This window comes from Dyella sp. Tek66A03 (assembly GCF_052567735.1).
On the sequence record NZ_CP199584.1, the window covers coordinates 1,202,017 to 1,312,838 of the forward strand.

The window sequence follows — 110,822 nt, forward strand, 5'->3', positions numbered from 1 at the left end:
GCGGTGACAATTTGTCCGGCCGCGACATGCTGGTCGAGGAACAAACCTTGGCCGGCGCCCGCAATAGCAGACGCCGCGATGCGATGACGCGGAACGATCATGATGGCCCAAGCCGATAGCAAGGCGGGCGAGTGTACTCCAACCGGCTGGCTCTGAAAGATCCAGCCGGTTGGCTGCTTTGTGTACGCAAGTTGCTGATGGGTTTGGTTATTCGTCGGTGGCCTTGCTGGCCTTGGTTTTCGCCTTGGTCGCGGCGGCTTTGTTGCTGGCTTTGCCGCCATCGGCCGCATCGCCGAGCAGGATGGCGTTGCGGTTGCGCTCCAGTGTCGCGGGACCGAAACCTTTGACCTGCGACAAGTCCTCCACACTCTTGAATGGGCCATGCTCCTGGCGCCACGCCACGATCGCTTCAGCCTTGCTAAGGCCGACCCCGTCCAGCGATTTGGCGAGCGTGGCGGCGTCCGCCTTGTTGATGTTCACCGGTGTGGCGGCAAAGGCCGGCAGCGCCAGTGCGAGGGTAACCAGAAGTGCTGCGATCGTGCTGCGCATAGGTATGTTCCCCAAGTGAATGAAAGCGGCCTCCATGTGAGCCGCGCGATGACTCTGCCCGGCTGAAGGGCTGAGGGGAGTCGGCTCCTCGGGTAGATACGGGTGAGCGCTGTGAAGATCAACATGTCGGTGAGGGACAGGTGTTCCTGTGGGCTGCGGCGGGCCCTGCGCCGGCGCTGATACAATTCTGGCTTTCCCCACGCTGCAGGAGTCACCCATGGATACCGCTCGCCTCAACCGTTTTGTCAGCGGACTGTGGGATGACGAGATCGTGCCGCAGCTGGTCGAGTACATCCGCATTCCCAATAAATCGCCGATGTTCGATCCCAAGTGGGCCGAGCACGGCTACATGGACGCGGCCGTCAAGCTGATGGAGACGTGGGCGCGCACCAAGCTACCCGCCTTGCCCGGCGCCACGCTGGAAGTCGTGCGCCTGGAAGGCCGTACCCCGCTCATCTATATCGAAGTGCCGGGCACCGTTGACGACACCGTGGTGCTGTATGGCCATCTGGACAAGCAGCCGGAGATGACCGGCTGGGCCGAGGGCCTGGGTCCGTGGACGCCCGTGCTCAAGGGCGACAAGCTGTATGGCCGCGGTGGCGCCGACGACGGCTACGCCATCTTCGGGTCGCTGGCGGCGTTGCTGGCGCTGCACGAGCAGGGCGTGCCGCATGCGCGTTGCGTGATCATGATCGAAGCGTGCGAGGAATCGGGCAGCTACGACCTGCCGTTCTACGTCGATCATCTGGCCGATCGCATCGGCCATCCGTCGCTGGTGGTGTGCCTGGATTCCGGTTGTGGCAACTACGACCAGCTATGGCTCACCACCTCGCTGCGCGGCATGACCGGCGGCGAGCTGACCGTGCAGGTGCTGGAGGAGGGTGTGCATTCGGGCGATGCCTCCGGCGTGGTGCCCTCCAGTTTCCGCATCCTGCGCGAGCTGCTGAGCCGGCTGGAAGATCCAGAAACCGGCACGATCAAGCCGAAGGAGCTCTACGTCGACATTCCGCAGCAGCGCATCGAGCAGGCCAAGCGTTCGGCCGAGGTGCTGGGCACGGCGGTGTACGACAAGTTCCCGTTCGTGAAAGGCATGCATCCGGTGACGGAAGACCTCACTGAGCTGGTGCTCAATCGCACCTGGCGTCCACAGCTGGCGGTGACCGGCGTGGATGGCATGCCGTCGCTGGAAAGCGCGGGCAATGTGCTGCGTCCCAAGACCTCGGTGAAATTGAGCCTGCGCGTACCGCCGACGCTGTCGGGCGCCAAGGCCGGCCAGTTCGTCAAGGAGCTGCTGGAGAACAATCCGCCGTACGGCGCCAAGGTCAGCTTCAAGCTGGAGAAGGACGGCAGCGGCTGGAATGCACCGCAGCTGTCGCCGTGGCTGGAGCAGGCCGTGGCCACGGCGTCGCAGAATTATTTCGGCACGCCGGCGGCGTACATGGGTGAGGGTGGCAGCATTCCGTTCATGGGCATGCTGGGCGAGAAATTCCCCAAGGCGCAGTTCCTCATCACCGGCGTGCTCGGTCCGCACTCCAATGCGCATGGCCCCAACGAGTTCCTGCACATTCCGACCGGCAAGAAGGTGTCGATGGTGGTGGCCGATGTGGTCGCGCGTCACTACGAACAAGGCGCCAAGGGCTAAGCCCCGCTTGTTCGTGGACATTGGTCACGTCATGCCGGTTGGCGCCGGCATGGCGTGACACACAGGGTTTCCCAGCGATGAACGATGCTCTGAACGACTACGCCTATCTCGCCGCCAACTGGGCGGCCGTGCGGGAGCGGGTCGATGCGGCCTGCCGTGCCGTGGGTCGCGATCCTGCCGAAGTTTCCATCCTGCCGGTGAGCAAGACCTTCGGCCCTGACGTCGTGCGGGCTGCCATGGCCTTGGGGATGAAGCGCTTCGGCGAGAACAAGGTGCAGGAGATCCGCAGCAAGGCCGAGGCGTTGGCCGACAGTGCGATCGAGTGGGTCGTCATCGGCCACCTGCAGACCAACAAGGCCAAGGACGTGGCGCGCCTGGCCAGCGAGGTGCAGTCCCTGGACCGGTTGGATCTGGCCGAGGCCTTGCATCGCCGGCTGCAGCTGGAAGGTCGCACGCTCGACGTGCTGGTCGAGGTGAAAACCTCGCCTGAGGAAAGCAAGCAGGGTTTATCCCCGGGGCAGTTGCCCGCCTTTCTGGACGCCCTGCGTGCCTACGACACCCTGCGCGTGCGCGGCTTGATGACCTTGGCGGTGCAGTCGGACGACCCGGCTGCCGTGCGCGCCTGTTTCCGTCAATTGCAGCAATTGCGCGCCCAGGCTGAGGCTCAAGGCCATGATTTGCCTAGACTTTCGATGGGTATGAGCGGGGATTTTCCACTCGCCATCGCGGAGGGGGCGACTGAGGTCCGGATTGGCACGGCGATCTTCGGTCGGCGGCCCCCTGTCACAGCTTAGTAACAGGTCTGCATCAAATAAATAGTTCACTAATTGATCAAAAAATCACCAGTTGCGGTAACTTTATTGTTTTAAATCATTACGTTAATGGCTGCGCATAGGTTGTGCCAAATTTCGCAACGATGGAGTTCAGTTAACCCCGATCGAACATACGACCGGATTCCCTTTGCTAAGTTCACGTCTCCATCACGGCCGGCGGCCCCGCCGACGGTCTGACTCACGAACTGCAGAGGGATTTCTCCCATATGCCAACCAAGCGATTGATTGCTGCTGCTGCGCTGGCTTGTGCACTGTTCGCGTCCCTCCCGCTCTTTGCTGAACCTCTTGCCGGTCAGGCCAATGCGCCGGCCGCCATGAACATCACGCCGAATCTCATGGGCCAGCTGGCTGTGTTCGCGCCGGCCGCTGGACTGGCACAGTCGATGTTTCCCGCCAAGGCGAGCCTCGCGGCGCCGGTGGCCAAGAACGCCGCTGCTGGCTGGGGCGCCGCAGAAGACGATCTCGACGCTGACGCCGATGGCATGCCGAGCGCTGGCGTGGACGGCAATGCCGTGGCCTCGCTGGCCGGCGAAACCTCCGGGCTGCGCAAGACCTTGGTCGGTCTGGCCATGACGCTGCGTGACATTCGCTATGTGCGTGGCGGCCGCGATCCCTCCACCGGTTTCGATTGCAGCGGTTTTGTCCGCTACGTGTTCGCTCACGCGGTGGGCCTGGAACTACCGACCAACTCGGCTTCGCAGTTCCTCGCTGGCCTGAAGGTGAGCCGCGGCGACATGAAGCCGGGCGACCTGGTGTTCTTCCGCACGGCAGGTAGCCGTGGCCAGGGTCGCATTTCGCATGTGGGCATCTACATTGCCAACGGCCAGTTCATTCATTCGCCCTCGCGTGGCAAGACCGTGCGTGTGGACAGCCTGGACGAGTCGTATTGGTCCAAGCGTTTCGCCGGCGCCAAGCGCCCGGACGCGTTGGCCCGCAGCAGCTGATTTGATGGTCTCCGCCAGTCAAAGGCCGCCTTCCAGGCGGCCTTTTTTTATGCGTGAGGGGATAGCCGCCGGGATGACGACTGATCCAGACCTTTCCTAGCGACCGAGCTCGCGAAGTTCGTCGGATTCGACGATGCGTGTCCCGCTGCCGGGCGTGCTGGCAAGGCGCCACATGGCGCGCGCCACGGTGGTGGCTTCGATACCACGCAGGCGTCCGGGCAAGATGCGCGAGAAGGGGGTTGCCAGTACCTCGCTCATACGAAACTGGCGGCGCGAACCGATCAGCAGCGACGGGCGCACGATGGTCAGGCGAGGCCAGCCCTGCTTCTGCAGCGCCAACTCCAGCTCACCCTTGGTGCGGTTGTAGAAGATCTTCGATGCGGGATCGGCACCGAGCGCACTGATCGCCACATAGTGGCGGGCACCCAAGGCAAGGCCGTGCTTGCCCAGTGCCAGCGGCCAGTCGTAGTCGACCATGCGAAACGCTTCGCGCGAGCCCGCCTGTCGAATCGTGGTGCCCAGGCAGCAGATAACGGTGTCGACCGGGCTGTGCAGCTGAGTGATCAGATGGCTGACCATGCCGACCGGATTCTCCAGCTTCGGATGCGGCGGTAGGGCATGCCGCGTGGGCGCGAGCACATGCACCACGCCGGGGTCGTCCAGCAGCAAGGACAGCAGCAGCCGGCCCGTGAGGCCGGTGGCACCCGCAAGCAATACCTGGCGAGGCGAATCCGTCATGCGGTCATTCTACGGTGTGCGCGGGTCGCTGTAGTGGATTCGGTGTAGTGGATTCGTTGTAGGGGAACGGCGCTTTAGCGCCTTTGGCAGCCAACCGATTTTGTGTTCGTGCGCGTTGGGCATGGGCACGGCGCGCATCGAAAGGCACTGGACGGCGTTCGTTCTGGGTTGACGGGTTGCTGATGTTGCGTATGGCGAATGCCGTCGTGCGATGCCCCATTTGGCGCTGCATCCGTGGCGGCGCCGCGCCGGTACGGGTAGGCTTGCGTAGTTTGTAGCCCGGAATCACCCCGCATGCCCTTCGACCTGCCCCCCGTTACGCGCAACCTGCTAATCGCCAATGTGGCGGTTTTCCTGTTGCAGCAGGTGATGGGCGATACCCTGCTGGTGCACTTTGCCCTGTGGCCCTGGGGCGCCGACCAGGTGGCCCAGGCCGCTGACGGCAGCATCGTGTCGATCGGTTTTCGCGTCTGGCAGGTGGTGACCTACGCCTTCATGCATGGCGGCTGGACCCATCTGCTGTTCAATATGTTCGCGCTGTATATGTTCGGTGGGCAGATCGAGCGCCTGTTCGGTCCACGCAACTTCATCCTGTATTACTTCGTCTGCCTGGTGGTGGCGGCGCTGGCGCAGCTCGCGGTGGTGCAATGGTTCACCGGCGGGTTCTATCCCACTCTGGGTGCGTCGGGCGCCATCTTCGGCCTGCTGCTGGCGTTCGGCATGATGTATCCGCATGAGAAAGTCATGCTGATGTTTCTGCCGATTCCCATGCCTGCGTGGCTGTTCGTGACGGGCTACGCCTTGGTCGAGCTGGTGATGGGCGTGACCGGCACCCAGGCTGGCGTGGCGCACTTCGCCCATCTGGGCGGCATGCTCGGTGGTCTGATCCTGATCCAGTACTGGCGCGGCAAGTTGCCGATCAAGCCACAGCGGCGCCTCTTGCGCTGAGCGTTCGTCACCTCATCTCGGTAGTTCCATGACGCAGCATCTCCAGCGCCGGCTCACGTCGCGCCATATCACCTTCATGGCGCTTGGCATGGCCATTGGCGCCGGCCTGTTCCTGGGCTCGGCCGATGCCATCCAGCTGGCGGGCCCCTCGGTGCTGTTTGCCTATATGTTCGGCGGCGTGATGATCTTCATCATCATGCGTGCGCTGGGCGAGATGACCGTGCTCGATCCCGTGGCAGGTTCGTTCAGTGTGTACGCGCAACGCTATCTCGGGCCATTCGCCGGCTATGTCACGGGCTGGAACTACTGGCTGCTGATGGTGGGCGTGGGCATGGCCGAGGCCACGGCCGTCGGCGCCTATATGCACGTGTGGTTTCCCGACTGGCCGCGATGGATCTGGGTGCTGGGCAGTGTGTTGATGATCGGCGGCCTCAACCTGCTGACCGTGAAGATCTACGGCGAGATGGAATTCTGGTTCACCCTGATCAAGGTGCTGACCGTGTTGGCGATGATTGCCGGCGGGCTGTCGATCATCTTCCTGGGCTGGGGCAATGGCGGGCAAGCTACGGGCCTGTCCAACCTGTGGTCGCACGGTGGCTGGTTCCCGCACGGCCTGACGGGCATGGTGCTGGCGCTGCCGGTGGTGGTGTTCTCGTTCGGTGGGGTGGAGACCGTAGGCATCGCGGCAGGCGAAGCGGCTCAGCCGGAGCGCACCATTCCGCGCGCGGTGAACTCGGTGTTGTGGCGCATCCTGATTTTCTACGTGGGCGCCCTGTTCGTGATAATGGCGATCTACCCGTGGACGGGTCTGGGCACTCAAGGCAGCCCGTTCGTCACTACCTTCGGCAAGCTGGGCATCGGGCAGGCCGCCGGCCTGATCAATTTCGTGGTCATCACCGCCGCGCTGTCCGGCTTCAACTGCACCACTTTCAGCGGCAGCCGTATGTTGTACAGCCTAGCCGGCAAAGGGCAGGCGCCTGCGCTGCTGGACAAGGTCAACGCCGAGGGCGTGCCCGTGCCTGCGATCCTGGTAACCCTGGCCTGCCTGCTGTTTGCCGTGGTGTTGAATTACCTGCTGCCGGCCAAGGTGTTCGGCATCATGATGTCGATCCTGTCATTTAATACGGTGTGGACCTGGTCGATGGTGATGCTGGCCCACTTCAGCTTCCGCCGGCGCCAGCGCGCCGAGGGCACTGCAGCGGGATCGTTCCGCTTGCGCGCATGGCCCATCAGCAGCGTGATCTGTCTGGCCTTTCTCGGCTTCGTGCTGGTGATGCTCGGCTACAGCCCGGATACCCGCGTGGCTCTGTATGTCGGCGCGGCATGGATGGCGCTGCTGAGCGTGGCCTACACGGTGCTTGGCGTGAAGCAGCGCATGCAGGTACGCCAGCTGCAGCTAGCACCCGCCTTAGCGGGCCCCTGACTCGAATCCGCAGGAGTTGATCCATGCGCACGATCGGACTGATTGGCGGAATGAGCTGGGAATCGACCCTGCTTTATTACCAGTGGATCAATCGTGGTGTGCGTGAGCGTCGCGGGCCGCTGCATTCGGCGAGGTTGCTGATCGACAGCCTCGACTTCAGTGAGATCGCCGCGTGGCAGCGTCAGGGCGATTGGTCGGCCGCGGGTGCTGCCCTTGCCGATTCGGCTCGTCGCCTCGAAGCCGGTGGCGCGCAGTGCATCGTGCTGGCGACCAATACCATGCATAAGGTGGCCGACCAGGTCATCTCAGCGACCACACTGCCGTTCCTGCATATCGCCGATCCCACGGGTGCGGCCATCCGCGACGCGGGTCTGGACACCGTGCTGCTGCTCGGCACGGCGTTCACCATGGAAGAGGACTTCTACCGTTCACGCCTGGCTGGACGTCATGGAATCCGCTGCCTGTTGCCATCGGCGTCGCAGCGCGAGCAGGTGCATCGCGTCATTTACGACGAACTGTGCGCCGGCATTGTCAGTGAGGCATCACGCGAGATGTTTCGTCGAATCGTGGTGGACGCCGTTAGTGCAGGCGCCCAAGGCGTCATCCTCGGCTGCACCGAAGTCGGCTTGCTGCTGCAACAGCAACATAGCCCGGTGCGGTTGTTCGATACCGCCGCGCTGCATGCCGTCGCGGCCGTGGACTTCGCACTGGGCGGATGACCGCCCAGTACTTTGGCTCCGCCTAGCGCAGCGCCAGGAAGTCCGGACTCACCACAAAGCGCACGGCATCAAGGCGCAGCCGCGATTGCGGTAGTGCGGCCAAGACGGCGGTGCGCTCATCGGCCACAGCGGCAATCTCGCCATCGCTGATCGCCGGGTTGACCGCGCGCATGGCGAGCAGGCGCGAAAGCTCCGCGTCGAGTGCTTCCGTCGCGTGGGCCAAGGCATCGTCAACGCTGGTCTGCGCACGCTCGCTGGCCAGCGACTCGGCCTTTTCCAGCATCGGCGGCACCAGTTTGTTGAGGAACTTGCGGTAACGCGACACTTCTATGGTGCGGTCGGCGGCCTTGCGCAAGGCGATGTCGCTGGGGCGGAAATCGGCGCGTTCGACCAGTCGCGTATCGACGGTAACGACCACCGGTTGGGTTGGCAGGAAGCGCTCGGCATCGAGCTTGCGATCGGCGACGCATTCCAGCAGGTAGACGGCTTGCAGCAGCGCACTGCGCGGCGGCAGCCCGTCATCCACCAGGAACGCCGCATTGCCTTGCTCGCTGGACAGCGCGAGATCCAGCGCGCCCAGCACGATCGGATGATCCAGGCGCAACAGCGGCAGTTCTTCGCGCGCCAGGGCGACTTCACGCGCGAAGGTGACGGCTTGCGGGCCCTCGGCAAAGCCGGGCAGGGCGTCGGTGGAGAGATACTGCGGATCGAGCAGCAGCACCTTGCCGCCGAGCTCTTCGGCGTGAATGCCGAAGCGTTCCAGCAGGCCCTGGATGAACGCGTCGCGCGTAGGGTCGTTATCTTCGCGCGTGAAGGCCTGCTGCAGTTCATCCGCATGCAGATCGCGGCTGGCTGCGAGTTCGAGCAGATGGTCGCGTCCGCTGCGTATCAGCTCGGCCATCTCCTCGTGGCTGGCCAGTGTTTCCGTCAGCAGCACGTCCAGTTCCTGGTCGCGGTTGTCGTCGCCGCGCGCATGCTGGTCGGCCAGTCGCGCCAGCGATTCACCAAAACGGCGCAGCAGTTCGCGACCATCAGCGGGACTGGAGCGGAAAGCGTCCACACCTTCGTTGTACCAGCGTGCCAGCACATGCTGCGCGCTATCGGCGACGGCAAGGACGTGGATGCTGATGTCGTGTTTCTGGCCAATGCGATCCAGGCGGCCGATGCGTTGCTCGAGCAGATCCGGATCAAGCGGCAGATCCCACAGGATCAACCGATGGGCAAACTGGAAGTTGCGGCCTTCGGAGCCGATCTCCGAGCACAGCAGCAGGCGCGCGCCGTCCGGCTGCGCAAAATACGCCGCATTGCGGTCACGCTGCACGATGCCGAGGCCTTCGTGGAAGCGCGCCAGGCCGACGCCACTCTTCGTGCGCAGCGCATCTTCCAGTGCCAATACCTTGGCCTGGCTGCGGCAGATCAACAGGAATTTGTCCTGCGGGTGCGCCTCGAGCAGGGTGACCAGCGTGTCGATACGGGGGTCGCTGGTGTAGTCGAGCTCGAGGGCCGGCGACGGCTGCTGGATATCCGCATGGAATTCGGCCAGCAAGGATTGACGGCCATCGCCGCTGAGCGTGTCGCCATCAAGCAGGTGCCACACGGGCAGGCGCTTGGGGAAACCGCCGATGCTGGCGCGGCGATTGCGAAACATCGCACGGCCGGTGCCGTGACGATCGATCAGCGCAGCGAGAATCTCGCGTGCATGCTCGGGCTTGGCCGTATCGGCAAGGCGCGACAGAAGTAATTCATCACCGTGGAAGGCGTTGCGCAAGGTGGCCCGCTGCGCATCGTCCAGCGGCTGGCCATCGAGCAGGCGGTCGGCGATCTTCGACAGGTTCTGGAACCTGTCCGACTCGGCCAGATAGGCGTCTAGATTGCGATAGCGTTGCGGGTCGAGCAGGCGCAGGCGCGCGAAGTGGCCGCTGCGGCCGAGCTGTTCGGGCGTGGCGGTAAGCAGGATCACGCCGGGCGTCGCAGCGGCGAGCTGGTCAACCAGCGTGTAACGCGGGCTGGCGGCCTCAGGCGTCCAGGACAAATGGTGCGCTTCGTCGACCACCAACAGGTCCCACGGCGCCTCCCGCAGTTGCTGGGCGCGCTTGGGCGACTGTTCGAGGAAACTGAAGTCAGCGATGACCAGTTGCTCATCTTCGAATGGATTGCGGCTGGCGTCCGACTGCTCCAGCGCTTCGCAGCGTTCCTCGTCGTAGATGGCAAAGCTGAGGTTGAAGCGGCGCAGCAATTCGACGAACCATTGATAGACCAGGGTGTCCGGCAGCAGCAGCAGCACGCGCTCCGCGCGCCCTGTAGCCAGCTGGCGAGCAATGATCATGCCGGCCTCGATGGTCTTGCCCAGGCCGACTTCATCGGCGAGCAGCACGCGGGGAGGGCGGCGTGCCGAGGCAATGCCGGCCACGCGCAGCTGGTGCGGCACCAGCCCGATGCGGGCGGCAGCCAGGCCCCAGGCCGGCGAGCGGCGGGCATCGGCGCGCCGCTTCAGACCTTCCAGGCGCAGTTCAAAATGTGCAACGGGATCGGTGCGGCCACCGATCAGGCGGTCATCGGCCTGGCTGACGCTCTGCTCGTCGTCGAGCTGGCCTTCCTCGAGCTCACGGCCTTCGCCCCGGTAGATCAACAGCTCTTCACGAATCTCCACGCGCTCGACCAGGAAGGCAATGCCCTTGCCGGCCACGCGCTGTCCGGCGCGGAACTCCGCGCGCACCAGGGGCGCCGAGTCCACCGCATAAGGCCGCAGCACGCCCGCCTTGGCGAACAACACCTGCACCCCGCGCCCTTCGACGCGCAACACAGTACCGAGGCCGAGCTCAGGCTCGGCGGTGGAGATCCATCGTTGACCGGGTACGAACATCGGGGGGCCACAAGCTGCTAGGACCGCCGATTATCCCCTCACCAGCCGTCAATGCCTAGGGAAGGCGTCGACAGATGACCCGTAGGCATGGTGCTCGCCATGACGCTCAGCGGACGCCTGGCCCTTTGAATTCGCTAACGGACCTAAAGACGTTTTCTTCATTGCGCAGCAGTCACTGTCTCTCGGCCAAGAGTGATTAGTCGTCGCACGTGGCCCCTGAAGCTAGCGATGCTGAACCGACGCGCCCAGAATGCGATGCGCTCAGCTTTATGCCGGGCACGCGTGAGGAATTGGCACCCTCTGGGTCGCTGGGCGCTACCTTGGCACAGGTCGTGAATGTGGCATCGCCACCACCGCCGACCAGCAGTTCTCCGCGCGCGTTATACGTGATCGGGCCGGACGCTGATGCGCGCACCGATGCTCCGTTTACTGCCGGCTGCGCCCGCTGAAGGGTCGCCGTGGAAGTCGTGACATAGGCGACATTGGGAGCGGACGCGCTATAGATCACCCAGCCAAGGTCGTAAGTCGCATTCGTGCCGCACGTATCGTCGGTGGTGTTGGCACGGGGACAGATCGAAACATAGCTGCGCGTGGCTGCTGCCTGCCCACGGGCAAATTGCAGGTCCGCCATCAACCCATTCGAAACGGCCACCGCCTGGTTACGGCGCATAAAATCGCGCATGCTTGGAAAGGCGATCGAGGCGAGAATGGCGAGCACGGCCACTGTCAGCATCATTTCGATCAGGGAGAATCCCGATTCAACTCTGGCGTCCATAAGCCTCACTCGCGGTCACAAAATTCGAGGGCGCGCCTGGCGGCTTCGACCCTGGCGGCCTCACGCTCGTCAGGCGAAAGCTTCTTAGCGCGTGCAACATCTGCCGGATCGGCCACGCTTCCACCGCCGACGACCATCGCATTGCTGGACAGCACCTTCATGTCATTTTTGGCGGTGCTGCAAGACCGCTCTCGGTATCGCTTCTCTGCGGCATTCGCGTCGTTGGGGTTTACTTGTGGTATCCCGTCGTTCGTCGGTTGCGCCGGCGACTCCGATCCACCTGGGTGCAGCTCCAGCGTAGTTATCTTGCCTTTGTCAGGTGGTTGCTCGCCGTAGTGGGTGACGCCGTTGGCATCCACCCACTTGTAGTAGGTCTGGGCAGATAGCTCCCCAGCAACCACCAGTGCAAGTGAAGCCATCGCGGTCATCTTCAGCGGGCGCATGTCACTTTCCCCAGCAGTTGGGCGTGTCGAGCGTAGTGTTGTTTGACAGCTGTGAGCCGTCGTGTTGGAGCTGGAACGACTGACAGTCAGTGTCCTGCGTTTGCGTGCCGATTGCCGTAGCCGAGATGGTGTAATTGGTGCTGCTGGCTGAGGGAATGTTCACCGTGTAGTTGCTACCTGCCACGCTGGAGCTTGATGCCAGTTGAGAAAGCGTGGAGGTATAGGCGTTGTTCGAGAAGTAGTAGTTCTCTTCCCGTCCGGCGAGGTCCTGAAGCGAGCGAGTTGCCTCCGTTCGATGCGATCGAAGCACGTACTTCCGATAGGAAGGCAGGGCGATAGCTGCAAGGATGGAGATGATCAGCGCCACGATCACAAGCTCGATCAGGGTGACACCACGGGAATGTCGGTTTCGGATGGTCATAGATTCGCCTCCGGCTCGCGCCACGAGATTTCACCGCTGCTAACGGCGTTAAGCGCCGAAATGTCCTTACACACCGTCACGCCGCCCACGTTGAAGCATGCTTTGACGGTTTGCGCACCTCCGATCGTGCTTCCCACATGCAGGACAGGGGCCGATGCCTGGCCACTTCCGAGCGAAACGCGACTTTGCAAGGTGGTGACCCCGTTGTTCGTTGAGGTACCAAAGAAGGACGCGAGCGCTGATGATGCTGAGCCGGTGAGGTAGTCCAAGCCATAGACATAACTTGTGCCGGGAACTGGGACCGGATTGCAGGCGCTGGTATGTGCGGCAGTCAACATCGCCAAGTTCGGTGGAATGTAGGTCGGCGTCGTAAGAATGCCTCCCAGCAGAGTCTGGCTGTTGATCACTCGCTCGGAAGGCTGCTGCACGTTGGCGGTGGAATTGCCCGGCGCGAGCGGCAGTATCCAGCCCGAGTACGTGTAACAACCGACGGTGGGGCCGCTGGTCGTGGAAACGCCCAGCAACGCAGTGTCGAGGCTGGCGAGATTGGAAATATTGCTCAAGCCGCTTCCGGTCACGGTGTTGGTGCCGTTGCTATTGAGCACAACAGTCGTGGTGGATGCGTTGAAGAGCTGGTTGATGGTTGCCTCGGCCTGGCAGGCCGAGGGGAGGTTTGTCAGCAAGCGGTTGTCCACAACGCCATAGATGGCTTGGGTCTGGGTTCCCTGATCGGACGTGCCGCTGTTGTCATTGGTTGTAAACGAGCGGCCGGTGCCGAAGAAGACGGTCGGTCGCTGGGCACTATCCAGGGCGACAGTAGGTCGTATGGTCACAGGCTTGCCGACATTGATGACTTCCTTGAGCGTCCATTTGCCCGGATCGCTGACATCAGGAATCGTCGCCGCGGAGTCACGCAAATCGAGCTTCCACATTCCGCCACCGTAGACCTGGGGTACTGGAGCAGCGGGAGGCACGCTGGCAGGCGGCGGATTGGTCACCACGCCGAAGTAGACGCTTTCCGCGCTGTCGTTCAAATTGAAGTCGGCGGAGACCATGTCGCCAGCGAAGCTATTGGCGGGACCGGTCGTCGTGAAGGAGGCGGCCGGCGTCGTAGTGCCCGAGTAAACGTTCTTCAGGTCGTACACCCACACGCCCAGGTTGCCGCCCGCTGGTGCCGAGACCGGCTTGTTGCCAAGCGCGCCACCGTTATCAAACGAGCCAGAGCCGATGGTCAACAAGAAATGCAGCTGGCCGTCGCTTTCCTTGTGTACGGCAAAGGCGGGGGCTGATGACGTGAAGGTACCGGTAGTGATCTCACCGAGGACAGTCGGAGGCTGCTCCGGATCCGTGACGTCCATGATCACGTATGCAGAATTCGACATCTGGGTGTCCGAGGTGCTTCCGCTACCCGTCACGCCTACGCTGATCGGACCGCCGCCCAGGCGAAACGGTACGACCATAACCGTGCCCCAGCCGCAGACATGACCCTTGGCGTCGATATCAGTCGAGCCGCTGGCCGTGCTTGGATTGCCTGCCAGGCAGCCAGCGCTGTTGCCGGCGCCAAAGATCTTGACGTCGCTGATGACGGGCGAGCCATCTACGTAGAACACGTGGGTGTATTTCTTGTCGGCCAGCCAGCGTAGATGCGCTAGCAGATTGTCCGGAATAAAGGCCCAAACTTCCTGACCCAGCGACCAGTTGTTGCCCAGGGGGGCGGAGGAGTCACCCGAGCTGAGCTTGCTCGATGTCGTGAGCTGGCGCAGCAGAGATGGCTTGGTGGCTGCGGTAGTGCTGGTGGCAGCCTGGCCGGTCAGATAGAAGCCGCCATTGAAGGCATGGAGCATGCCGTCGTTGGCACCGACGTACACCATTTGTCGGCGACTCTGGTAGTTCGAGCGGAAAGCCGCATAGCTGAAGTCGCTGTACAGCAGGTCGTACGACTCGGCCGGCGTGCCAACGATGGCGGGTGAGGAGTCGACGATATCGCCCAGACGATAGGTGGCAGGGGAGGTCGTCGTGGTGCTGACACGGCTCCGATAGTTGGGGTCTTCGTTGCCACGGATCCACAACAGCAGATCTTGGGCCAACAAGGGGTTCTGCTCATTGAGCAGACCGAAATTGCCCGTGCGGACCTTGTTCGTGGCGTCATACTTACCGCAGAAACCGGACGTGGACGAAAGCGTATAGCTGCCGCTGGCATTGCAGCTGGCGTCATTCCATACGAAGTCAGTCTGGGTGCCGCCAATCAACGTGCCGTTTGACGAACTGCCGTTTGGCGTTGCGGACAGGTAAGTGAAGATGTAGCGCTGGCCAAGATTGCCCGACGCGCTGGCATCGGCGTTATACGCGCGCTGGGTGCCGATATTCGCGATCGCAGCAGCGCCTGCCGTCGTCGCTGGATCATAGCTGGCATTCAGCAGCGTTGTGGCGTCCCACGCCGGCGTAAGGGGACTGGATACCGACACCGGGGAGCACGACGAGGCATTGGCGGACGACGTCGGGTCGAATGTCCCGCCGGCAGGCGCCACCGGGGGCACCGAGCAGATATAGCTGGTCATTGCGCCGGGTAGGGCATTGGCTGAGTTGTCCGGGCCCGCCACCACGTAGGGCGCATTGACGGCATCCAGCACTTGGTTGCCGCTGCTGTCGACTGAGCCTTCGCGCTCATATCCGCTGCTGTCGATCCACAGTGCCTGCAGGTTGCCGGTCCATTTGACGCCGTTGCGCTGCTGGAAGTACTGCACCTGGTACGACACGCCGTTGCCCTTGATGTCATTGCTTGACGATGGCGTGGTCGCATTGCCGAAGTTGTTGGCTGCCGAGGAGGTGATGGCCTGGAAGACGGTGTCAAGCTGCGCCTTCAGTGCGCCCGCGTTGCGGGCGAAGAAATAGTTCGGCGGGTCCTGGCCGGTCGGCAGGCTGGGAGCCGAGCCGGTGAAGCCGCTGTACTTGGCGGCGTACCAAAGTGGCGATTGCAACGTCGAGACCGCCGCGGTGGTACCCAAGGTGAAGCGTTCCACCTCGGGCGAACTCTTGCAGTTTATGTTGCCGAGCAGGTTGCAGTTGAAGACAGCGCCGTTCTGGGTCGTGCCTGTATTGCTGCCGCCATTGGTGACTTTGAATTCCAACAGGCCGTCAGCCGACGTGCCGCTCACCTGGTAACCCAGCAACATGCCGTTCGAACTGTAGGCGGTGAGCTGGTTGCGAATGACAATATCGTTGGCGCCTGGCGTAACCTTAAGCTGACCCGATGAGTTGCAGGCACCACCCCAAACTGACGTGACGACTGGGGAACTGCTCGTGCTGATGACGACGGGGTCGCAGATCGCCACGCCGCCCGTGACGACCTGGGATGGCAAGTTGCAGCTGCTTCCCACGCAATAGGAAATGACGTTGTTGGCGTCCTGGTCGTGATCGGAACCGTACTGCGAATCTTCCCAGACGAAATAGAAGCTACCGACATTGGGGTAGGTCGCGGTCGGGACTAGACCATAGGTGTTGTAGCCGGTCGACGTCGTGCTGCTATAGGTATGCTGCGCGCCGACACGAACACTGCCGATGTAGCAGGTGGTATAGGTGCCCGAACCCGTGGGATCGGCGCGGCAACTCGGTGAAATGGCGATCTGGCTTGAGCCGACCGTGATGTTAAATGCGGGGAGGTTGTCCGATAGCGAGACGCCATAAGTCTTCACCTGGAACGGCTTGGTGAAGAAGGAGTCCGTGCGGATCGGCGTCGTCCAGGCGCCGTAGCTGAGCCCGGCGATGAGGTAGCTTCCCTGCTGTCCGGGCGCGCCATTGCAGATGCCCACGACCGAAGACAGGCTGCCGATCGTGGCCGGTGAACAGATAGCGATATCGCTGTATGCCGTGCCTGCTGTCGTCAGCGTGAAGTTCGCAGGGGCACCTGAAAGGCTTGAGGTGTTGTAGTAAGTGGAGAGCTCGTACTGGCCCGAGATACCTTCCAACGTTTGAACCGTGTTGGTCAGCGAAGCGGCCGACAGATTGCTCACCGCGGGCACGTTGGACGCATCGAAGGTGTTCAGGCCACTGCTGACCAGCACGATGGAACAGCTGGCGCAAGGCTGATTACGCGGCGTGGTGGCACCAGACGCCGTGCCATACGGGTCGACCCAGTCAGGGTTTGGCAGTTTGCCCAATGATTCCGAATTGGCCACGGTACTGCCCTGGATATAACGCAAAGCCTGGGCATACATGCCTGCCAACGGGTTGCCAAAATCCGGACACATCGTAGCCTTTGCCTGGATGTCAATGCCGCGAGCGCCCCAGGGGTTGCTGGCCGAATGGCAGGTCGTGTCGCCTGACGCGCCGTAACTGTCGCCGTAGTCGCTGCCGTTCCAGCCCGAAATCTGCAACCGGTCGAGGGTCTGCACGATGCCCTCTTTAGGCGTGCTGGTGGCGCTCTTGTAACAAAAGGTACCGTCAACATTGCTGAATTCATCGCCATCGCCGGTACCCGTGCCGGCCGCGCACGCGGTACCCGTGACATTGTTCGCCAGCTGGCCAATGTTGCGCCGCAATTGGCCGCCAATGCGTGCCTGATAGGCCGAGCCCGTGACCAGGCCAAAGCGCTTTACGTTGCTGTCGTTCTTGCTGTATTTCTGCAACAAGCCCTCGGGTTTGAGCGCACTGCCGTCCGTGACGCAGATCGATTCGTTGGGAATAGTGGCGAGATTCTGGCAAACCTGGACACGCGCCGTGTAGTCAGTCGAAGCCGCCGCGGGGCGGCCACTATTGCCGCCGTCATCCGTTGATTGCTGTGGTTGGCACTGCACTTTTGCGGTCGATGCCCAGTCACCCCACGCGCCCGAGGCCGTGCGGATCACCGGTGTTGTCGTTATGCCCGAGCTGGTCTGGCTGGGCGCGTTCCAGCCGCCCCAGGAACCGGAACCAAGCAGCGAAACGTTACAAAATGTCGTCGTCGTCGTGAACGGCGCCAGCGAGGCGATATCCGAGCCGCTATAAACCTTTGCCCAGGCATGCAGGTCATTGGTGATTTCGGCGCGCTCAAGGACCGTCTTGGTTGCGGTATCGGTGCTGCGAGTGCCGCCGTAGAATGTCCAGCGCAGCACATCCACGCGGCTCATGGCGATCCAATTAAGGAAGTTGCCGCTCCAATAGCTGTTGCCCGAGGCGCATTTATGCGTGCCCACCGTGACCTGGGTGGCAGCCTTGTAGTACTTGTTCGTCGAATCATAGCTGTAGCAAAGGCCAGGATCGAAGTAACCGTTGTAGGCAAACGAATCGACGTACGTCGTGTCGACGACGCCGTCACCATCGAGGTCGGTGAAGTCCGGGTATGCCTTGTTGAACAGTTGCTCGTCTCGCGACATCGCCAGCATGATGAGCGGCGGCACGTTCGGAGCGGCTAACGCATTCACGCCAGACGGATAGGCCTCGTAGTTGGCCATCGACATCGTATTGGTGTCGGAGATCTGCGTCGGTGTCGTTGGCGGCGTGCCCACGTTTGCGGAAGCCATGAAGATCGCCGACATGCTGGCAATCAACAAGGGCAACCCAAGCAGGGTAGCGCGCAGCAGTTTTGATGATTTGAACATGGAGGGCGCCCTTAATGGGTAATGACTTGCTTGTATTGGGCAATCGTGATTGCTTCGCCGTTGCCGGCGACCTTGGCGTCGCTGCGGATCTGCATTAGAAGCGCGGCCCCGCCCGTGGCAGTGCCGATGCCCGGGCTGGCGTAACCCTGCGCTTGCGCGCCGCCAGCCCCTGAGTTGGGCATCACGCCATCACGAACCACGTTGATGGTGCCGTTGATCTGATTGTTGGTGCTGCAACTGCCAGTCTGGCCGCCGGAACACACAGTAAGGTTCACCGCGCTATCCCATGACGATGGGGTGTAGTTGTACGCCGCAGTGTGGGAGGCGCAGTTCACATCCATGTAAAAAACCACCAGGTTACCGCCGGAGCAGAACTTCTGAAGTCCCTTACCGGAGGTCGTGCTTGGATTGAGCAGCGATATCCACGCCTGGCGGTTGGCGAAGGTGGTATTCAGATCGAACAATGCGTCCGGAACCGTGCCACCCCAGCTTTGCGGCCATCCCCGGTTGAATACGTGGTCGTTGAGAACGGCTTCTGGGATGGCGCGAACCGCTTCAGAGGCCTCGAAAGCTTGCTCGTGCTTTGCCGTCGCGGTGGTAGTGCGCATCTCGAGCAGCGTTCCACGCATAGCCACCAAGGCCACGACGGTCAACAGGAGAAGGAAGACCACGCCGACGAAGAGCGCGATGCCGCGCTGTTTCTTTCTGCTGGCGAGGTATGGTTGGGCGGGAGTGGGCACGGCGATTGTCCTGAATGGCTTCGGTAATGCACTCATGACGTCAACCCCTGACTCGGTTGCGCAACTGCATGACCAGCTGCTGGTTCGTGCGCGTGAACTGCCAGGGCTTATCCCCATAGAGCGTGAGGCCGGCGCAGGTACTGACGCTGGTGCTTCCGTTGTTGATCGTGTAGGAGCAATTGCCGACGGTCCCCAGGGTGAAGGTGCCCGTATGAGGAATCGTTATGTCGCGTACTGGGCTTACCGTCACCATGGAAACGCGCACTGAGACGACACTGCCCCATTGGCCGGCAGCAGTCACTGCGCTGGCACTTTTGTAGGTAGGCGCATTGCTGTTGGGATCTGAGGGAATGCCGAATTCGAACTTGATCTGCTCGACGCCCTGAACCACCGGCTCTGAAATGAAAGTGCCATCCGGCTTCAAGTACATCCGCATCAGTGTTGGCAGCGGCATACCGTCGTCGTCAGAGGCCTGGCAGGTCGATCCGGTAGCGATGACGCTGCACGGGCGCAGGTAGTACACATCGAGATCGAGTGTCTGCGCATAGCGTTGCAGGGTCCCCGTCGAAGCCGCCGGTACACTCCCGGCGAACAGCTGCGCCGAGATGCCAGGCGTGGACAACAAAAAGATGGCCTTGGCGTTGCCGCTGATCGTGCTCGACTCGGCCGGCGTGTTTGCGCTGGCCGGACCTGGCGAAAGGGTCTGGGCATCGGCATAACGCAACACGAGTACATCCGAACCCGGCACATAGTTGGCGTTGCCGTCCACACAGGCAGGATCGATCGGGAAGCTTGCCGCGCCGTCATAGCCAAAGATGCCGCCGCCGCCTGACGTATTCGATTGCACAGAGGTGGCCCAGCTGCCATTGCAAGCGCCCTTGGCGGTAACTGTGCTGCCGGCGCCATTGGTGACATTGCTGGCCTTGCTACCACCCCAGTAGTCCGCCATGCGAATGGACCCGCCAATGCGGTCTGTCGCAACGCGGAGATTTTCCTCTATGAAGTCATTGCCTGATTGGACCTGGTAGGCCTTGCGGTTTGCGATGAACAAATTGATTAGGCCTCCCACCACAATGAGACCGAGCACAAGGGCCACCATCAGTTCAACCAGCGAGAAGCCGGCGTGTCGCGCTCGCGATGGCCGGCGTCCGATCGTTGTCAGGATGCGGCGCACGTCAGGGCTGATAGTCGAACTGGTAGACGTCATTGCTCATCGCTCCGGGGGATGTTTCGCTCCAAGTGGCCTTGACGGTGAGCGTGCCCGTGCTGGTGTTCGGCTGAATCGTGGACATGCCGGCAGCGTTGCTGGCGCTCTTCAATTGCTGAAGCCAGTTGAGAAGATCGTTTTTTGCCGTGGAGCAGGCAGGATTCCCACAGGAGCTGGGGCTCGGCACTGTGGTGCCGTCATAGAGGTAATAGCTTCCGCTGATATCCCCGTTCTTACCGGTGATCTCCGCTTCGGTCGCTACGCCATAGACGCCTGCTGGATTAGCGCGCATCGCATCGGCGAGTGAACGGGCCTGCAAAACGGCAACGGTGCGGATGCCAGCTTGCTTGCTGAATTGCGCGCCCTTGAGTTGCAGCATCGCAACACCGAGAACGCCGACGCTAAAAACGATGATGGCAACCATTACTTCGATCAGCGAGATACCTCGCTGACGCGATAGGACTTGCATAGCGGTTCCCCTGTTTCTCCATGCCCCCGTGGCGTACCTCGTTCGCGCGCCGGGGGCCCCTGGGAGCCCCGGCTGGATCGAGCCGGTCAATTGATGCGAGACGCCGCGCAAGCGGGCTTCGTTGCAACGAACCTTGTGAGAATTCTCTTACGACGGGCTTGGGATTGCGACTGCCGCGCGTCGGGAAAATACCGCCTTCCGTCAGCACTAAGTGACTGAGTTCAAAAAATGAAACGCAATATCTTGCGCTTTCGATTGCGAGCGAAGGAGCCTGACCGGGGTCGCGGCCGCGGGTGGTCTCCGACCAGTGTCTAGGCCGTTTGTGATGACCGGGCCATGGGGCACTAATCAGATATAGACGGGTTTGAGCGGTTGCGCTCTGGGATCGATCACAGCGGCGCGGCCGGCTAGGCGGCGCTTCTTGTGGTCGCTTCCGGCACGAAGGAGGTAAATCATTCGATAACTGACAAGTGGCATGACTTGGCCACAATCAGGCTCGGATTGCCGTTCGATGAGGGCAAAGAGTGGGGCTTGCGCTAGCCTTGGACGCCTGTGTTTCTGGAGACAACGCTATGCGGATTCTGGTGATTGGTGCGGGTGCGACGGGGGGCTATTTCGGTGGTCGGCTGCTGGAGAGCGGGCAGGACGTGACCTTTCTGGTGCGTGCGGGGCGTGCTGAGCAGCTGGCGCGGCATGGCCTGGTTATTCGCAGCGGCTTCGGCGACGCGATGCTGCCGTCGCCACCTACACTACTGGCCGATGGACTGAAGGATCCATTCGACCTGATCCTGTTGAGTTGCAAGGCTTATCACCTGCCTGAGGTGATGGACGACATGGCGCCGGCCGTCGGGGCGCAAAGCATGATCCTGCCGCTGCTCAACGGCATGCGACACCTAGATCTGCTTGATGCGCGTTTCGGGGCGGATCGCGTGTTAGGCGGGCAATGTGTGATTGCGGCGACGCTGGATGCGGAAGGTGCGGTGCGGCATCTCAATCAGTCGCACGGCCTGACCTTTGGCGAACGTGACGGCACGCGTTCGGAGCGCGTGGAGTGTGTTGCTCAGAGCATGGCGAATGCGCGATTCGAGCCGCGCCTCAGCATGAGCATTCTTCAGGACATGTGGGACAAGTGGGTATTTCTGGCGTCACTCGCCGGCATCACTTGCCTGATGCGCGCGCCGGTGGGCGACATTGTTGCTGCGCCCGGTGGCTTGCAGGCCACGGTGCAATTGCTGGAAGACTGTCGAAGTGTGGCGGCAAGCAACGATCATGCGCCTGCCGATGCCGTGCTCGCGCGTGCCTATTCGATGCTTTCCGAAGCAGGTTCCGCGCTGAGTGCTTCGATGATGCGTGATCTGGAGCAGGGTGGCCTGATCGAAGCTGACCACGTGGTTGGTGATCTGTTGGCGCGTGGGGATGCGTCTGAGGATGCGTTGCCTATGTTGCGCGTGGCCTATGCGCATTTGAAGGCTTATGAGGTGAGGCGTTCGCGGACGAAGGCGTGATGCATCTGCCTCCTCTCCCCAAAGGGGAGAGGGAGATAAAGAAAAAAGGCGTCGCGCTTTTGCGCGACGCCTTTTTTTATGGCTGGAACGGCTACGACAGAAGTCGCAGCCGTTGGGTGCTTACCAGATCTTCACCTGCTTATCGGCAGGACGGACCATGGCGTCGCCCGGCTTGCATTGGTACGCGGCAGCAAAGGACTCCATGTTCGACGGTGCACCGATGGCGCGCAGCGAGGCCGGTGCGTGCTCATTGGTGTTGATCTGCAGGACCAGCTGCTTGTCGCGGATGTTGCCACGCCATACGCGAGCCCAGCTGAGGAAGAAGCGCTGGTCTTCGCTGTAGCCGTCGATCTTCTGGCTGGCTTCCTGCGGATTCTTCTTCAGCGCCAACTGCAGCGCGTCATAGGCGGAGTTGAGGCCGCCGAGGTCGCCGATGTTCTCGCCCAGGGTCAGCTTGCCGTTGACGTGGATGTCCGGCTTGCCGGGGACCGGCGCATAGGCGTTGAACTGCTGCACCAGCTTGTCGGTACGCGCATCAAACTTCTCGCGGTCGGCCTTCGTCCACCAGTTGACGTTGTTGCCTTCGCCGTCGAACTGGCTGCCCTGGTCGTCAAAGCCGTGGCTGGCCTCATGACCGATGACCGCGCCGATTCCGCCGTAGTTGATCGCGTCGTCGCCGTTCGCATAGAAGAACGGCGGCTGCAGGATCGCGGCCGGGAAGTTGATGGTGTTATCGGTCGGGTTGTAATACGCGTTGACCGTCTGCGGCGTCATACCCCACTCGAGGCGGTCGGTCGGCTTGCCGATCTTGCCCAGGTCGTACTGGTAGTTGAACTTCGCCGCGGCCATCACGTTGCCGTAATAGTCGCCCTGCTTGATGTCCAGGCCCGACCACTCACGCCACTTGTCCGGGTAGCCGATCTTGGGCAGGAAGGTGTTCCACTTGGCGATCGCCTTGGCCTTGGTCTCGTCACTCATCCAGTCCAGGTTTTCGATACGTGCCTTGAGCGCGTTGCGCACGTTGTCGACCAATTCCTTCGAGCGCTCCTTGGCTTCCGGCGTGAACACCTTGGCCACGTAGAGCTGGCCCAGTGCTTCGCCCATCGACTCGTTGACGCCGCCGAGCACACGCTTCCAGCGCGGCTTTTGTTCCGGCTGGCCGGCGAGGGTCTTGCCGTAGAAATCGAACTTGTTGTCCTGGAACGCCTTGCTCAGATACGGCGAGGAGTCGTCGATGGCGTGGAAGCGCAGGTAGGCCTGCCACTGGTCGATCGGCGCGCTGGCAAGCAGCTTGTCGAACTCGGCCATGAACTTCGGCTGCGACAGCGAGAAGCCCTTGTCGACGGTCACGCCCTGGGCCTTGAAGAAGTCTTCCCAGCTGAAGTGCGGGGTGATCTTGTTCGCTTCCTGGATGCTGACGAAATGGTATTGGTTGGCGGGATCGCGCAGCTCCACCGGCGACAGCGACGCCTTGGCCAGCTCGGTTTCGAAGGCCAGCACCTGGTCGGCCTGCTTCTTCGCGTCGGCATCGGCCACGCCGGTCAGCGTGAGGGCCTTGGCGATATAGGCGAGGTAGGCGTCGCGGATGTCCTTGTACTTCGGATCGAGGTAGTACTCCTTGGTCGGCAGGCCCAGGCCCGCTTCCTGGGTGTAGCCGATCTGCATCTTGGCGTTCTTGAAGTCGGCGCCGGCGCCGAACTGGAACACCTGCATGTCACCCTGGGTGAAGCTGTTGGTGATGTAGCCGGCGACATCCTTGCCGCTCTTGAGGGCGGCGATGGCATCGAGCTTGGGCTTGATCGGCTCGAAGCCGGCTTGGTCGATGGCGGCTTCATCCATGCCCGAGGCGTACAGGTAACCGATCTTCTGCTCGATCGAACCGGCCTTGGCACCGGCGGCGCCCTTGGCAGCAGCGTCGACGATCTCGTGTTGGGTGTTGAGGCTGTCATCGGCCAGCTTGTCGAACGCGCCCCAGCGGGTACGGTCGTTCGGAATCGGGTTGGCGGCAACCCACTTGCTGTTGACGAAGGCGTTGAAGTCATCGCACGCCTGGATGTTGTGGTCCAGTTCGCTCATGTCGAACACGCTCTTGGGCGCGGTCGGAGCGGCGGCGGTCGTGCCGGCGGTCGCCGGCGCGGTGCTGGCAGCGGCAGGAGCGGACTGCTCCGCCTGCTCGTGCTTGCCGCAGGCGCTGAGCGACAGGGCAAGGCTCACGGCGAGCGCAATGGGCTTCATATACGGCTTGGTCATCGGATTCCCTCTGGTTGTGCGGTGCCCGCTGGGGCGGTCAATGGTCACTAGCGATCTCGAGGCTCCAGAGCCGACGGGCCGCGCTTATGACCCTTCAGGCTAGGCCGCGAGCTGGTGGCGAGACAGTGTCAAAGGTCAGGGGGTACCGAGCGCCAGCCTCAGCCATGCCTGCGCCGCTGGCGGCCGGAGGCCGCCGGTGTTGTAGGGGGAGCATGGTTGTAGCGCTAGCTGCCGTTGCGCTTGCGCGTGGCCCCCTGGGTCTTGCCGGACGCCGGTGCCGACGGCACGGGCGCAGCAAAAGCTTGCGGCGCCCCTGTGGCCGCCGCGGTTGCGCCGATTCTGTGCGCGGGTTCACCTGTAAGTTATCGCCGTAAAGCGGCTGTTATAGGCCTGTCACCTTATCCGCCTATCGTTCATGGACACCGCGCTTGAGGGGAAGCGCATCATCCGCGACCGTTAGGGAGCCTTCCATGCGACACAATCTCGCAGTCTGTCTTGCCGCGTGCGTTCTAAGCTTTTCCGCCGTTTCGTTTGCACAGATCCCGGTCAGCGCGGAATCCGAGTCCGATGCCGCCAATGGGCACGGAAGGGACGTTCGCACGGCAACGCCGATCAAGCATCTCGTGGTGATCTTCCAGGAGAACGTCTCCTTCGACCACTACTTCGGTACGTATCCCAACGCAGCGAATCCGGCGGGCGAGCCGGCTTTTTATGCGCGACCCTTCACCCCGCGCGTGAACGGACTCACTCGCCGCCTGCTCACGGCCAATCCGAACCAGGCCAACAGCGCCAACGGCACCGGTGCGATCAATCCGTTCCGGTTGGACCGCACCCAGGCCGCCACCGCCGACCAGGACCACGCCTACGGTCCCGAGCAGAAGGCGTTTGATGGCGGCGCCATGGATTTGTTTCCCGAGTTCACCGGCTCCGGCGAAACCCTGCCGGGTGCGCCGGCCGATGAAAACGGCGCTGGCCAGGTCATGGGCTACTACGACGGCAACACCGTTACCGCGATGTGGAACTACGCGCAGTGGTTCGCGATGAGCGACAACAGCTATAACACGACGTTTGGTCCGTCCACGCCGGGTGCGGTCAACCTGGTTTCCGGCCAGACCAATGGTGTGACGCAAACGCTCAACGGTACCGCCAACGAGGTCGCCGACGGACAGGGCGGCCTGACCCTGATAGGTGACGCCGATCCGATCGGTGATGTCTGTTCCTCGCCGACCGGCAATCAAGTGCAGCTGGGTGGCCGCAACGTCGGTGACCTGCTCAACGACGCTGGCGTGACCTGGGGTTTCTTCGAGGGCGGCTTTGATCTCACCCAGGTGAATGCCAACGGCAGCACCGGCTGCAAGCGCAAGACGCAGTCCACGGTGACCCAGGTTAACGAGAGCGACTACATCCCGCACCACCAGCCGTTCCAGTACTACTCCTCGACGGCCAACCCGACCCACGCGCGTCCGACCTCGGTGGCGATGATCGGCCACAAGGGTGACGCGGCGAATCACCAGTACGACATCCAGGATTTCTACGCTGCGGTGAACGCTGGCAACCTTCCGGCAGTGAGCTTCCTCAAGGCGCCGGGCTATCAGGATGGCCACGCGGGTTACTCCGATCCGCTCGACGAGCAGCAGTTCATCGTGCACGTGATGAACATCCTGCAGCAGCGCCCGGAGTGGCGCGATACCGCGGTGGTGATCGCGTATGACGATTCCGATGGCTGGTACGACCATCAGGCGGCGCCGCGGGCCAATGCATCTAGCACCGGCTCCGACGCGCTGGATGGCGCAGGTCTGTGCAAGGCGCCGAGCATGCTGCCGGGCATCGCCAGCCAGGGTAAGCCGGTGCAAGGGCGTTGCGGTTATGGTCCGCGCTTGCCGCTGCTGGTGATCTCGCCGTGGGCTCGCAGCAATTTCGTCGACCATACGGTGACGGATCAGTCCTCCGTCACGCGCTTCGTCGAAGACAACTGGCTGCGTGGCCAGCGCCTTGGCGGCGGTTCGTTCGACGCGGTGGCGGGCAAGCTGGAAAATATGTTCGACTTCTTCCAGCCGTTCCCGTCCCGCCGGAAGCTTTTGCTGGACGAACAGACCGGCCAGCCGACCCAGCAGCCTTCGCCCTGGCCCTGGGCGAGCCTGCCGCACACGCCGCACGGTTGAGCTGTTGAGTCGAGTTTGAGCGCCCCGGACAGCCGTCCGGGGCGTTGTCGTTATCGTTGATGCCAACGGAGTCGTGGAGCTTGCATTCCTCCCGTCGTAGTTTTCTGAAAGGCATCGCCTGGGGTGCCGCCGCCGGCATGTTGCCGATCAGCTGGCGCGCGTTCGCGGGCCCTATGCACATGGCGATGCGCACGAATGGCACGGCTGGCTTGTGCAAGCATCCCGTCGCCGATCAGACCAGCGTGCCGCGCTTGCTGGATCCAACCCGTCTCACACCTTTTGTCGATCCGCTGCCGGTACCGCACGTGTTGCGACCCGCATCAGGCGCAACGCTTCGTATCGCGATGCAGGAGAGCGAGCAACGTGTGCATCGCGATCTGCCGCCGACCCGTCTTTGGACGTACGGCGGGAGCATGCCGGGCCCGACCATTGATGCGCGCAGCGGGCATGTACTGCGGGTTGAATGGGCCAATCGCCTGCCCACAAAGCACTTCCTGCCAATTGACCACAACATCTGCGGCGCAGAAGCGGACCAGCCCGAGGTGCGCGGCGTGGTGCATGTGCATGGGGCGCGCGTACCTGCCAGCGACGACGGTTATCCCACCGACTGGTTCGTACCGGGGAAGTCGCGTCTGCAGACCTATCCCAACAAGCAGGACGCGGCGACGCTGTGGTACCACGACCACACCATGGGCATCGAGCGGTTGAACCTCTACGCCGGCATGCTGGGCATGTACTTGCTGCGCGACGAGCACGAGCTGTCGCTGGGTTTGCCTGAAGGCGAACAGGAATTGCCGCTGGTATTGGCTGATCGCCTGTTAACCGAAGATGGTCAGCTCTACTACCCAGTGTCCGGCGTCAGTGATGCGCCATGGGTGCCGGAAGTGTTTGGCAACGCCACGCTGGTCAATGGTGCCTTGTTGCCGCGTCTGGATGTGCAGGCGCGCCGCTATCGTTTCCGCGTGCTGAATGCGGCAAACGGGCGCTTCTTTCGCCTCAGCCTGCGCGGGCAGCGGCCGTTCGTGCAGATCGGCAGTGACCAGGGTTTGCTGGCGGCACCGGTGCGGCAGACCAGCCTGTTCCTGGCGCCAGGCGAGCGGGCCGATCTGGTGATGGATTTCGCCGATCTGGCAGGTGGTGAAATCGAACTGATGAACGATGCCCTGCCGCTGATGCGCTTCAACGTGGCCAGCGGCCACGTCCGCGATGATAGTCGCGTGCCGGCGGTGCTGCGCGACGTGCCACGAACGGCCGAATCGAAAGCCGTGCAGACGCGTCAGCTCACCATCGACGAATATGCCGATTGCGCGTCCGAACCGATGTTGATGCTGCTGGATGGCAAGCACTGGCACGACCCGGTCAGTGAGAAGCCGCGGCTTGGCAGCACCGAGATCTGGAGTTTCCTGAACCTCACCGAAGACACGCACCCGATCCATCTGCATCTCGTGCGCTTCCAGATCCTGGATCGACGCCCGCTCGATGTGGACGTCTATCTGGCATCGAAGACCGTGCAATACCTCGGCCCCGCGCAACCACCGCCGCCGCACGAGGCGGGCTGGAAAGACACGGCGCAGGTGTATCCGGGCATGGTGACGCGCTACATCATCACGTTCGAGGGCTATACCGGGCGTTATGTCTGGCACTGCCATTTGTTGGAGCACGCCTCCAACGAGATGATGCGGCCGTTCGAGGTGTTGCCGGCCTGAGGGGCGCCGATCGCGCACAGGGTGCGCTTCTACATTCATGGCACTGTTGTAGGAGCGCACCCTGTGCGCGATCGATGTTCGGCAGCGTGCGTGCTTATGCTGGCAAGGTCCAACAGGGTCAGGAGCAAAAGACGACGTAGCTTTATTCAGCGTCCTGGTGATCGTCGCGCAGCCTGGCAGTGGGCGAAGCCGGCAAGGTATCCGGCGCGACGGCGCCACCGGAAATGATGAAAGCCATGGCCTGATCCATGGTCCAGTCGGTGGGCGTGAGTTCGTCCAGCGCCACCACTTCCAGATAGCCGCCCGTGGGGTTGGGCGTGGTGGGGATGTAAACGGCAGCCATCTCGCGGCCGGTGCCTTCCTCGACCATCACACGGGTCACGAAACCGACCACCTTCATGCCTTTGCGCGGAAAGTCGACGAGCACCACGCGCTGCACGCCCGAAGGCTTCTGCTGCAGCACGGCCATCAACTTCTTGGTGCCACCATAAATCGTCTGCACCAGCGGTATGCGTGCGAGCAGGCCGTCGAAGCCATCAAGCAGGCGCTTGCCGATCATCCGATTGGCCAGCCAGCCCAGCAGATACAGCACGGCCAGGGTCAGCAACAGGGCCAGCACCGAGGTAATCCAGCTGCTATTGAGCGCGGCGGCGGCATGCGGCGAGCTGGACGAGTAAGAGGCGAGCAGGGCCGAGACGACTGGGGCGCCGATGTCGGCGAGCATACCCAGCACAAACTTGAACACTACCCAGGTCACCCAGAGCGGAATAAAGGTGAGCAGGCCGGTAAACAGGTAGCGTTTGAAGCGCAGGCGGGGCATGGGGGCGGGTACCGGGAGAGGGGACACGGCATTGTAGGTGAGTCGCCGGTCTAGGCATGGGCCGAATGGGGTCGTGTGATTTTCCCAAGGACCGGTGCGAATCATGGTCCAGGCTTGGGGTAAACGGACGGTCATGGCTGAACGGGGTCGAAAACCAGGATTCGATGCACAGTTGCGGGAGCACCGTGGGATCGTGCTCAAAGTGGCGAGCCTTTATGCGCGAAGTGTGGAGGATCGAAACGATCTGGCGCAGGAGATCTATGTGCAGCTCTGGCGCTCGTTCGAACGCTACGACCCAACGCGGGCGAAGTTTTCTACCTGGCTTTACCGCATCGCGCTGAACGTAGCGATCTCGCATCTACGCCGTTCGAGCGACGCATGGTCGGGCCGGCTGGAGCCGCTGGAAGCACACCACCTGGAAACGATTGGTAACGCGCCAGAGAACGAGCCGGATGAGCGACTCTCCGCGCTCTATACCTTGATCGGGCAGCTCGATGCCCTCAATCGTGCCTTGATCCTGCTTTACCTCGAAGACCGCAGCTATGCCGAGATTGCCGAGATTCTGGGCATCAGCGAAACCAATGTCGCCACCAAGATCGGCCGCATCAAACAGAAATTGCGCGGTCGGATGACCAGCGTGGCCGCCACCGGAGGATGATCATGGAACTTGATGAGATGAAGTCGGCATGGCAATCGTTGCATCTTCGACTGGAAGAGCAGCGCGCACTGAACCTTCAAATGTTCAAGGACAGCAAACTGGACAAGGCGCGCCGGAGGCTGCGTCCGTTGCTTATAGGGCAGATGGTACAGATAAGCTTGGGAACGCTGCTCGCTTTTGGCGGAGCAGTGTGTTGGGCGACTAGCCTGCACCTGCCCTATTGGTTCGTTTGTGGCTTGCTTGTGCACGCCTACGGGCTGCTACTGATCGCTTTCGCTGTGCGCACGCTCTATCTGGTCCAGCGCATCGACTACGCGGCTCCTGTCGTGCTGATCCAACGGCGACTATCTGATGTTCGCGCATGGCGCGTGCGGGTTGAGGCGCCGTTCCATGCGGTACTCGGCAGCTTTATCTGGATTCCCATCACCGGCATGTTGCTTTCGTGGACGGGTCTTGAGCTTTGGTCACCGCAGTTCAAGCGATGGGTCATCGCCAGCGGGCTGGTCAGTCTCGCGATGGCGTCGGTCATGGCCATCGTGGTGTGGCTTATGCGTCGTGCCGGTAAGCGGCAGCGAATGGAAGACAACGCCGCCGGCCTCAGCGTGCAGAGAGCTGAGGCTGAGCTGGCAGAGATCGCCCGCTTCGAGCGTGAATGAGCCGTCTCAGCGAGCCTTAGGTTTCAGCCGCACGTAAAGTTGCTTGCGTACGCGCGCAACGACCTCACCGCTGGCAGTTTTCACGGCCACCTCGAACCAGCGCAATACCTTTTCGCCACCGGCCGCAGCGGCGCGCAGCTCGTCCACGGCGGACGGCTCGAGTTTGAAATGCGCATAGACGTCTTCACGGCCAGGCGCCACGAACTCGATGGCACCGGCTTTGTCCCATACGTAGTAGTCGTTGCCCAGCTGGTGCATGGCCAGCAGCATCCAGAATGGATCGGTCATGGCGAACAGGTTGCCGCCGAACTGGGTGCGTACGTAGTTGCGGTTCCACGGACGTAGCTTCAGCACCACGCGGACCTCGGACCAGTCCTCGGCAACGTATTGCACGCCGATACTGTTGAACAGGAAGGGCGGCCACAGGTTCATCAGGCGGCGGAAGGTGGAGGCGCGCATGGGCAGGGCGGGGCAGGGGCAGGGAGCCAACTATAGCTGAAACATACGCAAGCGTATGGCCTGGTGGGTGTTCGCTCATCGGTCCGCAGGAAAACACGGGAATGCCTCGTCCAGCCCCTATCGTCGCCTAATTCCGTGCCTATACTTCGATCCAGCGGCAGCGCGAGGGGCGCCCGCAATGGGGGAAAGATGAAAAAGGGAATCCGGCGCGCAGCCTTCTGCGTGCTCAGTGTCTTGTCGTACCCGTTGTTCGCTGCGGACGTCTCGTTTGAAGATCTCGCGCGCCACCTTCAATACACCGAGGTGAAGATATCGCCCGATGGTCGCCACATCGCCGCCACGACGGTGGTCAAGGACAAGCCTTTGCTGGCGCTACTCGACCTCGACACCAAGAAAGGTGGCATGGTCACGCCGCGCGAGGGTCATCAGGTCGTCGATTTCTGGTGGGCAAACAATAACCGCGTTGTTTATACCGAAGGAACCAAGGTGTCCGGTTGGGACCAACCGTTCAGCACCGGCGAGATCTTCGCCATCGACGTGGATGGCAAGCAGCCCATGGCAATCGGTTACGGGAGCGTCATCGACACGCTGCGCGATGATCCCAAACATATTCTCGTCTCTGTGTCGGCGGGGGACACCGGTGCTGAAGGGGCCTTCAATGACATTTACTTGCTGGACGTCGATACGGATCTGCAGAGACGCCCTGTGGGAAAGGCGCCGTTCCGCAATGCCCATTTCATGGCCGACAATCACGGGGTGGTTCGCTTCGCCGAAGGCTATGACAGCCATGCCTATCCGGTGGTGTATTACCGTGAGGGCGAGGGCAAGCCATGGACGCTGCTGTTCCAGGGCACGGTCGACCGAGGCGTTCCATTGGCGCTTAGCTTCAGTCGCGACGACAGCAAGGTTTACATGTCGTGTGTGGCGCCCGGCAAGGTGAATGCGCTCTGCGAATGGGATGTGTCTGCCCGGAAAATGGGCAATCCGGTCTGGAGTAGCGATACCGTCGAGATCAGTCGGCTTTTGTACACGCTAGATGGCATGGATGTGGTTGGTGTGTACTCCGATCCAGGAGCGCCTACCGCCGAGGCGTTCGTCCCCGGTTCGGATGCGATGAAGGTCATCGGTTTGCTGTCGCACGCCATGCCCGGCGAGAACATTCGCATCGTGTCCAGTTCGCGCGACGGCAGCAAGTCGATCGTGCTGGGCTATTCGTCCATGGACCCGGGTACGTTCTACCTGTGGGACAACGCCACCGGCAAGGCAACAGCATTGTTGCAGCGCGCAAGCTGGATCGACCCCAACAAGATGGCAGCGATGCAGCCGATTGAATTTAAGGCGCGCGACGGACTCACCATCCACGGTTACCTCAGCACGCCTCCCGGCAAGGAAGAGGCGAAACACCTCCCGCTCGTGATGTTCATTCACGGAGGTCCTTACGGCATCCGCGATTACTGGGAGTACGATCCCACCGTGCAGGCGATGGCCACACACGGCTACGCCGTGTTGCAGGTGAACTATCGCGGTTCGGGTGGCTATGGCAATGGCTTCATGCAGGCCGGTTATCACGAATGGGGCGGCAAAATGCAGGACGACGTGACCGATGCCACGCACTGGGCGATCCAGCAGGGAATCACCATGCCAGGACACGTATGCATCTTCGGTGGCAGCTATGGTGGCTACGCGGCACTCGAAGGCGCGATGAAGGAGCCTGATCTCTACCGTTGCGCGATTGGCTACGTAGGTGTGTATGACCTGCCCCTAATGCTCTCGCGGGGCGACGGTTCGGAAGGCACCACGGCCAGGAACTTCTGGCGCTCAAGACTGGGCACTGACGAACAAAAATTGTCGACTCACTCGCCAGTGAACCAGGTCGATCGCCTGAAGGCCAGCGTCATGCTCATCGCAGGTGGCCAGGACACCCGAGTCCCGCCGGTGCATGCTCAAAACCTGCGCGCTGCCCTCGAAAAGCACGGGTTTGCCTACGAATGGCTCTACCAGCCCAATGAGGGCCACGGTTTCTACGACGAGAAGCACAACGCCGAGCTGTACCAGCGCGTCACCCAGTTCCTTGACCGCAACATAGGTACGGGCGGTTCAGCGGGTGCAGGCTCACCTTGAGAAAAGCGGTCCGGCATCACCCATGCGGTGATGCCGGACCGCAGGTTCAGAACAACAGCGACGCCATCCGCCGGCGGTACTTGCCCACCAGTTCGCCATCATCCAGCGTGGCAAACGCCGCGAGCAGGCGCTTCTTGGCCTGGCCCTCGTTCCAGTCGCGGGCGCGCTCCAAGATGGCCAGGAATTGATCCAGGCCTGCGGCAGCATCATCTTCCAGCAACAGACGCACGCCGAGCAGGTCGCGCGCGGCCCAGTCGTTGCCGTCGGCTTGTACGCGTTGCTGCAGCTCGGGCAGGGACGGGGCGCCCTTGAGTGCGCGGGCGAGGTCCAGCTGGCTGCGCAGACGTACGGCGCGGCTGTCGGTAGCGAGGTTGGCGGGTAGCGAGGTGAGTTCGGCTTCGGCGGCGTCAGCCTGGCCGGCGCGCATCAGGGCAAGTGCGAGATCCAGCTTCAGTTCGGCGTTGTCCGGCGCAGCGGCAATGGCTTGCTGGATGCGGTTGACGGCCTCTTCCGGCGCTTCCGGGGGCTGCGCCACGGCGTCGTCCGCAACCTCAGCGCCGTCCACCGGTTGCACCTGGTGGCGCGCGAGGAATTCGCGGAGCTGACCGTCCGGCAGGGCACCGGCGAAGCCGTCGAGAATCTGGCCGTCTTTCACCAGCATGACGGTGGGGATGCTGCGGATGCCGAACATGCCAGCCAGCTGCTGGTTCTTGTCCACGTCGACCTTGCCCAGCCGGAACGCGCCGTTGTACTCGGCAGCGAGCTTTTCCAGCATGGGGCCGAGCGTCTTACAGGGCTCGCACCAGCTCGCCCAGAAATCCACCAGTATCGGTGTGGTCAGCGAGGCCTGCAGCACCTCGGCTTCGAAATTGTCCTCGCGCACCTCGAAGGTATGCGCCTGGGCGGTCGTAGCACTCACTGGGAACTCCCGTTGACGGATCGCCCACAGATCAGGGCATCGCCCAGCATATCAAGGGAAGGGAGGCCACCGCTGGCCAGATCGGGGCTCCTGCCCAGGACATACGGCAGGTGCCACCCTCTAGGCATCGATATTTGCGAAAATGCGCGGATGACCATGCCAGTGCAAGGCATCAAACCCGAAATCGCTCCGCCCACCTTGTGGATCTGCGAGCACTGCGACACGGTTTACCACCGGCGTGAGCTGGCCTGTGGCGAGGTGGCGCGGTGTGCCCGTTGCGATGCCATCCTGGCGCGACATCACAGCATCGGCGTGCGGGGCATGTCGGCGATGGTGCTAACGGCCATGATCGCGTTCGTGCAGGCCAATATCTGGCCCATTGTCACCCTGGGTCTCAATGGCCAGATGATCAGCACGACCCTGTGGGGCTGTATCGTGATGATGTGGCGTGAGAACGCCCAGGTCGTGGCCGTCATCGTCGCGTGCACCCTGTTTTTCTTTCCCATCGGAAAGATGTTGTTGCTCGGCTGGGTGCTGCTGTTTGCACGCAGGGGAAGGCGCGCACCGGGTTTTCGCCTCGCCATGGTGACCTTGTATCGCATCGGGCCATGGACGATGAGCGAAGTGTTTGTGCTAGGCACCCTGGTGGCTATCGTCAAGGCGAGCATGTACTTCGACGTGATCCCCAACGCGGGCATCTTTGGCTACGGCGTGCTGACGCTGATCATCACGGCGTTCTCCAGCATCGACATGCGTCGGCTGTGGGATCTCACCGAGGAGCGCCCGGCATGAGCGCCTTGCCACGGGCCAGCGAGTTGGGCCTGATCGGTTGCCATGTGTGTGGCCTGGTGTGCCGGGATATCCGGGTGCCCAATACCGCTTGCCCGCGCTGTGGCTCGGCCCTGCACCGGCGCAAATCGGCCAGCTACACGAGGACCTGGGCCTTGCTGATCGCCGCTTTTCTCTTCTACTTGCCCGCAAACCTGTTGCCGATCACGCGTACCGCGAGCCTGGGCGATGTGGACGACAACACCATACTCACCGGCGTCGTCGAATTGTGGGTCAAGGGCTCGCCTTACCTGGCCGTCATCGTGTTCACCGCCAGTATCGTGGTGCCCATGCTGAAGTTCTTCGCGCTGGGCTTGTTGTTGATCAGTTCGCGCCGCCGCAGCGAGTGGGCGCAGCGCCAGCGCTCGAAGCTGTTCCGCCTGGTGGAGTTCATCGGCTACTGGTCGATGCTTGATGTGTTCGTGGTGGCGCTGCTCACCGCTCTCGTGCAATTTGGTTTTTTCAGCCAGGTGGAACCGTTGCCTGGCGTGGTGTTCTTCGGGCTCACGGTGGTGCTCACCATGTTCGCCTCTATGGCTTTCGACCCGCGTTTGATCTGGGATGGCAGGGAATTCGATGACTGACGAAAACAAGCCGATGTCCGGCGCCGATCTGCCGGAGCCCGTCGTACAGCGGCCGCGCATCAACGCCTCGCTGGTATGGCTGGTGCCCGCACTGGCTGCGCTGGTGGGCCTGTCGCTGGTGATCAACGCCTGGGTCCAGGCCGGTCCGACCATTAGCGTCAGCTTCCAGAGCGCGGAGGGCCTGGACCCCGGCAAGACGCCGGTGAAGTTCAAGAGCGTGACGATCGGTCGCGTCACCAAGGTGCGCCTCAGTCAGGACCGCACCCACGTGGTGGCCAAGATCGCGCTGGAAAAGAGCGCGCAGGGCTTTGCTACCGCCGATACGCGTTTTTGGGTCGTGCGCCCGCGCATTGGTCTGGGGGGCGTGTCGGGTATCGATACGCTGCTGTCCGGCGCGTTCATCGGCGCCGACGTGGGCGAGTCGCAGGAGTACAAGGACGATTTCACCGGTCTGGAGTCGCCGCCGCCGGTGACGCATGGCGCCTCGGGCAAGACCTTCGACCTTAAGTCGGACGACCTGGGTTCGCTGGATATCGGCTCGCCGATCTACTACCGCCGCATCCAGGTGGGACGCGTGTCTTCCTATCATCTGGACGAGGACGGCAAGGGCGTGACCATGCAGATCTTCGTGGAGAAGCCGAACGACCAGTTCGTTACCCGCTCGACGCGCTTCTGGAATGCCAGCGGCATCGATGTGTCGTTGGGCGCGGACGGCCTCAAGGTGAATACGCAATCGCTGGCGACCGTGCTGGCTGGTGGCGTGGCGTTCCAGGACCCGGCGGGCCCGCATGACGCGACGGCTGCCGACGAGAATGCCACCTATCGCCTGTTCAATGACCGCGCCACCGCCATGGCACCGCCGGATGGCGAGCCGAAATACATCCGCATGCGCTTCAGCCAGTCGCTGCGTGGGCTGGCAGTGGATGCGCCGGTAGAGTTCCTGGGCGTGTCGTTCGGCCGCGTGGTGTCGATCAATCTCGACTTTGACGAAAAGACCCAGACGTTCCCGACCATCGTGGGTGCCGTGGTCTATCCGCAGCGTCTTGGCCGCGCGCATGACAAGCTGGTGGCGCTGGCCAAGTCGCGTGGCGACGACGAGCAGATGTCGCAGATGATGGGGCGTCTGATCGATCATGGCCTGCGTGCCCAGGCACGCACCGGCAACCTGTTGACGGGACAGCTTTATATCGCGATGGATTTCCTGCCGAACGCGCCCAAGGTGGCCTACGACCCGACTACCAGGCCGCTGGAGATTCCGACTACGCCGGGCAGTTTCGACAAGCTGCAGGAGCAGCTGGCGGAAATCGTGGACAAGATCCACAAGATTCCGTTCGACAGCATCGGCAAGAACCTGGACCAGTCGCTGGGTGAGCTCAGCCAGACGCTCAAGCAGGTCAATACCAGCGTGCTGCCGGAGGTCAAAACCACCCTGCAGGGGGCGCAGCAGACCTTGGGCAACGCCAACAATATGTTCGCACCCGACTCGCAATTGCAGCAGAACCTGGGCGACAGCATGCAGGAGCTGCAGCGCGCTGCTCGCTCGCTGCGTGTGCTGACCGACTACCTGGGCGATCACCCGGATGCGCTGCTGCGCGGCCGTCGCGCGGACAAGCCGTTGCAGGCGCAGCCGGCCCAGGCCGCTCCGCCCAGCGCACCGACACAAGGGAGCAAGCCATGATTCATTTGGGAACTCGACACCTGACGGCGGTCGCCGCGCTCACCCTGGTGCTTGCCGCCTGCGGCTCGGCGCCGGCTACGCGTTTCTACACCCTGGTGGCACCGGCCTCCGCCGACGTGGCCCCCTCCGGTGCATCCACCGCCGGCGCGTTCCAGTTCGACATCCTGCCGGTGTCGGTGCCGGCCCAAGTCGACCAGCCGCCGCTGGTGGTGCGCCAGGGCGACCAGGGTGTCGCGGTGCTGCAGGGCGAGCGCTGGATCGCGCCGCTGGGCGACGAGGTGCGTGCCGCGTTGTCGGCCGACCTTGCGCGCGACTTCCACGCGCAGGATGTGAGCGGCCTGCCGGCGGGCAACAAGCCGGTGGTGCGGATCAAGCTGGACGTGCGCCGGTTCGATTCGATGCCGGGGAACTATGCCTTGATCGACGCCGCCTGGAGCGTGCGTCCGCTCAAGGGTGGCGATGCGTTGGCCTGCGCCAGCCGCATCAACGAGCCGGTAGGCAGTGGGTTTGACGCCCTGGTGCAGGGCCATCAGCGGGCCATCGCCCGTTTGGCCGGTCAGATTGGCGCCGCCGCGGGGGCGCTGGCGGCTGGAAACAAGCCGGTTTGCCCGCCCGGCTGAGGCCGCATTCTGCTAGTCTGCCGCGTTCCCCCGCAGTGATCGGCCAGGGCCGGTCCTGCCAGCAAAGCACACGGCGCCGGAAACATGCAGGACATTCAAGATCAGGGTTCCCACGATCAGGGCAGCGAACAGGGTGGCGAGGCCGGCTATCGGCCGCAGGCGGTGGAAACCGCCGCGCAGCTTTATTGGCGCGAACAGCGCGCCTACGAGGTAAAGGAAGACGCCTCGCGTCCCAAGTTCTATTGCCTCTCCATGCTGCCGTACCCCTCGGGTGCGCTGCACATGGGGCATGTGCGCAACTACACGATCGGCGACGTGATCAGCCGCTACCAGCGCATGAATGGCAAGAACGTGCTGCAGCCGATGGGCTGGGACGCGTTCGGCCTGCCCGCCGAAAACGCCGCGATCAAGAACAAGACCGCGCCGGCCAAGTGGACCTATCAGAACATCGAGCACATGCGCGAGCAGTTGCAGCGCATGGGCTTTGCCTATGACTGGACCCGCGAGTTCGCCACCTGCCGTCCGGACTACTACCGCTGGGAACAGTTGATGTTCACCCGGCTGATGAAAAAGGGCATGGCCTACCGCAAGAACGCGGTGGTGAACTGGGACCCGGTCGACCAGACCGTGCTGGCCAACGAGCAGGTGGTCGACGGCCGCGGCTGGCGCTCCGGCGCGCTGGTGGAAAAGCGCGAGATCCCGCAGTGGTTCCTCAAGATCACCGATTACGCGCAGGAATTGCTGGACGGTCTGGACACGCTGCCGGGTTGGCCTGATGCCGTAAAGACCATGCAGCGCAACTGGATCGGTCGCAGCGAAGGCCTGGAGATCCACTTCGAGCTGGAAGACGAAGCCGAGCCGCTGACCGTGTTCACCACGCGTCCGGACACCTTGCTGGGCGTCACCTTCGTGTCCATCGCGGGCGAGCATCCGCTGGCGCTTAAGGCGGCGGCGAGCAACGAAAAGCTGGCGGCCTTCCTGGAAGAACTCAAGCACGGCGGTGTGTCCGAAGCCGAGCTGGAGACGCAGGAAAAGCGCGGCATGGACACCGGCCTGTGCGCCATCCATCCGATCAGTGGCGAAAAAATTCCGGTGTGGGTGGCCAACTTCGTGCTCATGGGCTACGGCACCGGCGCGGTGATGGCCGTGCCCGGCCACGACCAGCGCGACTGGGAGTTCGCCCAGAAATACAGCTTGCCGATCAAGATGGTGGTAGTGGACCGCGCCGTGCTCGATGCCGTGGCGGCGATCCAGCATGACTTGTCCAAGGGCGTGGGCGCCGATCCCGTGCGCGCAGCCTTGGACGGCGGCAATGTCGACGCGTATGAAACCTCGGCGGCCGTGCAGCTGATCGTGGATTTCGAGACCAGCGTCCAGCAGGACAGCGCGTTTACCGAGCGCGGCTACCTGGTGAATTCAGGTGAGTTCGACGGCATGGATTACGGCCAGGCTTTCGACGCCATGGCCGCCCGCTTCGAGCACGAAGGCAAGGGCCTGCGCCGCGTCAACTGGCGCCTGCGCGACTGGGGCGTGAGTCGCCAGCGTTATTGGGGTTGCCCGATCCCTGTCATCTATTGCGCCAAGTGCGACGCGGTGCCAGTACCGGAAGACCAGCTGCCGGTGGTGTTGCCCGAAAACGTGGCGTTCTCCGGCGTGCAGTCGCCGATCAAGGCCGACCCCGAATGGCGCAAGACCACCTGCCCGCAGTGCGGTGGCCCGGCCGAACGCGAAACCGACACCTTCGACACCTTCATGGAGTCGAGTTGGTACTACGCGCGCTACACCAGCCCGGGTGCCAATGATCAGGTCGACGAGCGCGCCAACTACTGGCTGCCGGTCGACCAGTACATCGGCGGCATCGAGCATGCGATCCTGCATCTGTTGTACTTCCGCTTCTATCACAAGCTCATGCGCGACGCCGGCTTGGTGAAGGCCGACGAACCGGCCACCAACCTGCTGTGCCAAGGCATGGTGATTGCCGAGACGTTTTATCGCGACAACGAGGACGGCTCGAAGGACTGGATCAACCCTGCCGATGTAGAGATCCAGCGCGACGAGAAGGCGCGCGTGATCGGTGCGGTGCTGAAGAGCGATGGCCAGCCGGTGAAGATCGGCGGCACCGAGAAGATGTCCAAGTCCAAGAATAACGGCATCGACCCGCAGGTGATGGTGGACAAGTTTGGCGCCGATACCGTGCGCCTGTTCTCCATGTTCGCGGCACCGCCGGAGCAGTCGCTGGAGTGGAGCGAGGCCGGTGTCGAAGGCATGGCGCGCTTCCTGCGCCGCTTCTGGCGCGAAGTGACCACGCACGTAGCGATGCCCGATCATCCGGTGGTCGATCCGGCTCAGCTCGATGCCGGTCAGAAAACCCTGCGCCGCCAACTGCACGAAACCATCCATAAAGTCACCGACGACCTGGGTCGCCGCCACTCTTTCAACACCGCCATCGCCGCGCTGATGGAGCTGCTCAACGCGCTGAACAAGTTCAGCGACCAGAGCGAGCAGGGCCGCGCCGTGCGCCACGAGGCACTGGAAGCGATGGTGTTGCTGCTCAACCCGGTGGTGCCGCACTTCAGCCATAGCCTGTGGCAGGTACTGGGGCATGCCGAGTCGGTGCTGGAAGACCAGCCCTGGCCAGTGGCCGACAGCGCCGCCCTGGTACGCGACTCGCTTACCCTGGCCGTGCAGGTCAACGGCAAATTGCGCGGTACCATCGAGATCGCTGCCCATGCATCGAAGGAAGAGGCCGAGGCACTGGCCCGTGCACACCCCCAGGTAGTCGCCTTCCTGGAAGGTCTGACTATTCGCAAAGTGATCGTGGTTCCCGGCAAGATCGTCAACATCGTCGCAGGATGAAAACGTCCCAATGAGATCAGTGACCCGTCTGTTCAAAGCTTCGCTGCTGTTGATGTTCACCGTTTTATTGGCGGCGTGCGGATTTCACCTGCGCGAGAGCGCGGCACTGCCGCCATCCATGCAGCGTGTTCACTTGAACGTCGCCAGTGGTGGCAATCTGCGCTTGAATCTGACGCGCGCACTGGAAGGCTCAGGCGTGACCGTGGAGGACAAGCCGGGTACCGGCATCGCCGACTTGAATGTACCGGTGGCGTCATTCAGCACCGATACGTTGACGGTGAGCGGCCTCGCGCGCGTTACCGAATACACCGTGCGCTATCACGTCGAGTTTGAAGTGCACGACGGTACCGGCCAGCCGCTGGTACCGCGCCAGCGCATCGATATGCAGCGCGAATTCAGCTACGACGCGACCAATACCATCGGTACCACGGCCCAGGTCCAGGCGATCCAGGACAGCCTCAACGACGACATGGTGCAGGCGATCCTGTTCCGGCTGCAGGCCGCCACCAAACATCCGGGTCAGGTCGCTGCCGATGCGGCCGCGCCGGCGTCGGCGTCCAGTACAAACTAAGCGAGCCTGCCTAAGATGCCGCTCAATGCCGTTCAATGGCAGAAGTCGCTGGCGGCGGACAGTCTGCGTCCGGTCTATCTGCTGGCCGGTGAGGAATTGCTGGTACTGGAAGCGGCAGACGCGCTGCGCGCCCAGGCGCGCAAGCTCGGCTATACCGAGCGCGAAGTGCTGGATGTCGGCAATCATTTCGACTGGGACGACCTGGCACGTGCGGCGGCGGGGATGTCGCTGTTCGCCTCGCGGCGTCTGCTGGATCTACGCCTGCCCACCGGGCGTCCCGGCACTGAGGGCGCCAAGGCCATCAACGCGTTCTGCGCCGATCCGCCGCCTGACGTCACCCTGTTGATCACGGCGACCGACTGGAGCAACAAGCACGAAGGTGCCTGGACCAAGAACCTGGACGCTGCGGGCGCCCTGGTCGTGTTCAATGCACCGCGCCCGAACGAATGGGGCTCGTGGATTGGCGCGCGGCTAGCGTCGCGCGGCCTTTCCGCCACGCCGGATGCGGCAGCGCTGCTGGCGGAACGCGTGGAAGGCAACCTGCTTGCCGCCGCGCAGGAGATCGACAAGCTGGTCGTGCTGCATGGCCAGGGCAAGATCGATGCGCAGGAAATGGAAAATCTCGTCGCCGACAGCGCGCGCTACGACGCCTTTAAGCTTACCGACGCGGCCTTTGCAGGCGAAGGTGGGCGCGCGTTGCGTATCCTCGCCGGCCTGCATGCCGAGGGCGACGAGCTGATCGCCTTGATGGGTTGGCTGGTGAACCAGCTGCAGCTCGCCCTGCGCCTGGCGAACGCGCACGACTTTGCGGCGCAGGTCCGTGCCGAGCGCCTGTGGCCGGCGCGCGAACAGTTGTTTCGCAAGGCGCTGCGCCGCGCACCAAGAGAACATTGGCTGCAATGCCTGGCCCGCGCCGCACGCATCGACCGCATGGCCAAGGGACGCGAGCAGGGCAATCCGTGGCTGGAAGCCGAACGCCTCATTGCCGCCATCGCCGAGCCACGCGCGGCGCGGGCGTTGGAATGAAGCGTCCATTAGCCATCTTCGGTGGCACCTTCGACCCCGTGCACCTCGGGCACCTCAGCGTGGCGTGGGAAGCCGCCGAATTGCTCGAGGCCGACGTGCAGCTGATGCCGGCCAGCGTGCCACCCCATCGCCCTGCACCCATCGCCAACGCGCCGCAACGCGCGGCGATGTTGCGAGCCGCGTTGCAGGAGCAGTCGCGCCTTACGCTGGACACGCGCGAGCTGGAACGCAGCGGCCCGTCCTACACCATCGACACGCTGATGGAATTGCGTGCGGAACAAGGCGATCGTCCGCTGGTATTGCTGATGGGCGCCGATGCGTTCACGGGTTTGCCGACGTGGCATCGTTGGCGTGAGCTGTTCGATGTCGCGCATATCGGCGTGCTTAGTCGTCCTGGCGTGGAAGCGGCGGTGCCTGAAGAGCTGGCGGCAGAAGTGGCCGCGCGTCTCGTCGCCGATGCTGCCGTGTTGCGCTCGCTGCCAGCCGGCAAGCTCATCGAGCTTGCGGTGACGCCGCTGGAGATTTCGGCCACGCGCATCCGCGAGCTGCTGGCCGCAGGGCGCGATCCGCGTTATCTGTTGCCCTGCGGCTTGTTCGACGACCCGACGGTGCTGGCGCCGTACCGGCGCCAGAGTCTGTTGTAGGAGCGCACCCTGTGCGCGATCACGGCGTCAGGGCTTCGTTGGTTTTTCACTCGGGCCATCCTTGGCCCTCGCCCTGCGAGCAGCTGGCGCTGTGCAAACCGACAGTCCTGTCGGTTTGTCGCGCACAGGGTGCGCTCCTACATGGCGAAGGCGAGAGGCGTCAGGCGCTGCCGCGTGGGATGAATCGCAGTGCCACCGAATTCATGCAATAGCGCAAGCCGGTCGGCCGCGGGCCATCATCGAACACATGACCCAGATGACTGTCGCAGCCGGCGCAGGTGACGGCGGTGCGTTCCCAACCGAAGCTGTTGTCGTGTATTTCGATGACATTGGCTTTGGCGATCGGCTGCCAGAAGCTGGGCCAGCCGGTGCCCGAGTCGAACTGCGTGGCCGCATCGAACAGTGCCGTATCGCATGCCGGACAGCGGTAAAGGCCAGGCGCCCGTGGTTTTTCGTGCGCGCCACTGAAAGCGCGCTCCGTACCTTCGCGGCGCATCACATAGTACGCATCGTCCGATAGCCGCTCGTGCCATTGCGCATCGGTAAGTACCAGCTTGCGCACATGGCAGGGCCCGAGATGGTGCCCGTCATCGGCGAAACATTCGAGCAGCATGTCCTTGCCCTGCGCTGCCGGCGTTGACGCCATGGCGGTACCCGTGGCCGCGCCGCTTCCGAGCAGGCGCGGCAGCAGTGGACCGCCGATCGCCAGGATGGCGCCTCCCGTGAGCGCTGTACGCAGAAAGCGCCGACGCTCCAGCTTCACACTATCCCGAATGCGGGACATGACTGCCTCCAATACGTCAACAGAAAGAATCAACCGAAGGTAAAGGCATAGGCCTGTACGCCTGGGTCGAGGAAGGTGATTTCAAACGTGCGCTCGCCACTGCCATTGGCCTGGCGTACGAGTTGGTACAGACGCTGCGCGGTGATGGTGCCGATGCCGTCGGCGTCGGTATCCATGCCGTGATCGCTGCCCGGTGCCTTGCCGTCGATCAGCACGCGGAAGCGCACCGGTTTGCCATCGCTGGCGGGGCCGAGCACGAGATGCAGGTCGCGGCCGCGGAAGCGATAGACGATGCGACCGTTCGTTTTATCGAGCTGCGCGTTTTCGTCGCGTACGGTCCAGCGTCCATCGAAGGCCCACTGGTTGGCCATCAGGGTGGTCGGCGCGTGGTAGTTCCACGCCTCGTCATGCGCCACCTGGCCGCCCGCGAAATTCGCAGCGCGGGCGTAACCGACATAAGTTTCCGGCGAGCGCTGCGCATCGCCGGAACCCGCGGCTTCGGCGCCCTGTGCGCCCGGCTGCACATACCCGCCTGGCAGGTTCTTCTGGCCGGCCTCGGTGAGCAGCTGGCGAATCACGTCTTCGCTTTGCTCGTATTCGCCTTCGCCGAAGTGGTGATGGCGAATCTGGCCCTGCGTGTCGATGAAGTAGTGCGCAGGCCAGTACTCGTTGCTGAAGCCCTTCCAGATCGCGTAGTCGTTGTCGAGTGCGACCGGGTAATCGACACCGAGATCCTTGACCGCATTGATGACGTTTTGCGGTTCCTTCTCAAACGCGAATTCAGGCGCGTGCACGCCGATTACCACCAGGCCATGGTCTTTGTACTTGTCGGCCCAGGCGCGCACGTAAGGCAGCGAGCGGATGCAGTTGATGCAGGAATAGGTCCAGAAATCGACCAGCACCACCTTGCCGCGCAGCGACGGCGCAGTCAGTGGCGGGCTGTTGAGCCATTGCGTGGCACCGGCGAGTGAAGGAATCTGGCCCTCCACGGGCAGCGGCTCGCCCGCCTTGACCGTCGGCTGAGGCGCCGGCGCGGGTCGCACCGCATCGATCAGCCGCTGCTCGATGCTGCCTGTGCTGGCCAGCGACACGCGCGTCAGCAAGCCGGTGTCCATGCCCAAGGCAATCACCGCCACGCCGATCAGCACCAGGGCGCCGAGGGCGCGTCGTACCCATTCGCCCGCACTGAGCGATCGCTTCATCAAGCCGAATACACGACCGCCGATCACCAGTGCCAGGGCCAGCGACGTCGCCGCGCCGGCGGCATAGGTGAGCAGCAGCAAGGTGGTCTGGACGCTGGCGCCGTTGAGCGCCGCGCCGGTCAACAGCAGGCCAAGGATGGGTCCCGCGCAAGGCGCCCACAGCAGGCCTGTGGCGACGCCAAGGCCAGCAGCCGACCATGCCGAATCACCCTCGGCGTCTGAGCGTTGCGTGAGCTTGTTGCCCAGCGCCACGAACGGCCGGCTGATCCACTCGGCCAGGTGGCTCGAAAGCAGGGTCAGGCCGAGTACGGCAAGCACGGCCATGGCGATAATGCGGCCGTACTGGTTCGCCCGAACCGCCCAGCCGCCACCCACCGCCGCCAACGTGGCGACCAGGGCGAAGGTGAGTGCCATGCCCAGCAGCATCGGCAGGCCATTGCGCACGAACGGGCGGTCAGCCCGCGCGAACACGAAGGGCAGCACCGGCAGGATGCAGGGGCTGAGAAGGGTCAGCACACCGCCAAGATAGGCAAGGATCAGCACGAGCATGCGAGCAAGTTCCGTTTGAGGTTCGTGGGGTTATTCGTCGCAGCGAGGGGCACGGTTACCTGTGCTGGCCACGTCGGGATGCAAGCTCCTCTCTTACTACGAAACAACGTCGTGCGCTTACGCATCGAATACAGTCCGAGCATCGTCCGCGCCGGGATGCCCTCTCGTCTGGCCTCCTTGCGCGACCTGGTACTGCGGCACTGGAGGCAAAAAAAAGCCCGGCCTAAGCCGGGCTTTTGACGACGGGTGGTGCAGGATCAGAAGCTGGCGCGCACGCCCAGGCCGTAGGTCTGGGTGCTGTCGTTGTTCAAATGAACGCCGCCGTGCGCAGCCCAAGTCTTGTTGAAGGCGTACACCAAGCCGAAGTCGCCGAAGACGTTGCCGGTCATGTACTTGCCGCCGTTGCTGTAGGTTGCCTGGGCGGCGAGCGGGGCGGTCAGGGCCACGAGGGCCAGGCCCAGCAAAGTCTTCTTCATCCAGCAAAGTCTTCTTCATAAAGCGTTCCTTGCAATAGAAACCATACGTCCGCGGGATCGCGGGCGGCGTATTAGGCCATTCGCAAGAAGCTGCTCCCATGAGAAACGTCTGAAAATCAAGGTGTGCCTCAGCAGCACGGCAGCCACGCTGCGCTGCGGGGATTCATTGGCGGGGTTGTTGCGTGGGGCTGGAGGTAACGTCTGCAGCGAATGCATCGAAATAGGGCTAGAGACCTTCGTCGACGACACATCCATGTCCCTCTGCTTGACCGCCACCGGTACCTTAGGTCTAGATAGCGTCCTTCCCGCCTGGGTAAGGATCGATCCCGCCGTGTCTGATGCCACCCCCACTACCAGCGAATCGCCGGAACGGCAGCGCGCGGCGTGGATGGCGGCGGCCCAGGATGGCAATAAAAACGCCTACGAACGGGTGCTGGCGAGTTCGGTACCCTTGATCCGCGCCGCGGCACGGCGCCAGGGCTTGGGGGTGGACCAGCTCGATGACGTGGTGCAGGAAACCTTGCTGACCGTGCATCGCGTCCGTCAAACCTATGATCCCAGTCGCTCCTACGATGCCTGGCTGAGCGCCATTGCCAGTCGTCGAGCGGTGGACGCGTTGCGAAGCCATGGCCGTCGTGGCCGTCGCGAGCTGCATGACGAACGCGCGCTCGATCTGCATCCCGACGTGGACGATGCCACGGCTGCGGCCGAGCGCGAGCAGGAGGCGCGCCGCCTGCGCGCAGCCATCGCGACGCTGCCGCCGGGGCAACGCGAGGCCATCGAGCAGCTCGGTCTTAAGGAGCACAGCCTGGCCGAAGCCGCGGCGCACACCGGTCGCCAGCCCGGTGCGCTTAAAGTGAATCTGCACCGCGCCTTGAAGGCGCTACGCACCCGTTTCCATGGAGACCCCTGAGCATCATGTCCGAGCCGCGACTCACGGAGTCACTGATCCAGTCACTGGGCGAACAGCTCACGCCAGTGCGACGCCTGCCGTCGCCCTGGCTGCGCACGGTCGGCTGGTTGCTGGCGGTGGCGGCGATCGCGGCGTGGCTGCTGGCGCACTACGGGATTACCCACATGCTGCAACGCTGGAGCGGCCAGCCTGACATCGCACTGGCCGGCATCGGCGCGGTGGTGACGGCCGTGTGTGCGGCGTGGGCGGCGTTTTCGCTCGGTGTGCCCGGGCGTCCTGCGCGCTGGGCCTGGCTGCCGCTGCCCGGGCTGTTGCTGTGGATCGGGGCGAGCGGCGTGGGTTGCCTGCGCGTATGGGTAGCCCCGGCCACCCACATCGCCAGCCTGCACGAAGCGAATGACTGCCTGATCTTCATCATCAGTTTCTCGATACCGCTTTCGGCCTTGCTGATCTGGTTGCTGCGGCGAGCCTGTCCGCTAAGGCCCGTGCTGACGGCGGTGATGATCGGCCTGGCCAGTGCAGCGGCTTCGGCGAGCTTGCTGGAGATCTGTCACGCTTTCGATGCCGCCGCCACCGACCTGATGATGCATGCCCTGGCGGTGGCCGTGGTGGTCGCCGTCAATGCCGCCATGGGTGGTCGTCTGCTGCAGCCCGCGCTGAAGTAAGCACCGCGCCACGGCGTGAAGGGCGACCGGAAGTAGATGCGATTGCATCTCAAGCAGGGTGGTGCAATGCGACATGCGCGCCGCATGAGGCGTCGCGATCGCCAAGCGGCGGCGCCAGCATGAAGTCTGACGGGCCATGAGACGGGAGCCGATGGCGCGCGACACGGGTGACGCCAGCGATGCCAGTGGGCAGCGCAGCAATCCGCCGGAAGAGCCTCGCGCCTGATGATATTGATGCTGAACGGGCGTCTTGCCGGAGCACATCCCTATGCCACGCACAGGTATAACCTTGTCCCGTTGGCGGGCGCAGAGGCAGGCGGAGCGCGCTCGTCGAAAGTGCCATCACGGATCAGGGACGAACCGTTCGCATCGGGCAGGACCGCTGATGTGGCGTGGCCGGAACCGACGAACTCGGTACCGGATCACCGATGCCGCTCGGGACGGGCGGCAACGGTAGCTCCATGGAAGTGCGGCGATGTCGCACGGTTACCCCACCGACTCAGGAGATATGTACCCATGAAAGTTTCCCGTTACACCGTACTCGCCCTCGCGACCGCCGTCGCCTTCGGCGTGGCCATGTCGCCGGTCATGGCGCAGAGCACGCCCCCCCCGCAGTCCGCTACTGACACCAGCAAGGACGCGATGAAGTCCAGTTCGGACGCCATGAAGTCCAACTCGGATGCCATGAAGTCTTCCAGCGATGCGATGAAGAGCGAAACCAAGGACGCATCCAGCGATGCCACCAAGAGCGCTACGCATCACAAGAAACAGCACCCGAAGAAGACCGCGGAGCCCGCCACGCCACCGGCAAACGGCGGCTGATGGCGTGAGTGACTGATTCGGCCCCCCTGTCCCAAGGGGAGCGCTGTCGAGGGCATGGTGTCCGAGGCCGCGAAACACCGCGGGCTCGGCGCCATGCCCTCTTTATGTCTGACGAAAGCCGGCCAGCGGAGGGCCACCATGGGAGCTATGGCCGAAGCCATACGCAGCCTGGCTTGACGTGGCCTTCAGGCGAGGGCGTTATACTGGCGCCGCGCCATCCCGCGCATCGATCCCGCATCGAGGCAACCGCACTTGAGTCCGACTTCCCAGCGCAGCACCAAATCCGCCACCACGGCGGTCGTTCGTCAGCACGTTATCGACGCCCTCGACGAACTGAAAGCCAAGGACATTCGCGAAATCGACGTCCGCGGCAAAACCTCCATCGCTGATTTGCTGGTTATCGCCTCCGGCACCTCGGCACGCCATGTCAAATCCATTGCCGACGAAGTCGTCAAGTTCGCCAAGAAGGCGGGCGTGATGCCGCTTGGTGTGGAAGGCGAGCAAGAAGCCGAGTGGGTGCTGGTCGACCTGGGCGATGTGATCGTCCATGTCATGCTGCCGCGTATTCGCGAGTTCTATGGCCTGGAAAGGCTGTGGACCGTGGGTGATCGCGACACCCATATGGAAGCCGTCAGCGCGGGCTAAAGGGCCCGCGTGATGGCGGTACTTGCGCCGCGCCGCTCTTGAAGCGTGCGCGTGCTCTGTCGCTTTCTCCTTTTTTGGCATCTAAGAATGCGCGCGCGCCTGATTGCCGTCGGTGAACGCATGCCCGCCTGGGTAGCCGAGGGCTTTGCCGAGTACCGCAAGCGGTTGTCGCATGACTTGCCGCTGGAGTTGATCGAACTGAAGCCCGGCACGCGCGGCAAGGGGCGCGACGACGCGCGCGCGATTCAGGACGAAGGCACGGCGATCCTGGCGGCACTCCCACGCGACATCCACGTGGTCGCGCTGGATGGGCGAGGCAAAACCTGGTCCAGCGAAGAACTCGCCGCGCAATTGGAAAAGTGGCGCATGTCCGGCCGCGACCTCGCCTTTCTGATTGGCGGCCCCGACGGTCACGCGCCAGAGGTATTGGCGCGCGCGGACCAACAGTGGTCACTCGGCCCGCTTACCCTGCCGCACATGCTGGTGCGGCTGGTCCTGGCCGAGCAGTTGTATCGCGCCACCACCCTGCTTTCAGGTCACCCCTACCACCGCGCGTGATAAACCGGCTGTGCAGGAGCGCGCCCTGTGCGCGACAAACCGGCAGGACTGCCGGTTTGCACAGCGCTAGCTGCCCGTAGGGCGAGGGCCAAGGATGGCCCGAGTGAAAAGCCTACGGAGCCGTAACGTCGTGATCGCGCACAGGGTGGGCTCCTACAAGGGGCGGCATGCTGTCGCATACTCGATCCACCTTTATCAGCCACGGGAAACAACGCATGTCCATCACGGTGCGTCAGGCCACCATCCATGATCTTGATCTCGTCGCACCGCTGTTCGACAGCTATCGGCAGTTCTACGACAGGCCCGCTGACCTGGGGCTGGCGCAACGTTTTTTGCGCGAACGGTTCCAGCATCACGAGTCGGTGCTGCTGCTGGCGGTGAACGAGCAAGGTGTGGGCATCGGCTTCACTCAGCTGTATGCCCTGTTTTCATCGGTGCGAGCCGCGCGCACTTATCTTCTCAATGATCTTTTCGTGGTGCCTGAGGCACGCCGCGCTGGCGTCGCCGTTGCTCTCATGCGCGAAGCTGCCGATTTTGCGCGCGCCATGGGCGCGGTAGGCATGTCGCTATCCACGGCGCATACCAACACGTCGGCACAACGACTGTATGAATCGCTGGGCTGGAAACGCGACGAACAGTTTCGCGAATACAACCTTGTATTGTGAGTGATTTCCTAGCTCAGACGTTTGTCTAAGCAGGCCAATCGCCTGGCGCACGCCGGGTTACCATCCGTGCCATGTGCGCAGGAGTAACCACCATGGACAAGCGTATTCGTCACGCGGGTTTGGCCAGTAAGGTCATGACGGCAGCCCAGGCCGCCGAACTGATCGACCCCGGCATGACGATAGGTATGAGCGGTTTTACCGGTGCCGGTTACCCCAAGGCAGTGCCGAAGGCGCTGGCCGATCGGATGATGGCGACGCAGGGACACGGCGATCCGTTCCGCGTTCGGGTGTTGACCGGTGCTTCAACCGCACCCGAGCTCGACGGTGCGCTCGCTCGCGCCGATGGTATCGACATGCGTTTGCCGTATCAGTCCGATCCCGAGTTGCGTGCGCGCATCAATCGCGGCGAAATGGACTATCTCGATATCCACCTGAGCCATGTGGCGCAGTACGCGTGGTTCGGTTTCTTCGGCAAGCTCGACCTGGCGGTGATCGAGGCCACGGCCATCCTGCCGGATGGAAGTCTGTTGCCGTCCTCTTCGGTGGGTAACAACAAGACCTGGCTGGACCTCGCCGACAAGGTCATCATCGAGGTCAATCACTGGCAGCCGCTCGAAATGGACGGCATGCACGATATCTACTACGGCACCGCGTTGCCGCCGCACCGCAGGCCGATTCCGTTGATCAAGCCGGACGACCGCATCGGCGAGCCTTATCTGCGCTGCGATCCGGCCAAGGTCATCGCCGTGGTGGAAACCCATGCGCCGGATCGCAACAGCGCGTTTGCACCCATCGATGAAACTTCCAGGCGCATCGCCGGCCATCTGATCGAGTTCTTCCGTCATGAGATTGCGAAGGGCCGTCTCAGCCCGCAGCTGCTGCCCTTGCAATCGGGTGTCGGCAATATCGCCAATGCCGTGCTCGCCGGTTTGCAGGAGGGCGGTTTCAGCGGCTTGACCGCGTATACCGAGGTGATCCAGGACGGCATGCTCGAGCTGCTCGCCCATGGTGTTGTGAGCAGCGTATCGGCGAACTCGTTCTCGCTCAGTCCGGTGGGTATCGAGCGCTTCCTTGCGGACATCGAGTTCTTCCGCAAGCGCATCATTCTGCGCACGCAGGAGATCTCCAATCATCCGGAGCTGGTGCGACGACTGGGCTGCATTGCCATGAATGGCATGGTCGAGGCCGACCTCTACGGCAACGTCAATTCGACCCACGTGGCGGGCACCAGCATCATCAACGGCATCGGTGGTTCCGGCGACTTCGCGCGCAACGGTTTCCTGTCCTGCTTCCTCACGCCCAGCACCGCGAAGAACGGCGCGATATCCTGCTTGGTGCCGATGGTCAGCCACGTAGACCATACCGAGCACGATGTGTCGGTGCTGGTGACGGAGCAGGGCCTGGCCGACTTGCGCGGGCTGTCGCCGCGGCAGCGCGCCCGGGTCATTGTTGAACACTGTGCGCATCCGACTTATCGTCCGCTCTTGCAGGATTACTTCGAGCGGGCCTTGCGCGACAGCCGCGGCAAGCACACGCCGCATCTGCTCGCCGAGGCGCTGGCCTGGCACGAGCGATTTCTCGAAACCGGCGACATGCGGCCAACATAGGCCGCGTCACTCTCCACGGACCTAGGCACCCCATGCTCTACCTCGCTTCCCAATCACCGCGCCGTCGCCAGTTGCTCGAACAGATTGGCGTGGACTTCCGCACCGTCGACGTCGACGTGCCCGAGCAGCGCGCCATCGCCGAATCGCCACGCGAGTACGTAAGCCGCGTGGCTCGCGAGAAGGCGCTGGCCGGGCTCGCCGCCTTGAGCGACGCCAGCGCGGTCGTGCTTGGAGCCGATACGGAAGTGGTGCTCGATAATGAAGTCTTCGGCAAACCGGTGGACGCGGCCGACGCCACCGCCATGCTGCGTCGACTGTCGGGGCGCGTGCATGAGGTGATTTCCATCGTATGGCTGATCAGCCACGCCGGGGAATGGAGTGATACCAGCGTGTCACGTGTGCGCATGCCCGAGCTGGATGCCGCGACCATCAAGGCCTACATCGCTACTGGCGAGGCGTTCGGCAAGGCGGGTGCGTACGCGATCCAGGGCCACGGCGCGAAGTTGATCGAACACCTCGACGGCAGCCACTCCGGCGTCATGGGGCTGCCGATTTTCGAAACCGCGCGCCTGCTGCGTGCGCATTCGTTGATGACGACCTAACTGCTCGACGTCATCACAAACCACGACACCACGGCGAGCAGGTTATTCATGCTGTGCGCCAGCACGGCCGGCCAGATCGAGCCCGACTGCACTCTTAGCCAGCCGAGCAACAGTCCCAGCAAGGCCAGGTTGGGCAGCGCATACCAGAGAAAAGACAGGTCGGGCAGGTGAACGCAGGCGAAGAAGACGGCGGTGAGCACGATCGCCCAGCCACGTCCCACGTAGCGAGCGATCGACGACAGCAGCACGCCGCGAAACAACAGTTCTTCCACCAGCGGGCCGATGCTCACCACCAGCAGGGCGAGAGGGATGCGCAAGGGCAGGGAGATATGCGCCCCGAGCTGTTTGATGTCTTGGCTGACCTCGTGGCCCTGCGCCAACCACTGCGTCAACATGCCGCCGACAAAAGGCGTGGCCAGGCCAAGTATCAGGGCAAGCAGGTACATGGCCGGCTGTTTGGACATGGCAAAGCCGAAACCGGGTGGTTCGGCCTTGGACCAAAGCTCTGGCCACCAGCGGCGCGCCAGATGCAGGATCACGGCGGCCGCTACCAGTAGGGTGGCGATGACGGCGATGGCGCTCGCATCCGAATGGGCCAGCCACGCGCGTCCACCGGTGATGATCGAGGTGATATCGCCACCGTGTTGCGCGAGACCTACCAGGCCCGCAGCGAGTCCGATGACGGCGGCAACGGTGAGCTGCAGCGCAAAATACAGTGCGATCAGGCCAAGGGCATACCAGACGCCGGGCGCCAAGGCGGTAGGAGCGGGAGCAGGTGGCGAAAGGGGAGGAGCGTAATTCGGATGGTTCGCATCCATCGATGGTGGGTCCTGCAGGCGAGCGTCCAGATGGCTTTCGCCAGGACGCAACGCGCTCGTCATCTGGCGTCCCCACGCTAGCCCCTGCCGCCGGACGGGCGCAATCCTGCCCTTTGGCACGGGGGCTTGCGCAGCGTTCACGAAGTCGCCCTGTATAGTTGCAACACGTTCCAAGGAGGAAACTGGCGCTTCGGTGCCGACCCATGTTCGCTTTCGACTGGCTGGCCGACCCTACTGCCTGGGCCGGTCTCCTCACCCTGGTGGTGCTGGAGATCGTGCTCGGTATCGACAATCTCGTTTTCATTGCGATCCTCGCCGACAAGCTGCCGGCACGGGAGCGCGACAAGGCCCGCGTGCTCGGCCTCTCGCTGGCCCTGGTCATGCGCCTGGCGCTGCTGGGTGCGATGTCGTGGCTGGTGAAACTCACCGCGCCCATCATTGCCTGGCAAGGCATCTCGTTTTCGTGGCGCGACATCATCCTCTTGCTAGGTGGCGCCTTCCTGCTGTTCAAAGCCACCGTGGAGCTGCACGAGCGGCTGGAGGCGGATGACGACCACGATGCCGCCAAGCGTGTGCCGGCCCGATTCTGGCTGGTGGTCGCGCAAATCGTGGCGCTCGATGCGGTGTTCTCGCTCGACTCAGTGATTACCGCCGTCGGTATGGTCGATCACCTGTCGGTGATGATGGTCGCGGTGGTGATTGCGATGATCCTGATGATCAGCGCGAGCAAGCCGCTGACCAACTTCGTCAACGCGCGGCCGACGGTGGTGATCCTGTGCCTGTCGTTCCTGCTGATGATCGGTTTCAGCCTGGTCGCCGAGGCCTTTGGCTTCCATATTCCGAAGGGCTATTTGTACGCGGCCATCGGTTTCTCGATCTTGATCGAGGTGTTCAACCAGACCATGCGTCGCAATCGCCGGCGCAGTCTGTTCAGCAGCGCGCGTACCTTGCGTGACCGCACCGCGATGGCGGTGTTGAACCTGCTGGGCGGCGACGATGAAAAGGACACCTCGAAGACCGCTGCCGTAGCCACGGACGGCAGCGCGGCCATGTTCGGCAAGGACGAGCTGGCGATGGTGCAGGGCGTGCTGGACCTGGCGCACCGACCGGTGCGTTCCATCATGACGCCGCGCCCCGAGATCAACTGGATCGATCCGCGCGAAAGCGCCGAGCAATTGCGCGCCGAAGTCACGTCTTCCAATCATGCCTGGCTGCCGGTGGCGGGTGACGATCTCGACCAGTTGGTCGGCGTGGCCTCCTCGCGCGATCTGCTGGCGAGCCTGCTCGAACACGGGCAGATCGACGTCGACAACGTCGTGCGCAAACCGCTCACGGTGCTGGAGTCGCTCAGCGTATTGCGCCTGATCGAAGAGTTCCGCCGCTCGCCGCTGCAGGTGGCCCTGGTGGTGGATGAGTACGGCAGCGTGCTTGGGCTGGTGACGCCCACCGATGTGCTTGAAGTGATTGCCGGTGAATTTCCCGATGACGAAAGCGGCGACCCATCCTTCGTGCAGGAAAGCGACGGCAGCTGGATGCTGGATGCGAGCCTGGACCTGCGGCGTGTCGAACACCTGCTCGGCTTCAAGCTAAGCGGCGACGACAGTTTCTCCACGCTGGCCGGCTATGTGCTGCAACAGCTGGGGCGCTTGCCCAGCGCCGGTGACAGCTTTACCAGTGAAGGCTTGCGCTTCGAAGTGGTGGCCATGGACGGGGCGCGCATCGAACGCCTCAAGGTAATGCCAGTCAACGGGTAGGTGTGCCACACCGCCACACGGAGCAGTCCGTGTCGCTCGGCACCTTCTCCCCCGAGGGGAGAAGGTGTTCACAGTCGCCGCTCGGCGGTCGAAGCAAGGGCTGGCGCTCAGCCCGCGAGCATGGCCCGGACCAGTCCGATGACGCCCAGTAGCAGCATCACCGCCCAGCCGGCCGAGGACACCATGAAGCCGGGGCCGCGCTTGGACGGGTCCTTCAGGTAGGCCACGGCATACCACACGCGGCCAAATACCCAGACCAGTCCGGCGAGGCTGCCCCACAGGGCGAAGCCGTACTGCACGGCCAGCCACAGCGTGGGCAGGAAGATCACGGTGGATTCGAGCGTATTCATCTGCACGCGCCAGGCCCGCTCGAAGCCCGGATGGCCGCTGATCGCGGGTGCCTTGATATCGTACTTCTCGCGCGCTTTGCCGGTGGCCCACATGGTGCCGATCTGCAGCAGGATGGTGAGCAAAACTACGACGGCGGGCAGGTGCAGGGCCATGACGGACTCTCGTGTAAGGAGGCCCACTGTAGCCAGCACGCGCACGTAGCGGGAGGGGGCGCAAGGCGCTATCGTCACCCGGACACCGAAGTGGTGCGCGATCGAGGGCCATCCTATGGATTGGCAAAAGGGCGAGCGCAGTGAGAACGTCGAGGTCGATAGTGGCGGCGGCGGTCCGCGCTTCGGTGGCGGCCGCGGCTTGGGCATCGGCGGGATCATCATCCTGGCGATTCTCGGCCTGGTGTTCTTCAAGGATCCCACGGCCCTGCTCAATCAGGCGAACGACGGCAGCCAGGTCGTGGCGCCTACCGGCGAGCCGGCCCAGGTCGATCCGCAGACCAAGGATTTCGTCAGCGCGATCCTCGGTTCCACGGAAAAGACCTGGGGCGACATCTTTGCGGCGCATGGCCAGCAATATGTCGATCCCAAGCTCGATCTGTTCAGTGGTGGCGTGAATACCGCCTGCGGCTCGGCGTCGACCGCGGTCGGCCCGTTCTACTGTCCTGGCGACCAAAAGGTCTACCTGGACGTCGCGTTCTTCCAGGAGCTGGAGAACCGCTTCCATGCATCGGGCGATTTCGCGCGGGCTTATGTCATCGCACATGAAGTCGGCCACCACGTGCAGAATCTGATCGGCGTGTTCGATCAGGTGGAGCAGGCACGCCGTCGGGGTGCGCGCATGGAAGGCGCGGACGGCTTGTCGGTACGGCAGGAATTGCAGGCCGACTGCTTTGCCGGCGTCTGGGCCAATCACAGCCAGCAACGGCTGCAGTGGCTGCAGCCCGGCGATATCGAGTCGGCCCTCAATGCCGCCAGCAAGATCGGCGACGACGCGTTGCAGCAGCAGGCGCAAGGCCGGGTGGTGCCCGACTCCTTCACCCACGGCACTTCGGCGCAGCGTGTGCAGTGGTTCCGCGCCGGTTTCGAAAGCGGGGATATGGCCAGCTGCAATACGTTTGCCGGCCCGCTCTGAACGCCTGTCTTGCACCGAACGTGTAAAGGCCCGCCACGAGCGGGCCTTCACCGTTCTAAAATGGCGACGCTGCACGCCTTGGGGTGTGCCTTTGTAAAGACTGATGCTGCATCCCTGCCTTCGTTGCGGCGCCTGCTGCGCCTATTTCCGCGTGGCCTTCCACTGGTCAGAGGCGGAAGCGTCCCTGGGCGGCGTGGTTCCGCCGGCGCTGACCGAAACGCTCGATCCTCATCGCCTGGTAATGCGCGGCACCCAGGCGTCGAAGCCGCGATGCGTGGCCTTGCAGGGCACGGTGGGAGAGGCTGCGCATTGCGGCATTTACGAGGTACGGCCCTCGGTTTGTCGGGAGGTGCAGCCGTCGTGGGAGTTTGCTGCGATCAGTCCTCAATGCGACAAGGCACGCATCGCGCACGGATTGCCCGTGCTGACCCCGGCAGACTGGCCCCTAGCTCAGGGCGATTGATCCACCTACGAGCTAGCGCGCGGGAGGCGCCCCCGCCTCATTCTGGAAAGCGAGTACGAACTGCTTCAAGTCGTTCTCATTGACGTCCGAGATAGCCACGAACTGCATGCCGTCGGCGCGCCAGCGAATCACCGTATAGCCATGTCGCTGCGTCTGCACCTGTGCGGCTGCAGCAACATCCGCAGGCCACTGGTACAAGTTGATGACATGCAGGCGCCGCTTGTAGATCAGTGCGGCGACACCGTGGCCTTCGACGGCATCGAGCCGCCCGCCGATCAGCGGGAAGCCTTCGCTGGCAAGATCCTTAACACGCGGTGAGAAATCGAGCTTGCCCTCGAACCACGGCTTGACCGTATGTTGATCGGTCGACACCACATCCATCAAATGCTGCTCCTGCAGCGAACGGACATGGCCCGAGATCACCTCGGCCACAAGCTGATCGTCGCCCAGGGCAGGCTGCCGCCACGCGTGGAACCAGGCCGGACTGGTGATAAGCAGCGCGCCCGCGAAGCCGGCCGCCATGGCGAAGGCGAGCGGTGCACGGCGACGGGGTAGCGACTGGGGAACCGCGACTACGGGCCTGGCCTGACTCCAACGCTGGCGCAGTGCATCCGGCGCGCGCCGGTACAGCGATGGCTGCGCGAGCGCCTTGTGCAAGGTGGCATAGGTGCCGTAGCGGGCCGTGCAGGCGGCGCAGTCCTGCATATGCTGGGCGACGGCTGCACTGTTTGCCGCATCGAGTTCGTCGTCGAGATAGGCGTGCAGGAGCAGCCTGGTGTCATCGCACATCATGGCGACGTACCTCCTTGGGTCGGCAAGTCAGCTCGGCTTTCAAGCGCTCGCGGGCGCGTGCCAGTCGGGACATGACCGTGCCGATTTTCTGTTCGGTGATCGCGGCAATTTCCTTGTACGAGCACTCTTCCAGTTCGCGCAGCACGATGACTTCGCGCAGCGGTGGCGGCAGGTGCTCCAAGGCGGCCTGCAACGCACCCACGTCCACCGCTAGCAAGGTCAGCGTTTCGGGCGAAGGGCCTTCGTCGATCAGTGGATGAGCCTCGTCGTCAAGCGTGGCGTGAAACGCATCCTGGGGCATCTTCGCGCGCAGCGTATAGAACGTATTGCGTACGATTGCGAGCAGCCATACGCGCGCATCGCCGCCGTGGAAGCTGTCGAAATAGCGCAGCGCGCGCAGCATCGCTTCCTGCACGACATCCTGTGCATCCGCATCGTCGTGGGCGAGCCAACGCGCAAGGTTGTAAGCGGCATCGAGGTACGGAAGCACGAGCGACTCGAAGCGAGTGCTTCTCGCTGGGTCGTGGCTCGGTGATCCGGCGGGCGCGTCGATGGGCATAAGAGGAATACCTCGGCTGGCGCCACTTTATTCCAAGTCCGGGTGGCGAGCGTGCAGGTGGACTTTTCGTGGGAATAGACCCCCGGCTCCGTCGGTAATGCAGGGTGAAGGGCGCGTTGAGTAGACGCCCGCATTCCGAATGGCTGCACGGCCACCTAGCCTGGAGATTCCGATCATGCAAGACAGCGAAGACAACGAAGTGGGCGGCCGTCGCCAATTCCTCAAGTGCATGGCCTGGGCGGGCGCGGGCACGCTATGGTTGATGAAAGGGGGCGTGCTGCAGGCACAGCCGCTGGGCGAGGGCGGCGCCATGGCTGCCACGGATGCCAGTTTCAGCTTCGTGCAGATCAGCGACTCGCATATCGGCTTTCACAAGGCGCCCAACATGGACGTGGCATCCACGCTTCGCGCGTCGCTGGCGATGGTCAATGCCCAGCCCTCGCGACCGGATTTCATGCTGCACACGGGCGACCTTACCCATCTGTCGAAACCCGAGGAGTTCGACACGCTGGCCGAACTCATGCGCGAGGCGCGCACCGACAAGGTGTTCTACGTGCCGGGCGAACACGATGTCATTGGCGATAACGGTGCCGAGTTCTTCCGCCGCTTTGGCGAGCGGCAGCAGTCCGGCGGTTGGTACAGCTTCGATCACCGCGGCGTGCATTTTGTCGGCCTGATCAATGTGCTCAATCTCAAGGCAGGCGGGCTAGGCTCGCTGGGTCCGGAGCAACTGGCATGGCTGAAAAAGGATCTGGCAGGTCGTTCCGCCGAGACACCGCTGGTGGTGTTTGCCCATATGCCGCTGTGGCCGCTGTACCCGCCCTGGGGCTGGGGCACGGACGACAGCGCCGAAGCCATGAGCTATCTGCGCCGCTTCGGCTCGGTCAGCGTGCTCAATGGCCACATCCATCAGATCCAGCAAAAGGTGGAGGGCAACATCACCTTCTATACCGCGCGCTCCACAGCTTATCCGCAGCCGGCGCCCGGCGTCGGGCCGGCCCCCGGACCGCTGAAGGATGTCGCGCCGGATGCGCTGCATCGCTACCTCGGCATCCGCGAGGTACGCCACGTGAAGGGTGGGCACGCGCTCGCGATCACCGACGAGGCCATGTCATGAACGCGAAGCGAGAGAGAGCCGCGGCACTTCTGCTTGGTGTGCTGTGTTGCAGCCTTAGCCCTGTCTTGCTTGCTGCAGCGGCAGACGCGTCGAGCCCGGCGAAGGCGACGACGTACCAGGTCGAGATACGCAACTTCGCCTTTGCGCCGCGCACGTTGACGGTGCCCGCTGGTACCCGGGTCGTGTGGACGAACCGGGACGACGAGCCACACGTGATTGCCAGTGCGGGCGGCGCCTTCGCTGGGTCGCACGCGCTCGATACCAGCGACAGCTACGCGATTACCTTCGCCAAGCCGGGAACGTACGCGTACTACTGTTCGATTCATCCGATGATGGTGGGAACCATCATCGTGCAGTGAGGTGCGCGTTCGCTCCGTCGAAGCGGTAGATATCCATCGCGAGCAGGCCGTACTCGATGCCGGCGTCGATGCGCTCGGCTTTTGCAGTGTTGCCTGTCGCGCCCAGCGCCACGAAAAGCGGCAAGAGGTGTTCGTCCGTGGGGTGTGCCTGTTCGGCAAAAGGCGCCTGGCGACGATAGTCGAGCAGGGCATCCACGTCGTTTTCTGCCAGCTTGCGTTCGATCCACTCGATGAACGGGCGTACGTAGGGAGCCTCGCGCTCCTCGCTATAGCCGGCGCGAAAGTCGTGCAGGTTGTGCGTGATGCTGCCTGAGCCGATCACCAGTACGCCCTCGTCACGCAGCGGTGCCAGCGCGCGACCCACGGCGTACTGATGCGCAGGCCCCAGTGCGGGCTGGATCGACATTGGCACCACCGGAATATCGGCTTCGGGGTAAAGCAGGCGCAAAGGCACCCAGGCGCCGTGGTCGAGCCCTTGCGTGGGGTCGAGCGTGGTCGGCAAGCCGGCCTTGTCGAGCAACTCGGTGACGCGCGCGGCGAGCTCCGGAGCGCCGGGCGCCGGGTACTGGATCTCGAACAGTTCGCGCGGAAAACCGTGGAAGTCGTGGATGGTTTCCGGCCGCTTGGCGCCACCGACTTGCGGTCGCCGGGCCAGCCAGTGTGCGGTCGCGATAACGACAGCCTTGGGGCGGGGCAGGGTGCGCGCCAGTTCGGCCAGACGCTCGCCCACCTGCCGCGGCTGGATGGCGGTCATCGGGGAGCCGTGGGAGATGTACAGACTGGGCAGGGCGGTCATGGCGGTTACCTCGGGGGACCACCATAGGGTAAGGGCGCCGCGCGAATTTGCTGCGCGCTTATGGTGAACGATGAGTCACGCCAATCGAACGATCGCACCGCTTGCCCGTCATTCCGGCCTAAGCCGGCATGACGGGCAAGCGTGCAAGCTTACTTCGCGCGACGCGGCGGCTTGCCACCACCATGGCCAGGCGGACGCGGCTTGCCACCACCAGCGCCCGGCTTCTTGAAGCCGCCCGGACGAGAGCCACCACCAGGACGGCGCGAAGCGGATTCCTCGGCACCGGTGTCGTTGCCGTCCCACTCCTTGATGCGCAGTTGCTGCTGGCTAACCCACACCTTCTGCAGGTGCGTGAACACCTCGGCGGGCATGCCATCGGGCAGGTCGATCAGGCTGTATTCGCCGCGGATGCTGAGGCGACCGATGAACCCACTTTCCAGGCCGGCTTCATTGGCGATGGCGCCGATGATGTTGCCCGGCTTCACGCCGTGCTCGTGGCCGACTTCCACGCGATAAGTGCGCTTGCCTTCCTCGGTGTGGTGAGCACGTACCGGACGCGCCACGAATTCACGCGGACCGCTGTCACGATCACGTGGGCGATGCTCGCGCTCGCCACGATCATGGCTGGCGTGCTCACGGGGATATTCACGGCTGCCCTGCTCGCGCGGGGTGTGCTCGCGTTTGGGCGGCGGCGTCAACAGCAACGGCTGCTTGCCCTGCGCGATGCGGGCAAGTGCAGCGGCGATTTCCATCGCCGGGATGTCGTGTTCCTGCTCGTACTGTTCGATCAGCTGCTGGAAAAATTCCAGCTCACCCAGCGCCAGCGTGTCGCTGATGCGCTGCTTGAACTTGGCGATGCGCTGGTCGTTGACCGCTTCCACCGTCGGCAGCTTCATTTCTTCGATGGGCTGACGGGTGGCGCGCTCAATCGAACGCAACATGCCCTTTTCGCGCGGCGTGACGAACAGAATCGCGTCACCGCTGCGGCCTGCGCGACCCGTACGGCCGATGCGGTGCACGTAGCTTTCCGTGTCGTACGGAATGTCGTAGTTCATCACGTGGCTGATGCGATCCACGTCGAGGCCGCGTGCGGCCACGTCGGTCGCCACCAGGATGTCCAGCTTGCCTTCCTTGAGCTGCTGGATCACACGCTCACGCTGCGCCTGCGCGATGTCGCCATTAATGGCGGCAGCGGCGAGGCCCCGTGCCTGCAACTTCTCGGCAAGCTCTTCGGTCGCCGTCTTGGTGCGCGCGAAGATGATCATCGCGTCGAACGGCTCGGCTTCGAGAATGCGCGTCATCGCATCGAGCTTGTGCATGCCGCTGACGAACCAGTAGCGCTGACGGATATTGGCAGCGGTGGTGGTGGACGACTTGATCGTCACTTCCACCGGATCCTTCAGATGACGCTGCGCGATCTTGCGGATCGGCGACGGCATGGTGGCCGAGAACAATGCCACCTGGCGGGTGGGCGGCGTCTTTTCCAGCACCTTCTCGACGTCGTCGATGAAGCCCATGCGGAGCATTTCATCGGCTTCGTCCAGCACCAGGAATTTCAGCTCGGACAAATCCAGCGTGCCACGATCCAGATGGTCGATGACGCGGCCAGGCGTGCCGACCACGATATGCACGCCGCGCTTGAGCGAGTGCAACTGCGGGCCATAGCTCTGACCGCCGTAGATCGGCAGCACCTGCAGGCCGGGCAAATGGGCGGCGTAACGCTGGAACGCCTCGGCGACCTGGATGGCCAGCTCGCGCGTCGGTGCCAGCACCAGCGCCTGCGGCTTGCCGGGCTTGAGGTTGATGCGCGAAAGCAACGGCAGCGCGAACGCGGCGGTCTTGCCGGTACCGGTCTGCGCCTGGCCGAGCACATCGCGGCCTTCCATCAGCGGCGGAATGGTGGCGGCCTGAATCGGCGATGGCGATTCATAACCGACGTCGGTCAGTACGCGCAGCACATCTGGATGAAGGCCAAGCGCAGCGAAGCCGGCGGCTGCCGGCTGGGAATCGGAAGACGGGGAGGACATGGGGAACCTCGACATGGCATGCACGTGGGCATGCGGGAGAATGGCGGTATTGTAGCAGGCCACCCCGCCCAAGCCGGTGTTTTTCTGGCTTTTGCCCCCCAATCTGCAGAGGAAAACCCATGTCTCGACGTCTTGACGGTCGCGTTGCGCTGGTCACCGGTGCTTCTTCCGGCATTGGCGAAGCCACCGCGTTGGCCTTGGCCGAGGCGGGCGCCCGCGTAGCCATAGCGGCCAGGCGCCGTGATCGACTGGAAGCCCTGGCCGCGACGCTCGAGGCGCTTGGCGCTGAGCCTACCGTGCTGGTGGCGGACCTGAGCTCGGAAGCCGAAGCGCAGCGCGTCGTCGCTGAAACTGAAGCACGCTACGGTCGGCTGGATATTCTCGTGAACAATGCGGGCGTGATGTATCTGGAACCGGTGGTCGATGCCGATCTGGGCCGCTGGCGGCGCATGCTTGAACTCAACGTGCTCAGCCTGATCGCCTCCACCCAGGCCGCGCTGCCCGGTATGCGCAGCCGTCGTGATGGTCATATCGTGAATATTTCGTCGACGGCAGGTCGTGTCGCCAACCCCAATGCGGCTGGCTACGCGGCAACCAAGTTCGGCGTGGTGGCTTTCTCCGAAGCGTTGCGGCGTGAGGTTTACCAGCACAACATCCGCGTCACGGTGATCGAGCCGGGTGCGGTGGCGACCGAGCTGCGCGAACATATCGGCCATGCCGAAGTGCAGGCCGCCACCAATGCCTGGGCCGAGGGCATGCGTCAACTCCAGGGCAGCGATGTGGCGGACGCCATCGTGTTTTGCGTCTCGCGTCCCGCACACGTCAACATCAACGAAGTGTTGATGCGACCCACCGATCAGGAGCGCTGAGCGGGTCTATTATCACGATCCGTGCGACGACAGGGAGAACCACCATGACTGGAATCGAGACGATTTCCGAACAGCGTTGCCACGATGGTGTGCAGGGTTTCTATCGGCATCACTCGGAAAGCTGCCGTGGGCCGATGCGCTTCGCCGTCTACCAGCCGCCGCGGGCGACGCGCGAGGCGTGCCCGGTGCTGTATTTTCTTGCGGGGCTCACCTGCACGGAGGAAACCGCCACCATCAAGGCTGGCGCACAGCGTCTCGCCGCTGAGCTGGGCCTGATCCTGGTGATGCCCGATACCAGCCCACGCGGCACGGACATCGACGGTGCGACCGGTGATTGGGAATTCGGCGAAGGTGCGGGCTTCTATGTCGACGCCACGCAGTCGCCATGGGCGTCGCGATTTCGCATGCACAGCTATGTCGCCAGCGAATTGCCCGCACTCATGGCACAGCACTTTCCGGTGGATGGCGAGCGCGCGGGGATTACGGGTCACTCGATGGGCGGGCACGGTGCATTGACCATTGCCCTTCGCCATTCGCAGCGATTTCGTTCGGTGTCTGCCTTTGCGCCCATCGTTGCACCGACCCAGGTCCCGTGGGGACAAAAGGCATTTCCCCGTTATCTGGGTGAGGATGTCGCGCGCTGGGCCGACTATGACGCCTGTGAGCTGGTGCGACGGCAGACGTTCGACGGCACCATCCTGATCGATCAGGGCGAGGCGGACGGCTTCCTCACCACCCAGCTCAAGCCCGAACTGTTCGATCAGGCATGCGCCGAAGGTGGACAGTCGCTGGTGCTGCGCCGGCATGCGGGCTACGACCACAGCTATTACTTCATCACCAGTTTTATCGAGGATCATCTGCGGCATCATGCCGAGGCCTTGGGTCGGCTGTGAATCTGCTGCATCCGATCACCACCGAGCGTACCTTGATCCGTATGGTGGAGCCGGCGGATGCATCACGCCTTCTACGTTACCGGGTGCACAACCGCGATCACCTGGCGCCATGGGAGCCGTTGCGCGATACGTCGTACTACACGCTGGCGCACTGCACGCAAACGCTGGCCGATTCGCGTGAAGCGGTACGCTTCGATCGTGCGTATCCGTTTTTTGTGCTCGATTTGGCGGGCAACGAGATCATGGGCTGCTTCACCTTTGCCAATGTCGTGCGAGGCGCGTTCCAGGCCTGCCATCTTGGCTACAGCATCGCGGTGCATCGACAAGGGCAGGGGGTGATGCGGGAATCGCTGGCGGTGGCCCTGGATTGGGCGTTCAGCGAACTCGACCTGCATCGCATCATGGCCAACTACATGCCGCGCAACGAGCGCAGCGCACAGCTATTGCAGCGTCTTGGTTTCGAGGAGGAAGGCTATGCGAAGCGCTACCTGCAGATAGCCGGGGTCTGGGAAGACCACGTGCTTACGTCGCGCATTCGCAACGATGTAGGAGCGCACCCTGTGCGCGATCACGGGCTTAGCGCTCCGTAGGCTTTTCACTCGGGCCATCCTTTGCCCTCGCCCTGCGGGCAGCTTCCGCTGTGCCATCCGGCAGTCCTGCCGGATGGTCGCGCACAGGGTGCGCTCCTACACCCGCCCCGTCGTCGCGCGGCCCCTCTCCTGCCGAGCAGAGGGGCCACGTGTCATTCAGGCCTTGGCGGCCGGGCGACGGTTACGGTTACGGTTGCGGTTGCCTTCGGCCGGCCGCTCGCTGCTGCCGTGCGGGTGCGCGGGGTTGTGCGGGCGATAGCCACCACTACCCTGCGGACGACCGCCTTGCGGGCGACCCTGGCGCTGCGGGCGCTGGCCCTGGCCACCGCCACCCTGCACCGGGCGCGGCGCACCGGCGTCGGTGCGCAACGGATGCGAGGGCTCGAAGCCGGGAACGTCGCTGATCGCGATGTCCTGCTTGAGCAGCTTGCGGATATCGCGCAGCAGGCCCGATTCCTCGTGGCTCACCAGCGACACGGCCATGCCATCGGCGCCGGCGCGGCCGGTGCGGCCAATGCGGTGCACATAGTCTTCGGCGACCATCGGCAGGTCGAAGTTGATCACGATCGGCAGCTGGTCGATATCGATACCGCGCGCGGCGATGTCGGTGGCAACCAGTACGGTGACGCGGCCGGTCTTGAAATCGCTGAGTGCGCGCGTACGGGCATTCTGGCTCTTGTTGCCATGAATGGCCGCGGCGCGCAGGCCGGCGACGCCCAGGTACGTCACCAGCTTGTCGGCGCCGTGCTTGGTGCGGCTGAACACCAGCGTCTGGCGACGGCTGTCCTGCGACAGCATGTGCAGCAGCAGATCGCGCTTCTTGGCGGCATCCACCGGGTGTACGTGATGCGTCACGGTAGTGGCAACCGAATTGGCCGGTGCCACCGACACTTCACGCGGCTCATGCATGAACTGCATGGCCAGTGCCTTGATCGGCGGTGCGAAGGTGGCCGAGAACAGCAGCGTCTGACGCTGGCGCGGCACGGCGGCCAGGATGCGCTTGAGCGCCGGCAGGAAGCCCATGTCGAGCATGCGGTCCGCTTCGTCCAGCACCAACACTTCGATGCCCGACAGATCGAGCGAGCGCTGCTGCATATGGTCGATCAGGCGACCTGGCGTGGCGATGACCACGTCGACGCCGCGACGCAAGGCCTGCATCTGCGGACCCATGCTGACGCCACCGAAGATGGTCGTGCTGGTGATGCGCAGGTGCTTGCCGTACTCACGCAGGTTGTCATGGACCTGTGCAGCCAGTTCGCGCGTCGGTGTCAGCACCAGGGCACGCGGGCGGCGGGTGCCGGCCGGCGCACCATTGGCGATGTGCTGCAGCAGCGGCAGCGCAAAAGCGGCCGTCTTGCCGGTACCGGTCTGAGCGGCGGCCAGCAGGTCGCGGCCTTCGAGCACGATCGGAATGGCCGCAGCCTGGATGGGGGTGGGTTGGGCGTAGCCTTGTTCAACAAGCGCACGCAACAACGCGGGCGCGAGGCCCAGCGATTCAAAAGACATGGAAGCTCCAGAGCAACCCGGAGCGTTCTATCGAACCGCGTTGCAGTATTCAGTGAGGGATGGGCGGCGATCGCCGCGCTGCGAAGTATAGCTGAAAGTCAGGAACGCCGCTTGGTATGGATGAACGGTGAGCAACGCGGGGTGCTTCTCGGGGGCCGAAAGCGAGCTGACGCAACGTTTTGAGGGCGCCCTGACCCTATGCGGCGAGCACGTCAGGCACCCTTCCAGGCCAGCCTTTGCGGCTCTCACCGCTTTCTCTGTGCGACCAGCAAATAGTTGTTGTAAGGCATATGGCCATGTAGCGGGCGAATGGTGACCTCCAGACCAGCGGCTTCCAGCAGCGCGCGCAATTCGTCGGCGCTGGGGTAGTGCTGTGCGCCTACGCGCATCCAGCCGCTCACGCGCAGGAAGAATTCCGCCACCCGTGTGACCTGATAACGCCAATTGGATTCACGCAGCACGTTGCGCACGATCAGCATGCCGTCAGGGGCGAGATGGCGCACGGCATGCTCGACCACGGCGCGCTGGCGCTCTTCGGGCAGGTAATGCAGCACGTCGAGCAAGGCGACGTGTCCGCGCAGGGTCTGCGCTGTGGCGCCGTCGCCGCAGCGCAATTGCAGCGAATGATCGATGCCGGCCCGGCGCAGCGCACGCAGGCCGGCGTCGATCTTGCGCGGGTCGTGATCGATCCCGATGTACTCCGGCACGCAGCCTTGCGCGTGCAGATACTGACCCAACAGGCCGATGCCGCAACCGATGTCCAGCAACGGCAGCGGGTGAACGGCAATCAACGCGGCGGCGGCCGCGTACACGGGATCGGTAGCGAGCTTGCCCCGCACATAGCCACGCTGTAGGCCGTGTTCGTAGTAGTCGGCAATGCGATGGCGGGCGGCGGCATCCATGCTCATCATGTCAGCCGACTCGGTGACTGCGCCGCGTGAAGGCAGCAGGGCGACAGACATGATCCCGCCCTTGCGCCGCGACGGCCATGGTGGTTCGCTTGGCGCCCTGTGTGCCGCGCTGACGGCTTTGCCTTGGAGTCCACTGATGTCGCCGTTTGCGCCCCTGCGGGAACTGACTCACACCCAGCGCCATACCGTATTGGCCAGTTTTCTCGGCTGGACGCTCGATGCCTTCGACTATTTCCTGCTCACCTTCGTGATCGTCGCGGTGGCGAAGGAATTCAACGTTGACAAGCAGCACGTCACCTACGGCCTCTTTCTCACCTTGGCCGCGCGGCCGATCGGGGCGTTGCTGTTTGGCCGGCTGGCCGACCGGTTCGGGCGTCGCCCTATCCTGATGTTCAACGTGATCATGTTTTCGCTGTTCGAACTGTTCACGGCGTTTTCCAGCACGCTCACCATGCTGCTGGTGCTGCGCTTCCTGTTTGGCGTGGCCATGGGTGGTGAATGGGGTATCGGTGCCTCGCTGGCGATGGAGTCGATACCGGCGAAGTCGCGCGGCATGGTGTCCGGCCTGTTGCAGAGTGGCTATCCGTGCGGCTTCTTCCTCGCCGCGTTGGCGAACTGGCTGCTGGTCGATCACATCGGCTGGCGTGGTTTGTTCGTGGTGGGCGCGGTGCCGGCCTTACTGGTGCTGTATATCCGCCGCAGCGTGCCGGAGTCGGAGGTTTGGAAGCAGGGGCAGGCACAGCACGAGAAGCTTGGCCTGATGGCGTCCATGCGCGGCCACTGGAAGTTGGCCATCTATCTGATGCTGCTGATGGCGGCGTTCAACATGTTCAGCCACGGCTCGCAGGACATGTACCCGACCTTCCTGCAGACCAACCTGCATATCCCCGGTGGCTCGGGCACCGCCTTCCTGCTCACGGCCTTGCTCAACATCGGCGCCCTGGTAGGCGGTCTGTTCTTTGGCTCGCTGTCGGAGCGGATTGGCCGGCGTCGCGCCATCATCGCGGCCGCCTTGCTGGCCATCCCGATCATTCCGCTATGGATGCACGGTGGCTCGATCCTGCTGCTCGGACTGGGCGCGTTCCTGATCCAGGTGATGGTGCAGGGCGCCTGGGGCGTGGTGCCCACCCACCTCAACGAGCTGGCGCCGGATGCCGTGCGCGGTACCTTGCCGGGCTTTGCCTACCAGATGGGCAACCTGCTAGCGGCGATCACCGCCACCGCCCAGACCTGGATTGCCGACTGGCGCGGGGGCGATCTGGCGTTCGCGATGTCGTTCTGGATTGCCGCGGTGGCCGTGCTGTTGGCCCTGCTGGCCTGGCTGGGGCCGGAGGCGCACGGCGTGCGCTTCGGCCAGAAGCAGGCGGCCGTGGGCGAGTGAACGCGCGGGTTGCTGCTAGAATCCTCGCTTTGCACCAATCACGAGACATGCAATGAAGGCTGGCAAGGACAAGGTTATCTCGCTCCACTACGCGCTGACGGTGGACGGGGAAAAGGTTGAGAGTTCCCTCGATCGCAACGAGCCGCTGTGGGTGCTGCTGGGCCATGGCCAGCTGATCCCGGGGCTGGAATCGGCACTGGAAGGTCACGAGGCCGGCGAAAACCTGCAGGTCGACGTCGCCGCGGCGGACGGCTACGGCGAGCGTCAGGAAGGCATGGTCCAGCGCGTGTCGAAAAAGTACTTCCAGCAATCGGCCAAGCTGAAGCCGGGCATGACCACGGTGCTGGGGCTGAAGGAAGGCGGTCACCGCGTGGTGGTGGTGCAGAAGGTCGGCATGACCACGGTCGATGTGGATCTCAACCATCCGATGGCCGGTAAGGCGCTGCATTTCGACGTGACGATCAACGAAGTGCGCGACGGTACCGAAGAAGAGATCCAGCACGGCCACGCGCACCCGCCGGGCGCCGAGGCTCACTAAGCTTGTCGCTCCCTCTCCCTTCCGGAGAGAGGGTTGGGGAGAGGGGCCACGTCCCCTCAACGCGACTACGGCGCCTCACGGCGCCGTTGTCGTTTCTGGCTTCGACTACGAATCAGACCAACGTGATCTGCACATCGACGTTGCCACGCGTGGCATGCGAATACGGGCAGATATCGCTATGGGCGGTATCGATCAGCTCCTGCGCCACGGCGCGATCCAGGCCCGGCAGGTTCACGTCCAGCTTTACCGCGATGCCGAAACCGGTCGGCTCACGCGGGCCGATGCCGACGTGCGCGGTGACCGAGGAGTCCTTGCTCATGGTGACGTTCTTCTGGCGGGCGACAAAGCGCATGGCGCCTTCAAAGCACGCGGCATAACCGGCGGCGAACAGCTGTTCCGGATTGCTGCCGGCGCCGCCCGGGCCACCGAGCTCCTTGGGTACGACCAACTGCAGGTCGAGTACGCCATCGCTGCTCTTGGCGTGGCCTTCGCGGCCGCCGACGACAGTGGCGGTGGCGGTGTAGAGAACCTTGGTGCTGCTCATGGGTTAATCCTCGATGGTGGGGGTTTGGGCGTGCTGGGTGAGTCGCTTCAATTCATCACGCAGGCGCTGCATCTGGTCGAGTGAGAGCTGCAGCCGCTGCGCCATGCATGCGGGTATATCGCTGGCCTGCTCGCGCAGAGCGCGCCCGGCCGGGGTGAGACGGATATCCACTGCACGCTCGTCGTCGGTGCGGCGTTGGCGACCGACTAAGCCTGCCGATTGCAGCCGCTTCAGCAACGGCGTGAGCGTTCCCGAATCCAACTGTAGGCGCTGACCTAGTTCACGGACGGTGAGGCCGTCCTGCTCCCATAGCACCAGCATCACCAGGTATTGCGGGTAGGTCAGCCCCAAAGCTTCCAGCAGGGGGCGGTAAATCCCAGTGATGGAGCGCGAGGCGGCGTACAGCGCAAAACACAGTTGCTGGTCCAGTAGCAGGTGATCAGGGGTGGGCTTCCGTTTCATGCGATGCATCCTATGTGCAAAATTAAATTGTGTACAATTCAATTTTCCAATCGAACCGATAGGCTGTATCTACCGCCTGGATACAGGGGATACGGAATCAGTCGAGCAGACGCTTGCCGAAGGCGAAGTGATCGCGCCAGTAGGGACCGTCGATATCGTCCAGGCGTACCGTACCGCCGCTGTTGGGCGCATGCACGAAACGGCCCTTGCCCACATAGACGCCCACGTGGCTGATGCCCCCGCTGCCTCCGAAGAACACCAGGTCGCCGCTGACCAGGTCGGTCATTTGCGGCACCTTGCGCCCGTCCATGGCGGACATCTCGCGTGAGCTATGCGGGAGCATCAGGCCCGCCGCGTTGCGATAGATGTAGTCGACCAGGCCGCTGCAGTCGAAACCGCCGTCGGGCGTATTGCCGCCCCAGCGATAGGGCGTTCCCACCAGGGCGATGGCACGGAACAGCACATCGTTCGCCGTGCCGGTATTGGCTGCAGGACCCCGGGCCGGCAGGTCGGCCAGCGCTGAACGGGAGTCCTTGAAGGTGGCTTGCGGCTTGCGCGGGGCGCTGGAACAAGCCGCCAGCAGCAGGATCGTCGCGACCAGCAGCAGATGACGCGCCATGCGCCAGCGTACTGGCGGGCGTAAGGACGGATCGATAGCGTCCAAATTCACGAGCATCCCCTGGGCTACGGCAGAGAGGATGCTAGCAAATCAATAATTTGGAGGAAAGTCGTGAGTCAGTACGTGAGCAGTGGTCTCAGCGACTTATGAGCCCGGTTTGTCGACGGTCAAGTTGCGTTTAGCGGTGGTGCGCCCCTCCCTGTCCCAGGCGCGCAGCACGTACTGGCCCGGTTTCAGGTAAAGCGTGTTCATGCTGTTGTCGGTCAGGAAGACATAGCGGTCGACCGCGATGGCATCGTCGGACTCATTGGCGTAGCGGGCCTCGACGACGCAGGGCAGCTGGCGGGCGCAGATGTCGCTGGTCATCACCCGCGTCTCCCGAGTGTCCCCAAGAGCCAGCCAGTGGGGGCGACGTTGATGGCCGGCTTTCGGCAACACCACGTCAACGTCATGCCGGGCCGGGTCGGAGGTCCACACGCCGCCGTTTTGCCGGTTGATGAGTACCGAGGGGCGGTCGACCGGGAATTGGGCCATTAACTGGTTGTAGGGGTCGGAGTTCGGCATCGGGCCGATGTCCCGCCAGCGCGTCTGATCGATCGACAGAGGATCGAATCCGGACAGCTGCTTCAACTGCATCGCCATCGGTTTCACGTCGTCACCCAGATTGCCGGCTGCCTTGTCGATATGCGCATAACCCGCATGGACGAACAGGCGAGCCTTGGGGTCCTTGGCGAACACTTTTAGATAAAGCTGGTTGGCCTGTCCCATTTCGCGGTCGGCCAGCTTCTCCGCGTCCGTGTCATAGGCCACCACCACGAAGCCCAGCCGAATCGCCTCGCGGATGATCTCGCCGTAGAGCGGCTCATGCAGATACTCGCTGCCGCTGGTGCTGATGGGGTAGCCGCGCTTCATCAGCTCGGTATCGCTGTGGCTCAGCGCCTCTGCCGCAAAGTAGTTGAATCCTTGCGCACGCAGCAGCGGCAGGAGCGCAAGCGTCAGTTCGCGCGTGTGAGCGTCATGGTGTGCCTCGTTGATCATCACGATGCGCCGGTTGGCCGCGAGCTTGACGATCTCGCCGGCGGCGTCGGCGGGCTGCCAATCGGTGGGCGGCGGCATCGGTACGCGCGTCTGTACTCGGTTATCGAACGGGAAATCGTTGATAGCCTCGTTGTACAGCCCCAATTCGTCTTCAACGGTGGCCAGCAACTGCTGGTCGATCAGGCGATCCCTTTGCTGAAGCTGCGGTATCGCCTCCCGCAGATAGAGATAGCGCGCGAGATCGTTCTTGATATGGGCCGTTTCGGTAAACAGGTCGCGCGATACGTCGGGCGCCGATGATGCCGACACTGGGGGGGTTGCCATCGATCGCCCCGCCACCATGGCCAGGGCCAGAAACAAGGCGAAGGCAGCCGCCGTACGCCATAGATACATCACCGAGCCGGACTTCTTAACAGACGATTCCATCGCTCTGCTTCCCTTGGGGTTAGGGTCGGGCACTTCGGACGCTACAATAGTTTCATGGATGCTTCACGCAGTGATGTGCTGATTCTTGGCGGCGGTGTTATCGGCCTGGCCTGTGCCTACTACCTGCTGAAGTCCGGAGCTACCGTGCGCATTTTGGAGCAGGGTACCCCGGGCTGCGGCAGTTCGCACGGCAATTGTGGAACGATCACCCCCAGTCATGCCGCGCCGCTGGCGATGCCCGGCGTGCTGGGCGTGGCCTTGCGTTCCATGCTTCGATCCGACGCGCCGCTCTACCTCAACCCTCGCTTCGATGGCCCGCGCCTGCGTTGGATGCTGGGCTTCGCCCGGCACTGCAACTGGCATGACTTCGAGCACGCGGCCCGTGCGCGCGCGGCCATCCTGCTGCGCTCCCGCGCCCTGCTGCCCGGCCTGATCCGCGACGAGGGACTCGATTGCGAGTTTGGCGAGGGCGGCGTGCTGTATGCGTATCGCACGGCGCAGGCGCTGCAAGGCGACGAGCAACATCACGCGCGGGTACTCGATCGACTTGGCGTTGAAGTGCAGCGGCTGCGTGGCGATGAGGTAGAGGCCATGGAGCCGGCGTTGAAACCAGGCGTGGCAGGCGGGTTGTTCCATCCGGGCGACGCGCGCCTGCGCCCGGACCGTTACGCCGCGGAACTGGCGCGCCGCGTAGCGGAGCTGGGCGGTTCGATCGAAGCGGGTGCGCGCATCGATCATTTTGGTACGCGGGACGGGCGCATCGACTTCGTCCGCACCACCCGCGGCGTTTTTCGTGGTGACCGCGTGGTGATGGCGCTTGGCGCGTGGTCGCCCTTGCTTGGCAAGCAGCTCGGCCTGCAGTTGCCCATGCAGCCCGGCAAGGGCTATTCGCTGACCTATACGCGCCCCGTGCATGCGCCGCGCCATGCCCTGGTGCTGCGTGAGGCGGCCGTATGCGTCACCACCTGGGAGAGCGGTTACCGCTTGGGCAGCACCATGGAATTCTCGGGCTATTCGGAAGGGCTCAACCGTAAGCGTCTGGAAGCCTTGCGTCGTGGCGCGGCCCAGGGGCTGCAGGAGCCGGAAGGACCGCAGCTGCTGGAAGAATGGTGGGGCTGGCGGCCGATGAGCGTGGACGAAGTGCCGATCATCGGACCGAGCACGCGCTGGTCCAATCTCACCCTGGCGACGGCTCACGGCATGCTCGGCGTAAGCATGTCGGCAGCGACGGGCGAACTGGTGGCGGCCATGCTTGGCGGCAACGACGTGTCGATCGACCCCGCGCCCTATGCACCGGCACGATTCGGTGCCTAATCCGTATGCCTCTTCCAGGAGACAGGCATGGCCGATAGCTTTGATCTGATCGTACTGGGCGGAGGCTCGGGCGGCTTGGCCACGGCGTTCCGTGCTGCCCATCATGGCGCGCGCGTGGCGATGCTCGAGCCGGGTGCGCTCGGCGGCACCTGCGTCAACGTCGGCTGCGTGCCCAAGAAGGCACTATGGTATGCCGCGCAACTGGCGCAGGAACAACGGCTGGCCGTGGATTATGGCTTTGCCTCCGTGCCCGGGCCGCTCGACTGGGAGCACTTCCGTCAACTGCGTCAGAACTATATCGACGGCATTCGGCATCGCTATGCCACTCGCCTTGCCGAGGCGGGCATCCAGGTGTTCGCCGAAACCGGTCGCTTCGTATCGACCGATACGGTGGCTACCTCCTGCGGCAATGAGCTGCGCGCCACGCAGATCGTAATAGCCACCGGCGGGCGCCCCCGGCGACTGGATGTGCCCGGCTTCGACTTGGGGCTGGTGTCCGACGACATCTTCGCGCTGCGAACCCTGCCGCGGCGTATTGCCGTGGTCGGCGGTGGCTATATCGCCGTGGAGTTTGCTGGACTCTTGCGGGCGCTGGGCAGCGAAGTCTCGTTGCACGTGCGCAACCGCCTGCTGCTGGACTTCGATGCCGAGCTGGTCGATGCGCTGGAAGAGAGCATGCGCGGACAAGGCATCAGCATCTCGCATCAACTGAAGGTCGCCGGACTCCATCATGGGAACGATGGCATCGTGCTGGACGATGCCGTCAACGGCGAGTGCGGGCCCTATGACGCCGTGCTCTGGGCCGTGGGGCGCGTGCCCAATAGTGACCGCCTCGATCTGGATGCGGCGGGCGTGCACGTCAACGACATGGGTCATGTGGTTACCGATGACTGGCAGAACACCAATATTCCTGGCATTTGCGCGGTGGGCGACGTCACCGGCCGCGAGGAACTGACGCCGGTGGCGGTTGCGGCGGGGCGTCGCCTGGCAGATCGCCTGTTCGGCGGGCAGCCGCAGAGCCGGCTTGATTACACGAACGTGCCGAGCGTGGTGTTCGCCGAGCCACCGCTGGCCATGGTCGGGCTGACCGAGGCCCAGGCGCGTGAGTTTCATGGTGACCGGCTACACGTGTATCGCAGTCGCTTTACGCCCATGCAGTGGGCGCTGACAGGGCATGGCGCCATCTCGGTCATGAAGATCCTGTGCGTGGGTGACGACGAGCGTGTGGTCGGTATTCATGCCTTGGGTGCAGGCGCGGACGAAATGTTGCAAGGCTTTGCGGTGGCGATGAAGTTGGGCTTGCGCAAACGCGACCTGGACGACACGGTCGCCATTCATCCCAGCTCAGCCGAAGAACTGGTGCTGATGTCTTAAGAGCCTGTTTGGGCCTTGCAAGCTAGACTCCCAAGATGAGCAACTACACCCTGCATCGCGGCACCGCGCCGCTGTTGATCAGCCTGCCGCACGACGGCAGTGCGATTCCCGAGGCGATTGCCGAGCGCATGCTTCCCACGGCGCGGCGGTCGGTGGATACCGATTGGCATGTCGGGCGCCTGTACGAGCCCTTGGCCACGGCCTTGGGCGCAAGCGTGTTGAAGCCGGTGGCGTCGCGCTACGTGGTCGATCTCAATCGTCCAGCTGACGGTCAGGCCTTGTACCCGGGGCGTCGCGAGACAGGTCTGGTATCCACCATCGGTTTCCATGGCGAATCGCTTTATCGCGACGGTGACGAGCCGACGGCCGCTGAAATTCAACGGCGGGTGAATGAGTTCTGGCGTCCGTACCACGACGCCTTGTCGCAAGAACTTGAAAGGCTGCGCGCCGAACACGGGCGCGTGGTGCTGTGGGAAGGGCATTCCATCCGCAGTCGCGTGCCCATGCTGTTCGATGGCCAGTTGCCGGATTTCAACCTGGGTACGGCGGACGGTGCGAGCTGCGGAGCCGCGCTACAGGAGCAGTTGCAAGCCTTGCTGCAAGGCCAGTCCCGCTACAGCTTCGTCGTCAACGGACGCTTCAAGGGCGGCTATATCACGCGCCATTACGGTCGTCCGGACCGCGGCGTTCATGCCGTGCAGCTGGAGCTTGCCCAGCTCAATTACATGGACGAAGACAGCTTCGCGTATGACGAGGCGAAGGCGTCGGTGCTACAGGCCAGCATCGAACAGCTGCTGCGCCTGTGTGTAGCCTGACGCAAGAATATTCGAACGATGTTAGGGAGTCGGAAAGTCAATATACGCAGGTACGGAAAGTTCCCGCGCATGTTGAAAACACCGGTTTCGATGCGTCGCGAAACATGCCATGTTTTAGCCGTCGCGCCACCCGTGTTGTCGGGTTCCGGCCGGGTCCGCGGCATGACAGCTCGAGGCTCATCATGATGCGTAAGTTCGCGATCGCTTCCCTGCTTGTGGCGGGTGTTGCTCTCTCTGGTTCCGTGCTGGCTCAGAATGCAGCCCCCCAGGCTGCGCCCGCGACCAAGCCGGCTCCTGCCCAACCGGCCGGCTCTTCTACCAAGCATCACAAGAAGGGTCACAAGCCCACCCAGATCAGCGGCCAGCCCGGTACAGCCAAGGGTGGCAAGTCGTCCGGCAAGAAGTCGGGCAAGGCGACCTTGCCGCCGGTAACGACCGGTCCGTCGTCGTAAAGCGTGGCTGCGCGGAACCTCGGTGGCCAACCACCGAGGTTTCAAGATCGCGTCGGTCGAAGGCTTAGCGATCGCTACGCGGCAACGAGGCGATGCACTTCAGTTCGATCGCGATGGGCGTGGGCAGGGCGGTGATGCCCAAGGTCGTGCGACAGGCGTCCACGCCGGCGAAATACTCGGCATAGAGCCGATTGTAGGTGGCAAAGTCGCGCGTCATGTCGGTGAGAAACACCGTCACATCCACCAGATCCTCCCAGCGTGCGCCGCTGGCTTCGAGCACGGCGCGCACATTGGCGAATACCTGGCGGCATTGCGCCTCAATGTCGTAGTCGACCAGCTTGCCGTGCGCGTCGTGGACGTTGCCAGGTATGGCATTGGTGCCCGGTGTGCGCGGTCCGGCGCCGGACAGGAACAGCAGGTCGCCCACGCGTCTTGCATGCGGGTAGGCACCTACCGGCGCCGGAGCCTGCTCGGTGCGGACGACGTCGCTCATCGGTTGAACTCGGGCACCGTGCCAAGGCGCTGCAGGGCCGCCTCGTAGGCGGGCCACAGCTGCTCGCGCGAGCTGACATGCATGCCGAGATCGTTCACATGCCCGTCGAACAGGCTGTAGCACCACGCGTGCACCGACAGCTTCTGGCCGCGCTCCCAGGCATCCATTACCATGGTGGTGTGGCAGACATTGACGACCTGTTCGATCGCGTTGAGTTCGCACAGGCGGCTATTGCGCAGATGCATCAAGTCGATGGACGTAAGCATGCTGGAATGCTTCTGGGCCACGTCGCCCACATGGCGCAGCCAGTTGTCGACCAGGCCAAGGCGGCGTTCATCGAGCACCGCCTGTACACCGCCGCAGCCGTAATGGCCGACCACCAGGATGTGCTCAACCTTGAGCACGTCGACCGCGAACTGGATCGTGCTGAGGCAGTTGAGATCGGTATGCGACACCACGTTGGCGACGTTGCGCTGGACGAAGATGTCACCCGGCGGCAGGTCCACGATCTGGGTGGCCGGTACGCGCGAATCGGAGCAACCGATCCACAGGTACTTCGGTGCCTGTTGCTGGGCGAGTCGCTCGAAGAAGCGCGGATCCTGCGCGCGGACTTCGGCTGACCATTGGCGATTGCTGTCGAGCAGTTTCTGGAGTGGACTATTCACGGCGCAGCTCTCAATAGCGTATGCAGATATTTTTCGGTTCGGTGAAGAAACGCAGCGCTTCCGTGCCGCCTTCGCGGCCTAGGCCGGATTGCTTCGTGCCGCCAAACGGCGTGCGCAAATCGCGCAGCAGCCAGCAGTTGATCCACACGATGCCGAAGTCGAGTTGGGCACCAAAGCGATGTGCACGGGAAAGGTCGCGCGTCCACACCGAAGCGGCCAGGCCGTAGCCGGTCCCATTGGCGATGGCCAGCGCGTCGGCTTCATCGTCGAATGGAATAAGGCTGACTACCGGTCCGAAAATCTCGTGTTGATTGGTGGTGGCCTGGCCATCCAGGCCTTCGATCACGGTGGGTTCCACGAACCAGCCATCGGCACAGCGGCCCGCCACGTTCACGACTTCGCCGCCGCAGGACACGCGACCGCCTTCGTTGCGCGCCTGGGCAATGCAGCCCATGACCTTGTCGAAGTGTTCCTGCGAAACCAGCGCACCAAGGTCGGTGTCGCCGTCGTTGGGATCGCCCACGCGCAGTGCCTTCACGCGCGCCAGGTAGCGCTCGCGGAACGTTTCGTAGATGGAACGTTGCACCAGCAGGCGTGAGCCGCACAGGCAGATCTCGCCCTGATTGGCGAAGCCCGAGCGGACGATGGTGTCCAGCTGGGCATCGTTGAGATCGGTGTCCTCGAACACGACGGCGGGGTTCTTGCCGCCCAGTTCCAGCGACAGCTTCTTGAACTGCGGCGCGGCAACGGTGGCAATTTGTGCCCCGGTGCGCGTGCTGCCAGTGAACGACACCGCCTTGACGCCAGTGTGCTCGACGATGGCCTGGCCCACGCTGGGGCCACGGCCGTGCACGATGTTCAACACGCCGGCAGGCAAGCCCGCTTCGATGCTCAGCTCGCCGAGCAGGGCGGCCGTGCAGGGCGTGATCTCTGATGGCTTGGCCACCACGGCGTTGCCGGCAGCCAGGGCTGGCGCGATCTTCCAGGTGAACAGGTACAGCGGCAGGTTCCACGGACTGATGCAGCCCACCACACCGAGTGGCTGGCGCAGCGTGTAATTGATCGCCCCGACTTCCATCGCATGCGATTCGCTGCTCCACGGCACGATGGCAGCGGCGAAGTAACGGAGATTGGAGACCGCGCGGGGAATGTCGAGGTTACGGGCAAGGCTCAGTGGCTTGCCGCTGTCGCGCGACTCCAGTGCCACGAAGTCTTCCAGGCGCGCTTCGATCAGGTCGGCGAGCCGATGCAGCAGTCGGGCGCGCTGCTCGGCCGGCGTCGCACTCCAGCCTGGCGCGGCGCGTTGGGCAGCGGCTACGGCATCGGCAACGTCATCCGCAGACGAGTCCGGGCATTGCGCGAATACTTGGCCGGTGGCTGGCTCGAATACATCGAGCCAGCGCGAATCACGTGGCGCCTGCAGGCGACCGTCGATCAGGTTGGCGAGGCGCAGGTTTGGCATCGGTGGAAGCTTAGAGCCTGTGCCCGACAAATGCACCGGACGCCGCCGTACGCGTGTCCCCGAAGTCAGCTCAGCGAGCGTGTACGGCCGCCGTCCACGGCGATGCTTACCCCGTTCACGTAGGCAGCAGCAGGCGTCGACAGAAACGCGATCACGGCCGCCACTTCCGAGGCCTTGCCGAAGCGTCGTGCCGGCACCGTGGCAAGCATGGCTTGCGCCACTTCATCTTCGGTGCGTCCGCTGCTCCCTGCTTGCGCAGCGAGCAGACCATCCAGCCGGGCCGTCCGGGTGTAGCCGGGCAGGACGTTGTTGACCGTGATGCCATCGGCTGCCAGTTCGCCCGAAAGCGTTTTGGCCCAGGCCGCCACCGCGGCCCGCACCGTGTTGGATACGCCCAGGCCGGCGATCGGTTCCTTCACCGAGGCGGAGATCACATTGACAATGCGCCCATAGCTGGCCGCTCGCATGCCTGGTAACAGTGCTTGCACCAGGGTCTGGCCGGCCAGCAATTGCTGGCGAAACGCGGTCTCGAAGGCGGCTGTCTCTGCCGTGTGGGCGAGGCCGCCCGGCGGGCCGCCGGTGTTGTTGATCAGGATCTGTGCCGGATGGTCGGCGACGATGTCGGTTACGGCGATGCGCAGCTTGTCCGTCTGCAGCATGTCCACCGCAAACCAGCGATGGTGTTGGCCGTGCTTGCGGGGGAGGGCTTCGGCCGCTGTCTTCAGTGCGTCGGCGGAACGTGCTAGCAGGGTCACGCTCGCGCCAAGCTCGGCCAGTTCTATGGCGCTTGCATGGCCGATACCTTGAGATGCGCCGCAGACGAGGGCGTGACGCCCACTCAGGTCGAGCAACATGGTGAGCCCCCTCGAAAAGTGGAAGTGGAGATGGATCAGACCATCCCTAAGATGCAGCCCCTAGCGTGCAGCCCATTGCATGGCGAGCGCGCTGAACCAGCACAGCCAGGCCACCCACGGACAATAGCGCCACAGGCGTCGCCAGCGGGTGATGCCGTCGTCATCCAGCGCCGGCAGCACCGGTGAGCGCAGCGCGAGTTGCAGCCGCAACCACGTGCGCCACGCTGTCGTCGGGCGCCCGTCCTCCTCGGCGATGATTAGCCATTGCTGTGGATGCTTGTGGCGCAACAGCGAAGCGACTCGGTACTGCGCCACGAAGTGCAGCACAAAGCTGACGACGCCAGCAACCAGTAACGTTAGGTAGATCTCGATCATGCCGCGCCTGTCTTCAGTAGTCGGTTTTTAAAATTCAGGAGATCAGCTTTTGCCGGCACCGGCGTTCGATGCCGATGACGCGCCATCGCTGGACGTCGCGCCATTGTTCTTGGCATCGGTACTCTTGCTGCTGGAGCTCCCCCATCCCGGCACGGGAAGGGAATCGCGCAGCGTGTTGAGCACGCCGTTGCCCTGTTCGGGCTTGCCGCAGATGGCATTGTTCACGGCATCCTTGAACGCGTTGTTCATCAGCCCGATCCAGACCGCGCCATCCGGTCCGTGCGGCACTTTGAAGCTGCCGGCGGCAGCCATTTTCACCGGTGCTTCGGCCGAGAAGGATGCCGGCGATTGTTCCCAGTAGGTGTTACTGGCCTGTTGCTTGGCCGAGCTGTACAGGACCAGGTAACGCGCACGCTTGTCGGTGATTTCCACACTGCCGAAGGCGCCGGAAGTTTCGTCCGTCCAGCCCATGTGTTCGCACAAGCCGACATCTTGCGAGCTGATCGGCTGGAAGGCTTCGTCGAGCACCACCACGGTGGGCGCGAACAGGTAGCTGGAGCGCAGCCAGCGGCCATTCAACTCGGACTTGAACGCGACGTGGTAGGGAAGCTGGGCTTCGCGCGGTAGGCTGAAGCTGAGGAAATAACTGCGCTCGCCATTGAGATTGCCGACCAGGCTGCCCGGCCCCAGCACGAACTTCTTCGGTTGCCAGGGCAGGGCGTTCTCGAACGAGAAGTCCGCAAACGTCGTGCAGCACGGCGTCGCCGTCTGCAATTCGGTCTTGGCCGCATCGAGACTGCTGCGGTTGTTCTCCGGCGGCCTCAGGTTGGGCGGCACCAGCGTTTTCACGCTATGGCAGCCGCTCACCAGCAGCAGGACGAAAACGATGAAAGCAGTGGCGACAGGGAGGCGATAATGCATAAGGCGATTCGTGTGGGTCAGAATTCGGCCGTCCCCGCGGCACGCGGGTAGGGGATGGCGTCGCGAATATTGGATAGGCCGCACACATAGACCAGCAAGCGCTCGAAACCGAGGCCGAAGCCTGCGTGCGGCACGGTGCCATAACGGCGAAGATCACGATACCAGCCGTAGGTGGCCGGATCGAGGCCGAACTGGGCCATGCGGCGGTCGAGATAGTCCAGGCGCTCCTCACGCTGCGCACCACCGATGATCTCGCCGATGCCTGGGGCCAGCACGTCCATGGCGGCGACGGTCTTACCGTCGTCGTTGAGGCGCATGTAGAAGGCCTTGATCTGCTCGGGGTAGTTCATCACCACCACCGGACGGCCGATGTGTTTCTCGGCGAGATAGCGCTCGTGCTCGGTCTGCAGGTCGATACCCCAGGCGACCGGGAATTCGAACTTCTGGCCGGACTTTTTCAGGATCTCGATGGCGTCGGTGTAGTCGATGCGTTCGAACGGCTGCGCGATGAATGCTTCCAGACGGCTGATCGCGTCGGGCTGCACGCGCTCGGCAAAAAACGCCATGTCATCCTGGCGCTCGTCCAGCACCGCCTTGAAGATCGCCTTGAGGAAGCCCTCGGCGCAGTCGGCGTTGTCGTGCAGGTTGGCGAACGCGATTTCCGGTTCCACCATCCAGAACTCGGCCAGATGGCGCGGCGTGTTGGAGTTTTCGGCGCGGAAGGTGGGGCCGAAGGTGTAGACCTTGCTCATCGCCAGGCAATAGGCCTCGACATTGAGCTGGCCGGACACGGTGAGAAACGCTTCGCGCCCGAAGAAATCCTTGCGGAAATCGATCTTGCCGTTTTCCGTGCGCGGCAAGTTGGCCAGGTCCAGGGTGGACAGGCGGAACATGTCGCCCGCGCCCTCGGCATCGGACGTGGTGATGATCGGTGTGTTGATCCAGAAGAAGCCCTGTTCGGTGAGCCAGCGATGGATCGCCGTCATCATGGTGTGGCGCACTCGGGTCACGGCGCCGAACAGGTTGGTGCGCGGACGCAGATGCGCCACTTCGCGCAGGAACTCCATCGAATGCTGCTTGGGCTGGATCGGGTAGGTTTCCGGATCGTCGACGAAGCCGGTGACCGTTACTTCGTTGGCCTGAATCTCGAAACGCTGGCCCTTGCCCTGCGAGGCCACCAGGATGCCGGTGACGATCACGCCAGCGCCGGCGGTGAGATGCTTCACTTCGCTTTCGTAATTGGGGGCCTGGTCGGTAACCACCGCCTGAATCGGATCGAAGCAGGAACCATCGCTCACATTGACGAAGGACAGGCCCGCCTTCGAATCGCGCCGGGTGCGGACCCAGCCGCGCACGGTCACGGTGTTGCCGGCTTCGATGCCACCGGAAAGAGCCTGCTTCACGCTGCATAACATCGGACTAACCACCACCGCCATGGATTGAAACTCCTGCTGGGCGCCGCATATCGGACGCGTAAGACTAAGTTCGACATGATAATGTACGCATCGTTCAGGTAGCGACCCTTCGCGCCTGGATTTCCGAACCTCGCAACGCCCGGTATCCTCTGCAGCCATGACCATCACTATTACTCCCGCCGCCAGCGAACGTATGCGCCAGTTTCTGGCCGGTACGCCGAATGCCGCGGGCGTACGCTTTGGTGTGAAGCGCACGGGGTGCTCCGGTTTCGGCTATGTGGTGGACCTGGCCGATGCGCTAGACAGTGACGACCAACTCGTGAACGTCGACGGTGTGCCGCTAATCGTGGACAGCAAGAGTCTGTCTCTCGTGGACGGTACCGTCATCGATTTTCAGCGCCAGGGTCTGAACGCCAGTTTCGTCTTCCACAATCCCAACGCCACCGGCGAATGCGGTTGTGGCGAGAGCTTTACGGTCGGCTGAGGACGTCCCGATATCGAGCCGTCATCCCAGCGGCTTTTAACAGCCGAAGGGCTGGTCACGCTGGGATGACGGGCTTGTTTTTCAGCCGCTTGCGTCGTTTTCCTTGCGTTGCTTGCTCCATCTACCTTATAATCCCGCTTCTGTCCGCGCCCGAATGGCTCGGATGGAACCTTGCCTCACCCCCTTAGGGCGGGAGGCTGCGAGGCCGCAAGGCCGCATCCACAAGGAGTTACCCAACAATGTCCCTGCGACATTACGAAGTTGTGTTTCTGGTCCACCCTGACCAGAGCGAACAGGTCCCCGCGATGATCGAGCGCTACAAAGCGCTGATCGAGACCGACGGTGGCAAGATCCATCGCCTGGAAGATTGGGGCCGCCGCCAGTTGGCCTACCCGATCGTGAACCTGGCCAAGGCTCACTACGTCATGCTCAACATCGAAGTGAGCCAGAACGCGCTGAACGAGCTGGAGTCGGGTTTCCGCTTCAACGACGCCGTGCTGCGCCACCTGGTGGTTCGCCGCGATGCGGCCGACATCGAGCAGTCCTTCATCCTTAAGAGCAAGGAAAAGGATGACGCCAAGACCTCGCGTCGCCGCGATGACGACAGCGACGGTGACGAGCGCCCGGCACGTCGCGAGCGCGACGACCGCGATAACGATCGCGACAGCGACGACTGATCAGGAGCCACGACATGTCCAAGTTCTTCCGCCGCCGCAAATTCTGCCGCTTCACGGCCGAAAAAGTCGTAGAGATCGATTACAAGGATCTCAACACCCTGCGCCAGTACGTGACTGAGAACGGCAAGATCGTTCCCAGCCGCATCACCGGCACCAAGGCTCGCTACCAGCGTCAGCTGGCGACCGCGATCAAGCGCGCTCGCTTCCTGGCTCTGCTGCCGTACACCGACAACCACGACATCTGATCGTGGCGCACGTCCGGCCTTGCGGTCGGGCGAGCACGTCAACTCTTCGGACAGCCGTCCACGGCTGCACCGGGCCTCACCGGTGCTAACGAAAAGGAACCATCATGCAGCTGATTCTTCTTGAGAAAGTCCGCAACCTCGGCAACCTTGGCGACAAGGTCAATGTGAAGCCGGGTTACGGCCGTAACTACCTCCTGCCGCAGGGTAAGGCCGTGCCGGTCAACGCCGTCAACCTCGAAGCTTTCGAGAAGCGTCGCGCCGAGTACGAAGCCAAGGCCAAGGACCAGCTGTCCGGTGCCGAAGGCCGCAAGGCCAAGCTGGAGGAGGTCTCCGTGACCATCTCCGCTAACGCCAGCCCGGAAGGCAAGCTGTACGGCTCGGTCGGCCCGCGCGAAATCGCCGAGGCTCTCGAGGCCGCCGGTCACGACGTGAACAAGGGTGAAGTGATCCAGGGCGAAGGCCCGATCCGTCACACCGGTGAGTTCGAGGTCGTGATCAGCCTGCACGCTGACGTGCAGACCAAGGTCAAAGTGATTGTGGTCGGCGAAAAGTAAGCCGATCCATCGCTAGTAGTACCCGGACGGGCGCCTCCAGGGCGCCCGTCTGCTTTTGTGCCTGCACTTATCCACGTCTGCGCACAGGTTATCCACAGACTTATTGTCTCGCGGCATGAGATCGCGCCGCGTATGCTCTGTGCCCAACGCCATGCCGCCGGCGAATGTGTGCCGGTCCGCCGCGAGGAATCTTGATGCCCTTCGTTACTGATCGTTCCGATCGCCCTGAGCGCTACGGTCGTTCCGAGCGCAAGCTTCCTTCCAACATCGACGCGCTACGCGTGCCGCCGAGTTCGATTGACGCGGAGCAAGCCGTACTGGGCGGCCTCATGCTGTCGCCGGACTCGCTGGACAAGGTGGCCGACCGCCTGAGCGAGCAGGATTTTTACCGCAAGGACCACCGCCTGATCTGGCGTGCCATCACCGAGCTGGCGGCCAAGGGCATGCCGTGCGATGCGGTGACCCTGGGCGACTGGTTCGAGGCCAATGGCCTGGGTGAGATGGTCGGTGGCGCCTCCTACCTGATCGACCTGGCCAACACCACGCCCAGCGCGGCGAACATCACCGCATACGCGGAAATCGTGCGTGAGAAGTCGGTGCTGCGCCAGCTGATCGACGCCGGCACGGGCATCGCCGAGGACGGCTATCAGCCCGAAGGGATGGGCGTGCAGGAGGTGCTTGAGCGCGCCGAGCAGGCGGTTTTCAAGATCGCCGAATCGGGCGCCCGCGGCAAGAAAGATACGGTGTCGATGCGCGAAGCGGTCAAGGATGCGTTCCGCATTCTGTCCGAGCGCTTCGAGAACAAGGGTCAGCTCACCGGTGTCTCCACCGGCTTTTCCGATCTGGACGAGCTCACTTCGGGCCTGCAGCCCTCCGACTTGATCATCGTCGCGGCGCGTCCCTCCATGGGCAAGACGGCGTTTTCGGTGAACATCGCCGAAGCGGTGGCGATGCGTGGCAAGAAGGCCGTGGCGATCTTCTCGATGGAAATGTCGGCCTCGCAGCTGGCCTTCCGTATGATTTCGTCGGTCGGCCGCATCCACGCGCAGCATCTGCGTAACGGCGACCTGGCCGAGGAGGATTGGCCGCGCGTCACCAATGCCATCGCCTTGCTGTCCGAGGCGAAGATCTTCATCGACGACACGCCCGGCCTGTCTCCAGTGGAGTTGCGCTCGCGTTCCCGCCGCCTGCATCGCGAGCACGGCGGCCTTGGCTTGATCGTGATCGACTACCTGCAGCTGATGCAGGTGCCCGGCAACAAGGAAAACCGCGCGACCGAAATCTCGGAGATCTCCCGTTCGCTCAAGGGCCTCGCCAAGGAACTGCAGTGTCCGGTGATCGCGCTGTCGCAGTTGAACCGTTCGTTGGAGCAGCGCGCCGACAAGCGTCCGATGATGTCCGACTTGCGCGAATCGGGCGCTATCGAGCAGGACGCCGACGTGATCATGTTCATCTACCGCGACGAGTACTACAACAAGGAATCGCCCGATAAGGGCCTTGCCGAAATCATCATCGGCAAGCAGCGTAACGGTCCGACCGATACGGTGAAGCTCACCTTCCTGGGCCACTACACCAAGTTCGAGAACTACGCGCCCGATTCCTTCGTCGGCGCGTTCGAGTGAGCCAAGGGCGTTCGAAATTCAATGCAGGGTGAGACACAAGGGGCGGCCATGGGCCGCCCCTTGTGCATGCGCGTGACTGCTTATGGATGCGTGGCCGTGTTGAAGCCAGGCGTGGCGCTAATGAAGGTGGCCGCCGACTGGATGTCGAAGCTGCCCCAGCCGGTCGCGTTGTCACGGCCGGCGGCGGCCGAGTAGTGGCCATTGTTGCCGGTGATGACGTCGTGGAAAGGGAACTGGCTGGAGTAGGCGTAGAGCGCCGGCGCGGCGAAGCCCAGACCATTGGCGTTGGCCGACTCAAGACGTGCCCAGGCACCGACGAACAGCGGTGAGGCCAGGCTGGTGCCGCCGTTGGTGTAATAACCCGACTGCGGAATGCCCGAGGTGGAGCTCGCCGTGAAGTAGACGATGATCGGCGAGTTCGTCCAGTCCGCATCGAAGGCCACGTCCGGCAGGGAGCGGTGGGCATAGCTGCTCGACTGCCAGCTCGGCGTCGCTTCCGAACTGCTGACGCCGCCGCCGCTATACGGCCACGAGGCCTCCGAGGTGTAGCTATCGGCCGAGGTGGTGTTCAAGGTCGTACCGCCTGCGGCCACCACATAGGGCGAGCTTGCCGGGTAGTTCACCGATAGCGTGGTGGTACTGCCGTAGGCGCCGTTCTGCGGTGCCGTGCTGCCGATCGGGCACGGATAGGAGCCGTTGTCGCCGGTCGCGGCCGAGAAGGTCTGGCCCTGGGTCACGCCGAGCTGGAAGGCCGAGTCGGCGAAGCCGGGAGCGCCATCGCACTCGGGCAGGCCCCAGGACATGTTGATCACGCGCGCGGTGTTGTCGCTCACCGCCTTGTTGATCACCTGCAGCAGGCCACTGTTGGTGGCGCCGCTGGAGCCGGTGCGGCTGCTATAGGTGCCGCCGTCGGTGTAGAAGATCAGCTTCTGCACGCCGCCGCTGATGCCGACGATGGCCTGCGCGTCCATGCCCCATTCGCCCTGGCCGCTATCGTCGGTACTGCTCTTGGTGACCGTGGATTCGATCGCCGTCGGCACCGCGGTGATGCCCTGGCCACTCTCGAACTGGGTCAGATCCTTCACCGCATTGGTCATGCTGCCCCAGCCCAGGATCCCCACCGTCGTCGAGGTAGCGGCCGTGGTGGTGCCGGCGTGATAGACCGTGGCGAACTCCTGCGGATAGTAAGCATGTGCCTGGGAGTTGCCGGTCACCGAGACGACGGTGTAGGCCGGCTTGATCTGCGATGACGGCAGCGAGAACACATGGGCCTGGTGGAACGTGTTGAAGCCGAGCACCTGGTCAACCTGGGCGCCCAGTGCCGCGGGGACCTGCACGTCCGTCGTATTGGCGATGCCGTCATGCCCGTTGCGGCTGAAATGGCCGATCGAGGTGCGGAATGCCTGGCGTGCCGAGCCAACCGTGCCATCGGCGGTGACCAGCAGGCGGTTCGCCGCGATCTGGACATTGGTAAAGCCTTGCTGACTGAGATAGTCCGCGACGGCCTGCGCCTGCTGCTGCGTGGGCGCGAACAGCGCCGTGCTGTCCTGGTTGCTCAGGAACTGGTGATAGGACGGGCTGCCGGGGTGGAACAACTCGCTGAGGTAGCTATCGAGTACATCCTGATTGCGCAGTTTCAAGGTAACCGTAATCGATACCGGTTCCTGATCCGCCGCATAGCCATTGAACTTGGCATTGCCGGTGTATGGCGTCACCGTGCGCGTGGCCGACCACGCCGTGGCATCCGCGCTGTGTGCTGGCGCTGCCGCCAGGGCGCATTGCATCCCGATCAGCAGTGCCAACGCTGCCGTTAAACGCCTACGCGCAAAGTCCCGTGACACACCGCTACTAGCTCTAGTCATGCGAAGACACTCCTATAGTGAAAATGCAATCAGGTCTGACTTGCCATCGCAGCGTTAATCGCGCACGGACGCAGCACACTTGCGAGTCGCCTGGCGGCGGCCCATGAAGGCGGGGTCGATACGGAATGGAGCACCTCGCGTCGTCAGACGTCCCCTCGGTGCTCCGGCTGCAACTTTTTTATAGGGGGCCGTTCGGTGAGAAATCGTGAGGAAAGTCACGATTCATTGTAGGCGCAAGATAATGCCTTTCATGCTTGCGCAACCCACTGAAACGTAGCTAGTTTTTATCTCTGGCGAAGGGTGGCGCAAATAAACGCGGCGCTCCTGTCTGCCGATTCCTGCCGTTTTGCGCCATCGCTGACGCGTGTGCTTCACCAGCGCATGCGCGAAGGAGGGTCTGGCCTGAATGAAACGTGTCTGCTCAGGGTCCCAAAGTAATGCTTGCTGACCGGGACATAGTCCTATGCGTCCGCTGCACACCAAGCTGCGGTGAAGTTCACGCGGGCCCGCGCAGGCTGCCGCCGAGTGTTCTCCAATGAGGTGAGCCCCATGTCCCTGATTCTATTGCTCGTCGTGGTGGTGCTGCTGCTTGGTGCCGTCCCTGCTTGGCCGTATAGCCGTTCCTGGGGCTATGGGCCCAGCGGAGGTCTCGGCATCCTCCTGATCGTTCTCATCGTGTTGCTCGTCATAGGCATCATATGAGGTGAGATAACCATGAACAGATCATTGATCCTTGCGTTGTTGGTCGGCTGCTGTGTATCTCTCGCTGGCTGCGGAAGCACGACGCGCGTGGTGCAGAACAACGAGACCTGCGGCAAGCAAATGACCGATTTGCAGAACGCACTGGCTTCGGGCGCCATGACCCAGTCCGAATATGAGCGGGCTCGCAGGGAGGCGATCAAACGCTGCGATAAGTCGTCCTAGGATCTTGCTGGCGCGATGGTGCTTGCCAGGAAGCCTCGCGGGGTACGAGGCTCGATAGGGCGTCGGGGCCGATCCATGGGCGCCGACGCCCCATGCGATATCGACGCGTTTGCCAGGGCGACGCTGAGCAACGTATTTCGCTGCGCGCCGCGGCGGTTGTCACATAACATAACGGCGCCTGTACGCGGCCTTTCGCTATGCACCTTTTACACGGAAAACACCTGGGGCGTTTACGTTGCCGGGCGCAGCCTGCTGGATGCGTTTCCCCGAGGTGCATCCTTGCCGATGATGCTCCTGCTCAGCATCGTGTTGCTACCGCTTGATCCCATCCCTCATGGCCGAAAGCCGATCCTAACGCCAAGGGCCAAGCGGCAGCCTTGGTGTCCACCTCATCATTCCTCATCGTGTTGCACGTTGTGGGTGTTCTGTGAGGTGCGCTGGTCATGAACGAATCACTGATGCTAGCTCTGTTGATAGGTTGCTGCATGGCGCTTGCGGGTTGCGCAAGTACGACTCGCGTGGTGCAGAACAATGAGCGCTGTGACATGCGACTGTTGGATTTGCGCGGCGCTTTTGACTCGGGTGCCATGGATCAGACGCAATATACGCGCGCACGTCGTGAAGCAGTCAGGCGCTGCCAAGGGGCGTAAGGCGTGCCTGGCTGCCCCCACTTGCGGAGCGGGTTGCCGGGTACCTGCTGGCCTGCCACTGGGGATGCAAGGCATGCGCGTCGCGCAGGGATGAGGCTAAGTTTGAGCGGCGGACGGGGGATTGCCCGATAACGGTCATCGAGGTGGCTCGATCTCGCCGCAGGGTGGCGTTATGGTTAGGGTGTCGCGTCGGGTGCATCTGGCTGTGCTGCTAAGCTGCCTGTCGGGTCCGCTGCAAACGTCCGGCCCGGGCCGTCCCTATCCTCTCTTATCGCGCCGCGGCTGCGGCACCAAGCAGGCATGAGTCGTACTACTGTCGCCACCGTCCATCTCGGCGCGCTGCGCCACAATCTGGCCCGCATCAAGGCGCTGTCGGCACCTGCGAAGGTGATGGCCGTTGTGAAGGCCGATGCCTATGGGCACGGGCTGGAGCGCGTGGCACGCGCGCTCGATGGCGAGGCAGATGCGTTCGCGGTTGCGGCGCTGGGCGATGGACTGCGACTGCGCGCGGCTGGGCATCGGCAGCGCATCGTGGTGTTGTCCGGTCCGGATCACGCCAGCGATATCGCTGAAATGCAGCGTCTTAATCTGGATGCGGCGATCCATCACGAAGCGCAACTGCATTGGTTGAAAGAAGCGTCGCCAGCGCGCGGTCCGCTGCGCGTGTGGCTGAAGGTAGACAGCGGTATGCATCGCCTGGGCTTTGCGCCGGAAGCGGTGGCCTTCGTGCATGCGCAGCTGGCGGCCATGCCGGGCATCGACCCGGAAATCGGCCTGCTTACGCATTTCGCCGAATCGGAAGTGTTCGATGGCATGCAGACGTCAGCGCAGATCATTCGATTCGCTGAGGCCACGCGGGGGCTGCGCGGGCCGCGTTCGCTATCCAATTCGGCCGCCGTGCTGGGCTGGGCCGATGCGCGGGGCGACTGGGTGCGTACCGGCGGCTTGCTGTACGGACTCTCCGTGGTCGATGGCAAAACCGGTGCGGACTTTGGTTTCCGGCCGGCCATGACCTTGAGCACGCGTTTGATCGCGGTCAATCGTATCGGCAAGGGCGAGCGCATCGGTTACAACGGTACCTGGACCTGTCCCGAGGACATGCCGGTAGGCGTGGCGGCGGTAGGTTATGGCGATGGCTATCCGCGCAGCGCCGTGGCCGGTACGCCCGTGTTGGTCGGCGAGCGGCAGGTTCCGTTGATCGGCCGCGTGTCGATGGACCTGATTACGCTGGACCTGCGCAAAGCGCCCGAGGCCAAGGTGGGCGATCGCGTCACCTTGTGGGGGCCTGAGTTGCCGGTGGAGAACATTGCCGCACAGGCGGGCACGATCTCCTATGACCTGACATGCGGTATGACCCGTCGCGTGCTGTTTGTCGAAGACGAGCATTAGGGATGCTCTGATCTATTCAACGAGGGTGTCACCGGTTCTGTCTGCTCGCAGATGCGTGCTGCGTCGTCGCACGCGGGGAGAGGACATGGATGTCCTCGGCTTTGAGGAGCGAGGAAGGCAGGCTGGCTGCCTGTCGAGACGGCGCGGCGCGGAGCTGCGAGCAGACAGAACCGGCCCTTCGGGTGATGTCCAGAAAGTCCGCAGGCCGCGGTGCGCGGCTTGCCCAGGCGGCCAGCCTGCGCTGCGCCACCCCCCACACCCTGCGAACTTTCTGGACATCATGCCATCCTCGTTGAATAGATCAGAGCACCCCTACCAAGGCTATTGCGTCTCGCGGCGTGCGATGCCCACCCGCTAAGCTCTGCCCATTCGCTCAACGTCTCCCCGGGAATATCCATGGCCAAAGCCAAGACCGCCTATGTCTGCACCGATTGTGGTGCGGAGCATTCGAAATGGCAGGGGCAGTGCATTGAGTGCGGCGCCTGGAACACCTTGAGCGAATTCGTGGTGCAGCCTGCAGTCAAGTCTGCGGGCGCTGCCCGTAGCACGAGTGGTTATGCGGGAGCTGCGGCGGGTTCGCCCAAGGTCACGCCGCTGACAGCTGTAGCGCTCAACGCCGAAACGCGCACGCTCACCGGTATCGGCGAGCTGGATCGTGTCCTGGGCGGTGGCCTGGTCGACGGATCGGTGGTGCTCATTGGTGGCGATCCGGGCATCGGCAAATCCACCTTGTTGCTGCAGATGCTGGGTACGCTCGGCGCGCAGTTGCCTAGCGTGTACGTGACCGGCGAGGAATCGCTGGCCCAGCTGGCCGCGCGCGCCCAGCGCCTGGATTTACCGCTGGGGCCGCTGCACGCGCTGGCGGAAACTTGCATCGAACGCATCATCGAGCAGGCCCTGGCGAACCGGCCGCGGGTATTGGTGATCGATTCCATCCAGACCATCTGGACCGAGCTGCTCACAGCGGCGCCGGGCTCGGTGAGCCAGGTGCGCGAATCGGCGGCCAAGCTCACGCGCTTCGCCAAGGAAACCGGTACGTCGGTGTTCCTGGTGGGACATGTCACCAAGGAAGGCGGCATCGCGGGGCCGCGCGTGCTCGAGCATATGGTGGATGCGGTGCTGTATTTCGAAGGCGAATCGGGTAGTCGCTTCCGCGTGCTGCGCGCGTTCAAGAACCGCTTCGGCGCGGTCAACGAATTGGGCGTATTCGCCATGTCGGAAAAGGGCTTGCGCGAAGTGCCCAATCCGTCGGCGATCTTCCTTTCCGCGCATAGCGGGCCGACCTCGGGCAGCGCCGTGATGGTCACGCGCGAAGGCACCCGACCCTTGCTGGTCGAGGTGCAGGCGCTGGTCGACCAGTCCTCGCTGGGCAATCCGCGTCGCGTGGCCCTGGGCCTGGAGCAGAACCGCCTGGCCATGTTGCTGGCCGTGCTGCATCGGCATGGCGGGGTGGCGGCTTACGACCAGGACGTGTTCGTCAATGTGGTGGGCGGTATTCGCGTGCAGGAAACGGCGGCGGATATGCCGGTGCTGCTGGCGGTGCTATCCAGCTTGCGTGATCGCCCGCTGCCGGAGAAGAACATCGCGTTTGGCGAAGTGGGGCTTTCGGGGGAAATTCGCCCGGTGCCGAATGGCGAGGAACGCTTGAAGGAAGCGGCGCATCACGGTTTCCAGCGGGCCATCGTGCCGAAGGCCAACGCGCCGAAGAAAGGGCGCGTGGGCGATATGGAAGTGGTGGCGGTGGAGCGCCTTTCAGACGCCATCGACGCCTGCCGTTGATGTCCTGCTTCCTCTCCCCTTCGGGGAGAGGGGATGAGAGCGCTTAGATCTGTGGCAGCGCCATAAAATCCGGATGCTGCTCGGCGCGCATCGCAAATGCTGCCAGCCGGGGGTAGGACGCAGGGTCGACGGCCTCCGGCGTCACCAACTGGGTAAAGCCCCAGGCGACGGCGATGGAGACATCAGCCTGCCCCGGCGAATTGCCGAAAAGCCATCCATCCACACCGTCGATCTCGCGTTCAAGCACACCGTAGGCCGCATGCAGCTGGCCTTTCACGCGTTGCAGCCACGCTGCATCACGTTTGTCGGCCTCGCGTTTGTGCTCGTAGACGATCTGCACACTCTTTTCGCTGGCGGTGAGGGCAGTGCCGATCAGGCGTAGTGCGCGCAGGCGTGCGGCCGACTCGCCAGGCATAAGGCTGGGCCGCTCGCTGATGGTTTCCGCCCAGTCGATGATCAGGTTGGAGTCGACCAGCAGGGCGCCGTTATCCAATACCAGCGTCGGCGCCTTCACCTGCGGATTGATCGACTGGAATTCATCGAAGTCGGAAAACACGGAGAGCGAGCGATGGGTAAACGGAACGCCCAGCAGGCGCAGCGAGATGGCGGTGCGGCGCACATAGGGGGAGTCGAGCATGCCGATCAGTTCCACGCATATCTCCAGGTCAGGAAGTGAAGATGACGGTCTTGCTGCCGTTGAGCAGTACGCGGTCATCGAGATAAAGCCTGAGGGTTCGAGCGAGTACGCGACGCTCGATGTCACGACCGATCCGAATTAGATCATCTGGCGTGTCCGCATGCGTCACGCGTTCGATGTCCTGTTCGATAATGGGACCTTCGTCCAGGTCAGCCGTGACGAAGTGCGCAGTGGCGCCTATCAGCTTGACGCCTCGGCGGTGCGCCTGATGATACGGCCGCGCGCCCTTGAAGCCAGGCAGGAAGGAGTGATGGATATTGATGCAGCGCCCCTCCAGCCGTTTGGCCAGTTCGGCCGAAAGTACCTGCATATAGCGGGCGAGCACGACGAGCTGCGCGCCGCTGTCCTCGATCAGTTTCGACAAGGCCGCGTCCTGTACCACACGATGATCCCTGTCCGCAGGCAGGTAATGGAACGGAATGGCGTCGAAGTCCAGATGCCGGTACGTCTCGCGCGCATGATTGGCGACGATGCCGACGATGTCCATCGGCAGCTCCCCGATGCGCCAGCGATAAAGTACGTCAGCGAGGCAATGGTCGAACTTCGACACGAGTAGCAAGACGCGGTGGCGCTGTGCGCGATCGCGCAAGGTCCATTGCATGTCGAAGGTGTCGGCGACGGCGGCAAAGCCGCGATGCAATTCGTCTTGACTGATGCCGCTGCCCTGAAACACCAGGCGCATGAAGAAGCGCGCGGTCTCGTCGTCACCGAACTGCTGCGCCTCCAAGATGTTGCAGCCTCGTCCCGCCAGATGCCCCGATACCGCCGCCACGATGCCGGCGCGATCCGGACAAGAGAGGGTGAGGATGAACTGGTCGGCGGCCATGATCGTCAGGGCGTGCGGTGAAGTATCAGTTCCAGTACCGCCTTGGTGCCAAAGAACGCCAGCAACAGCACGCCCATCCCGGTCAGGGTGAGATTCACCGCACTGCGGCCGCGCCAGCCGTGCCGCCAGCGCCCGTACAGCAGGGCACCAAAGACCAGCCAGGCGATGATCGACAGCACCGTCTTGTGAATCAGGTGCTGGCCAAACAGGTTCTCGACGAACAGGATGCCGCTGAGCAGGGTCAGCGACAGCAGCACGAAGCCCGCGCCAATTAGGCGGAACAGCAGGGTTTCAGTAAGCGTCAAGGGAGGCAGCGCTCGCAGCCAGGGGCCGAACTGGCGATGGCGCAGGGCCCGTTCCTGGATCGCCAGCAGGATCGCCAGCGCCGCGGCAATCGAGAGCACGCTGAAGGCGAGCAAGGCCACGGTGACATGCAGTTTGATCTGCCATTCCAGTGGCTGCGGCGATGTCGCCGGCGCCACCAGGGTATCCGCGGCCAACAGCAGGGCGGTGAGCGGAAACACGATCACGCCTAGCGCCGCTACCGGTCGCGAGATATTCACCACCAGGGTAAGAGCCGAGACCACGCAGGCCACCAGCGACAGCGCGGCAAAGAAATGCAGGTCCAGCGCGCCGCGGTGAGTGCCCAGCAAAATAAAGGCATGGATCACGACGGCGGTGCCGGCCAGCGCCAGGGCGGCGCGATTCAGTGGTTTGCCACCACTCAGCAACGGCCGCGCCAGGCCGGCGGCGGCAGTGAGATACAGCACGACAGCAAGCAGGGCGAAGAGGGTAGTGGCCATGACGCGGGAGTGTAGGGGGTAAGAGCCTGTTTGCGATCTCCACGTGGCCCGCGCCGGGAGCTGTTTGCGCGCAGGCCAAGGAAGAACGAGGGCGTGTACGTCCGTACACAACCGAGTGATGACGCCAGCCTGTGGGCAAACAGACCCGGCCCGCAGGGTTGAGCCCGTGTGCCCGCCAGGAACCGTTGCGCGGCTCGACCTGACGGCCAGTCCTCGCTCCTCAAAGCCGGCGCCATCCATGGCGCCTCTCCGCGTGCAGGCGCTTCGCCACGCACCGCTCCCTGGCGGGCACACGGGCTCAACGCGGGCTACGTGGAGATCGCAAACAGGCTCTAGGCCGGGGGCTGTGGAGCAGGGGCTTCACGGTGCGGAAAGCCGGGTGGTCGGCCTGGCAGGTCGTGGTCCGCTATACTCTGCGATCCTCAAAGGTCACCCGTTGCTTATGTTCGAGTCGCTCAGCCAACGCCTATCCGCCACCGTCAACCGCTTGCGTGGCCGCGGTCGCCTGACCGAAGAGAACATTCGCGAGTCGATGCGCGAAGTGCGTATTGCCTTGCTGGAGGCCGACGTGGCCCTGCCGGTGGTGCAGGCGCTGGTCGAGCGCGTGAAGGTACGCGCGGTGGGCCAGGAAGTGCTCAAGAGCCTGTCGCCGGGCCAGGCCCTGGTGAAGGTCGTCAGCGATGAGCTGACCGCCCTGATGGGCACGGCCAATACCGAGCTCAACCTCGCCCAGCAGCCGCCTGCGGTGGTCCTGATGGCTGGCCTGCAGGGTGCCGGTAAGACCACTACGGTGGCCAAGCTCGCCCGCTTCCTCACCGAGCGCAAGAAGAAAAAGGTGATGGTGGTGAGCTGCGACGTGTACCGTCCGGCCGCTATCGAGCAGCTGCGCACGCTGGCTGAACAGGTCGGGGTGAAGTTCTTCCCGTCCGAGGCTGGCCAGGATCCCGTCGATATCGCGAAGAACGCGGTTGCCGCCGCCCGTCGCGAAGTGGTTGACGTGTTGCTGGTCGATACCGCCGGCCGCCTGCACGTGGACGAGGCGATGATGGCGGAGATCAAGGCGTTGCACACCGCGATCACCCCAATCGAAACCCTGTTCGTGGTCGACTCCATGACCGGCCAGGACGCGGCCACTACCGCCAAGGCCTTTGCCGAAGCGCTGCCGCTCACCGGCGTGGTGCTGACCAAGACCGACGGCGATGCGCGAGGTGGCGCGGCGCTTTCGGTGCGTTATGTCACGGGTCGTCCGATCAAGTTCCTGGGCGCCGGCGAAAAGACCGATGCATTGGAGCCGTTCCATCCGGATCGCGTGGCGCAGCGCATCCTCGGCATGGGCGACGTGCTGTCGCTGGTCGAGGAAGTCGAGCGCAAGGTCGACCAGGAGAAGGCGCAGAAGCTGGCCGAGAAGGTCATCAAGGGCAAGCGCTTCGATCTCAACGATATGCGCGACCAGCTCGAGCAGATGAACAACATGGGCGGCCTGGCCGGCCTGATGGACAAGCTGCCGGGCGTGTCGGGCCTGCCCGATAGCGTGAAATCCAAGGTCAACGACGGTGAGATCAAGCGCATGATCGCGATCATCGGCTCGATGACCAAGAAAGAACGTCGTCATCCTGACCTGCTGAATGGCTCGCGTCGCGCCCGTGTGGCGCGCGGTTCGGGCACCCAGCCGGCCGACGTCAACCGTCTGCTCAAGCAATACATGCAGATGGAAAAGATGATGTCCAAGCTCTCCAAGGGCGGCTCCAAGGGTCTGCTGAGGCAGATGCAGGGCGCCATGAAGGGCATGGGTGGCATGGGCGGGCTGCCGCCGATGCGTCGGGGCTGAACGGTCCCAGTCAGCTTGGTAGGCTGATTTCGGCCTCCAGCTCTTCCTTTTTTCTACAAATTCATTAAAATGCCGCGTTTACCGCGCACAGCTAAGTGCGTGCTGCCGGCATCCGGCAATTCTGGAGCTTTTACTTATGGTCAAGATTCGTCTTTCGCGCGGCGGCGCCAAGGGCCGTCCGTTCTACCACATCGTTGTCACCGATCAGCGCAACAAGCGCGACGGCCGCAGCATTGAGAACGTTGGTTTCTACAACCCGGTTGCCTCGGGCAAGGACAAGCGCCTTGAACTGAACGTCGTGCGCGTGCAGGAGTGGATCGCCAAGGGTGCGCAGCTGACCGATAAGGTCGCGGCCCTGGTGAAGGAAGCCGGCAAGCAGCAGGCTGCCTGAGTATGACGGCAGCCGGTCGGCGCGTCCTGGTAGGACGCATCGTCGGGTTGTACGGCGTGCAGGGCTGGGTCAAGCTCGAATCCTGGACCGAGCCCCGCACGCGGATCTTCACTTATCAGCCCTGGCAGCTTTCGTCGGCGCCGGGTGTGGAAGCGGAGATCACGGGAGTGAAGGGACGTCCGCAGGGCAAAGGGCTGGTTGCCCAACTGCCCGGAGTGGATGGCCGCGAAGCCGCGGCAGCGCTGGTGGGACAAGACATTTATGTCGCCCGCGAGCTGCTGCCTCCTCCCGGCAAGGATGAGTATTACTGGGTCGATCTCGAAGGTCTTGAGGTCGTCACCACGGAAGGCGTAGCACTGGGGCGGGTCAGTCATGTATTCGCGACCGGCGCCAACGACGTCGTGGTGGTTAAGGACGATACGCGCGAGCGTCTGATTCCTTTCATCCAGGGTTCTTATGTGCGTTCAGTGGACTTGTCCGATGGGCGCATGGTGGTGGACTGGGATCCTGAATTCTGAGCGCGCCTGGCGCTGCCTAAAGGGTTGAGGATCATGCGCATTGATGTCGTCACGCTGTTTCCCGACTTCATGCGTCAGTGTGCTGCAGTAGGCGTGGTGGGGCGAGCGCAACAGCGCGAGCTGCTGCAGGTGGAGACCTGGAACCCGCGCGACTACGCCACCGACAATTACCGTACCGTGGACGGCCGCACCTGCGGCGGCGGGCCCGGCATGGTGATGCTGATCCAGCCTTTGCGTGCGGCCCTCAAGGCCATGCGCGAAGTGGCACCGGAACCGGTGCATGTGATTTATCTCAGTCCGCAAGGAGCGCGGCTGACGCAGGGTAGGGTGGAAGCGCTGGCAAGACTGCCGCGCATCGCCTTGCTCTGTGGGCGTTATGAAGGTGTGGACGAGCGTTTGCTTGCGCACGAGGTCGACGAGGAGCTCTCCATCGGCGATTATGTGCTGTCAGGTGGCGAGCTTGGCGCGGCAGTGATCATCGATGCCGTGGGCCGCTTGCAGGAAGGCGCGTTGAACGACGCGCAGTCGGCGCAGCAGGATTCGTTTTCGGATGGCCTGCTGGATTGTCCGCACTATGCAAAACCGGTGCACGATGCACTGGGCGACGTACCGGAGGTATTGCTTTCCGGTGACCACGCGGCGATTCGCCGTTGGCGCCTGAAGCAATCGCTGGGACGGACCTGGTTGCGACGTCCCGATCTTTTGGCGCAGCGCGCGCTGGATGCTGAATCCCGAGCGCTGTTGGAAGAATTCCGCCGCGAGCATGCAAGAACGCACACGCGGCACAACGATACGGTCACTCAGTGACCGCAGTTTGATATGAGACAGGTGTTGCCATGAACAAGATCATTGAACAGTTCGAAGCCGAGCAGATCACCCGCCAGCTGCCGGAATTCGGCCCTGGCGACACCGTGGTGGTCAACGTGAAGGTGAAGGAAGGCAATCGCGAGCGCGTCCAGGCGTTCGAGGGTGTCGTCATCGCCAAGCGCAGCCGCGGTCTGCATTCCGCTTTCACCGTGCGCAAGATTTCGCACGGCACCGGCGTGGAGCGCGTGTTCCAGGCGCACAGCCCGGCCATCGACTCGCTCGAAGTCAAGCGCAAGGGCAAGGTGCGTGGCGCCAAGCTGTATTACCTGCGCGGTCTGGAAGGCAAGGCGGCTCGCATCAAGGAAGACATCGCTGCCGTCTCCGCTGCCAAGGCTGCGAAGAAGAAGGCTGCTGCCGCCGAGTAAGTCGGTACGCATCTTCGACACAACAAAAACCCCGCGGAGCAATCCGCGGGGTTTTTGCGTTGGGCTTGCTTGCGGCGGGTACGGCGTCGGTGCGGCGCCGAGGCGCATCACCTGGTTAGCTGCCGATGCTGAGGCGCTGGGGTTCCTGCAGGAAATTACCTTGCACAAAGTCCACGCCGCAGGCGAATAGCAGCGAGGTGCTGGCGGCGTCTTCCACCCATTCGGCAATAGTTTGCTTGTTCAGCCCGCGTGCCTGGCGGCAGATCTCGACGACCTTCTTCTGGCTCTCCGGCTGTTGCGGCAGGTCGGCCATATAGCTGCGGTCGATCTTCAGGTAATCGGCATCGATGTGGTTGAGCAGCTGGAACGAGTTGAGGCCTGAGCCGAACTGCTCCAGTACGAATTGGCCCCCCAGCTTCTTCCAGGCCGTGATGAACTCTTGCGCGGGGCGCAGCGAGGTCACCACCTTGCTCTCGGTCATTTCCAGCACCAACTGCCCATGCTTGAGCGCGGCCTTCTTGAGGCGCTCGCCCAGCCAGGGCAACAGCTCGGCGTCCTGCAGCGAACCGGAGGTGAGCTTGACGAAGAACGTGGTCGGCGAGCCCATGCGCTCGCGCGCGCTCAGCGCCTCGATGGTCTGGTTCAACACCCAGCGGTCAATAGCCGGCGTGAGATTGTGCTTCTCGGCGATCGGCATGAAGAAGCCAGGCAGCACTTCGCCTTGCGGACCGTTGAGGCGCAGCAGGATTTCCGAGAACTCGCCTTCGGCGTCCTGCAGGCTGATCGTCTGCTGGTGGTAGAGCACGAAATCGTTTTGCGTGAGCGCCTGCTGCAGCACGCCCAGCCAATAGCGCTCGCGCTCTTCGTCGGCCTTCTCGCGCGCGCCGGGATCATGCAGGTCGCTGCGATTGCCGCCCTGGCTCTGTGCATTGCGCAAGGCCTGGCTGGCCTGGTTGAGCAACAGCTCGGTGTTGGCGTTCTTCTCGCCCAGCAGGCTGCCGCCGATGCTGGCGGTAACCGTGATGGAGCGCGTACCGAGATCGAAGATGCCGCCGGCGATAGCCTGCTGCAGGTTGGCAATCCAGCTCTTGATGCCTTCGTCGTTGCGTGTGTGCAGCAGCACGCCGACCGTATGTTCGGCCAGCAGCCCGGCCGTATCGTGAGCACCCAGCTGGGCCTCCACTCTGGCGGCGAACGTGGCGAGCAGCTCATCGGCCTTCGCCAGGCCCACGCCGGCCACGATGGTTTGCCAGTTGTCGGGCTCAATCAAGAGCAGAGACTGGCCCTTGGTGCCCTCGGTTGCCGCTGCCACCGCCTGGTCGATGCTTTCGAGCGTACGCGCGCGATTGAACAGGCCGGTGACCTGGTCGCGCTGCAGCTGCTCGATCACATTGGCATCGATCTGCTGGCGTCGGAATACCACCTGGAGACAGGGCTCGCCTTCGAACATGGCGTGGGCAAATTCCACGCTGGCCTTGAAGCTGGTGGCGTCGGCCCGGCGCGCCTGCAGTTCGAGCGGGCCATTGTGCTTCTCGCCGCGCGACAGGCCCTTCAGGGTCGCCTTGAACTCTTCGGTATCGCCCGCACCGATCATGTCCAGTACGGGCAGGCCCAGCAGGTCGTCGAAATCGGCATAGCCGAACGTATCGAGATAGGCCTGGTTGGCGCGCACGTGCATGCCTTCGTGCACGTAGGCGATCGGATCGTTGGATGAATCGAGCAAGGCATCGCAGCGTCGCTCGGACTCGCGCAGGGCGGTTTCCAGGCGGCGCAGCTGGCGCCGCGTGTTGAGTGCATCGAACTCGCGCTGGATCACCGCCATCAGCTGCTTGGGCTGCGGGCGCAGCGCGATGCTGCGGGCGCCGTTGACGAACAGCTCGGTGACCACGGCATTGTCGACCTGGCCCACCAAGGCGACCAGCGAGAGGTCGCGCCCATGGGCGTCGAGCAGGCGGGTGAGGTCGCGCAGCTCGACGGTGCCCACGGAGGGGTCGAACAGCACGATGTCCGGTCCCAGCTCGTCGAGGGCGGCGGTCACCTGATCGGCGCTGGTGGCGCGCGCCGGACGAACGGCGATACCGCTGTTGCGCAGCAGGCTGATGATCTGTTCCGCGTCTTCGACCGACTTTTCGATGAAAAGGATCTTGATGACCTGGTCTGTTTTCATGGGCACGTCGAGCTATCCATTGTTCGCCGCTGCTGGTGGAGCCTGCCGTGACAGCAGGGCGCGGGCCATGCGTGGTTGTAGCGGATTCCGGGTGTCACTACCAGCGGAAATATTCTGGAAGTGACGCGGCCCACAGCCGAGGGTCCGCGCTCGGTCGCCGTGTGGCTCGCAAGAAGGTTCCAGGGCGCTGCTGTTACAGCGGCCGCTTGGACGCTTCGCCGCCGACTTCGCGCACCAGCTTGGGCACCAGATAGCCGGGCAGTTGCCGGCGCAGGTCGTCGACCAGGGCCAGCGCCCGGGCGTCATCGACCTCGAAGTGCGCCGCGCCCTGCACCCGGTCGAGCTGGTGCAGGTAGTAGGGCAGCACGCCAGCGGCGAACATGCGCTCGGACAGGGCCGCCAGCGCGTCGGCGTCGTCGTTGATCCCCCGCAGCAGCACCGACTGATTCAGCAGGGTGGCTCCGGCATCGCGCAGACGGGCGCACGCCTCGTCGACATGGCTATCAAATTCTTGGGCATGGTTGGCATGCAGCACCACCACCTTCTGCAGCGGCAAGTCGGCCAGCCAGCGCTGGAACGCGTCGTCGATGCGTGCCGGCAGCACCACGGGCAGGCGGGTATGGATACGCAGGCGGGTGACGTGGGGGATGTCCGCCAGGCCCTGGGTCAGCTCGGCCAGCTTGGCGGTGGCCAAGGACAGCGGGTCGCCGCCGGACAGGATCAGTTCGCGGATGGAGTCGTCCTGCCGCACATGCTCGAGCGCCTTGCGCCACTGGCCGGCGGCGGCCATCTCGTCGCCATAGGGAAAGTGCCGGCGGAAGCAGTAGCGACAATTGATGGCGCAGCTGCCGCTGGCAATCAGCAGCGCGCGTCCTTCGTATTTGTGCAGCACGCCCTGGGCCGAACGTGCGGCCATGTCGCCCACCGCGTCCACGCTGTAACCCGGCGCTTCGAGAAGTTCCGCCAGTTGCGGCAGCACTTGCAACAACAAGGGGTCGCGGGCATCGCCTTGGCGCATGCGCGCCACAAAACCGCGAGGCACGCGGAGGCTGAAGCCGGCGTCATCGGTCGGCAGCGCGCCGGCGAGATGTTCCAGGCTGACCAGAGACAACAGTTCGCGGGCGTCGGTGACCGCTTCGCGCCATTGCTGGCGCCAATCGGACGAGCCGACGGGTGTGGTCGTCGTAATGCGGGCGCCGGGGCTTGCGGTTATCATATGTGGCCCTGTGTCGGGCCAGTGCCCGTCAAACTGTTTATTTTAGCCGTTGTTCGCGGCGAGCGAAGGTCCTTCCGGAAAGTTCGGGGCCGGAGCCGCCGAGCCTACTCATTTGGAGCACATTGCATGGCCAGTTACGGTCTCAACGACGTCAAGAACGGTGTAAAGATCATCGTGGACGGCGATCCTTACGTCATCGTCGAGGCGGAGTTCATCAAGCCGGGCAAGGGCCAGGCGTTCACCCGCATCCGTCTGCGCAATCTGCTCAACGGCCGCAGCACGGAAAAGACCCTGAAGTCGAGCGAATCCTTCGAGGGCGCCGACGTGGTCGATACCGACATGCAGTACCTCTACAGCGACGGCGAGTTCTGGCATTTCATGCATCAGGAGTCGTTTGAGCAGCATCAGGCCGACAAGTCCGCCGCCGGTGACGCCGCCAAGTGGCTCAAGGGCGAGGAAGAGTGCGTGGTGACCTTGTGGAACGGTCGTCCGATCTCGGTGCAGGCGCCAAACTTCGTCGAGCTGAAGATCGTCGAGACCGATCCGGGCCTGCGTGGCGACACCTCGGGCGGCGGCGGCAAGCCGGCCAAGCTCGAGACGGGCGCCGTGGTCCGCGTGCCGCTGTTCGTGAACCAGGACGAAGTGATCAAGGTCGATACTCGTTCCGGCGAATACGTCAGCCGCGTCAAGTGACGCACTGGCGCGCGGGCCGTTGCCTGCGCCTTGGTCAGTTCGTCATCTCTCCGGCAGTGAAGAGTTGTTGGCGTGACGAGCAAATCGTCATGCCGATAGGCAACCATGGGGCGGCCACCGCAAGGTGATCCGCCCCATGTCGTATCCAAATCATCGAAGAGCGAGCCTAAGGATGAGCCAGACCACCCCGCAAACCGTCGACCTGGTGATCGAAGCGCGTTGGGTCGTGCCCGTAGAGCCTCATGGCGTGGTACTGGATCACCACGCCGTGGCGATCGACAAGGGCGCCATCGTGGCGTTGCTGCCGATCGGTCAGGCTCGCACAGCCTATGCGCCGAACGAGCGCGTCGTGCTGGCCGAACACGCGCTGATTCCCGGCTTGGTCAACACGCACACGCACAACCCGATGACCTTGCTGCGTGGCCTGGCCGATGACCTGCCGTTGATGGTGTGGCTGCAGAAGCACATCTGGCCGGTGGAAGGTCAGGTGATCGGACCGGAGTTCGTGCGCGATGGCGTCGAGCTGGCAGTTGCCGAGATGATTCGCGGTGGCACCACCTGTGCCAATGAGAATTACTTCTTCCCCGATGTCATCGGCGCCACCTATCGGCGCATGGGATTTCGCGCCGTGGTCGGCCTGCCGGTGATCGAATTCCCGACTGCCTGGGCGAAGACGCAGGACGAATATTTCGAGCGCGCCATCGAGGTGCACGACAGCTTCCTCGGCGATCCCCTGGTGGGTACCGCCTTCGCGCCGCATGCGCCGTACACGGTGTCGGACCAGAGCTTCGAGCGCATCCGTGTGCTGTCCGACCAGCTCGACATCCAGGTGCATCTGCATACGCACGAGACCGCGCACGAGGTGGACGAGGAGAAGAGCAAGAGCGGCCTGCGTCCGTTCCAGCGCCTGCAGAAGCTGGGCCTGGTCAACGATCGCCTGATTGCCGTGCACATGACCCAGCTCACCGACGGCGAAATCGCCGCCTGCGCGGAAGCGGGCGTATCCGTGGTGCATTGCCCGGAATCCAATCTCAAGTTGGCGTCGGGCTTCTGCCCTGCCGAGAAATTGCGCCAGGCCGGTGTCAACGTGGCGCTTGGTACCGATGGTTGCGCCTCCAATAACGACCTGGACATGTTCGGCGAAATGCGTACGGCAGCCTTGCTGGCCAAGGCGGTGGCCGGTGATGCGGCGGCTTTCGATGCAGCGTACGCGCTGCGTGCAGCCACCTTCAATGGCGCGCGTGCGATAGGTCTGGAAGACAGGATCGGTTCGATCGAGGTCGGCAAACAGGCCGATCTTGCCGCCGTGCGCCTGTCCGATCTGGAAACCCAGCCGCTGTTCCATATCGCCTCGCAGCTGGCCTATGCGGTCGGTCGTCACCAGGTCAGCGATGTGTGGATCAACGGCGTACGAAAGCTGGCCGCGCGTACGCTGGTGGATATCGACATCGACGCCGTGCTCGCCAAGACGCACGCCTGGCGCGAACGCATTGCCGCCATCGACGCGGGTTGAAAGGAAGGCACGATGAACCGCTATCTCGTCATGGCCATGCGTCGCCCGACGTTCGACCCATCGATCGTACAGCCGCATAAGGATTTCCTCGAAGGCCTGCGCGCGGGTGGGCGCATCGAACTATCCGGCGGCTTCAGCGACAAGTCGGGCGGTGCCTATCTGCTGCTCGCCGAGCATTTCGACGAGGCGTTGGCCATTGCGCTTGAAGATCCGGCCCACGTCAGTGGCGGCTGGGATATCACGGTATACGAATGGCAGGCGCGTTAAGCTCTGTCACTGGGAAAAAAGGAAGCGTTCGATGCAAGCTGCGGCCAATGTAAGCCCCGAGGAAATCGCCCGTTTCGGCAAGCTGGCGGCGCGCTGGTGGGACCCGGATGGCGAATCCCGTCCGCTGCATGATCTCAACCCGGTGCGTGCTGCCTATGTCGCGGCGCGCGTGGATCTGCGTCGCGCCAAAGTGGCGGATGTCGGCTGCGGTGGCGGCCTGCTCAGCGAGGCCCTGGCGCGCGCGGGTGCCGATGTCACGGGCATCGATCTCGGCGAGAAGGTCATTGAAATCGCGCGCCTGCATTTGCACGAGTCGCGAATCGAGGCGCCTGACCTCCACGTCGACTATCGCGTGCAGTCGTCGGCCGAGTTGGCCGCGGCGGAGCCGGAAGGCTTCGACGCGGTGTGCTGCATGGAATTGATCGAGCATGTGCCGGACCCGGCTGCGCTGGTCGGCGACCTGGCGCGTATGGTGAAGCCGGGTGGCGTGGTGGTGATGTCCACGCTCAATCGCACGCCGGTGGCGTTTGGCGCGGCCATTCTAGGCGCCGAGTACATCACCCGCATGTTGCCGCGTGGCACGCATCATTACGCGCAGTTCCTCAAGCCTTCGGAGCTTGGCCGCCTGATGCGCCACGCCGGCCTGGAGCTGGACGACGTTTCCGGCCTTGGCTACAACCCGATCAATCGCAAGGCCTGGTTGAGCCGCATGACCGCGGTGAATTACCTGATCAGCGCAAAAAAGCCGGCATGAAGTCTTTTCCCCAGAACATCCAGGGTGTGCTGTTCGATCTCGATGGCACCTTGCTCGACAGCGCCGTCGATCTGCATGCCGCGTTGAAGGTCCAGTGCGAGGAAATGGACGTCGCCGTGCCGCCCTTCGAAACGGTGCGTGAGGTGGTATCGCGCGGCACGCGTTCGATCCTGCGCTGTGCCTTTCCTGATCTCGACGAGGCGGACCTGCTGACCCTGGTGCCGCGCTATCTGGAGCTCTACGAGGCGATGATGGCAGACCAGACGCGCCCGTTCGACGGCGTGGACGAACTGCTCGCGGTCATCGAGGCACAAGGGTTGGCCTGGGGCATCGTCACCAACAAGCCAGGATTTCTGACTGACGGCCTGGTAGAGCGTATCGGCTGGGCCGCGCGCGCGGCCGCCGTGGTTTCGGGCGACACCTTGCCGGTGAAGAAACCCGACCCGGCACCGGTGCTGCTGGCCTGCGAACGCGCCGGGCTCGATCCGTCGCGTTGCCTGTTCGTGGGTGACGATCACCGCGACGTGCTCGCGGGCGATGCCGCTGGCCTGTATACGGTGGCCGTTCGCTGGGGCTATCTGGATGGCGGCGATCCGCAGCAGTGGAATGCCGACCTGGTGCTCGAGCATCCCGCCGAACTCACCGCACTCCTGCGTCGCCAACAGGTGACGGCATGAGCGAGACCGCGCTGCAGAGCTATATCGACAAATGGCTCGCGGTGCAGCCGCAACAACGCATCGCGCTGGCCTTCGTGAATCAAGCGTCGTATCCCGGTCATATCGCGCTGGCCGCGCTCGAGCAGGAGCTGCTGGCGGCGGCATACGGCATTCGTGAGCCGCAGGTGGCTGCCGGCAAGTTGAACTGGTGGGCCGAAGAGCTTTCGGGTGCAGCCGCGAGCGGCGGCCGCCATCCGTTGACCCAGGTGCTGTTCGACGACGAACGCGCGCATGCCTTGCCGAGCGAGCGCTGGGTGGCGCCCGTGCTGGCCGCCATGGCCCAGCTGGAAGAGGGCACGGCGGCGGATTTCCCCGCCCAGCTGGCGGCCGGCTCGCTCTTGCACGGCGCGCTGGCGGAACTGGAAACCGCATGGTGGTTTGGCGAACAGGCGTCCTCCGCACGGGCCGCCTGCGTCGCGACGCTGTCGCACTTGCGGTTTTCACTGCTGCGGCTGGAAGAGGACGCCGAACGCGACCGCCTGGCCCTGCCGATGGCGCGATTGGCCCGCTATGGGCTGAGTCGCAACCAGCTGCGCTCGGCTAGTGCCGCGCGCGAGGACGCTATCCGTGCCCAGCTCGACGATCTGCACGCCGCCTGGCGGGAATCCGAGCGTCTGGCAGGGCCGCTTAGCGCATTCCGAGGGCTGGAATCGCGACATGGCAGCACCTTGGTGGCACGTGCACGCAAGGCGGCCGCTCCACTGGATGTGCTGCGCCAGGGGCAGGGTCGCCAGGGGCCGGGCGTGACCTGGCAGGCCTGGCAGGCGGCGCGGGCCTGGCGTCGGCAGGTCAGCTAGGTCCTGTTCACACTCCCCACCTGGCCCGCTCCGGGACGCAGCGTTTCCCCCATGCCACTATTGCGAGGCCGCTGTTCTGCCCCAAGATCGGTGTCGTTTGCGGCGGTATGACCGCCCGCTGGATGACACGCTGGACTACGGCTGGACTACAGGATTCGCCCATGTATACCGACGAAAACACTGCCCGTTTGCTGCCCGATGTAGCAGTCCATGCCCAGCCGCATTTGGCCGGGGCACTGGATTGGGTCGGCATGAACGGCATCGAGGTGCCGGTACGCTTCGATGCCGGTGACGGCGATGCGCAACGCGCCAGTGCGAGAGTTGGCGCCTTCGTCAATCTCAAGCGGCCGGACAAGCGCGGCATTCACATGTCGCGCCTCTATCTGCTGGTGGAACAGGCGCTGAGCACGCAAACACTGAGTGCCCATTCGCTGCACGATCTGCTGCGCTCCTTTCTTGAGTCGCACAAGGATCTTTCCGACCGCGCCTGCCTGAGCATCCGCTTCGAGCATCTGGTGCGTCGCCCGGCCTTGCGTAGCGCCAACAGTGGCTGGCGCGCGTATCCGGTATGCATTGAAGCCAGCCTGGTCGGCGACCAATTCCTGCTCGAATTCGGCACCGAGGTGGTTTACTCCTCCACCTGCCCGGCCTCGGCCGCGCTATCGCGCCAGCTGATCCAGGACCAGTTCGCCAAGGACTTCAACCCGTCCGCACCGGTGGATCACGCCGCCGTCTTTGCCTGGCTCGGCAGCGAGAAGGGCATCGTGGCCACGCCGCATGCGCAGCGCAGCGTGGCGCGCTTGCGCGTACGTATCGTCGGGGATGCCCGCTTCGACTTGATCAGCCTGATCGATCAGACCGAACAGGCCTTGGGTACGCCGGTGCAAACCGCCGTGAAGCGCGAGGACGAGCAGGCCTTTGCACTAGCCAATGGCAGCAACCTGATGTTCTGCGAAGACGCGGCACGCCGCATCCAGAAGGCCCTCGATGCTGACGCGAACCTCAGTGACTTCCACATTCGCGTCGAGCATCAGGAAAGCCTGCATCCTCATGACGCCGTGGCCTACGCCAGCAAGGGCGTGGTCGGTGGTTTCGCCGGCAAAGGCTGCGCCTGACGCGGGTTTACGGATGGCCCTGTTAGCATCGCGGGAGCCTTTGATAAGGCTCCCCACAGGAGATCCGCATGCTGTCCCGTTTTTCGCTGCTCGCCGTTGCCGCTTTCGCGCTGGCGGGTTGCTCCATGTTTTCGCATCACGGCAAGAGCGATGCGTCGCCCGTTCATCAGGCCCTGATGAAATCGATCACGGGTGATATCCGTTACCACTTGCCGCAATCCGTGCCCGCCGATGCCTATCTGCAGGTAACGCTGGCGGATGTGAGCCGGCAGGATGTCGCCGCGCGTACCATCGCCGAGGAGCGCGTGCAGCCGGTGACGGCCTCGCCAGTGGATTTCCTGATCAGCTACGACCCGGCCGATCTGAAGGACGGCGTCGACTTCGCCATCAGCGTGCGCCTGCAGCAGGGCGACAAGTTGCTCGCCATCAACGATACCCGCGTGAGCGTGCTTGGCCGTTCCGGCGAAAACGGGCCGGTGAGCGTGATGCTCAAGGCCGTGCCGTAACGACATCCCACCTTCCCTGTTTGTGTGTAGGAGCGCACCCAGTGCGCGATTACGGCGTTACCCCTACGTAGGCTTTTCACTCGGGCCATCCTTGGCCCTCGCCCTGCGGGCAGCTTGCCCGCCCCGTTATCTCAGCGAGCGAACGCCAGCCGCTGGCCGCGCACGTTACCGTCGATGGATGAGCCATCCCATACGCGCTGGCCATTGACGAAGGTGGCCACGATCGAGCTGTTGAAGGTCGTGCCCTCGAACGGCGACCAGGCGCATTTCGAAAGGACTTCCTCACGGCTCACCGTATGCGGTTTGTTCGGATCGACCAGGACCAGGTCGGCGGCATAGCCTTCGCGCAGGTAGCCGCGTTCCTTCACGTCGAACAAGGTGGCTGGCGCATGCGTCACGGCTTCCACCACGCGCTCCAAGCTCAGCTTGCCTTCGAACACCCGCTGCAAGGCAGCCTGTAGCGCGAACTGCACCAGCGGCAGGCCGCTTGGCGCCTTGTCGTACAGCTGGGCCTTCTCCTCCAGCAGATGCGGGGCATGATCGGTGGCGAGCACGTCGATGCGGCCCTCGGCCAGCGCCCTGGTGATCGCCTCGCGGTCCGCGGCGGTCTTGATCGCCGGGTTGCATTTGATCAGGAAGCCGAGCCGCTCGTAGTCGCGGTCGTCAAAGTGCAGGAAATGCACACAGGTCTCCGCCGTGATGCGCTTGCCCTTGAGCGGGCCAGGCTCGAACAGCGCCAGCTCATCGGCCGTGGAAATGTGCAGCACGTGCAGGCGGCTGTTGTGGCGACGCGCCAGCGCGATCGCCAGGCGCGTCGACTTGATGCAGGCCTCGCGCGAGCGGATCAGCGGATGTTCCCAGGCCGGGATGTTGTCGCCGTACTTCGCGTGCGCCACGGCGAGGTTCGCGTCGATCATCGGCGTGTCCTCGCAGTGCGTGATGATCGGGGTGGGCGCGTCGCGGAAGATGCCGTCGAGCACCTCGGGATTGTCCACCAGCATATTGCCGGTGGAGGCGCCCATGAACACCTTGATGCCGGGTGCGGCGAGCGGGTCGAGGCGGCGGATCGCCTCCAGGTTGTCGTTGCTGGCACCCATATAGAACGCATAGTTCACCGCCGAGGTTTCGGCGGCGCGGGCGTACTTGGCTTCCAGGCTGTCTCGATCCAGGGCGGGCGGCTTGGTATTGGGCATTTCCATGTAGCTGGTGATGCCGCCGGCAGCGCAGGCGCGGGACTCGTGGGCGATGTCGGCCTTCTGGGTGAGGCCGGGTTCGCGGAAGTGCACCTGATCGTCGATCATGCCCGGGAGCAGCCACAGGCCACTGGCGTCGATCACCTGATCGCCGGGTCGGGCGTCCAGATCGCCGGCGATGGTTTCAATGCGACCCTGCTTTACGCGAAGATCGGCATGGAAACGTCGGCCTTCATTGACCAGTTCGGCGTTCTTGATCAGCCAATCAGTGGACATGGTTTTCTCCAGGGGGACGGCAACGGCGGAAAGTGAACTGCTCGGGAACCGGATCGTGGCCCCCTTCGCAGAGGGGCTGGCAGCGCAGCAGCCGCCAGCCAGCCAGCGCGCTGCCGCGCAACGGACCGAAGCGCGCGACCGCAATCCGTGCATAATCGGAGCAGCTGGGATGGAAACGGCAGCGCTGACCCAGCAGGGGGCTTAGCCAGCGCTTGTACAAGCCAAGCAGTAGAAGTATTAGTCGGCTCACGACGGTTTAAAGCTGCCGAGACAGCTTGCGGCATAAAGTGCCGCAAGTATTCCAGAAGCACGGTTGCCGGTGTAAGGCGCATGGGCTATAACACCCCGCCGCCGAGGCCAAAATGGTGAAGGGATATGGCGAAAACGACGCGTAGTGCTACAGCCACCAAGTCGCAGAAGGGAAAGCCTGCTGGCAAGGTGAAGGACATCAAGGCCAGCAAGAAGGCTCCTGCCGCAGGGCGGGGAGCGAAGAGCATGCCGGCCAAGGCGGCCGTCAAGGCGGCCCCGGCAAAGAAACCAGCTGCCAAGAAGGTTGCGGCCAAGCCGGCTGTAGCGAAGAAACCGGTGGCCAAGAAAGCCGCGAAGTCCCCGGCAAAGCGCGTCGTTGTAAAGAAAGCCGCTCCCAAGCCAGTGGCCAAAAAGGCCGCGCCGGCCAAGAAACCGGCAGCCAGCAAGGCCGTTGTGAAGAAAGTGGCGAAGCCCGTCGCCAAGAAGGTGACGGCGCCCGCCAAGAAGCAGCCACCCCAGGCGGTGGCCAAGCCGGTTTCCACTCCGGTGAAGGCCGCCAAGGCGCCGCCGGCCAAGCCGGCTGCCAAACCTGCCGCCAAGCCTGCACCGGCCAAGCCCGTTCCCAAGCGGGCGGCGCCGGCCCCGGTGAAGGCAGCGCCAGCGCCCGTCGAGCGGGCCAAACCCGCAGCTCTGCCCATTACGGGTAAAGTAGCGAGTGCTACCGCTCGTCATACCACTCCTCAAAAGCAGAAAGCCCAGCAGTCCTCGATGAATAATCCTGCAACTCTCGACAATGGCATCACCCGCGAAGACGGTCGTTACGCGCTGCCTTCCACCACCACGATCGACCTGCCCAAGGGTTACCGTCCCTCGAACGACGAGGAGTACATGAACCCCAAGCACCTGGCCTACTTCCGCAACAAGCTGCGCGATTGGCGCGACCAGTTGGTGGAAGAGTCG

The 110,822-nt window shown here is 63.5% G+C and carries 110 protein-coding genes and 2 pseudogenes (2 of these 112 only partly in view); 65 read left to right on the forward strand and 47 right to left on the reverse strand.

What is annotated here, in order from left to right:
* Together ACT01B_RS05305 and ACT01B_RS05310 are read right to left on the reverse strand one after the other, a co-directional pair.
* Positions 1-101, reverse strand: partial view of an SET domain-containing protein-lysine N-methyltransferase gene (locus tag ACT01B_RS05305; RefSeq protein ID WP_445146335.1) — the 5' portion only. Its footprint begins 376 nt before the window's first position; 101 of the gene's 477 nt are visible here — the first part of the coding sequence; it begins with the start codon at positions 99-101; its stop codon lies beyond the left edge, outside the window.
* A 106-nt stretch (positions 102-207) separates the two neighbouring features.
* Positions 208-549: a ComEA family DNA-binding protein gene (locus tag ACT01B_RS05310; protein WP_445146336.1), complete on the reverse strand. Its 342-nt coding sequence runs from the start codon at positions 547-549 to the stop codon at positions 208-210.
* Positions 550-766: 217 nt separating this feature from the next.
* Between ACT01B_RS05310 and ACT01B_RS05315 the strand changes: the two genes are divergently transcribed.
* The 3 genes from ACT01B_RS05315 (at position 767) to ACT01B_RS05325 (ending at position 3,968) form a co-directional block, all read left to right on the forward strand.
* A complete protein-coding gene (locus tag ACT01B_RS05315) occupies positions 767-2,191 on the forward strand; it encodes a M20 family metallopeptidase (protein WP_445146337.1) in 1,425 nt (474 codons plus the stop codon).
* 77 nt (positions 2,192-2,268) lie between these two features.
* Positions 2,269-2,985: a YggS family pyridoxal phosphate-dependent enzyme gene (locus tag ACT01B_RS05320; protein ID WP_445146338.1), complete on the forward strand. Its 717-nt coding sequence runs from the start codon at positions 2,269-2,271 to the stop codon at positions 2,983-2,985.
* 245 nt (positions 2,986-3,230) lie between these two features.
* Positions 3,231-3,968, forward strand: a complete 738-nt coding sequence (locus tag ACT01B_RS05325) for a C40 family peptidase (RefSeq protein ID WP_445146339.1) — start codon at positions 3,231-3,233, stop codon at positions 3,966-3,968.
* Positions 3,969-4,064: 96 nt separating this feature from the next.
* Here ACT01B_RS05325 and ACT01B_RS05330 read toward each other — a convergent pair whose 3' ends face one another.
* Positions 4,065-4,706 carry an oxidoreductase gene (locus ACT01B_RS05330; RefSeq protein ID WP_445146340.1) on the reverse strand — a complete coding sequence of 214 codons (642 nt, stop codon included), beginning with the start codon at positions 4,704-4,706 and terminating at the stop codon, positions 4,065-4,067.
* Positions 4,707-5,000: 294 nt separating this feature from the next.
* On the opposite strand from ACT01B_RS05330, the gene ACT01B_RS05335 reads away from it, so the two are divergent.
* The 3 genes from ACT01B_RS05335 to ACT01B_RS05345 are packed head-to-tail and all read left to right on the forward strand — an operon-like array spanning position 5,001 to position 7,796.
* Positions 5,001-5,654 carry a rhomboid family intramembrane serine protease gene (locus ACT01B_RS05335; RefSeq protein WP_445146341.1) on the forward strand — a complete coding sequence of 218 codons (654 nt, stop codon included), beginning with the start codon at positions 5,001-5,003 and terminating at the stop codon, positions 5,652-5,654.
* 28 nt (positions 5,655-5,682) lie between these two features.
* Positions 5,683-7,077, forward strand: a complete 1,395-nt coding sequence (locus ACT01B_RS05340; RefSeq protein WP_445146342.1) for an amino acid permease — start codon at positions 5,683-5,685, stop codon at positions 7,075-7,077.
* 23 nt (positions 7,078-7,100) lie between these two features.
* Positions 7,101-7,796, forward strand: a complete 696-nt coding sequence (locus ACT01B_RS05345; protein WP_445146343.1) for an aspartate/glutamate racemase family protein — start codon at positions 7,101-7,103, stop codon at positions 7,794-7,796.
* Positions 7,797-7,818: 22 nt separating this feature from the next.
* On the opposite strand, the gene rapA is transcribed toward ACT01B_RS05345, so the two are convergent.
* The 10 genes and pseudogenes from rapA to pilV all read right to left on the reverse strand — a co-directional run bounded on the left by rapA (position 7,819) and on the right by pilV (position 20,290).
* Positions 7,819-10,659: an RNA polymerase-associated protein RapA gene (gene rapA, locus ACT01B_RS05350; protein WP_445146344.1), complete on the reverse strand. Its 2,841-nt coding sequence runs from the start codon at positions 10,657-10,659 to the stop codon at positions 7,819-7,821.
* 196 nt (positions 10,660-10,855) lie between these two features.
* Entirely contained in the window at positions 10,856-11,377 is a 522-nt protein-coding gene (locus tag ACT01B_RS05355) for a GspH/FimT family pseudopilin (RefSeq protein ID WP_445147429.1), read from the reverse strand.
* 3 nt (positions 11,378-11,380) lie between these two features.
* Positions 11,381-11,434: pseudogene (locus ACT01B_RS05360) on the reverse strand (prepilin-type N-terminal cleavage/methylation domain-containing protein); the annotation flags it as partial.
* Between the two features lie 5 nt (positions 11,435-11,439).
* Complete coding sequence (locus ACT01B_RS05365) at positions 11,440-11,877, reverse strand: DUF4124 domain-containing protein (RefSeq protein WP_445146345.1); 438 nt, start codon at positions 11,875-11,877, stop codon at positions 11,440-11,442.
* A 1-nt stretch (position 11,878) separates the two neighbouring features.
* The gene (locus tag ACT01B_RS05370; protein ID WP_445146346.1) at positions 11,879-12,298 is read right to left on the reverse strand and encodes a type IV pilin protein; all 420 of its coding nucleotides are present in this window, start codon (positions 12,296-12,298) and stop codon (positions 11,879-11,881) included.
* Entirely contained in the window at positions 12,295-17,874 is a 5,580-nt protein-coding gene (locus ACT01B_RS05375) for a pilus assembly protein (protein ID WP_445146347.1), read from the reverse strand. The genes ACT01B_RS05370 and ACT01B_RS05375 overlap by 4 nt, the downstream gene beginning before the upstream one ends.
* Positions 17,875-17,885: 11 nt before the next feature.
* Complete coding sequence (locus ACT01B_RS05380) at positions 17,886-18,650, reverse strand: PilX N-terminal domain-containing pilus assembly protein (RefSeq protein WP_445146348.1); 765 nt, start codon at positions 18,648-18,650, stop codon at positions 17,886-17,888.
* Between the two features lie 4 nt (positions 18,651-18,654).
* A complete protein-coding gene (locus ACT01B_RS05385; RefSeq protein ID WP_445147430.1) occupies positions 18,655-19,563 on the reverse strand; it encodes a PilW family protein in 909 nt (302 codons plus the stop codon).
* Positions 19,564-19,701: 138 nt separating this feature from the next.
* Positions 19,702-19,821, reverse strand: a pseudogene (locus tag ACT01B_RS05390) (prepilin-type N-terminal cleavage/methylation domain-containing protein); the annotation flags it as partial.
* Entirely contained in the window at positions 19,790-20,290 is a 501-nt protein-coding gene (gene pilV, locus ACT01B_RS05395) for a type IV pilus modification protein PilV (protein ID WP_445146349.1), read from the reverse strand. The pseudogene ACT01B_RS05390 and the gene pilV, both read right to left, overlap by 32 nt.
* Positions 20,291-20,862: 572 nt before the next feature.
* Between pilV and panE the strand changes: the two genes are divergently transcribed.
* Positions 20,863-21,795, forward strand: a complete 933-nt coding sequence (gene panE / locus ACT01B_RS05400; protein WP_445146350.1) for a 2-dehydropantoate 2-reductase — start codon at positions 20,863-20,865, stop codon at positions 21,793-21,795.
* A 120-nt stretch (positions 21,796-21,915) separates the two neighbouring features.
* Here panE and ACT01B_RS05405 read toward each other — a convergent pair whose 3' ends face one another.
* On the reverse strand, positions 21,916-24,045 hold the full coding sequence (locus ACT01B_RS05405; protein WP_445146351.1) for a M13 family metallopeptidase: 2,130 nt from the start codon (positions 24,043-24,045) through the stop codon (positions 21,916-21,918).
* Between the two features lie 470 nt (positions 24,046-24,515).
* Here ACT01B_RS05405 and ACT01B_RS05410 point away from each other — a divergent pair, with 470 nt between their 5' ends.
* Positions 24,516-26,207 (forward strand): phospholipase C, encoded by a 1,692-nt coding sequence (locus ACT01B_RS05410; RefSeq protein WP_445146352.1) that lies wholly within the window; start codon positions 24,516-24,518, stop codon positions 26,205-26,207.
* An 80-nt stretch (positions 26,208-26,287) separates the two neighbouring features.
* Positions 26,288-27,913: a multicopper oxidase family protein gene (locus tag ACT01B_RS05415; RefSeq protein ID WP_445146353.1), complete on the forward strand. Its 1,626-nt coding sequence runs from the start codon at positions 26,288-26,290 to the stop codon at positions 27,911-27,913.
* A gap of 142 nt (positions 27,914-28,055) precedes the next feature.
* Here the strand turns inward: ACT01B_RS05415 and ACT01B_RS05420 are convergent, their stop codons facing one another.
* Positions 28,056-28,733, reverse strand: coding sequence for a DUF502 domain-containing protein (locus ACT01B_RS05420; protein ID WP_445146354.1), 678 nt, complete (start codon positions 28,731-28,733; stop codon positions 28,056-28,058).
* Positions 28,734-28,866: 133 nt separating this feature from the next.
* On the opposite strand from ACT01B_RS05420, the gene ACT01B_RS05425 reads away from it, so the two are divergent.
* The gene (locus ACT01B_RS05425) at positions 28,867-29,391 is read left to right on the forward strand and encodes an RNA polymerase sigma factor (protein WP_445146355.1); all 525 of its coding nucleotides are present in this window, start codon (positions 28,867-28,869) and stop codon (positions 29,389-29,391) included.
* Positions 29,392-29,471: 80 nt separating this feature from the next.
* The gene (locus tag ACT01B_RS05430) at positions 29,472-30,047 is read left to right on the forward strand and encodes a hypothetical protein (protein WP_445146356.1); all 576 of its coding nucleotides are present in this window, start codon (positions 29,472-29,474) and stop codon (positions 30,045-30,047) included.
* 6 nt (positions 30,048-30,053) lie between these two features.
* On the opposite strand, the gene ACT01B_RS05435 is transcribed toward ACT01B_RS05430, so the two are convergent.
* Complete coding sequence (locus ACT01B_RS05435; protein WP_445146357.1) at positions 30,054-30,506, reverse strand: DUF4442 domain-containing protein; 453 nt, start codon at positions 30,504-30,506, stop codon at positions 30,054-30,056.
* Positions 30,507-30,695: 189 nt separating this feature from the next.
* Between ACT01B_RS05435 and ACT01B_RS05440 the strand changes: the two genes are divergently transcribed.
* Positions 30,696-32,627, forward strand: coding sequence for a S9 family peptidase (locus ACT01B_RS05440; protein ID WP_445146358.1), 1,932 nt, complete (start codon positions 30,696-30,698; stop codon positions 32,625-32,627).
* Positions 32,628-32,673: 46 nt separating this feature from the next.
* Here the strand turns inward: ACT01B_RS05440 and trxA are convergent, their stop codons facing one another.
* Positions 32,674-33,546, reverse strand: coding sequence for a thioredoxin (trxA, locus tag ACT01B_RS05445; protein ID WP_445146359.1), 873 nt, complete (start codon positions 33,544-33,546; stop codon positions 32,674-32,676).
* A 150-nt stretch (positions 33,547-33,696) separates the two neighbouring features.
* Here trxA and ACT01B_RS05450 point away from each other — a divergent pair, with 150 nt between their 5' ends.
* The 8 genes from ACT01B_RS05450 to nadD all read left to right on the forward strand — a co-directional run bounded on the left by ACT01B_RS05450 (position 33,697) and on the right by nadD (position 42,353).
* Positions 33,697-34,338 (forward strand): paraquat-inducible protein A, encoded by a 642-nt coding sequence (locus tag ACT01B_RS05450; RefSeq protein WP_445146360.1) that lies wholly within the window; start codon positions 33,697-33,699, stop codon positions 34,336-34,338.
* Positions 34,335-34,958, forward strand: coding sequence for a paraquat-inducible protein A (locus ACT01B_RS05455; RefSeq protein ID WP_445146361.1), 624 nt, complete (start codon positions 34,335-34,337; stop codon positions 34,956-34,958). Before ACT01B_RS05450 ends, ACT01B_RS05455 begins: the two co-directional genes overlap by 4 nt.
* On the forward strand, positions 34,951-36,636 hold the full coding sequence (locus tag ACT01B_RS05460; protein WP_445146362.1) for a PqiB family protein: 1,686 nt from the start codon (positions 34,951-34,953) through the stop codon (positions 36,634-36,636). Before ACT01B_RS05455 ends, ACT01B_RS05460 begins: the two co-directional genes overlap by 8 nt.
* Positions 36,633-37,256 (forward strand): PqiC family protein, encoded by a 624-nt coding sequence (locus ACT01B_RS05465; protein ID WP_445146363.1) that lies wholly within the window; start codon positions 36,633-36,635, stop codon positions 37,254-37,256. The genes ACT01B_RS05460 and ACT01B_RS05465 overlap by 4 nt, the downstream gene beginning before the upstream one ends.
* Positions 37,257-37,340: 84 nt before the next feature.
* Entirely contained in the window at positions 37,341-40,112 is a 2,772-nt protein-coding gene (gene leuS / locus ACT01B_RS05470; RefSeq protein WP_445146364.1) for a leucine--tRNA ligase, read from the forward strand.
* Positions 40,113-40,122: 10 nt separating this feature from the next.
* Positions 40,123-40,683, forward strand: coding sequence for an LPS-assembly lipoprotein LptE (locus ACT01B_RS05475; protein ID WP_445146365.1), 561 nt, complete (start codon positions 40,123-40,125; stop codon positions 40,681-40,683).
* 15 nt (positions 40,684-40,698) lie between these two features.
* Entirely contained in the window at positions 40,699-41,709 is a 1,011-nt protein-coding gene (gene holA, locus ACT01B_RS05480; protein WP_445146366.1) for a DNA polymerase III subunit delta, read from the forward strand.
* Positions 41,706-42,353, forward strand: coding sequence for a nicotinate-nucleotide adenylyltransferase (gene nadD, locus ACT01B_RS05485; protein WP_445146367.1), 648 nt, complete (start codon positions 41,706-41,708; stop codon positions 42,351-42,353). The genes holA and nadD overlap by 4 nt, the downstream gene beginning before the upstream one ends.
* 160 nt (positions 42,354-42,513) lie before the next feature.
* Here the strand turns inward: nadD and msrB are convergent, their stop codons facing one another.
* The 3 genes from msrB to ACT01B_RS05500 form a co-directional block, all read right to left on the reverse strand.
* A complete protein-coding gene (gene msrB / locus ACT01B_RS05490; protein ID WP_445146368.1) occupies positions 42,514-43,137 on the reverse strand; it encodes a peptide-methionine (R)-S-oxide reductase MsrB in 624 nt (207 codons plus the stop codon).
* A 29-nt stretch (positions 43,138-43,166) separates the two neighbouring features.
* Positions 43,167-44,888 (reverse strand): cytochrome c biogenesis protein DipZ, encoded by a 1,722-nt coding sequence (locus ACT01B_RS05495; protein WP_445146369.1) that lies wholly within the window; start codon positions 44,886-44,888, stop codon positions 43,167-43,169.
* 257 nt (positions 44,889-45,145) lie between these two features.
* Entirely contained in the window at positions 45,146-45,364 is a 219-nt protein-coding gene (locus tag ACT01B_RS05500; RefSeq protein WP_445146370.1) for a hypothetical protein, read from the reverse strand.
* Positions 45,365-45,752: 388 nt separating this feature from the next.
* Between ACT01B_RS05500 and ACT01B_RS05505 the strand changes: the two genes are divergently transcribed.
* From ACT01B_RS05505 to ACT01B_RS05540, 8 genes are all read left to right on the forward strand, one after another.
* The gene (locus ACT01B_RS05505) at positions 45,753-46,277 is read left to right on the forward strand and encodes an RNA polymerase sigma factor (protein WP_445147431.1); all 525 of its coding nucleotides are present in this window, start codon (positions 45,753-45,755) and stop codon (positions 46,275-46,277) included.
* Between the two features lie 5 nt (positions 46,278-46,282).
* Positions 46,283-46,942, forward strand: coding sequence for an NrsF family protein (locus tag ACT01B_RS05510; protein WP_445146371.1), 660 nt, complete (start codon positions 46,283-46,285; stop codon positions 46,940-46,942).
* Positions 46,943-47,458: 516 nt separating this feature from the next.
* A complete protein-coding gene (locus ACT01B_RS05515) occupies positions 47,459-47,764 on the forward strand; it encodes a hypothetical protein (protein ID WP_445146372.1) in 306 nt (101 codons plus the stop codon).
* Between the two features lie 252 nt (positions 47,765-48,016).
* Positions 48,017-48,409, forward strand: coding sequence for a ribosome silencing factor (rsfS, locus tag ACT01B_RS05520; protein ID WP_445146373.1), 393 nt, complete (start codon positions 48,017-48,019; stop codon positions 48,407-48,409).
* A gap of 87 nt (positions 48,410-48,496) precedes the next feature.
* Positions 48,497-48,967, forward strand: a complete 471-nt coding sequence (gene rlmH, locus ACT01B_RS05525; protein ID WP_445146374.1) for a 23S rRNA (pseudouridine(1915)-N(3))-methyltransferase RlmH — start codon at positions 48,497-48,499, stop codon at positions 48,965-48,967.
* 215 nt (positions 48,968-49,182) lie between these two features.
* Positions 49,183-49,632 carry a GNAT family N-acetyltransferase gene (locus ACT01B_RS05530; RefSeq protein ID WP_445146375.1) on the forward strand — a complete coding sequence of 150 codons (450 nt, stop codon included), beginning with the start codon at positions 49,183-49,185 and terminating at the stop codon, positions 49,630-49,632.
* Between the two features lie 92 nt (positions 49,633-49,724).
* Positions 49,725-51,239, forward strand: coding sequence for an acetyl-CoA hydrolase/transferase family protein (locus ACT01B_RS05535; protein ID WP_445146376.1), 1,515 nt, complete (start codon positions 49,725-49,727; stop codon positions 51,237-51,239).
* Between the two features lie 32 nt (positions 51,240-51,271).
* Positions 51,272-51,841, forward strand: coding sequence for a Maf family protein (locus ACT01B_RS05540; RefSeq protein WP_445146377.1), 570 nt, complete (start codon positions 51,272-51,274; stop codon positions 51,839-51,841).
* Here ACT01B_RS05540 and ACT01B_RS05545 read toward each other — a convergent pair.
* A complete protein-coding gene (locus ACT01B_RS05545; RefSeq protein WP_445146378.1) occupies positions 51,838-52,722 on the reverse strand; it encodes a lysostaphin resistance A-like protein in 885 nt (294 codons plus the stop codon). The genes ACT01B_RS05540 and ACT01B_RS05545 overlap by 4 nt on opposite strands.
* A gap of 140 nt (positions 52,723-52,862) precedes the next feature.
* Between ACT01B_RS05545 and ACT01B_RS05550 the strand changes: the two genes are divergently transcribed.
* Positions 52,863-54,413 carry a hemolysin family protein gene (locus ACT01B_RS05550; protein ID WP_445146379.1) on the forward strand — a complete coding sequence of 517 codons (1,551 nt, stop codon included), beginning with the start codon at positions 52,863-52,865 and terminating at the stop codon, positions 54,411-54,413.
* A 107-nt stretch (positions 54,414-54,520) separates the two neighbouring features.
* Here ACT01B_RS05550 and ACT01B_RS05555 read toward each other — a convergent pair whose 3' ends face one another.
* Positions 54,521-54,916, reverse strand: a complete 396-nt coding sequence (locus ACT01B_RS05555) for an MAPEG family protein (RefSeq protein WP_445146380.1) — start codon at positions 54,914-54,916, stop codon at positions 54,521-54,523.
* 115 nt (positions 54,917-55,031) lie between these two features.
* On the opposite strand from ACT01B_RS05555, the gene ypfJ reads away from it, so the two are divergent.
* Complete coding sequence (gene ypfJ / locus ACT01B_RS05560; RefSeq protein WP_445146381.1) at positions 55,032-55,889, forward strand: KPN_02809 family neutral zinc metallopeptidase; 858 nt, start codon at positions 55,032-55,034, stop codon at positions 55,887-55,889.
* 103 nt (positions 55,890-55,992) lie between these two features.
* Entirely contained in the window at positions 55,993-56,352 is a 360-nt protein-coding gene (locus tag ACT01B_RS05565; RefSeq protein ID WP_445146382.1) for a YkgJ family cysteine cluster protein, read from the forward strand.
* A gap of 12 nt (positions 56,353-56,364) precedes the next feature.
* On the opposite strand, the gene ACT01B_RS05570 is transcribed toward ACT01B_RS05565, so the two are convergent.
* Together ACT01B_RS05570 and ACT01B_RS05575 are read right to left on the reverse strand one after the other, a co-directional pair.
* The gene (locus ACT01B_RS05570; RefSeq protein WP_445146383.1) at positions 56,365-57,144 is read right to left on the reverse strand and encodes an anti-sigma factor family protein; all 780 of its coding nucleotides are present in this window, start codon (positions 57,142-57,144) and stop codon (positions 56,365-56,367) included.
* The gene (locus ACT01B_RS05575) at positions 57,131-57,634 is read right to left on the reverse strand and encodes a sigma-70 family RNA polymerase sigma factor (protein ID WP_445146384.1); all 504 of its coding nucleotides are present in this window, start codon (positions 57,632-57,634) and stop codon (positions 57,131-57,133) included. The genes ACT01B_RS05570 and ACT01B_RS05575 overlap by 14 nt, the downstream gene beginning before the upstream one ends.
* A gap of 244 nt (positions 57,635-57,878) precedes the next feature.
* Here ACT01B_RS05575 and ACT01B_RS05580 point away from each other — a divergent pair, with 244 nt between their 5' ends.
* On the forward strand, positions 57,879-58,820 hold the full coding sequence (locus ACT01B_RS05580; RefSeq protein WP_445146385.1) for a metallophosphoesterase family protein: 942 nt from the start codon (positions 57,879-57,881) through the stop codon (positions 58,818-58,820).
* Positions 58,817-59,179 carry a cupredoxin domain-containing protein gene (locus tag ACT01B_RS05585; RefSeq protein ID WP_445146386.1) on the forward strand — a complete coding sequence of 121 codons (363 nt, stop codon included), beginning with the start codon at positions 58,817-58,819 and terminating at the stop codon, positions 59,177-59,179. Before ACT01B_RS05580 ends, ACT01B_RS05585 begins: the two co-directional genes overlap by 4 nt.
* Here ACT01B_RS05585 and ACT01B_RS05590 read toward each other — a convergent pair.
* The gene (locus ACT01B_RS05590; RefSeq protein WP_445146387.1) at positions 59,166-59,975 is read right to left on the reverse strand and encodes a dioxygenase family protein; all 810 of its coding nucleotides are present in this window, start codon (positions 59,973-59,975) and stop codon (positions 59,166-59,168) included. The two genes, ACT01B_RS05585 and ACT01B_RS05590, sit on opposite strands and share 14 nt — an antisense overlap.
* 149 nt (positions 59,976-60,124) lie before the next feature.
* The gene (locus tag ACT01B_RS05595) at positions 60,125-62,002 is read right to left on the reverse strand and encodes a DEAD/DEAH box helicase (RefSeq protein WP_445146388.1); all 1,878 of its coding nucleotides are present in this window, start codon (positions 62,000-62,002) and stop codon (positions 60,125-60,127) included.
* A 119-nt stretch (positions 62,003-62,121) separates the two neighbouring features.
* Between ACT01B_RS05595 and ACT01B_RS05600 the strand changes: the two genes are divergently transcribed.
* From ACT01B_RS05600 to rimJ, 3 genes are read left to right on the forward strand one after another with little or no spacing between them, the layout of a single operon-like run.
* The gene (locus ACT01B_RS05600; RefSeq protein WP_445146389.1) at positions 62,122-62,871 is read left to right on the forward strand and encodes an SDR family NAD(P)-dependent oxidoreductase; all 750 of its coding nucleotides are present in this window, start codon (positions 62,122-62,124) and stop codon (positions 62,869-62,871) included.
* A 44-nt stretch (positions 62,872-62,915) separates the two neighbouring features.
* On the forward strand, positions 62,916-63,764 hold the full coding sequence (gene fghA / locus ACT01B_RS05605; protein WP_445146390.1) for an S-formylglutathione hydrolase: 849 nt from the start codon (positions 62,916-62,918) through the stop codon (positions 63,762-63,764).
* Positions 63,761-64,354: a ribosomal protein S5-alanine N-acetyltransferase gene (rimJ, locus tag ACT01B_RS05610; protein WP_445146391.1), complete on the forward strand. Its 594-nt coding sequence runs from the start codon at positions 63,761-63,763 to the stop codon at positions 64,352-64,354. The genes fghA and rimJ overlap by 4 nt, the downstream gene beginning before the upstream one ends.
* Before the next feature lie 156 nt (positions 64,355-64,510).
* On the opposite strand, the gene ACT01B_RS05615 is transcribed toward rimJ, so the two are convergent.
* Positions 64,511-65,860, reverse strand: a complete 1,350-nt coding sequence (locus ACT01B_RS05615) for a DEAD/DEAH box helicase (RefSeq protein WP_445146392.1) — start codon at positions 65,858-65,860, stop codon at positions 64,511-64,513.
* A 245-nt stretch (positions 65,861-66,105) separates the two neighbouring features.
* Positions 66,106-66,822: a class I SAM-dependent methyltransferase gene (locus ACT01B_RS05620; RefSeq protein WP_445146393.1), complete on the reverse strand. Its 717-nt coding sequence runs from the start codon at positions 66,820-66,822 to the stop codon at positions 66,106-66,108.
* Between the two features lie 85 nt (positions 66,823-66,907).
* On the opposite strand from ACT01B_RS05620, the gene ACT01B_RS05625 reads away from it, so the two are divergent.
* A complete protein-coding gene (locus ACT01B_RS05625; protein WP_445147432.1) occupies positions 66,908-68,152 on the forward strand; it encodes an MFS transporter in 1,245 nt (414 codons plus the stop codon).
* A 52-nt stretch (positions 68,153-68,204) separates the two neighbouring features.
* Positions 68,205-68,690 (forward strand): FKBP-type peptidyl-prolyl cis-trans isomerase, encoded by a 486-nt coding sequence (locus tag ACT01B_RS05630; protein ID WP_445146394.1) that lies wholly within the window; start codon positions 68,205-68,207, stop codon positions 68,688-68,690.
* Between the two features lie 112 nt (positions 68,691-68,802).
* Here the strand turns inward: ACT01B_RS05630 and ACT01B_RS05635 are convergent, their stop codons facing one another.
* From ACT01B_RS05635 to ACT01B_RS05650, 4 genes are all read right to left on the reverse strand, one after another.
* Positions 68,803-69,234 carry an organic hydroperoxide resistance protein gene (locus tag ACT01B_RS05635; RefSeq protein ID WP_445146395.1) on the reverse strand — a complete coding sequence of 144 codons (432 nt, stop codon included), beginning with the start codon at positions 69,232-69,234 and terminating at the stop codon, positions 68,803-68,805.
* Between the two features lie 3 nt (positions 69,235-69,237).
* The gene (locus ACT01B_RS05640; RefSeq protein ID WP_445146396.1) at positions 69,238-69,696 is read right to left on the reverse strand and encodes a MarR family winged helix-turn-helix transcriptional regulator; all 459 of its coding nucleotides are present in this window, start codon (positions 69,694-69,696) and stop codon (positions 69,238-69,240) included.
* Positions 69,697-69,793: 97 nt separating this feature from the next.
* Positions 69,794-70,315, reverse strand: coding sequence for a C40 family peptidase (locus ACT01B_RS05645; protein WP_445147433.1), 522 nt, complete (start codon positions 70,313-70,315; stop codon positions 69,794-69,796).
* A gap of 144 nt (positions 70,316-70,459) precedes the next feature.
* On the reverse strand, positions 70,460-71,812 hold the full coding sequence (locus ACT01B_RS05650; protein WP_445146397.1) for a hypothetical protein: 1,353 nt from the start codon (positions 71,810-71,812) through the stop codon (positions 70,460-70,462).
* A 21-nt stretch (positions 71,813-71,833) separates the two neighbouring features.
* On the opposite strand from ACT01B_RS05650, the gene ACT01B_RS05655 reads away from it, so the two are divergent.
* The 4 genes from ACT01B_RS05655 (at position 71,834) to ACT01B_RS05670 (ending at position 75,734) form a co-directional block, all read left to right on the forward strand.
* A complete protein-coding gene (locus ACT01B_RS05655; protein ID WP_445146398.1) occupies positions 71,834-73,093 on the forward strand; it encodes an NAD(P)/FAD-dependent oxidoreductase in 1,260 nt (419 codons plus the stop codon).
* A gap of 27 nt (positions 73,094-73,120) precedes the next feature.
* Positions 73,121-74,467 (forward strand): glutathione-disulfide reductase, encoded by a 1,347-nt coding sequence (gorA, locus tag ACT01B_RS05660; RefSeq protein ID WP_445146399.1) that lies wholly within the window; start codon positions 73,121-73,123, stop codon positions 74,465-74,467.
* A gap of 35 nt (positions 74,468-74,502) precedes the next feature.
* The gene (gene hutG, locus ACT01B_RS05665) at positions 74,503-75,282 is read left to right on the forward strand and encodes an N-formylglutamate deformylase (protein ID WP_445146400.1); all 780 of its coding nucleotides are present in this window, start codon (positions 74,503-74,505) and stop codon (positions 75,280-75,282) included.
* Positions 75,283-75,464: 182 nt separating this feature from the next.
* Entirely contained in the window at positions 75,465-75,734 is a 270-nt protein-coding gene (locus ACT01B_RS05670) for a hypothetical protein (protein WP_445146401.1), read from the forward strand.
* A 64-nt stretch (positions 75,735-75,798) separates the two neighbouring features.
* On the opposite strand, the gene ACT01B_RS05675 is transcribed toward ACT01B_RS05670, so the two are convergent.
* From ACT01B_RS05675 to asnS, 7 genes are all read right to left on the reverse strand, one after another.
* Positions 75,799-76,227 (reverse strand): RidA family protein, encoded by a 429-nt coding sequence (locus tag ACT01B_RS05675; protein ID WP_445146402.1) that lies wholly within the window; start codon positions 76,225-76,227, stop codon positions 75,799-75,801.
* Positions 76,224-76,892, reverse strand: a complete 669-nt coding sequence (gene can / locus ACT01B_RS05680; protein WP_445146403.1) for a carbonate dehydratase — start codon at positions 76,890-76,892, stop codon at positions 76,224-76,226. The genes ACT01B_RS05675 and can overlap by 4 nt, the downstream gene beginning before the upstream one ends.
* A gap of 10 nt (positions 76,893-76,902) precedes the next feature.
* Entirely contained in the window at positions 76,903-78,354 is a 1,452-nt protein-coding gene (locus ACT01B_RS05685) for an aldehyde dehydrogenase (protein ID WP_445146404.1), read from the reverse strand.
* A 65-nt stretch (positions 78,355-78,419) separates the two neighbouring features.
* Positions 78,420-79,208, reverse strand: a complete 789-nt coding sequence (locus ACT01B_RS05690) for an SDR family NAD(P)-dependent oxidoreductase (protein WP_445146405.1) — start codon at positions 79,206-79,208, stop codon at positions 78,420-78,422.
* Between the two features lie 60 nt (positions 79,209-79,268).
* Entirely contained in the window at positions 79,269-79,583 is a 315-nt protein-coding gene (locus tag ACT01B_RS05695) for a hypothetical protein (RefSeq protein WP_445146406.1), read from the reverse strand.
* A gap of 42 nt (positions 79,584-79,625) precedes the next feature.
* Positions 79,626-80,504: a hypothetical protein gene (locus tag ACT01B_RS05700; RefSeq protein WP_445146407.1), complete on the reverse strand. Its 879-nt coding sequence runs from the start codon at positions 80,502-80,504 to the stop codon at positions 79,626-79,628.
* Between the two features lie 17 nt (positions 80,505-80,521).
* Positions 80,522-81,940: an asparagine--tRNA ligase gene (gene asnS, locus ACT01B_RS05705; protein WP_445146408.1), complete on the reverse strand. Its 1,419-nt coding sequence runs from the start codon at positions 81,938-81,940 to the stop codon at positions 80,522-80,524.
* 136 nt (positions 81,941-82,076) lie between these two features.
* Between asnS and ACT01B_RS05710 the strand changes: the two genes are divergently transcribed.
* The 5 genes from ACT01B_RS05710 to ACT01B_RS05730 all read left to right on the forward strand — a co-directional run bounded on the left by ACT01B_RS05710 (position 82,077) and on the right by ACT01B_RS05730 (position 85,501).
* Positions 82,077-82,403 carry a HesB/IscA family protein gene (locus ACT01B_RS05710; protein WP_445146409.1) on the forward strand — a complete coding sequence of 109 codons (327 nt, stop codon included), beginning with the start codon at positions 82,077-82,079 and terminating at the stop codon, positions 82,401-82,403.
* Positions 82,404-82,642: 239 nt separating this feature from the next.
* The gene (gene rpsF, locus ACT01B_RS05715) at positions 82,643-83,080 is read left to right on the forward strand and encodes a 30S ribosomal protein S6 (protein ID WP_445146410.1); all 438 of its coding nucleotides are present in this window, start codon (positions 82,643-82,645) and stop codon (positions 83,078-83,080) included.
* A 14-nt stretch (positions 83,081-83,094) separates the two neighbouring features.
* Positions 83,095-83,325: a 30S ribosomal protein S18 gene (gene rpsR / locus ACT01B_RS05720; RefSeq protein WP_445146411.1), complete on the forward strand. Its 231-nt coding sequence runs from the start codon at positions 83,095-83,097 to the stop codon at positions 83,323-83,325.
* Between the two features lie 104 nt (positions 83,326-83,429).
* A complete protein-coding gene (gene rplI / locus ACT01B_RS05725) occupies positions 83,430-83,879 on the forward strand; it encodes a 50S ribosomal protein L9 (protein ID WP_445146412.1) in 450 nt (149 codons plus the stop codon).
* A gap of 194 nt (positions 83,880-84,073) precedes the next feature.
* Complete coding sequence (locus tag ACT01B_RS05730; protein WP_445146413.1) at positions 84,074-85,501, forward strand: replicative DNA helicase; 1,428 nt, start codon at positions 84,074-84,076, stop codon at positions 85,499-85,501.
* A gap of 80 nt (positions 85,502-85,581) precedes the next feature.
* Here the strand turns inward: ACT01B_RS05730 and ACT01B_RS05735 are convergent, their stop codons facing one another.
* Complete coding sequence (locus ACT01B_RS05735) at positions 85,582-87,363, reverse strand: S53 family peptidase (protein WP_445146414.1); 1,782 nt, start codon at positions 87,361-87,363, stop codon at positions 85,582-85,584.
* A gap of 549 nt (positions 87,364-87,912) precedes the next feature.
* Between ACT01B_RS05735 and ACT01B_RS05740 the strand changes: the two genes are divergently transcribed.
* The 4 genes from ACT01B_RS05740 (at position 87,913) to radA (ending at position 92,105) form a co-directional block, all read left to right on the forward strand.
* On the forward strand, positions 87,913-88,065 hold the full coding sequence (locus tag ACT01B_RS05740) for a DUF3309 family protein (RefSeq protein ID WP_445146415.1): 153 nt from the start codon (positions 87,913-87,915) through the stop codon (positions 88,063-88,065).
* A 12-nt stretch (positions 88,066-88,077) separates the two neighbouring features.
* Positions 88,078-88,287 carry a hypothetical protein gene (locus ACT01B_RS05745; RefSeq protein WP_445146416.1) on the forward strand — a complete coding sequence of 70 codons (210 nt, stop codon included), beginning with the start codon at positions 88,078-88,080 and terminating at the stop codon, positions 88,285-88,287.
* Positions 88,288-89,237: 950 nt separating this feature from the next.
* Positions 89,238-90,326, forward strand: a complete 1,089-nt coding sequence (alr, locus tag ACT01B_RS05750; RefSeq protein WP_445146417.1) for an alanine racemase — start codon at positions 89,238-89,240, stop codon at positions 90,324-90,326.
* A gap of 396 nt (positions 90,327-90,722) precedes the next feature.
* Positions 90,723-92,105 (forward strand): DNA repair protein RadA, encoded by a 1,383-nt coding sequence (gene radA, locus ACT01B_RS05755; RefSeq protein ID WP_445146418.1) that lies wholly within the window; start codon positions 90,723-90,725, stop codon positions 92,103-92,105.
* Positions 92,106-92,148: 43 nt separating this feature from the next.
* Here radA and ACT01B_RS05760 read toward each other — a convergent pair whose 3' ends face one another.
* The 3 genes from ACT01B_RS05760 to ACT01B_RS05770 are packed head-to-tail and all read right to left on the reverse strand — an operon-like array spanning position 92,149 to position 94,431.
* Complete coding sequence (locus ACT01B_RS05760) at positions 92,149-92,757, reverse strand: glutathione S-transferase family protein (protein ID WP_445146419.1); 609 nt, start codon at positions 92,755-92,757, stop codon at positions 92,149-92,151.
* A gap of 13 nt (positions 92,758-92,770) precedes the next feature.
* Entirely contained in the window at positions 92,771-93,628 is an 858-nt protein-coding gene (gene purU / locus ACT01B_RS05765) for a formyltetrahydrofolate deformylase (RefSeq protein ID WP_445146420.1), read from the reverse strand.
* Between the two features lie 5 nt (positions 93,629-93,633).
* Entirely contained in the window at positions 93,634-94,431 is a 798-nt protein-coding gene (locus ACT01B_RS05770) for a cytochrome C assembly family protein (protein WP_445146421.1), read from the reverse strand.
* A 442-nt stretch (positions 94,432-94,873) separates the two neighbouring features.
* Here ACT01B_RS05770 and ffh point away from each other — a divergent pair, with 442 nt between their 5' ends.
* The 5 genes from ffh to rplS all read left to right on the forward strand — a co-directional run bounded on the left by ffh (position 94,874) and on the right by rplS (position 98,400).
* On the forward strand, positions 94,874-96,259 hold the full coding sequence (ffh, locus tag ACT01B_RS05775; protein ID WP_445146422.1) for a signal recognition particle protein: 1,386 nt from the start codon (positions 94,874-94,876) through the stop codon (positions 96,257-96,259).
* Between the two features lie 136 nt (positions 96,260-96,395).
* Positions 96,396-96,650: a 30S ribosomal protein S16 gene (rpsP, locus tag ACT01B_RS05780; RefSeq protein WP_445146423.1), complete on the forward strand. Its 255-nt coding sequence runs from the start codon at positions 96,396-96,398 to the stop codon at positions 96,648-96,650.
* A 2-nt stretch (positions 96,651-96,652) separates the two neighbouring features.
* The gene (rimM, locus tag ACT01B_RS05785; protein WP_445146424.1) at positions 96,653-97,168 is read left to right on the forward strand and encodes a ribosome maturation factor RimM; all 516 of its coding nucleotides are present in this window, start codon (positions 96,653-96,655) and stop codon (positions 97,166-97,168) included.
* Positions 97,169-97,201: 33 nt separating this feature from the next.
* Entirely contained in the window at positions 97,202-97,975 is a 774-nt protein-coding gene (gene trmD, locus ACT01B_RS05790; RefSeq protein WP_445146425.1) for a tRNA (guanosine(37)-N1)-methyltransferase TrmD, read from the forward strand.
* A gap of 29 nt (positions 97,976-98,004) precedes the next feature.
* The gene (gene rplS / locus ACT01B_RS05795) at positions 98,005-98,400 is read left to right on the forward strand and encodes a 50S ribosomal protein L19 (RefSeq protein WP_445146426.1); all 396 of its coding nucleotides are present in this window, start codon (positions 98,005-98,007) and stop codon (positions 98,398-98,400) included.
* A gap of 115 nt (positions 98,401-98,515) precedes the next feature.
* On the opposite strand, the gene ACT01B_RS05800 is transcribed toward rplS, so the two are convergent.
* Positions 98,516-100,567, reverse strand: coding sequence for an EAL domain-containing protein (locus ACT01B_RS05800; RefSeq protein WP_445147434.1), 2,052 nt, complete (start codon positions 100,565-100,567; stop codon positions 98,516-98,518).
* Positions 100,568-100,760: 193 nt separating this feature from the next.
* Positions 100,761-101,783: an EF-P beta-lysylation protein EpmB gene (epmB, locus tag ACT01B_RS05805; protein ID WP_445146427.1), complete on the reverse strand. Its 1,023-nt coding sequence runs from the start codon at positions 101,781-101,783 to the stop codon at positions 100,761-100,763.
* A 126-nt stretch (positions 101,784-101,909) separates the two neighbouring features.
* Here epmB and efp point away from each other — a divergent pair, with 126 nt between their 5' ends.
* The 8 genes from efp (at position 101,910) to ACT01B_RS05845 (ending at position 108,144) form a co-directional block, all read left to right on the forward strand.
* On the forward strand, positions 101,910-102,476 hold the full coding sequence (gene efp, locus ACT01B_RS05810; protein ID WP_445146428.1) for an elongation factor P: 567 nt from the start codon (positions 101,910-101,912) through the stop codon (positions 102,474-102,476).
* A 172-nt stretch (positions 102,477-102,648) separates the two neighbouring features.
* Positions 102,649-103,989: a TRZ/ATZ family hydrolase gene (locus ACT01B_RS05815; RefSeq protein WP_445146429.1), complete on the forward strand. Its 1,341-nt coding sequence runs from the start codon at positions 102,649-102,651 to the stop codon at positions 103,987-103,989.
* Between the two features lie 12 nt (positions 103,990-104,001).
* Positions 104,002-104,256 carry a YciI family protein gene (locus ACT01B_RS05820; protein ID WP_445146430.1) on the forward strand — a complete coding sequence of 85 codons (255 nt, stop codon included), beginning with the start codon at positions 104,002-104,004 and terminating at the stop codon, positions 104,254-104,256.
* A gap of 31 nt (positions 104,257-104,287) precedes the next feature.
* On the forward strand, positions 104,288-105,010 hold the full coding sequence (gene ubiG / locus ACT01B_RS05825) for a bifunctional 2-polyprenyl-6-hydroxyphenol methylase/3-demethylubiquinol 3-O-methyltransferase UbiG (RefSeq protein ID WP_445146431.1): 723 nt from the start codon (positions 104,288-104,290) through the stop codon (positions 105,008-105,010).
* Positions 105,007-105,687 carry a phosphoglycolate phosphatase gene (gene gph, locus ACT01B_RS05830; RefSeq protein WP_445146432.1) on the forward strand — a complete coding sequence of 227 codons (681 nt, stop codon included), beginning with the start codon at positions 105,007-105,009 and terminating at the stop codon, positions 105,685-105,687. The genes ubiG and gph overlap by 4 nt, the downstream gene beginning before the upstream one ends.
* Positions 105,684-106,523 carry a phytoene synthase gene (locus ACT01B_RS05835; protein ID WP_445146433.1) on the forward strand — a complete coding sequence of 280 codons (840 nt, stop codon included), beginning with the start codon at positions 105,684-105,686 and terminating at the stop codon, positions 106,521-106,523. Before gph ends, ACT01B_RS05835 begins: the two co-directional genes overlap by 4 nt.
* Positions 106,524-106,684: 161 nt before the next feature.
* A complete protein-coding gene (gene folE2 / locus ACT01B_RS05840) occupies positions 106,685-107,638 on the forward strand; it encodes a GTP cyclohydrolase FolE2 (protein WP_445146434.1) in 954 nt (317 codons plus the stop codon).
* A 68-nt stretch (positions 107,639-107,706) separates the two neighbouring features.
* Complete coding sequence (locus ACT01B_RS05845; RefSeq protein WP_445146435.1) at positions 107,707-108,144, forward strand: YbaY family lipoprotein; 438 nt, start codon at positions 107,707-107,709, stop codon at positions 108,142-108,144.
* Positions 108,145-108,275: 131 nt separating this feature from the next.
* On the opposite strand, the gene ACT01B_RS05850 is transcribed toward ACT01B_RS05845, so the two are convergent.
* A complete protein-coding gene (locus ACT01B_RS05850) occupies positions 108,276-109,613 on the reverse strand; it encodes a dihydroorotase (protein ID WP_445146436.1) in 1,338 nt (445 codons plus the stop codon).
* Positions 109,603-109,863, reverse strand: coding sequence for a membrane protein insertion efficiency factor YidD (gene yidD / locus ACT01B_RS05855; protein WP_445146437.1), 261 nt, complete (start codon positions 109,861-109,863; stop codon positions 109,603-109,605). Before yidD ends, ACT01B_RS05850 begins: the two co-directional genes overlap by 11 nt.
* A gap of 125 nt (positions 109,864-109,988) precedes the next feature.
* On the opposite strand from yidD, the gene dksA reads away from it, so the two are divergent.
* Positions 109,989-110,822, forward strand: partial view of an RNA polymerase-binding protein DksA gene (gene dksA / locus ACT01B_RS05860; RefSeq protein WP_445146438.1) — the 5' portion only. 291 nt of this gene lie beyond the right edge of the window; the window shows 834 of its 1,125 coding nt (coding positions 1-834); its start codon is at positions 109,989-109,991; its stop codon lies off the right edge, out of view.

What these genes read in the sequence shown, in the direction of transcription:
- ACT01B_RS05460 (WP_445146362.1), top strand. Translation starts at nt 34,951, where the DNA reads ATGACTGACGAAAACAAGCCGATGTCCGGCGCCGATCTGCCGGAGCCC.
- ACT01B_RS05370 (WP_445146346.1), bottom strand. Translation starts at nt 12,298, where the DNA reads ATGACCATCCGAAACCGACATTCCCGTGGTGTCACCCTGATCGAGCTT.
- ACT01B_RS05630 (WP_445146394.1), top strand. Translation starts at nt 68,205, where the DNA reads ATGAAGGCTGGCAAGGACAAGGTTATCTCGCTCCACTACGCGCTGACG.
- ACT01B_RS05675 (WP_445146402.1), bottom strand. Translation starts at nt 76,227, where the DNA reads ATGAGCGACGTCGTCCGCACCGAGCAGGCTCCGGCGCCGGTAGGTGCC.
- ypfJ (WP_445146381.1), top strand. Translation starts at nt 55,032, where the DNA reads ATGGATTGGCAAAAGGGCGAGCGCAGTGAGAACGTCGAGGTCGATAGT.
- ACT01B_RS05450 (WP_445146360.1), top strand. Translation starts at nt 33,697, where the DNA reads ATGACCATGCCAGTGCAAGGCATCAAACCCGAAATCGCTCCGCCCACC.
- ACT01B_RS05545 (WP_445146378.1), bottom strand. Translation starts at nt 52,722, where the DNA reads ATGACGAGCGCGTTGCGTCCTGGCGAAAGCCATCTGGACGCTCGCCTG.
- ACT01B_RS05615 (WP_445146392.1), bottom strand. Translation starts at nt 65,860, where the DNA reads ATGTCTTTTGAATCGCTGGGCCTCGCGCCCGCGTTGTTGCGTGCGCTT.
- ACT01B_RS05635 (WP_445146395.1), bottom strand. Translation starts at nt 69,234, where the DNA reads ATGAGCAGCACCAAGGTTCTCTACACCGCCACCGCCACTGTCGTCGGC.
- ACT01B_RS05535 (WP_445146376.1), top strand. Translation starts at nt 49,725, where the DNA reads ATGGACAAGCGTATTCGTCACGCGGGTTTGGCCAGTAAGGTCATGACG.
- ACT01B_RS05410 (WP_445146352.1), top strand. Translation starts at nt 24,516, where the DNA reads ATGCGACACAATCTCGCAGTCTGTCTTGCCGCGTGCGTTCTAAGCTTT.
- ACT01B_RS05340 (WP_445146342.1), top strand. Translation starts at nt 5,683, where the DNA reads ATGACGCAGCATCTCCAGCGCCGGCTCACGTCGCGCCATATCACCTTC.
- ACT01B_RS05745 (WP_445146416.1), top strand. Translation starts at nt 88,078, where the DNA reads ATGAACAGATCATTGATCCTTGCGTTGTTGGTCGGCTGCTGTGTATCT.
- ACT01B_RS05345 (WP_445146343.1), top strand. Translation starts at nt 7,101, where the DNA reads ATGCGCACGATCGGACTGATTGGCGGAATGAGCTGGGAATCGACCCTG.
- ACT01B_RS05595 (WP_445146388.1), bottom strand. Translation starts at nt 62,002, where the DNA reads ATGTCCTCCCCGTCTTCCGATTCCCAGCCGGCAGCCGCCGGCTTCGCT.
- ACT01B_RS05700 (WP_445146407.1), bottom strand. Translation starts at nt 80,504, where the DNA reads ATGCATTATCGCCTCCCTGTCGCCACTGCTTTCATCGTTTTCGTCCTG.
- asnS (WP_445146408.1), bottom strand. Translation starts at nt 81,940, where the DNA reads ATGGCGGTGGTGGTTAGTCCGATGTTATGCAGCGTGAAGCAGGCTCTT.
- ACT01B_RS05550 (WP_445146379.1), top strand. Translation starts at nt 52,863, where the DNA reads ATGTTCGCTTTCGACTGGCTGGCCGACCCTACTGCCTGGGCCGGTCTC.
- ACT01B_RS05850 (WP_445146436.1), bottom strand. Translation starts at nt 109,613, where the DNA reads ATGTCCACTGATTGGCTGATCAAGAACGCCGAACTGGTCAATGAAGGC.
- ACT01B_RS05495 (WP_445146369.1), bottom strand. Translation starts at nt 44,888, where the DNA reads ATGCTCGTGCTGATCCTTGCCTATCTTGGCGGTGTGCTGACCCTTCTC.
- ACT01B_RS05600 (WP_445146389.1), top strand. Translation starts at nt 62,122, where the DNA reads ATGTCTCGACGTCTTGACGGTCGCGTTGCGCTGGTCACCGGTGCTTCT.
- ACT01B_RS05645 (WP_445147433.1), bottom strand. Translation starts at nt 70,315, where the DNA reads ATGGCGCGTCATCTGCTGCTGGTCGCGACGATCCTGCTGCTGGCGGCT.
- ACT01B_RS05540 (WP_445146377.1), top strand. Translation starts at nt 51,272, where the DNA reads ATGCTCTACCTCGCTTCCCAATCACCGCGCCGTCGCCAGTTGCTCGAA.
- ACT01B_RS05335 (WP_445146341.1), top strand. Translation starts at nt 5,001, where the DNA reads ATGCCCTTCGACCTGCCCCCCGTTACGCGCAACCTGCTAATCGCCAAT.
- ACT01B_RS05735 (WP_445146414.1), bottom strand. Translation starts at nt 87,363, where the DNA reads ATGACTAGAGCTAGTAGCGGTGTGTCACGGGACTTTGCGCGTAGGCGT.
- trmD (WP_445146425.1), top strand. Translation starts at nt 97,202, where the DNA reads ATGCGCATTGATGTCGTCACGCTGTTTCCCGACTTCATGCGTCAGTGT.
- ACT01B_RS05845 (WP_445146435.1), top strand. Translation starts at nt 107,707, where the DNA reads ATGCTGTCCCGTTTTTCGCTGCTCGCCGTTGCCGCTTTCGCGCTGGCG.
- ACT01B_RS05585 (WP_445146386.1), top strand. Translation starts at nt 58,817, where the DNA reads ATGAACGCGAAGCGAGAGAGAGCCGCGGCACTTCTGCTTGGTGTGCTG.
- ACT01B_RS05740 (WP_445146415.1), top strand. Translation starts at nt 87,913, where the DNA reads ATGTCCCTGATTCTATTGCTCGTCGTGGTGGTGCTGCTGCTTGGTGCC.
- ACT01B_RS05590 (WP_445146387.1), bottom strand. Translation starts at nt 59,975, where the DNA reads ATGACCGCCCTGCCCAGTCTGTACATCTCCCACGGCTCCCCGATGACC.
- ACT01B_RS05385 (WP_445147430.1), bottom strand. Translation starts at nt 19,563, where the DNA reads ATGGCGGACTACTGGGGTGGTAGCAAGGCCAGCAATGTCACCAATGGC.
- ACT01B_RS05455 (WP_445146361.1), top strand. Translation starts at nt 34,335, where the DNA reads ATGAGCGCCTTGCCACGGGCCAGCGAGTTGGGCCTGATCGGTTGCCAT.
- leuS (WP_445146364.1), top strand. Translation starts at nt 37,341, where the DNA reads ATGCAGGACATTCAAGATCAGGGTTCCCACGATCAGGGCAGCGAACAG.
- ACT01B_RS05770 (WP_445146421.1), bottom strand. Translation starts at nt 94,431, where the DNA reads ATGGCCACTACCCTCTTCGCCCTGCTTGCTGTCGTGCTGTATCTCACT.
- panE (WP_445146350.1), top strand. Translation starts at nt 20,863, where the DNA reads ATGCGGATTCTGGTGATTGGTGCGGGTGCGACGGGGGGCTATTTCGGT.
- ACT01B_RS05425 (WP_445146355.1), top strand. Translation starts at nt 28,867, where the DNA reads ATGGCTGAACGGGGTCGAAAACCAGGATTCGATGCACAGTTGCGGGAG.
- ACT01B_RS05815 (WP_445146429.1), top strand. Translation starts at nt 102,649, where the DNA reads ATGAGCCAGACCACCCCGCAAACCGTCGACCTGGTGATCGAAGCGCGT.
- epmB (WP_445146427.1), bottom strand. Translation starts at nt 101,783, where the DNA reads ATGATAACCGCAAGCCCCGGCGCCCGCATTACGACGACCACACCCGTC.
- nadD (WP_445146367.1), top strand. Translation starts at nt 41,706, where the DNA reads ATGAAGCGTCCATTAGCCATCTTCGGTGGCACCTTCGACCCCGTGCAC.
- rapA (WP_445146344.1), bottom strand. Translation starts at nt 10,659, where the DNA reads ATGTTCGTACCCGGTCAACGATGGATCTCCACCGCCGAGCCTGAGCTC.
- ACT01B_RS05640 (WP_445146396.1), bottom strand. Translation starts at nt 69,696, where the DNA reads ATGAAACGGAAGCCCACCCCTGATCACCTGCTACTGGACCAGCAACTG.
- ACT01B_RS05835 (WP_445146433.1), top strand. Translation starts at nt 105,684, where the DNA reads ATGAGCGAGACCGCGCTGCAGAGCTATATCGACAAATGGCTCGCGGTG.
- ACT01B_RS05820 (WP_445146430.1), top strand. Translation starts at nt 104,002, where the DNA reads ATGAACCGCTATCTCGTCATGGCCATGCGTCGCCCGACGTTCGACCCA.
- ACT01B_RS05620 (WP_445146393.1), bottom strand. Translation starts at nt 66,822, where the DNA reads ATGTCTGTCGCCCTGCTGCCTTCACGCGGCGCAGTCACCGAGTCGGCT.
- ACT01B_RS05690 (WP_445146405.1), bottom strand. Translation starts at nt 79,208, where the DNA reads ATGTTGCTCGACCTGAGTGGGCGTCACGCCCTCGTCTGCGGCGCATCT.
- radA (WP_445146418.1), top strand. Translation starts at nt 90,723, where the DNA reads ATGGCCAAAGCCAAGACCGCCTATGTCTGCACCGATTGTGGTGCGGAG.
- ACT01B_RS05475 (WP_445146365.1), top strand. Translation starts at nt 40,123, where the DNA reads ATGAGATCAGTGACCCGTCTGTTCAAAGCTTCGCTGCTGTTGATGTTC.
- ACT01B_RS05580 (WP_445146385.1), top strand. Translation starts at nt 57,879, where the DNA reads ATGCAAGACAGCGAAGACAACGAAGTGGGCGGCCGTCGCCAATTCCTC.
- ACT01B_RS05685 (WP_445146404.1), bottom strand. Translation starts at nt 78,354, where the DNA reads ATGCCAAACCTGCGCCTCGCCAACCTGATCGACGGTCGCCTGCAGGCG.
- ACT01B_RS05505 (WP_445147431.1), top strand. Translation starts at nt 45,753, where the DNA reads ATGGCGGCGGCCCAGGATGGCAATAAAAACGCCTACGAACGGGTGCTG.
- gph (WP_445146432.1), top strand. Translation starts at nt 105,007, where the DNA reads ATGAAGTCTTTTCCCCAGAACATCCAGGGTGTGCTGTTCGATCTCGAT.
- rpsR (WP_445146411.1), top strand. Translation starts at nt 83,095, where the DNA reads ATGTCCAAGTTCTTCCGCCGCCGCAAATTCTGCCGCTTCACGGCCGAA.
- efp (WP_445146428.1), top strand. Translation starts at nt 101,910, where the DNA reads ATGGCCAGTTACGGTCTCAACGACGTCAAGAACGGTGTAAAGATCATC.
- ACT01B_RS05420 (WP_445146354.1), bottom strand. Translation starts at nt 28,733, where the DNA reads ATGCCCCGCCTGCGCTTCAAACGCTACCTGTTTACCGGCCTGCTCACC.
- ACT01B_RS05465 (WP_445146363.1), top strand. Translation starts at nt 36,633, where the DNA reads ATGATTCATTTGGGAACTCGACACCTGACGGCGGTCGCCGCGCTCACC.
- ACT01B_RS05655 (WP_445146398.1), top strand. Translation starts at nt 71,834, where the DNA reads ATGGATGCTTCACGCAGTGATGTGCTGATTCTTGGCGGCGGTGTTATC.
- rpsP (WP_445146423.1), top strand. Translation starts at nt 96,396, where the DNA reads ATGGTCAAGATTCGTCTTTCGCGCGGCGGCGCCAAGGGCCGTCCGTTC.
- ACT01B_RS05730 (WP_445146413.1), top strand. Translation starts at nt 84,074, where the DNA reads ATGCCCTTCGTTACTGATCGTTCCGATCGCCCTGAGCGCTACGGTCGT.
- rlmH (WP_445146374.1), top strand. Translation starts at nt 48,497, where the DNA reads ATGCGCGCGCGCCTGATTGCCGTCGGTGAACGCATGCCCGCCTGGGTA.
- ACT01B_RS05405 (WP_445146351.1), bottom strand. Translation starts at nt 24,045, where the DNA reads ATGACCAAGCCGTATATGAAGCCCATTGCGCTCGCCGTGAGCCTTGCC.
- gorA (WP_445146399.1), top strand. Translation starts at nt 73,121, where the DNA reads ATGGCCGATAGCTTTGATCTGATCGTACTGGGCGGAGGCTCGGGCGGC.
- rpsF (WP_445146410.1), top strand. Translation starts at nt 82,643, where the DNA reads ATGTCCCTGCGACATTACGAAGTTGTGTTTCTGGTCCACCCTGACCAG.
- ACT01B_RS05510 (WP_445146371.1), top strand. Translation starts at nt 46,283, where the DNA reads ATGTCCGAGCCGCGACTCACGGAGTCACTGATCCAGTCACTGGGCGAA.
- ACT01B_RS05670 (WP_445146401.1), top strand. Translation starts at nt 75,465, where the DNA reads ATGATGCGTAAGTTCGCGATCGCTTCCCTGCTTGTGGCGGGTGTTGCT.
- hutG (WP_445146400.1), top strand. Translation starts at nt 74,503, where the DNA reads ATGAGCAACTACACCCTGCATCGCGGCACCGCGCCGCTGTTGATCAGC.
- ACT01B_RS05515 (WP_445146372.1), top strand. Translation starts at nt 47,459, where the DNA reads ATGAAAGTTTCCCGTTACACCGTACTCGCCCTCGCGACCGCCGTCGCC.
- rimM (WP_445146424.1), top strand. Translation starts at nt 96,653, where the DNA reads ATGACGGCAGCCGGTCGGCGCGTCCTGGTAGGACGCATCGTCGGGTTG.
- ACT01B_RS05310 (WP_445146336.1), bottom strand. Translation starts at nt 549, where the DNA reads ATGCGCAGCACGATCGCAGCACTTCTGGTTACCCTCGCACTGGCGCTG.
- ACT01B_RS05435 (WP_445146357.1), bottom strand. Translation starts at nt 30,506, where the DNA reads ATGCGCGCCTCCACCTTCCGCCGCCTGATGAACCTGTGGCCGCCCTTC.
- ACT01B_RS05315 (WP_445146337.1), top strand. Translation starts at nt 767, where the DNA reads ATGGATACCGCTCGCCTCAACCGTTTTGTCAGCGGACTGTGGGATGAC.
- ACT01B_RS05695 (WP_445146406.1), bottom strand. Translation starts at nt 79,583, where the DNA reads ATGATCGAGATCTACCTAACGTTACTGGTTGCTGGCGTCGTCAGCTTT.
- ACT01B_RS05325 (WP_445146339.1), top strand. Translation starts at nt 3,231, where the DNA reads ATGCCAACCAAGCGATTGATTGCTGCTGCTGCGCTGGCTTGTGCACTG.
- ACT01B_RS05320 (WP_445146338.1), top strand. Translation starts at nt 2,269, where the DNA reads ATGAACGATGCTCTGAACGACTACGCCTATCTCGCCGCCAACTGGGCG.
- ACT01B_RS05565 (WP_445146382.1), top strand. Translation starts at nt 55,993, where the DNA reads ATGCTGCATCCCTGCCTTCGTTGCGGCGCCTGCTGCGCCTATTTCCGC.
- ubiG (WP_445146431.1), top strand. Translation starts at nt 104,288, where the DNA reads ATGCAAGCTGCGGCCAATGTAAGCCCCGAGGAAATCGCCCGTTTCGGC.
- ACT01B_RS05375 (WP_445146347.1), bottom strand. Translation starts at nt 17,874, where the DNA reads ATGTTCAAATCATCAAAACTGCTGCGCGCTACCCTGCTTGGGTTGCCC.
- ACT01B_RS05430 (WP_445146356.1), top strand. Translation starts at nt 29,472, where the DNA reads ATGTTCAAGGACAGCAAACTGGACAAGGCGCGCCGGAGGCTGCGTCCG.
- holA (WP_445146366.1), top strand. Translation starts at nt 40,699, where the DNA reads ATGCCGCTCAATGCCGTTCAATGGCAGAAGTCGCTGGCGGCGGACAGT.
- ACT01B_RS05570 (WP_445146383.1), bottom strand. Translation starts at nt 57,144, where the DNA reads ATGATGTGCGATGACACCAGGCTGCTCCTGCACGCCTATCTCGACGAC.
- ACT01B_RS05380 (WP_445146348.1), bottom strand. Translation starts at nt 18,650, where the DNA reads ATGAGTGCATTACCGAAGCCATTCAGGACAATCGCCGTGCCCACTCCC.
- ACT01B_RS05530 (WP_445146375.1), top strand. Translation starts at nt 49,183, where the DNA reads ATGTCCATCACGGTGCGTCAGGCCACCATCCATGATCTTGATCTCGTC.
- rplS (WP_445146426.1), top strand. Translation starts at nt 98,005, where the DNA reads ATGAACAAGATCATTGAACAGTTCGAAGCCGAGCAGATCACCCGCCAG.
- ACT01B_RS05365 (WP_445146345.1), bottom strand. Translation starts at nt 11,877, where the DNA reads ATGCGCCCGCTGAAGATGACCGCGATGGCTTCACTTGCACTGGTGGTT.
- ACT01B_RS05500 (WP_445146370.1), bottom strand. Translation starts at nt 45,364, where the DNA reads ATGAAGAAGACTTTGCTGGGCCTGGCCCTCGTGGCCCTGACCGCCCCG.
- purU (WP_445146420.1), bottom strand. Translation starts at nt 93,628, where the DNA reads ATGGCCGCCGACCAGTTCATCCTCACCCTCTCTTGTCCGGATCGCGCC.
- folE2 (WP_445146434.1), top strand. Translation starts at nt 106,685, where the DNA reads ATGTATACCGACGAAAACACTGCCCGTTTGCTGCCCGATGTAGCAGTC.
- ACT01B_RS05555 (WP_445146380.1), bottom strand. Translation starts at nt 54,916, where the DNA reads ATGGCCCTGCACCTGCCCGCCGTCGTAGTTTTGCTCACCATCCTGCTG.
- ACT01B_RS05330 (WP_445146340.1), bottom strand. Translation starts at nt 4,706, where the DNA reads ATGACGGATTCGCCTCGCCAGGTATTGCTTGCGGGTGCCACCGGCCTC.
- ACT01B_RS05800 (WP_445147434.1), bottom strand. Translation starts at nt 100,567, where the DNA reads ATGAAAACAGACCAGGTCATCAAGATCCTTTTCATCGAAAAGTCGGTC.
- msrB (WP_445146368.1), bottom strand. Translation starts at nt 43,137, where the DNA reads ATGTCCCGCATTCGGGATAGTGTGAAGCTGGAGCGTCGGCGCTTTCTG.
- ACT01B_RS05710 (WP_445146409.1), top strand. Translation starts at nt 82,077, where the DNA reads ATGACCATCACTATTACTCCCGCCGCCAGCGAACGTATGCGCCAGTTT.
- fghA (WP_445146390.1), top strand. Translation starts at nt 62,916, where the DNA reads ATGACTGGAATCGAGACGATTTCCGAACAGCGTTGCCACGATGGTGTG.
- rplI (WP_445146412.1), top strand. Translation starts at nt 83,430, where the DNA reads ATGCAGCTGATTCTTCTTGAGAAAGTCCGCAACCTCGGCAACCTTGGC.
- ACT01B_RS05625 (WP_445147432.1), top strand. Translation starts at nt 66,908, where the DNA reads ATGTCGCCGTTTGCGCCCCTGCGGGAACTGACTCACACCCAGCGCCAT.
- pilV (WP_445146349.1), bottom strand. Translation starts at nt 20,290, where the DNA reads ATGCAAGTCCTATCGCGTCAGCGAGGTATCTCGCTGATCGAAGTAATG.
- ACT01B_RS05440 (WP_445146358.1), top strand. Translation starts at nt 30,696, where the DNA reads ATGAAAAAGGGAATCCGGCGCGCAGCCTTCTGCGTGCTCAGTGTCTTG.
- ffh (WP_445146422.1), top strand. Translation starts at nt 94,874, where the DNA reads ATGTTCGAGTCGCTCAGCCAACGCCTATCCGCCACCGTCAACCGCTTG.
- alr (WP_445146417.1), top strand. Translation starts at nt 89,238, where the DNA reads ATGAGTCGTACTACTGTCGCCACCGTCCATCTCGGCGCGCTGCGCCAC.